The organism is Caldicellulosiruptoraceae bacterium PP1 (assembly GCA_041320695.1).
In the GTDB taxonomy this organism is placed as follows: domain Bacteria; phylum Bacillota; class Thermoanaerobacteria; order Caldicellulosiruptorales; family Caldicellulosiruptoraceae; genus JBGGOQ01.
This window is the reverse complement of the sequence record JBGGOQ010000005.1, coordinates 57,672-150,117: the sequence shown is the minus strand read 5'-3', so window position 1 is coordinate 150,117 and position 92,446 is coordinate 57,672. Positions and strand designations below refer to the sequence as shown.

79 protein-coding genes, 5 pseudogenes and 1 riboswitch (1 of these 85 running past the window's edge) are annotated in these 92,446 nt (G+C 29.7%); of the genes and pseudogenes, 19 read left to right on the top strand and 65 right to left on the bottom strand.

All coding sequences use genetic code 11. From position 1 onward, the window contains the following. The coding region (locus ACAG39_08685) for an IS256 family transposase (GenBank protein ID MEZ0537311.1) at positions 1–761 on the top strand (761 nt) is incomplete at its 5' end. Between the two features lie 1,144 nt (positions 762–1,905). Here ACAG39_08685 and ACAG39_08680 read toward each other — a convergent pair. From ACAG39_08680 to ACAG39_08650, 7 genes are all read right to left on the bottom strand, one after another. Continuing rightward, positions 1,906–3,294, bottom strand: coding sequence for an alpha-amylase family glycosyl hydrolase (locus tag ACAG39_08680; GenBank protein ID MEZ0537310.1), 1,389 nt, complete (start codon positions 3,292–3,294; stop codon positions 1,906–1,908). A gap of 257 nt (positions 3,295–3,551) precedes the next feature. After that, positions 3,552–4,541: an ABC transporter ATP-binding protein gene (locus tag ACAG39_08675; protein MEZ0537309.1), complete on the bottom strand. Its 990-nt coding sequence runs from the start codon at positions 4,539–4,541 to the stop codon at positions 3,552–3,554. Between the two features lie 9 nt (positions 4,542–4,550). Further along, positions 4,551–5,543 (bottom strand): ABC transporter ATP-binding protein, encoded by a 993-nt coding sequence (locus tag ACAG39_08670; protein ID MEZ0537308.1) that lies wholly within the window; start codon positions 5,541–5,543, stop codon positions 4,551–4,553. A gap of 18 nt (positions 5,544–5,561) precedes the next feature. Then, positions 5,562–6,425: an ABC transporter permease gene (locus tag ACAG39_08665; GenBank protein ID MEZ0537307.1), complete on the bottom strand. Its 864-nt coding sequence runs from the start codon at positions 6,423–6,425 to the stop codon at positions 5,562–5,564. A gap of 9 nt (positions 6,426–6,434) precedes the next feature. Continuing rightward, entirely contained in the window at positions 6,435–7,433 is a 999-nt protein-coding gene (locus ACAG39_08660) for an ABC transporter permease (protein MEZ0537306.1), read from the bottom strand. A 168-nt stretch (positions 7,434–7,601) separates the two neighbouring features. Further along, positions 7,602–9,491: an ABC transporter substrate-binding protein gene (locus ACAG39_08655; protein MEZ0537305.1), complete on the bottom strand. Its 1,890-nt coding sequence runs from the start codon at positions 9,489–9,491 to the stop codon at positions 7,602–7,604. Between the two features lie 56 nt (positions 9,492–9,547). Then, on the bottom strand, positions 9,548–11,458 hold the full coding sequence (locus tag ACAG39_08650; GenBank protein MEZ0537304.1) for a hypothetical protein: 1,911 nt from the start codon (positions 11,456–11,458) through the stop codon (positions 9,548–9,550). A gap of 262 nt (positions 11,459–11,720) precedes the next feature. On the opposite strand from ACAG39_08650, the gene ACAG39_08645 reads away from it, so the two are divergent. Together ACAG39_08645 and ACAG39_08640 are read left to right on the top strand one after the other, a co-directional pair. Next, positions 11,721–12,743: a LacI family DNA-binding transcriptional regulator gene (locus ACAG39_08645; protein ID MEZ0537303.1), complete on the top strand. Its 1,023-nt coding sequence runs from the start codon at positions 11,721–11,723 to the stop codon at positions 12,741–12,743. Positions 12,744–12,990: 247 nt separating this feature from the next. Further along, positions 12,991–13,191, top strand: a pseudogene (locus tag ACAG39_08640) (transposase). An 880-nt stretch (positions 13,192–14,071) separates the two neighbouring features. Here ACAG39_08640 and ACAG39_08635 read toward each other — a convergent pair. From ACAG39_08635 to ACAG39_08615, 5 genes and pseudogenes are all read right to left on the bottom strand, one after another. Continuing rightward, positions 14,072–15,088, bottom strand: coding sequence for an Rpn family recombination-promoting nuclease/putative transposase (locus ACAG39_08635; GenBank protein MEZ0537302.1), 1,017 nt, complete (start codon positions 15,086–15,088; stop codon positions 14,072–14,074). Between the two features lie 580 nt (positions 15,089–15,668). Continuing rightward, positions 15,669–16,528, bottom strand: a pseudogene (locus tag ACAG39_08630) (YitT family protein). 445 nt (positions 16,529–16,973) lie between these two features. Then, positions 16,974–17,105: a hypothetical protein gene (locus ACAG39_08625; protein ID MEZ0537301.1), complete on the bottom strand. Its 132-nt coding sequence runs from the start codon at positions 17,103–17,105 to the stop codon at positions 16,974–16,976. Between the two features lie 821 nt (positions 17,106–17,926). Beyond that, a complete protein-coding gene (locus ACAG39_08620) occupies positions 17,927–18,478 on the bottom strand; it encodes a GGDEF domain-containing protein (GenBank protein MEZ0537300.1) in 552 nt (183 codons plus the stop codon). Between the two features lie 64 nt (positions 18,479–18,542). Continuing rightward, on the bottom strand, positions 18,543–18,848 hold the full coding sequence (locus tag ACAG39_08615; GenBank protein MEZ0537299.1) for a JAB domain-containing protein: 306 nt from the start codon (positions 18,846–18,848) through the stop codon (positions 18,543–18,545). A gap of 79 nt (positions 18,849–18,927) precedes the next feature. Between ACAG39_08615 and istA (ACAG39_08610) the strand changes: the two are divergent. The 5 genes and pseudogenes from istA (ACAG39_08610) (at position 18,928) to istB (ACAG39_08590) (ending at position 23,039) form a co-directional block, all read left to right on the top strand. Further along, positions 18,928–19,830, top strand: a pseudogene (gene istA / locus ACAG39_08610) (IS21 family transposase). 79 nt (positions 19,831–19,909) lie between these two features. Continuing rightward, on the top strand, positions 19,910–21,109 hold the full coding sequence (gene istA / locus ACAG39_08605; protein ID MEZ0537298.1) for an IS21 family transposase: 1,200 nt from the start codon (positions 19,910–19,912) through the stop codon (positions 21,107–21,109). 18 nt (positions 21,110–21,127) lie between these two features. Beyond that, positions 21,128–21,891 (top strand): annotated as a pseudogene (gene istB, locus ACAG39_08600) (IS21-like element helper ATPase IstB). Between the two features lie 65 nt (positions 21,892–21,956). Next, positions 21,957–22,253, top strand: a pseudogene (locus ACAG39_08595) (IS21 family transposase). A 3-nt stretch (positions 22,254–22,256) separates the two neighbouring features. Then, the gene (gene istB, locus ACAG39_08590; GenBank protein ID MEZ0537297.1) at positions 22,257–23,039 is read left to right on the top strand and encodes an IS21-like element helper ATPase IstB; all 783 of its coding nucleotides are present in this window, start codon (positions 22,257–22,259) and stop codon (positions 23,037–23,039) included. Here the strand turns inward: istB (ACAG39_08590) and ACAG39_08585 are convergent. The 12 genes from ACAG39_08585 to ACAG39_08530 all read right to left on the bottom strand — a co-directional run bounded on the left by ACAG39_08585 (position 23,036) and on the right by ACAG39_08530 (position 34,396). Beyond that, the gene (locus ACAG39_08585) at positions 23,036–23,404 is read right to left on the bottom strand and encodes a hypothetical protein (protein ID MEZ0537296.1); all 369 of its coding nucleotides are present in this window, start codon (positions 23,402–23,404) and stop codon (positions 23,036–23,038) included. The two genes, istB (ACAG39_08590) and ACAG39_08585, sit on opposite strands and share 4 nt — an antisense overlap. 14 nt (positions 23,405–23,418) lie before the next feature. Further along, positions 23,419–24,084, bottom strand: coding sequence for a hypothetical protein (locus ACAG39_08580; GenBank protein MEZ0537295.1), 666 nt, complete (start codon positions 24,082–24,084; stop codon positions 23,419–23,421). Between the two features lie 87 nt (positions 24,085–24,171). Continuing rightward, the gene (locus ACAG39_08575; protein MEZ0537294.1) at positions 24,172–26,247 is read right to left on the bottom strand and encodes an MXAN_6640 family putative metalloprotease; all 2,076 of its coding nucleotides are present in this window, start codon (positions 26,245–26,247) and stop codon (positions 24,172–24,174) included. A 309-nt stretch (positions 26,248–26,556) separates the two neighbouring features. Further along, positions 26,557–26,988: a hypothetical protein gene (locus ACAG39_08570; GenBank protein MEZ0537293.1), complete on the bottom strand. Its 432-nt coding sequence runs from the start codon at positions 26,986–26,988 to the stop codon at positions 26,557–26,559. Positions 26,989–27,088: 100 nt separating this feature from the next. Then, complete coding sequence (locus tag ACAG39_08565; GenBank protein ID MEZ0537292.1) at positions 27,089–27,784, bottom strand: DUF4367 domain-containing protein; 696 nt, start codon at positions 27,782–27,784, stop codon at positions 27,089–27,091. Further along, a complete protein-coding gene (locus tag ACAG39_08560) occupies positions 27,774–28,316 on the bottom strand; it encodes an RNA polymerase sigma factor (GenBank protein ID MEZ0537291.1) in 543 nt (180 codons plus the stop codon). Before ACAG39_08560 ends, ACAG39_08565 begins: the two co-directional genes overlap by 11 nt. Positions 28,317–28,335: 19 nt before the next feature. Next, positions 28,336–28,536 carry a DNA-binding protein gene (locus ACAG39_08555; GenBank protein MEZ0537290.1) on the bottom strand — a complete coding sequence of 67 codons (201 nt, stop codon included), beginning with the start codon at positions 28,534–28,536 and terminating at the stop codon, positions 28,336–28,338. Between the two features lie 352 nt (positions 28,537–28,888). Beyond that, entirely contained in the window at positions 28,889–30,253 is a 1,365-nt protein-coding gene (gene rlmD / locus ACAG39_08550; protein MEZ0537289.1) for a 23S rRNA (uracil(1939)-C(5))-methyltransferase RlmD, read from the bottom strand. 15 nt (positions 30,254–30,268) lie between these two features. Beyond that, positions 30,269–30,529 carry a TM1266 family iron-only hydrogenase system putative regulator gene (locus tag ACAG39_08545; GenBank protein ID MEZ0537288.1) on the bottom strand — a complete coding sequence of 87 codons (261 nt, stop codon included), beginning with the start codon at positions 30,527–30,529 and terminating at the stop codon, positions 30,269–30,271. A 15-nt stretch (positions 30,530–30,544) separates the two neighbouring features. After that, entirely contained in the window at positions 30,545–31,711 is a 1,167-nt protein-coding gene (truD, locus tag ACAG39_08540) for a tRNA pseudouridine(13) synthase TruD (GenBank protein ID MEZ0537287.1), read from the bottom strand. Between the two features lie 73 nt (positions 31,712–31,784). Continuing rightward, complete coding sequence (gene queA, locus ACAG39_08535; protein MEZ0537286.1) at positions 31,785–32,819, bottom strand: tRNA preQ1(34) S-adenosylmethionine ribosyltransferase-isomerase QueA; 1,035 nt, start codon at positions 32,817–32,819, stop codon at positions 31,785–31,787. Continuing rightward, positions 32,816–34,396 (bottom strand): SpoIID/LytB domain-containing protein, encoded by a 1,581-nt coding sequence (locus ACAG39_08530; protein MEZ0537285.1) that lies wholly within the window; start codon positions 34,394–34,396, stop codon positions 32,816–32,818. The genes queA and ACAG39_08530 overlap by 4 nt, the downstream gene beginning before the upstream one ends. 143 nt (positions 34,397–34,539) lie before the next feature. Here ACAG39_08530 and ACAG39_08525 point away from each other — a divergent pair, with 143 nt between their 5' ends. The 4 genes from ACAG39_08525 to ACAG39_08510 all read left to right on the top strand — a co-directional run bounded on the left by ACAG39_08525 (position 34,540) and on the right by ACAG39_08510 (position 37,955). After that, positions 34,540–35,160 (top strand): TrkA family potassium uptake protein, encoded by a 621-nt coding sequence (locus ACAG39_08525; protein ID MEZ0537284.1) that lies wholly within the window; start codon positions 34,540–34,542, stop codon positions 35,158–35,160. Further along, positions 35,157–35,822: a TrkA family potassium uptake protein gene (locus tag ACAG39_08520; protein MEZ0537283.1), complete on the top strand. Its 666-nt coding sequence runs from the start codon at positions 35,157–35,159 to the stop codon at positions 35,820–35,822. The genes ACAG39_08525 and ACAG39_08520 overlap by 4 nt, the downstream gene beginning before the upstream one ends. A 145-nt stretch (positions 35,823–35,967) precedes the next feature. Further along, a complete protein-coding gene (locus ACAG39_08515) occupies positions 35,968–37,473 on the top strand; it encodes a TrkH family potassium uptake protein (GenBank protein ID MEZ0537282.1) in 1,506 nt (501 codons plus the stop codon). Then, complete coding sequence (locus tag ACAG39_08510) at positions 37,470–37,955, top strand: DNA-binding protein (protein ID MEZ0537281.1); 486 nt, start codon at positions 37,470–37,472, stop codon at positions 37,953–37,955. The genes ACAG39_08515 and ACAG39_08510 overlap by 4 nt, the downstream gene beginning before the upstream one ends. A gap of 36 nt (positions 37,956–37,991) precedes the next feature. On the opposite strand, the gene ACAG39_08505 is transcribed toward ACAG39_08510, so the two are convergent. The 11 genes from ACAG39_08505 to ACAG39_08455 all read right to left on the bottom strand — a co-directional run bounded on the left by ACAG39_08505 (position 37,992) and on the right by ACAG39_08455 (position 48,143). Next, positions 37,992–38,432 (bottom strand): VanZ family protein, encoded by a 441-nt coding sequence (locus ACAG39_08505; protein ID MEZ0537280.1) that lies wholly within the window; start codon positions 38,430–38,432, stop codon positions 37,992–37,994. 240 nt (positions 38,433–38,672) lie between these two features. Continuing rightward, complete coding sequence (purC, locus tag ACAG39_08500) at positions 38,673–39,383, bottom strand: phosphoribosylaminoimidazolesuccinocarboxamide synthase (GenBank protein ID MEZ0537279.1); 711 nt, start codon at positions 39,381–39,383, stop codon at positions 38,673–38,675. Further along, complete coding sequence (gene purE / locus ACAG39_08495) at positions 39,380–39,877, bottom strand: 5-(carboxyamino)imidazole ribonucleotide mutase (protein MEZ0537278.1); 498 nt, start codon at positions 39,875–39,877, stop codon at positions 39,380–39,382. The genes purC and purE overlap by 4 nt, the downstream gene beginning before the upstream one ends. A gap of 22 nt (positions 39,878–39,899) precedes the next feature. Beyond that, positions 39,900–40,997, bottom strand: coding sequence for a cation-translocating P-type ATPase (locus tag ACAG39_08490; GenBank protein MEZ0537277.1), 1,098 nt, complete (start codon positions 40,995–40,997; stop codon positions 39,900–39,902). 58 nt (positions 40,998–41,055) lie between these two features. Then, on the bottom strand, positions 41,056–41,223 hold the full coding sequence (locus ACAG39_08485) for a cation-transporting P-type ATPase (protein ID MEZ0537276.1): 168 nt from the start codon (positions 41,221–41,223) through the stop codon (positions 41,056–41,058). Positions 41,224–41,266: 43 nt separating this feature from the next. Continuing rightward, positions 41,267–42,448, bottom strand: a complete 1,182-nt coding sequence (locus ACAG39_08480) for an MFS transporter (GenBank protein MEZ0537275.1) — start codon at positions 42,446–42,448, stop codon at positions 41,267–41,269. A 19-nt stretch (positions 42,449–42,467) separates the two neighbouring features. Then, positions 42,468–44,348, bottom strand: a complete 1,881-nt coding sequence (locus tag ACAG39_08475) for a DUF4914 family protein (protein MEZ0537274.1) — start codon at positions 44,346–44,348, stop codon at positions 42,468–42,470. Further along, positions 44,348–44,842, bottom strand: coding sequence for a hypothetical protein (locus tag ACAG39_08470; GenBank protein MEZ0537273.1), 495 nt, complete (start codon positions 44,840–44,842; stop codon positions 44,348–44,350). The genes ACAG39_08475 and ACAG39_08470 overlap by 1 nt, the downstream gene beginning before the upstream one ends. 119 nt (positions 44,843–44,961) lie before the next feature. Beyond that, complete coding sequence (locus ACAG39_08465) at positions 44,962–45,321, bottom strand: DUF2294 domain-containing protein (GenBank protein ID MEZ0537272.1); 360 nt, start codon at positions 45,319–45,321, stop codon at positions 44,962–44,964. A 196-nt stretch (positions 45,322–45,517) separates the two neighbouring features. Continuing rightward, the gene (locus tag ACAG39_08460) at positions 45,518–46,894 is read right to left on the bottom strand and encodes a 2-isopropylmalate synthase (protein ID MEZ0537271.1); all 1,377 of its coding nucleotides are present in this window, start codon (positions 46,892–46,894) and stop codon (positions 45,518–45,520) included. Between the two features lie 37 nt (positions 46,895–46,931). Further along, positions 46,932–48,143 (bottom strand): KamA family radical SAM protein, encoded by a 1,212-nt coding sequence (locus ACAG39_08455; GenBank protein ID MEZ0537270.1) that lies wholly within the window; start codon positions 48,141–48,143, stop codon positions 46,932–46,934. Between the two features lie 193 nt (positions 48,144–48,336). Further along, positions 48,337–48,481: riboswitch (cyclic di-AMP (ydaO/yuaA leader) on the bottom strand. Positions 48,482–48,589: 108 nt separating this feature from the next. Between ACAG39_08455 and ACAG39_08450 the strand changes: the two genes are divergently transcribed. Beyond that, positions 48,590–49,861, top strand: a complete 1,272-nt coding sequence (locus ACAG39_08450; protein ID MEZ0537269.1) for an SLC13 family permease — start codon at positions 48,590–48,592, stop codon at positions 49,859–49,861. Positions 49,862–50,075: 214 nt separating this feature from the next. Here the strand turns inward: ACAG39_08450 and ACAG39_08445 are convergent, their stop codons facing one another. From ACAG39_08445 to murA, 5 genes are all read right to left on the bottom strand, one after another. Beyond that, positions 50,076–50,873: a metal ABC transporter permease gene (locus tag ACAG39_08445; protein ID MEZ0537268.1), complete on the bottom strand. Its 798-nt coding sequence runs from the start codon at positions 50,871–50,873 to the stop codon at positions 50,076–50,078. Between the two features lie 2 nt (positions 50,874–50,875). Next, a complete protein-coding gene (locus tag ACAG39_08440; GenBank protein MEZ0537267.1) occupies positions 50,876–51,637 on the bottom strand; it encodes a metal ABC transporter ATP-binding protein in 762 nt (253 codons plus the stop codon). Positions 51,638–51,650: 13 nt separating this feature from the next. After that, positions 51,651–52,508 (bottom strand): metal ABC transporter substrate-binding protein, encoded by an 858-nt coding sequence (locus tag ACAG39_08435; protein ID MEZ0537266.1) that lies wholly within the window; start codon positions 52,506–52,508, stop codon positions 51,651–51,653. After that, positions 52,498–52,938, bottom strand: coding sequence for a Fur family transcriptional regulator (locus ACAG39_08430; protein ID MEZ0537265.1), 441 nt, complete (start codon positions 52,936–52,938; stop codon positions 52,498–52,500). The genes ACAG39_08435 and ACAG39_08430 overlap by 11 nt, the downstream gene beginning before the upstream one ends. A gap of 63 nt (positions 52,939–53,001) precedes the next feature. Then, on the bottom strand, positions 53,002–54,258 hold the full coding sequence (murA, locus tag ACAG39_08425) for a UDP-N-acetylglucosamine 1-carboxyvinyltransferase (protein MEZ0537264.1): 1,257 nt from the start codon (positions 54,256–54,258) through the stop codon (positions 53,002–53,004). A 171-nt stretch (positions 54,259–54,429) separates the two neighbouring features. Here murA and ACAG39_08420 point away from each other — a divergent pair, with 171 nt between their 5' ends. Beyond that, positions 54,430–55,698, top strand: a complete 1,269-nt coding sequence (locus ACAG39_08420; protein ID MEZ0537263.1) for a methyl-accepting chemotaxis protein — start codon at positions 54,430–54,432, stop codon at positions 55,696–55,698. 80 nt (positions 55,699–55,778) lie between these two features. Here the strand turns inward: ACAG39_08420 and ACAG39_08415 are convergent, their stop codons facing one another. From ACAG39_08415 to dusB, 8 genes are all read right to left on the bottom strand, one after another. After that, positions 55,779–56,105 (bottom strand): rod-binding protein, encoded by a 327-nt coding sequence (locus tag ACAG39_08415; protein MEZ0537262.1) that lies wholly within the window; start codon positions 56,103–56,105, stop codon positions 55,779–55,781. A 12-nt stretch (positions 56,106–56,117) separates the two neighbouring features. After that, positions 56,118–56,921, bottom strand: coding sequence for a flagellar basal-body rod protein FlgG (gene flgG, locus ACAG39_08410; GenBank protein MEZ0537261.1), 804 nt, complete (start codon positions 56,919–56,921; stop codon positions 56,118–56,120). A 22-nt stretch (positions 56,922–56,943) separates the two neighbouring features. After that, positions 56,944–57,717 carry a flagellar hook-basal body protein gene (locus ACAG39_08405; protein MEZ0537260.1) on the bottom strand — a complete coding sequence of 258 codons (774 nt, stop codon included), beginning with the start codon at positions 57,715–57,717 and terminating at the stop codon, positions 56,944–56,946. A 13-nt stretch (positions 57,718–57,730) separates the two neighbouring features. Then, positions 57,731–58,750, bottom strand: coding sequence for a rod shape-determining protein (locus ACAG39_08400; protein ID MEZ0537259.1), 1,020 nt, complete (start codon positions 58,748–58,750; stop codon positions 57,731–57,733). Between the two features lie 90 nt (positions 58,751–58,840). Then, positions 58,841–60,241 (bottom strand): S41 family peptidase, encoded by a 1,401-nt coding sequence (locus ACAG39_08395; protein ID MEZ0537258.1) that lies wholly within the window; start codon positions 60,239–60,241, stop codon positions 58,841–58,843. A gap of 15 nt (positions 60,242–60,256) precedes the next feature. Beyond that, positions 60,257–61,699, bottom strand: coding sequence for an S-layer homology domain-containing protein (locus ACAG39_08390; GenBank protein ID MEZ0537257.1), 1,443 nt, complete (start codon positions 61,697–61,699; stop codon positions 60,257–60,259). Positions 61,700–61,719: 20 nt separating this feature from the next. Then, positions 61,720–64,704 carry an S-layer homology domain-containing protein gene (locus ACAG39_08385; protein MEZ0537256.1) on the bottom strand — a complete coding sequence of 995 codons (2,985 nt, stop codon included), beginning with the start codon at positions 64,702–64,704 and terminating at the stop codon, positions 61,720–61,722. A gap of 34 nt (positions 64,705–64,738) precedes the next feature. After that, the gene (gene dusB, locus ACAG39_08380; protein ID MEZ0537255.1) at positions 64,739–65,710 is read right to left on the bottom strand and encodes a tRNA dihydrouridine synthase DusB; all 972 of its coding nucleotides are present in this window, start codon (positions 65,708–65,710) and stop codon (positions 64,739–64,741) included. 319 nt (positions 65,711–66,029) lie between these two features. Here dusB and ACAG39_08375 point away from each other — a divergent pair, with 319 nt between their 5' ends. Beyond that, positions 66,030–67,025: a sodium:calcium antiporter gene (locus ACAG39_08375; GenBank protein ID MEZ0537254.1), complete on the top strand. Its 996-nt coding sequence runs from the start codon at positions 66,030–66,032 to the stop codon at positions 67,023–67,025. 26 nt (positions 67,026–67,051) lie between these two features. On the opposite strand, the gene ACAG39_08370 is transcribed toward ACAG39_08375, so the two are convergent. Next, positions 67,052–68,512: a transporter substrate-binding domain-containing protein gene (locus ACAG39_08370; GenBank protein MEZ0537253.1), complete on the bottom strand. Its 1,461-nt coding sequence runs from the start codon at positions 68,510–68,512 to the stop codon at positions 67,052–67,054. 202 nt (positions 68,513–68,714) lie between these two features. Then, positions 68,715–69,368 (bottom strand): hemolysin III family protein, encoded by a 654-nt coding sequence (locus ACAG39_08365; protein MEZ0537252.1) that lies wholly within the window; start codon positions 69,366–69,368, stop codon positions 68,715–68,717. A 138-nt stretch (positions 69,369–69,506) separates the two neighbouring features. Here ACAG39_08365 and ACAG39_08360 point away from each other — a divergent pair, with 138 nt between their 5' ends. Further along, positions 69,507–69,809 (top strand): Dabb family protein, encoded by a 303-nt coding sequence (locus ACAG39_08360; protein MEZ0537251.1) that lies wholly within the window; start codon positions 69,507–69,509, stop codon positions 69,807–69,809. Between the two features lie 91 nt (positions 69,810–69,900). Here ACAG39_08360 and cysS read toward each other — a convergent pair whose 3' ends face one another. From cysS to gltX, 3 genes are read right to left on the bottom strand one after another with little or no spacing between them, the layout of a single operon-like run. After that, positions 69,901–71,295 carry a cysteine--tRNA ligase gene (gene cysS / locus ACAG39_08355; GenBank protein ID MEZ0537250.1) on the bottom strand — a complete coding sequence of 465 codons (1,395 nt, stop codon included), beginning with the start codon at positions 71,293–71,295 and terminating at the stop codon, positions 69,901–69,903. Next, positions 71,243–71,956, bottom strand: coding sequence for a serine O-acetyltransferase EpsC (gene epsC / locus ACAG39_08350; protein ID MEZ0537249.1), 714 nt, complete (start codon positions 71,954–71,956; stop codon positions 71,243–71,245). The genes cysS and epsC overlap by 53 nt, the downstream gene beginning before the upstream one ends. Before the next feature lie 31 nt (positions 71,957–71,987). Continuing rightward, entirely contained in the window at positions 71,988–73,448 is a 1,461-nt protein-coding gene (gltX, locus tag ACAG39_08345; GenBank protein ID MEZ0537248.1) for a glutamate--tRNA ligase, read from the bottom strand. A gap of 148 nt (positions 73,449–73,596) precedes the next feature. On the opposite strand from gltX, the gene ACAG39_08340 reads away from it, so the two are divergent. Then, positions 73,597–74,343, top strand: coding sequence for a hypothetical protein (locus tag ACAG39_08340; GenBank protein MEZ0537247.1), 747 nt, complete (start codon positions 73,597–73,599; stop codon positions 74,341–74,343). Positions 74,344–74,364: 21 nt separating this feature from the next. After that, positions 74,365–75,021 (top strand): endonuclease III domain-containing protein, encoded by a 657-nt coding sequence (locus ACAG39_08335; GenBank protein ID MEZ0537246.1) that lies wholly within the window; start codon positions 74,365–74,367, stop codon positions 75,019–75,021. A 100-nt stretch (positions 75,022–75,121) separates the two neighbouring features. On the opposite strand, the gene ACAG39_08330 is transcribed toward ACAG39_08335, so the two are convergent. Both ACAG39_08330 and ACAG39_08325 read right to left on the bottom strand, forming a co-directional pair. Next, positions 75,122–76,954, bottom strand: a complete 1,833-nt coding sequence (locus ACAG39_08330; protein ID MEZ0537245.1) for a glycoside hydrolase family 15 protein — start codon at positions 76,952–76,954, stop codon at positions 75,122–75,124. Between the two features lie 94 nt (positions 76,955–77,048). Further along, on the bottom strand, positions 77,049–78,128 hold the full coding sequence (locus ACAG39_08325) for an ATPase (protein MEZ0537244.1): 1,080 nt from the start codon (positions 78,126–78,128) through the stop codon (positions 77,049–77,051). Positions 78,129–78,276: 148 nt separating this feature from the next. On the opposite strand from ACAG39_08325, the gene ACAG39_08320 reads away from it, so the two are divergent. Further along, the gene (locus ACAG39_08320; GenBank protein ID MEZ0537243.1) at positions 78,277–79,893 is read left to right on the top strand and encodes an NAD+ synthase; all 1,617 of its coding nucleotides are present in this window, start codon (positions 78,277–78,279) and stop codon (positions 79,891–79,893) included. Between the two features lie 24 nt (positions 79,894–79,917). Here the strand turns inward: ACAG39_08320 and ACAG39_08315 are convergent, their stop codons facing one another. From ACAG39_08315 to ACAG39_08270, 10 genes are all read right to left on the bottom strand, one after another. Next, positions 79,918–80,838 carry a hypothetical protein gene (locus tag ACAG39_08315; GenBank protein MEZ0537242.1) on the bottom strand — a complete coding sequence of 307 codons (921 nt, stop codon included), beginning with the start codon at positions 80,836–80,838 and terminating at the stop codon, positions 79,918–79,920. Between the two features lie 78 nt (positions 80,839–80,916). Further along, entirely contained in the window at positions 80,917–81,510 is a 594-nt protein-coding gene (locus tag ACAG39_08310) for a hypothetical protein (GenBank protein MEZ0537241.1), read from the bottom strand. Further along, positions 81,488–81,868, bottom strand: coding sequence for a hypothetical protein (locus ACAG39_08305; protein MEZ0537240.1), 381 nt, complete (start codon positions 81,866–81,868; stop codon positions 81,488–81,490). The genes ACAG39_08310 and ACAG39_08305 overlap by 23 nt, the downstream gene beginning before the upstream one ends. Before the next feature lie 23 nt (positions 81,869–81,891). After that, positions 81,892–82,881: a stage II sporulation protein D gene (spoIID, locus tag ACAG39_08300; GenBank protein ID MEZ0537239.1), complete on the bottom strand. Its 990-nt coding sequence runs from the start codon at positions 82,879–82,881 to the stop codon at positions 81,892–81,894. 14 nt (positions 82,882–82,895) lie between these two features. Beyond that, on the bottom strand, positions 82,896–85,160 hold the full coding sequence (locus ACAG39_08295; protein ID MEZ0537238.1) for a SpoIIE family protein phosphatase: 2,265 nt from the start codon (positions 85,158–85,160) through the stop codon (positions 82,896–82,898). A gap of 618 nt (positions 85,161–85,778) precedes the next feature. Continuing rightward, positions 85,779–86,303 carry a YwgA family protein gene (locus ACAG39_08290; GenBank protein ID MEZ0537237.1) on the bottom strand — a complete coding sequence of 175 codons (525 nt, stop codon included), beginning with the start codon at positions 86,301–86,303 and terminating at the stop codon, positions 85,779–85,781. Next, positions 86,304–87,611 (bottom strand): HD domain-containing protein, encoded by a 1,308-nt coding sequence (locus tag ACAG39_08285; GenBank protein ID MEZ0537236.1) that lies wholly within the window; start codon positions 87,609–87,611, stop codon positions 86,304–86,306. 1,618 nt (positions 87,612–89,229) lie between these two features. Beyond that, positions 89,230–89,925, bottom strand: a complete 696-nt coding sequence (locus ACAG39_08280) for a hypothetical protein (protein ID MEZ0537235.1) — start codon at positions 89,923–89,925, stop codon at positions 89,230–89,232. A gap of 10 nt (positions 89,926–89,935) precedes the next feature. Continuing rightward, positions 89,936–91,954 carry a DEAD/DEAH box helicase gene (locus ACAG39_08275; protein ID MEZ0537234.1) on the bottom strand — a complete coding sequence of 673 codons (2,019 nt, stop codon included), beginning with the start codon at positions 91,952–91,954 and terminating at the stop codon, positions 89,936–89,938. A 349-nt stretch (positions 91,955–92,303) separates the two neighbouring features. Beyond that, positions 92,304–92,446 carry the 3' portion of a hypothetical protein gene (locus ACAG39_08270; protein ID MEZ0537233.1) on the bottom strand. It continues 115 nt past the right edge of the window, so the window shows 143 of its 258 coding nt (coding positions 116–258); its start codon lies beyond the right edge, outside the window — the gene reads right to left on this strand; its stop codon occupies positions 92,304–92,306.

Sequence of the window (92,446 nt, the reverse complement as noted above, 5' to 3'; positions counted from 1 at the left end):
GCAAATCAAGGCCACTAGAAAAAATATATCCATTTATATTTATGGATGCAATACACTATAAAGTAAAAGATGAAGGTAAAGTAATAAATAAGGCTTCATATGTAGTAATAGGCGTAAATATAGAAGGGATGAAAGAAATACTTGGTATATGGATAGGAGAAAGCGAATCAAGTAAATTCTGGTTAGGTGTATTAAATGATTTAAGGAATAGAGGTATAGAAGAAGTTCTTCTGTTTTGTGTAGATGGATTAACTGGGATAAAAGAAGCGATACAAGCTGTTTACCCAAGTGCTGATATACAAAGGTGTATAATTCATCAATTAAGGAATTCATTTAAGTATGTATCATATAAGCATTTAAAAGAGTTTTCAAAGGATTTTAAGAATGTATATCAAGCAATAAATGAAGAACAAGCACTAAAGGAATTTGAAGAAATAAAAAAGAAATGGGAGAAACAATATCCGCAAGCAATAAAAAGTTGGGAGACAAATTGGGATATATTAAGTTCATTTTATAAGTTTCCCCAAGAAGTAAGAAAAATAATATATACAACAAATATAATTGAAGGTGTTCACAGGCAATTTAGGAAAGTAACAAAATCGAAATCGGTATTTCCTTCTGATGAAGCATTAGAAAAGATGTTATATTTAGCTGCAAAGAATGTATCCAAGAAATGGACACAAAGATATAGAAATTGGGATATGATATTAAATCAGCTAATGATATTATATCCTGAACAATTAGGCAAGTATATAAAATAATAACAAAAGAATTTTTGCGAATTTTTCTATTGCTCCATGGAGCAATAGAAAAACAAAAGGAGCAGTAATAACACCATACTACTCCATATTAAATATTATTCCAATATAATAAACATTTTATGCATAAGGCAATAATTTTTTGGTAATAATATATTACAGAAAGATGTATTTCAGGTTAATCTTCTTACCAAGAAGAAGGTATAATTTAATTAAATACACAAAAATATTTACACACCCTTTTCTTTAGCAATTTCAGCTATCCTTGTAATTTTTGTTTCCATCAGTTTCTACCCCTGTGTGTAGTTAATGTTTCCATAACAAGGTCGATTATGTGTAGCCTCCTTCCCTCCTCCAGAGTTACCCGGCATCATTAGTACAATATAAGGCTATCCGACTCCCTGATAGTCATTTGACTTCCTTCCTTCTTATCGGTTGTACATTATACTTGTTATAGCAAGAACTATCAGGGTCTCCCGGGTTTCCGTACAGTCATTGTATAACATGCCCGGTTCTTTGACCCCGGGGAAGCTACGCCTTGCTCGTCGATAACGCAAGACGCAGTATTGCCTTCCTAGTTTGTGAGCCAGTCGGTCTTCCCAACTTTGTAAAATTTTTGAAGCTAAATCACTCGCCCTCGCAGGCTTCAGGCCTATTACCTAACTGTCTACGCTTAAACATTACAATTACTTGTAATGCTCCAAGACTCGCTACTAGTACCCTGACTGTGGGTTTTCTAGACGGGATTCCCACCCGTTAAACTGCACGCCTTTTCCCGGCCGCACCACAAAATTATTTACAGTCTCTTATTATATTAAATTAATAGAGTTTTTTATATAGAATCATTTCACTGATAATTCGGACGAACCATTTTTATATTGACATTTACATCTATAAAAATAGCTGCTAAAAATAATTTTATTTTCTGATAATAATCTACTGCAGGTCAATAAAATCTTTGCAATATACCATTTGAATCAATCTGCCCTAAAACCTTTGTATTTCCGATTACAGCTTCTATCACATGTGGCTTTCGAAATACGATTCCTCTTTTCTTGTTTTATTTTCTGCTTAAACGTTTGCAATTATAAAAATTAATGCTATTATATGAACAGATTTTCTAAATTGAAATCTTATATTGTTCCCATTATGTTTTAATTAGAATAATATATTCCCATGGCTTTAATTCAAATACTTTCTTTCCATTAATATTTATTGTTTCATTTCTGCTGAAAGTTCTAAATTTCCCTCTATATAACTTAGAATTTATCTCAACTTTGGTCATCTTATTTTGCAAATTAAATATACCTACTACTATATTGTTACCTTTCTCCCTTATAAAGGCTAAAACATTGCTATCATTAGTAGTTATAAACTTTACTTGTCCGCAATTGCTCTCATTCCAAAGAGCTGAGTTATCTTTCTTTAGGTTAATCAACTCTTTATAGAAAGTATGAAGCTTTAGATTAGTCCAATCTATCTCATCTTTGTCAAAAAACTTTAACCTTTTTTCTAAGGGGATTTCTTGCCCACTATAAATTAATGGTATACCAGGTAATGTGAATGTCAACACCGCAAAAGTTTTATATGCATCTCCTAACCGTTCAATTTCAGTTCCATTCCAAGAATTTTCGTCATGGTTCGTTATAAAAAGGAGCGGAAACGTTCCTTTAGGATATGATGAAAATGTTCTTTTGTAGCAATCTATTATATTTTCAGCGGTGTCATTGCCTTGAGCAATATTATTAAAAAGATTATATAATTTCCATCCATAATTTGCATCAAATGCTTTATCAAGCAATTTAATATTTTGGTCATCTTCAGCAAGCATAAAAATTGGTTTAATTTTTTGCAATTTCTCTCGAGCTTCTTCCCAAAAATCTAATGGAACCCCTCCAGCAAAATCACATCTAAATCCATCTATATCCGTGTTTTTTATCCAAAAAATCATTGCATCTATCATAGCTTTTCTAAGTTCTGGATTATCATAATTTAGTTCAGCAACATCTGTCCAATTTGTCCCTGGGGGTGAAATAATGTTGCCATTCTCATCTTGAGCATACCAGTTTTTATGCTTTATCCAAATATTATCCCATCCAGTATGGTTTGCCACCCAATCTAAAATGACTTTAAATCCTATCGAGTGTGCCTTTTTCACAAATACCTTAAAATCGTTCATTGTTCCTAATTCAGGATTTACTTCAGTATAATTTTTAATTGAATAATATGAACCCAAGGATCCTGCTCGATTTATCTCAGAAATAGGATATATTGGCATAAACCATAGTACTTTTACCCCCATATCTTTAAGGCGGGGTAAATGTTTTTCAAATGCCTTTATTGTTCCTTCATTTGTATATTGTCTCCAATTAACCTCGTAGATAGTTGCATCTTTTATCCAATCAATTTTTTCTAATCTTTTCTCGTTACTTGTAAGATAAACTGCTTTCGTTTTCTCCCCATATATAAAGTAACTGATACACCCAGTTGAAATAACAAAAATCAAAACACAAAGAACTATTATAGTTCTTTTCATAATATTATCACTCCTAATTTTTCTGGTTGTAAATTTTGCACTTATACAGATAGGTACAAGCTAAAATCAATACTATTAAGCTAATAATAAAAGAAATAATCATAATATAAAATTCTGCAGTTTGTTTGGGTATATTAAATAAAGAAAATAAACAAAGAATAATTAAAGTTATTGATAAATTAAGAGCAATTCTACATATCTTATAGTTTATGTTAGACATAATAATCAACTCCCTATAAAATTTTTGTCACTCGTTTCTAAAAATAAAGATGGCATGCAACATATCTATCTCCTTGCCTTCTTAATTCTGGTTCATCAGTTGCACACTTTTCCAGAGCGTATGGGCATCGAGGATGAAATCTACAACCCTTTGGTGGTTTGGCTGGATCAGGTAAATCTATACTCTTTAGTGCAAGCATTTTCCTCTCTCTTGCTAATGTCGGGTTAGGCACAGGTACAGCTGATATTAATACTTTAAGATATGGATGTTTTGGGTCACTGATAGCTTCCTGGACATTGCCTATTTCGACTATTTTACCCAAATACATAACTACAATTCTTCCGTTCTGAGCAATATAACGAGCAGTTGACAAATCATGAGTTATGTATATAAAAGATACTCCCATCTCTTTATTTAATCTCGCCATTAAATTCAATATTGATACTCTTAAAGATACATCTACCATCGATACAGGCTCGTCAGCTACAATGATTTTGGGGTTTAACGAAATTGCTCTTGCTAATAACATTCGTTGGCGTTGCCCACCTGATAACTGATGGGGGTATTTCTCTAAATATTGTTCTGGGGCAGTTAATTCTACTCTTTCCAATAGCTCCATAACCTTATGTTTTGCCTCTGTGTGATTTTTTACCAACCCCTTTTCTATTAAAGGATCTGCCATTGATTGAAAAATTGTTCTTTTAGGATTTAACGCTGCAAAAGAATCTTGCTGAACCATCTGTATGCTCTCTCTATATTCGTTTCTTAGCTTTTTATCAAGCTTATCTAATTCAATCCTTTGGTAATATAATTTGCCAATATTAGGTCGTTGCAGACCTGTTATAACTTTTCCTAATGTCGTCTTGCCGCAGCCACTTTCCCCAACTACTGCTATTATCTCACCTTTATTTACTTCAAGACTTACATCTACTAAAGCACCAACAAATGAAGCTGGTTTAAAAAGTCCTACTCTTTTTTCAAAGTATACACTTACGTTTTCTAATTTTAATAATGGAGCGTTTTTCATTGTTTCACCTCAATTCACCAAATTTTGAGACACATTTTCAGAATATAAGTAACATTCTACAAACTCATTTTTTTCAAAATTGATACTATTTGGTCTCTCTATTCTGCATTTATCAAATACCTTGAAACAACGCGGATGAAAAGCACAACCCTTAGGTAAATTCATCAAGTTTGGAGGAGTTCCCATAATTGATTTAACATCTTTTAAATCCCCTACTAATGACGGAGCAGCTTTTATTAAACTCTGAGTGTAGGGATGCTTGGGTCTCTCAAAAATATCAAAAACATTAGCACTTTCTACAATTCTTCCTGCATACATCACTCCAACATGGTCTGCTACCTTTGCCACTATCCCTATATCATGTGTCAATAATAACATTGTAATTCCTTTTTCTTTGTTTATTTTTTTTAGTATTTCGAAAATATAAGCTTGCGTTATAACATCTAGTGCAGTAGTCGGTTCATCTAAAATAATTATCTCAGGATCAAGTAGTAGCGAAAAAGCTATAATTACCCTCTGTTTCATACCACCAGATAATTCATGAGGAAAAGATTTTAAAACTCTATCAGGATCAAGCCTAACATATTCCAAAAGTTCTTTTATTTTTTTCAAACTCTCCTTTGTATCAATATAACCTTTGTGTACTTTTATAGTTTCTAACATTTGCTCTTGAATTGTCATAACTGGATTTAAAGAATTTTGTGCTGCCTGAAATATCATTGCTACAGATTCCCATCTATATTTTCGCAACTTTTCTTTGTTAAATTGTAATATATCTTCACCTTTAAAGAATATTTTTCCTGTACTAATTACCCCTGGATGATTAACTAATCCCAATAAAGCATAAGCCAAGGTAGATTTCCCGCTTCCACTTTCTCCCACCAAAGCAGCTATTTTCCCTTTTTCAATATTGAAATCTACATCGTTTACTGCTTTGATTACACCATTTCTCATTCTGAATTCAATTGTTAAGCCTTGTATTTCAATTATATTTTCGCCCATTTTTTAATACCTCCGTTTTTATGCCCCTTTTTGTGATTTAATGCGTGGATTAAATGCCTCATCAAGTCCATTAGCAAAGAAAATACATCCAAGCTGAAAAAGTGCTAAACATACAATTGGACTTAATAAATATATATATGCCCTTGGATTGAAAATACCACCTGTATTTTGAACAGCCAAGCTAATCATCATACCCCAATTTGTAGGTGAATATGGGGCAAGTCCTAACATCATTAAACCTACACTTGCATTTACAGCACTCTGTATTATGAAAATAAAATTTATAGCTATATAAGAAATAATATTCGGCATTATTTCTTTAAAAATAATATGCATTGTACTTAAATTCATAATTCGACAAGCGATAATAAACTCACTATGCTTTAGTGAAAGAATCTGCGAACGTATTGCCCGGGCGAGCCCTCCCCATGAAAAAAGACTTAAAATAAGAGAAAATATAAGTGGATTGCTAACTTTTATCAGTGTAGATATCACAATCAAAATTGGGAATTGTGGAATGGTTAAGAAGAGATTTGTAATAAACATTATTACTGAATCTATCCATTTACCTATAAGACCAGATAATGCACCTATAAAAAAGCCTATTAAAATAGTAAAAGCGGCTGTTAAAACTCCCACACTTAAAACTTCTTGGGAACCATATACAAGCTGAAAAAATGTATCTCTTCCTGCAAAATCAGTACCTAATATGTGCTTCCATGAAGGCATCTGATACCTTTCTGAAAATCTTATAGTCAAATCGAGTTTTAAAACTCGAGGTCCAACTATTGCCATTAAAATAAAAAATATCAAAATAACAAAACCCGTCATCGCCTTTCTATTAACTCTTATTTCTTCCCATAATTCTTTTATGTGTCTCATTTTTATTTCTCACTCCTCTATGCTAACTCTCGGATCAAGTTTACTATATATCAAGTCTGCAATTAAATTAGCAATAATTACTGCTGTAGCAGTTACTAATAACAAACCTTGCATCAGGGTGTAATCTCTCTGGGAGCTTGCTTGAGCTATATAATATCCCATTCCTGGATATGAAAATATACTCTCAATAAGAGTGGAGCCGCTAATCATAAAACCAAAATTCATTGCTAAAGAGGTTATTAAAGGTAACAATGCATTTCTTCTTACATAATTTTTCATTATTGTTCTATCTGTTAAACCTCGAGCATATGCAGCATTCACATAGTCTTCACCCAAAACACTTACAGCACTACCTTTCATTGCGAGTGCCCATCCACCTATAGAAGTTACAATATAAGTAAATATTGGCAAAAATGCATGCTTAATGACGCTCCAAAAAAACGGCAAATTAAACCCAGGTGTTACATCAATATCATAAGCACCATTATAAGGAAACCAATTGAGGTTATATGCAAATATTACAAGTAATAATATGGCAATAATAAAACCTGGAACAGCACTTGTAATAGTCGCATATAGAGAAACTATTGGTTCTAAAATGGAGTTTCTTTTCCATGCCATTCTTGTTCCTAATTGAATACCTATTAAAAAGCTAATAAGTAATGAAATGCTTAACACAAAGACTGTCCATGGTAATGCTTTTGCCACAATCTCATTCACAGTTACTGTCTGATAAATCATTGATGTTCCTAAATTTCCATGTAACAACTCATTTACATATCTAGCCAACTGTTTATATAACGGCTCTCGAGGATTATAATTAACCATTTTGGCTACTCTTTCATATGCAGCTTCTAACGTAATTCCATTTGTTTGAGCTAACTGTCTTGCTAATCCATCAATCGCACTACCCGGTGTTAGTCTTAATAAGAAAAACGTCAATAGTACCGCACATAAAACCGTAACAAACGACATAAGAACTTTTTTTAATATAGTTTTGATGTTCATCACCACTTTCCCTCTTTCTTAAAAAATTAAATTTAGCAAATTTGCAAAGAAAGGTCGAGGCTCTCTCCCATCATGTCTAAATAAATTCTGTCTTTAAAGTAATAGAGCCTCGCCCTCTCTTATATATTTTTATTTATACATACCTTTAAAACTTTATAATTTTGCTTTCTAATTTGGTTGATATTCTCCATTAACTAATGACATATACCCTCCGAAACCAAGGTTTAGTATAGCTATTCTTCGTTTGTCTTCCCTATTTGTTGGAAGTGGCATATTCCTATTATATTTTGCAAATTGATCTGCCATTGGTAACTTTCCACCGAAAGTCTTAGTATTTATCCAAACTCCTGTTGTATTTTGATACAATGCGATATTAAATGCATTTTCATTAATTGCATATACCAAGTCGTTTACCATCTGCATTCTTTTCTTTAAATCGTAAGTATATGGATACTCATCAAGTATCTTAGCAACATCAATTTCCTTACCATTAGCTCCTTTTAATTTTAAAGTTAGTTTTCCTGTCTTTGAATCTCTTGGTAATCCATTAATAGTTGCTATCCATCCAAATGTCTGACTAAGATAGAAATAAGGATCTGAAGAATACCATGTAATATCAACCCAGTCAGTACCTATATCATAAGCTCCTTCTTGAACTTTTTGCCAATATGTGCTTCCTTCAACTATTTTCACTTTGGTTGGCAATCCGAACGCTGTTAACTGTTCTGCTACAGCTTGAGAATAATTTATAACAGCTTCCCATCCTGCAGCTACCCCAATGTAAAACTCATATTTCTTCCCATTTGGATCTACCCATATACCATCTGCACCTTTTTTCCATCCTATTTCTTTTAACAATTGTTCGGCCTTTTTAAGATTGTAAGAATAATTTGTCATTTTTTTCTGGGTATCCACTGAAACCCATTTATTGAGCTCTGATTGAGCTATTCCTAAAGAAGAATATTTTTTATATTCGGTTGCATAATAATTTGCAAATTCTCTTATCTTTGTTCTGTCAAGTGCGTAAACCAATGCTTGTCTGAATTTTACATTATTGAATGGATATTTTCTTACATTCAAAATCAAACCTGCACAAGCCGGATCAAACATTTTGTAATGAACCAAATTTTTGTTAGCATTTAAGATTGATTCTAAAACATCCTTGGGTTGAGTATAATTAAAGTTTTCTAATTTCCCAGCTCTTAACATAGCATATTGGGATGACAAATCATTTACTTGGTAAAATGCAACCTTCTCAAATGTCACATTCTTAGCATCCCAATAGTCTTTATTTTTTACAAGAACCAATTGAGTATCAGAAACTGCATAAAACTTAAATGGTCCAGTACCAATAGGTTTTTTAGGATTATACTTTAAAAATAGTTGCCAATTATTGTCTAACTGTTTCCTTATATTGTCAGTGATTTCATATCCAAATGGTCCTCGTTTTGCAGGATCATTTGTCTTTTTAGCACTGTTGAGAATCTTAGCAGCATTATCAACATATTTCTTATAAATGTGATAAGGAATTGTTCCTTGTCTATCTTGAGCAAGGAATATTATTCTAAGTTCAGGGAAAGGAGCTGGTTCATGCCAGTTAAATACTACAGTATAATCGTCAGGTGTTTCAATACTATCTAATCTTCTTGCAGCATCAACTCCATTATTTAAGATATAATAAGCCCATACATCTTTACTTGTAAACTTTTGTCCGTCATGCCATTTTACATTTTTTCTCAAGTGCACTATTGTTTTATTGCCCTTGTGTTCATATGATTGAGCTAATCTATTAAATATTTGGTCAGTAGATCTTACAATAAGGAATAATCCTTCAAACATAAACCTTTCACCATAGTAGCCTACGCCACCAGAAGCAAAAACGTTGCCCTGATATAAAGGTGGCTTTGGCCAACTATCAAGAGCTCTGAAAACCTTTTCGGCGTTGTTGAGTTTTGTTGCTGCATTCCCAAAATCAAACACTAACAAACTGCTAGCAATAAAACTAACAATAAGGAGCACAAGAAAAGCTTTTTTGAAATACGACTTGACACCACGCATAGAAAAACCTCCTCTTAGTTAATATAGATTTATTTTTGATAAAATTTGACAACCATTCAGCTATCAAATTTTATCTCCCGAAAATTGTTAGCATAAACTTCCTTGTAATAAGGATATGCCAATGCAGAGACCATTTCGGCACATGCCCACATAAGTGGATTTATATAACATATATATTCATTTTTAGCATCTACAGCCTCAGGCATAAGTCCAAAATTATTTGTATGTTTTAAGAGCCATTCTATTTTTTTGATATATTCAGTAATATCACCTGCAAAATAATTAAACTGTGCACATGCGGCAGTATTAAAAATCCATACACCATGATGATAGCTCTGCTGGGAATATCCTATTCCATCCTCATGAAATGAGGCATTTTTTAGTAAGTAAATGTTATTATCTAACATCTTCTCATTATAATAACCATATAAAGGTGAAAAATACTGAGGAGTATCATACCTTTTTACAACACATTTAGTGGTATGCGAAAAACCATAATAATAATACTTATAATCCTTGTCCCACATAGTTTCGATACCTTCAGAAATATCTTCAATTAGAGAATCTATCTTGTTTTTGAGGCTAACATCAGTTGGATATATAACCTTTAGTAGTTTTTTTGCATTTATTAATCCACCCAAAATAAACATATTTGTTGAAGTAATATATGCTTGCCCATATACTCCTTCATTGACTCCGCCCTCAGGACCAATTAGGTTGTTATAACCTTTGTAATATTCACAACAATGAATAATTTCTTCTAATTTGTCTTTGTTAATAAGTAATTCTCCTGTTAAATCAAAATAATATTTAATCAAACTTAAATAATAGCCAATTGAGTCCAATTGATGCTCTACATAGTTGTTTGCTCCTTCTGAGGTGTTACAATAACAGTCATAACGTTGATAAAACTCACCTTTTCTCTTAAATTCTAAATTGCTTAAAAAGTTAAATATTTTTTTTGCTTCTTTAAAAAGCCCAGAATAAAGAAAAGCTTTAGCAACCATCAATGCATCTCTCGGATAAAAGCATGGACCCAAATATGTAAAGTAATGTCCTGTAATATCTGCTGGAATAAAACCATTTAAATTAACACTTTTTATAGCCAATAAGTTACGGTAATAAATTTCCTTCCATTTCTCATTAGCATATTTGTTGGAGTCTATTACTTTGGAAGTTTGATTTATAAAACTGCTATAAATCACCTTTTCATATTCTTGGAGATTAATATTTTTAATTCTTTGAAGAAATTTTAATCCTTCTTCAATTTTTTTGGATGGTATAATAAACCATCTAAATAATATCTCCTCATTCGGTGCTATGTTGTATTGCCTCCCAATTGCAGCCGAAATACCAAATTCACTTTTTAGATGATCTTTTTGGTTATATTCTTTTTGTAATATTCTCTGAAAACTTGCAAAATCAAAATTTATATGTTCAACTGACAATACATGAAAATCACTTTTTATATCCAGTCCGATAATTACACATTTATCGTCAAATCCGCTATCCCAAATCAAACAATCATAATCTCTGTTGTATTCCAACAAACCTTTTTTTGTATTGTTAAAAACAATATAAGCAAAAATATCTATAGAGATATTTGTAGAACTATTGTTTCTTATCGTTTCTTCAATTACTATACCATTATCAAGAGCATAACAAAAACTTTTCCTTTCAAGGCCTTTATATTCTTTATATTTTGAATAGACTTTATATAAATTTTCCCAGCTTTCCTCCACTATTTCAATTTCTTCTGGTGCATGATGTAAATCATATGTAATATTTGAATACAACAACTCTTCTCCGTTTCTTATCAATGTTATACCTTTTCTGATCAAATCATACGTATAATCATTGTAAAAAAGATGCTGAATACCTCTGCTAAAACCTTCTGAAAAACTTTCTGAATTGGAATATAACGCCGTAAAATTTTCAAAACCTACTGTTGCCACACCTTTATACAACTGTTTACCTCCTCATTTGTGAAATTAGCACTAATTTGAGTGCCATAATTAATTTGATTAATCGCTTAACCTAACTAGTTATTATTATATATTAACAATATTAAAAGTCAAGTGGTTTTATAAATTTTTGAAAAGTTACCTTATGCACTTATATCTGTTGATAGATAAATGACTAAATTATATAATAAATAATTGATAAACTACCTTAGTTGGTTAAATGGTTAAACTATTAAATATTTAAACATACTTTGAGAGGTGTAAAATGAAAAAAAAGATAACTATTAAAGATATCGCTGAATTAGCAGGTGTATCTACAGCAACCATTTCTTATGTAATAAATAATGTAGGACGAATAAATGAAGAAACAAGAAAAAGAATTTTAAAAATTATTGATGAAGTAGGATATACACCTAATGTTACTGCTCGTAACTTAGCCAAACAAAAAAGTAATGTTATTGGAATTTTAATTTCAATATTTAAAGATGAGAAAGCTTCTGTTTTGACAGATAATCCTTTTTTCATTGAATTTTTAGCAAGTGCTCATTATAAAGCTGTTGAACACGGCTACAGCATTTTAATAACAGACTACAGCGATAAAAATAACATCAAAAAACTAATAAACTCAAAAGCGGTCTCTGGATTAATTTGCTTGGGTAAATTTGACAACAAACTTTTTCAAACTCTAAAAGAAAGCCTTGTTCCTATCGTATTAATTGATTATGATTATGTTTACGATAATTTCTATTATATTTACAGCGATGATAAAAAAGGAGCTTACTTAGCGACAGAGTATTTAATAAAAAGAAACCATCAGAAAATTGGACTAATTTGTGGTGAAATCAAATCGAGTGTTATTCATCAATGGCGATATGAGGGCTTTTGCAAGGCGTTAAATGACTATGAATTGGGAATTAACAAAAATTTCATTTTCGAAACTAATCTAAATTACCGAAGCGGAATAAGCTTAGCAGAAAAAATATTGCCGTTGATAGGTAAAGTAACAGCATTTTTTGTTATTTCAGATATTGTTACAATGGGGCTGATCAAAGGACTATCCAAGTATAATGTTAGAGTACCAGATGATCTTTCTATTGTTAGCTATGATAATCTTCAATCGTCAAAATATTTTATACCAGAACTTACAACAGTAAATCAAAACATTAAATTAAAGGCTGAAATGTCCATCGATTTAATTGTAAATCATTACCACAATGCAAATCCCTCATCAAACATCTACGTTCTGCCTGTAGATATTATTGAAGGTAACTCTGTTAAAATAATTTAGCTTGGCAATAATTGAGTAGTAGATGAATCACTATTTTATTCAACTCCTACTCACATTACCGTGCGTACTGTTCGGTACAAGTCGGTTCAATAGAGAAATTAATGTACAGATGAATAACTTTCAGATATAGAAACCAAACTTGTTTCTTGAGACTGTTAAGAAATTTGTGTAAATAAGAATAAAAACTTTCTTCTTAGCAAGAATTAACAATAAGAAAATAAAAATGCTGAGAAGGAGGTTTTTTATTATGAGTTTAATGACAAAAGAACAATTAAGAGAATTTATAAAAGAGAATAATATTCAAAGTATAAATGACATTTATGAAAGTCTTAAAAAACGATTTAAAAATGCTATTCAAGATATACTTGAAGCAGAACTCGAAACTAATCTAGGATATTCAAAGTATGATGTAAAGTATAAAGAAACTGATAATTCAAGAAATGGACACAAAGATATAGAAATTGGGATATGACATTGAATCAGCTAATGATATTATATCCTAAACAATTAGGCAATTATATAAAATAATAACAAAAGAATTTTTGCGAATTTTTCTATTGTTCCATTTAAGCATAGAAAAATCAAAAGAGTAGTATTTTTAAACAATACTGCCCTATATTAAACATTATTGCATAAATCAAATCATTTTATGCATAAAGTAATAATTTTTGGTAATAATAAATTACAGAAAAATAATTTTAATGTTAATTTTCTTGTTCAAGAAGAAGGTAAAATATATCAAATAGTCAAGTAAATAAATGGTTTGCAGCATTTGCCCCTCACAGAACCGTACGTGCCCAATTAAGGCATACGGCTCTTCGCATAATCATTTGCCTTTGCTATTTAACTCATAATATTCACATATATTTTCGGATAAGGAAGTGGATTTAGTTTAAGATATTTTCTAAATTTGTCAATAGTAAAACTTTTTCTTTGACTTCTTCGGTTCAGCCATTTAAATAGAATTTTCACAATTTCGTATTTGAATTTCTGTAACAGCAGTATTGCCTTCCTAGTTTGTGAGCCTGTCGGTCTTCCCAACTTTGTAAAATTTTCGAGGCTCAATCACTCGCCTTCGCAGGATTTAGGCCTACTACCTAACTGTCTACGCTTAAACATTACAAACATTACAATTACTTGTAATGCTCCAAAACTCGCTACTAGTACCCTGACTGTAGGTTTTCTAGACGGGATTTCCACCCGCTAAACTGTACGTCCTTTCCCGGCCGCACCACAAAATTATTTTCACACCCTTATCAAAACCATATATTATTTAATTTTTTAAAAAAACACCTAGTAAACATATTAAAGTTCACTAGGCTTAGTAATTATTTAAAATACTTATTTAACTCATCTAACCTTTCAATATCTAATATATTTTCAACTATTATTTCTAATGTTGTTGCATCTAGTTCTTGTAGCTTTTCTTTTAATTCATTTGGTATAATACCAAACTTCTTAGTTAGTAATTTAATGGCTGTTTTTACAAGTGCCATTGTCTCGCCTTTTTCTATTCCTTTTTCTATTCCTTTTTTGATTCCTTCTTGCATACCCTCTTCTCTGAATATATCCGCTAATGTCATAATATTTTCACTCCCCTCTATAAATGTTTTCTCTATTTCCTTTGCTATATTCTCAAAATCACTTCTTGTCATGTCTGTATATGCACTAAATATGTATCTCATATATGTTTCAAAGTACTGTACTCCTGTTTGTTTATCCTCTAGCTCTGCTAAATATTTTGCAGCCTTTATTATAGTCTCTTGTATTCCCCTTGCATCCTTTATAAATATATCTCTAAAAATTGAAAGCATTATTCTAAGCTGTACTTGTCCTTTTATATCTTCATCTTTGTATCTTGATATGTCATATAATAGATACTCATAATTCGGTATAAACCTCTTTATATCATTTTCCAAATCATCATAGCATTCTATCATATCTCCAAGGTTAGTTTTTAACCTCCACTTTTCCCTACCGTGATATATCACAATGGGTATTATTATTGGAATTTTACCTGTACCTTCTTTTTTGATATTTGCTTCCCATATTTCTATCATGTATTTTAAAAGTTGAAGTGCTGTTTGTCTACTTACATAGCTTTTATGTTCAAAAAGAAAGTAAATATATCCATCATTGTTATTTATATTCACTCTAAATAGCATGTCTGAAAATACTTCTTGTAGTTCTTCATTTATAAAGCTATCCTTTTGTAATTCTAGTGTATCTAAGTCTATTATTTTAACTATTCCTTCTGGAAGATAATTTATTAAAAAGTCCTTTGTTACTTCTATGTTTGAAAATGTTTCTTTAAAGAATTTATCATGTGGATTTTGTACCTTCATTTACTTCTCCTATTTTAAGTATATCTATATTTTTATAGTATTACACTTTTTGTTTAATTTCAACTTTTATCAATTTGAAATTGAGATATTCATTGCAATTTATTATCAAGCCGCTTAGATTAATAAACAACAAAAAAGGGCATAATACTCCAAACCTTAATTTATCTATTATTTTCTCTCTATCCTCACCACGCACTTGACGTGGCTTCGGACTATGAAAAGCAAGCAAAAGAAAACACGTAAGGGAACCATGCCCGAATAAGCAGGTTCCTTCATCATGTTCGGTGAGCCAACGGAGACGGTTCTCACCAGCTTTCCATATTTTCCTATATGAGCCAGTGGCTATGGCTAAAAGGGAAGGTTATGAATGGTTCGTTTTGCATACAAGTGAGCCAGTCAGAACCGTCCCCGTTGGTTTAAATTATTATTTACATCAACACAACATTTTTAGTGTTGAAAGGAAACTTCAAAGTCTTAATAGATGTAGGGCATGGAGTCATCCGCCACGGATAGAGAGTACATGCAGCTATTATAATATAAGCCGGTATATCGGTGAATTATGTTATCCTCTCATAACGTATTAATGAATTGCACGTTTCCTGTGCTTTCCACCCATTACATCAGAAACATCATTTATTGTAACAAACGCATTTTCATCTTTGTCATATATGATTGATTTAAGTTTCGCTACTTCCAAACGTGTTACAACAGAATAAAGAATTGTTTTTTGATTTTTTGAAAATCCACCTTTACCCTCCAAAAATGTTACCCCTCTACCAAGACGGTCTGTTATTGATTCAGCGATTTCTTCACCCTTGTCAGATATAATAATTGCAGCTTTTGCTTCATCCAGACCTTCAATTGTTACGTCAATAACTTTAAAAGCGATAAAATAAGCAATAAGGGAATACATTGCCCTATCCCAGCCAAAAACAAGACCTGCACTACTTAAAATGAAAATGTTGAAAAACATAACAATTTCACCAACAGAAAAGGCAGTACGTTTATTAATGATAATTGCCACCATTTCTGTTCCGTCAAGCGAACCGCCATTACGAATAATCTCATACCAACACCGATACCCAAAATTATTCCACCGAATACCGCAGCAAGTAAAACATCATTTGTTAAACCCGGTATAGGGTGGAAAACATATACCCAGACCGATAAGGATACAATGGAAAACAAAGACGAAAAGACAAATGTCTTTCCAATTTGTTTATACCCCAAAAATAAGAAGGGTAAATTAAAAACGCATATAAACACACTTAAAGGTATTTTTGCTAAATAACTTGTTATAATTGATATACCGACAATGCCACCGTCTATAATGTTATTTGGCACAAGAAATATTTCCAGTCCTACAGCTGCCAATATTGACCCGATAAAAAGAAAAAAATATCTGTTTGCTTCTCTAATAATTCGGTTTTTTCGTGTCATTTAATCACCCCTCAAAACTCATTTCCCTTTTTTATTCTTACTTTTTGTTTCCAGTAACATTCCTTAAGACCATAAAGAACATTGTGAGAAAAACAACGGTAATATTGTTAAAACGCACAAATTCACCTTCTTACTTTATTTTTCTAATTCAAGAACAGATTCTGTTATTTTTATTAATCTGTCTTTTAACATGGGTGTCTTTTCTTTTTCGTCCATTACCTTTAAAATATCAAGGAAAGTGTGTGATTTATAATAAATCTCTGTTGTATTAGTTAATGTTCCTTTTTTTTAAACAGTACCTTGTCACATCTTTCCACAAATCCGTCAATTAAGCGAAATATTCTTTCTTCAATATCCATAAAATACCTCCTTTGGATTACAGGAATAAGACGATAGGCATAATGCCCTTTACAACAGAATGCCTACGCTTAATTGGTAAAATACGTTATTTGCTTTTGGGCTTGTTCATTTCTTCCTTTTCTGCTTTTTCACTGGCTTTTGACGCATAATGACCTATAATCGGTCCACCAACGCAAAAAATCACGCCAAACACGATAATAATAGCTGTAGTATCCAATAATTTCACCTCCGTTATCTAAATTTTAGATATCGAAGTGACTGTCCTTGTACTTGCTTCCGTTGAAATAATGTGGAATAGATTGCCTTATGACTTTTCGGAAGTCAAACGGCTCTTCCAGAAAACAGAAATTGATTAAAGAAATATCATCAATACACAGCTGTTGTATGCTGATTGTGATATTTTTATATGGGACTTTCTGTATTGATGTCTTTTGATTTTCTCTGCTTATATAAGCACTGTAGGCATGAATTAAACTTGCTGACAAGAACACTTCAGAATTTTGTGCATGACTTTTAAGACCATCAGCACAAACTAAAGTACTTGGTATCAGTTGAAAAACTATAAATGCAATTATCACGAACGAAACAATTTTTACAGTTTTCTTCATGTTCATTCAATACCTTTTTACAGAATTCCTCACACTGATTATACCATAGCACAGCAAAGCTGCAAAATATTCAGGAGTCAGAAATCAGAATTTTTCGAAACGATAGATCGTCCTCTCATTCTGACTCCTGAATACTGAATTATGACTCCTAAGTGTTGGTATTACTGAGTTTCAGCATAAAAGTTTGCTAAAAAAATTTTTAAGGATAATTATATTACTTCGGAGATATAATCAATAAACTCAGACGTTGACAGACTTGTTGAAAGTTATTTTTATTACAAGTCAATGAAAGACGAGCCGCAGCTCGTGTTTTCCTGTTATTACATCAAAAATACAACCATGTTTTTATTTTCTTTTGCTTTATATAATGCCCCGTCTGCTATAGTTAAAATTTTTTCTGCGTCATGCTCTTGGTAGACTGTCGTAATTCCTATGCAGATGGATATTTTATACCTGCATTTGAGCATTCTACCAACTTTCTCACACGTTCAGCAAAAGCCAAAACCCCGTTTTTATCAGTTTCGGGTAAAATTATAGTAAACTCTTCACCACCCCAACGAACGATGGTATCGCCTGACTTGGCTTGTGTTTTAAATATCCCGGCAAGCTCTATTAAAACTTTGTCACCCTCCAAATGCCCGTATGTTTCGTTAATTGTTTTGAAATTGTCTATGTCTATTAATGCAAGCGATAAAGGTAATTTTGTACGCTTCATTTTTTCCATTTCATATTCTATTCTATCGGAGAAGCACCGCCTATTGTACAAGCCTGTTAATGAGTCTTTACTGGCTCCCTGGTAAAGTTTTTTAATAAATGCGCCTATTACTACACATGAATAGACATTGACAAGCGATAGTATTAGCCAAAACACCCATTGCCACCGATAATATAAAAAGTCATACACAGAATAAAGGCATATAATTATGGCAAACCCCGTTACCGATAAGATAACGGGGGCTAACCTGTAAAACCAGTCCTTCATTTTTTATCACCACTTTCTCTTGTTAACTATTTGAAATTGTTTATCAAGGTATATGATGGAATATTTAACGCAAGTGTGTATGCTTGAACTTGTTCCGCTTTTCCTCTACAGGTATCGGACCTAATGCGATTTCTTCATAATTTGACGCACCTTTGCTCTGATAGGGAAGAATCCCTTTTTCTGCCATAGAAGTATAGCTTTCGCCGCCAACAATTATGTGGTCCAGAATTTTGATCTCAAGGGGATGAAAAATATCAACCATTCTCTGTGTCAATACCCTATCCTCCGGGGAAAAATTTTTGGACCCTCCAGGTGTTAATGATAAAATAAAATCATCAGAAATGATATCAAAAATTCCCCACCTGGTCATTTTAATAATACCTTCTGTAGTGTAGAATAGTAGAAAAAAGGCTGCAGAAGGAGAAAATGAAGGGATGATAGGGGTAGCAATGCATATAACAATTAACACACTGTACAAAAAAGGTTACAATAAAAGTCAGATAGCAAGGATGCTAAAAATTGATAGAAAGACAGTCAGAAAAGTAATAAAAGATACTGAAGAGAAGGGAGAAGTTGAGAGAAAAACAAAAAGCTCAGCACTTGATGAATATAGAGAATTTATTGAAACGAGAGTAAGCAAAGGATTTTCAGCGAAGAGGATACACCAAGATTTACAAGCAAAATATGGTTTTGAGGGAAGTTATTCGAATGTTCGAAGGTATGCTCAGAAACTAAAAGAGAATATTAAGAAATCAAAGGTGTATATGGTATTAACGACATTACCAGGTGAGGAAACTCAAGTTGATTTTGGATATATAGGACTTTTAAATGTCAATGGCAAACCCAAAAAAGCATGGGTATTTACAATGGTTTTAAGCTATTCAAGATACATGTATGCGGAAGTAGTATTTGATCAATCATTAAAAACATTTTTACAGTGTCATAAGAATGCATTCAGATATTTTGGTGGAGTTGTTCAGACTGTGAAGCTAGACAATTTAAAAGCAGGAGTATTGGATGCTGATTTTTACGAATCACAGATACAGAAAGACTATGCCAACTTTGCCTTGCATTATGGATTTTTGCCTCAGCCTTGTAGAGTATATACTCCTACAGATAAAGGTAAGATAGAATCGGTGGTCAAGTATGTAAAGAACAATTGTTTTTATGGTATGGAATTTAAAGATTTTGAAGAGGCGAGGGAATATTTAAGAAACTGGCTTGACAATGTTGCAAATGTAAGAATACATGGTACAACTAAGAAAGTTCCCAAAGAAGTTTTCAATTCAATAGAAAGAGATAAGTTATTGGCCATTCCAGTAGAGGAATATCATATTGTAAATGATAAAATATAAATGTAGAAAAAGTGGAAAATAAAAATGTACAAAATTGAGCATAAATTTGATATCCTTTTTAATCGGAGGGATATCAATGACAAAAAATATAATAGGGCAAATAAACATAATAAAAGCTATGGGAATCAAACCAAATTATTCAGAACTAGCAAGAGAATATGGGATGGATAGAAGAACAGTCAAAAAATACTATGAAGGATATGAAGGAAAGCCAAAAACAAGGAACAAACAAAGTAAATTGGATAAATACTATGATGAAATTAAAACGAAATTAAGTATTAAAGGAGTAACAGTAAGAGGGGTCTATGAGTATTTAAAAGATAAAAATTACGATATAGGTACATACTCAAATTTTAATAAATATGTAAAAAAGAAGGGCTTAAAATCATCAAAAAAAATAAAAGGACATCCTAGATATGAAACTTCTCCTGCAGAACAAGCACAAGTGGATTGGAAAGAAGATATGACACTAATATCTAAACATGGTGAAGAATTTATAGTTAACGTTTTCAATTACAAATTAGGACATTCGAGATATTGCTATTTTGAATATAGAAAAAATAAGACACAACAAGATGTCATTGAATGTTTAATAAATGCTTTTAAAGTAACAGGAGGAGTACCGAAAAAAATATTATTTGACAATATGAAAACAGTAGTAGATATTACATCTAATAGAAGAACGATAAATAATAAATTCAAAGCTTTTGCAGATGATTTTGGATTTAAAATATGTTTATGTAAACCTAAGCATTCGTTTACCAAAGGTAAAGTAGAGTCGTCAAATAAATTTATAGATTGGTTAATACCATATAATAATGAATTTGAGTCTGAAGAAGACTTAATAAAAATAATAAAAGAGATAAATGCAAAGGTTAATCAAACTCCTAATCAAACAACAAATATACCACCAATGCTATTATTTCAGAAAGAAAAAGAGTATTTATCTCCTTTACCTAACAAAAACATAATAGAAAGTTATATGAACTATGACAAAAAAACAAAAGTCTATAAAGATGCATTAATTCATTACAAAGGAAATAAATACTCTGTCCCCTCAAAATATATAGATAAAATTGTAACTCTTAAGGAAAAAGAAAACGTCTTGTATATATATTTTAACACTGAATTAATTTCAGTGCACGTTTTAAGTGAGAAAAAAATAAATTATCATCCTGATGAATATAAAGAATTATTAAGTAAGACAATTAAAAATAAAGAAGATATAGAAGAGATATGCCTAAATAATTTAAATGAATTGAATAAGTTATTATAATTGTAAAGGAGAAAAAAGATGAATAATTATGTTAAACTACTAAACAACTTAGAGGAATTAGAATTATTAAATATGAAAAACAATTTAGATAAGTATTTGAATATAATCACAGCAGGAGAAAAAACAGTAGTTGATGCTTTATATGAACTTAGTAGTTTAGAATTAAAATCAAAACAAGAAAAAGGGATATTAGCATGTGTAAAAACAGCAAATTTCCCATTTTTAAAAGGATTTGAAGACTTTGAATTTGAATTTCAACCTAGTATAAATAAACAGCAAATAATGGATTTAAAAAGCTTACGATTTATTGAGAATAATGAAAATATATTGTTTGTAGGAACACCTGGAGTTGGCAAGACACACCTTGCCACTTCAATAGGGATAGAATGTGCTAAACACAGATATTCAACTTATTTCATTCATTTTCAAGAACTAATAGCACAATTAAAAAGGCATTAGCTGAAAATAGATTAGAAGTTAGGTTGAAACATTTCTCAAAATACAAAGTGCTAATAATAGATGAAATAGGATATTTGCCTATTGATAATGATGCAGCAAATTTGTTTTTTCAATTAATATCAAAAAGGTATGAAAGACATTGTACAATTATAACTACAAATACACCATTTTCAAATTGGGGAGAAATTTTTGGTTCAGCAACAATAGCACATGCGATTTTAGATAGGTTATTACACCATTCACACATTATTTCCATAAAGGGTCATTCATACAGGCTTCAAACAAAAATGAACTATTTTGACTCTTCTTCTAATGACTGTTGATGATATTTTTTGTACATTCTTATATTCCACTTTTTATTCAATTTTATATTGACATTTACAGTAATGCATTGAAATTTTATGAAGAATTTATTAGTCAAGATGGATTAAAAAAATATGACTATAGGAGCATAAGTGGGATAATAGCATTAAAAGAAAGCTATGATTTAAAGACAATAGATGAAGCATGTAAAAGAGCACACAACTTTGGTGCATTGAGTTATAGGGTAGTGAAGAATATATGCGAGAAAGGATTAAGTGATATACCGATATATGAAGATAGAAGTTATATTAATGAACAGAGAACAGATTTGACCAGAGATCTGAAAGAATATGATAAATTGCTTGAGATGGGAGAACTGTAAAAGATGGATGATGTATTACTGGTGAAACTAAGGGATTTAAAATTGTCAGGGATAATAAAGAGTTATGATTTAAGGGTAGAAGAGGCGATTAAAAATAATTATTCTTATCAGGAATTTTTTGAGATTTTGATAAGCGATGAGGTAAGTAACAGACAAACAAACAGCAATCAAAAGAGGATAAGTAAAGCGAAGTTTTCACAGCACAAGACTTTGGAAGAATATAACTTTAATTACCAGCCTTCTATAAATAAAAGATTTATATATAATTTGGCGACCTGTGAATTTGTCCGCAAGAAAGAAAATGTGGCCTTTATAGGACCGCCAGGAACAGGTAAAACTCATCTTGCAATAGCGATAGGATTAAAAGCTGTATCATTAGGATATAAAGTATTATTTACAACAGTAAATGAAATGCTTGAGGAGTTGTATATTTCAAGAGCAGATAACTCATATCAACAAAAGATAAAGAATTATATTAATGTGGATTTATTGATATTAGATGAGCTTGGATTGAGGAAATTAAATCAAAATAGTGTTGATGATTTTTATGAAATAATATCAAAAAGGTATGAAAGAGGATCAATAATAATAACAACAAACAAAGTATTTGAGGAGTGGCCGAGGATATTTTATGATCCAGTTTTGGCTACAGCTATTTTAGATAGGTTTGTTCATCACTGTTATTTTGTAGTTATCAAAGGTGAAAGTTATAGGATGAAACAAAGAGAAGGTGTAATAAAGTCTATTGCTCATGATTCTAAAAATCAATTGAATAATGGTAATTAATTTTTTTGACTTACAGGTGGGGAAAAAATGTTATCAAGAGTGGAGAAAAAATATTGACAATAACACGTATAATAATATTTACTATTATCTAAATCGGAGTGATTACCTTCCGAACTTTTAATTTCTACTATTTCCCCTTCAATTTCTATTATGCCAATAAAAATATCATTTTGCATGATTCTTTTATATAATTTCCCTTTTAGCGTTATTGGCACTTTCTTTATTTGCATATTCTTATTTGAAAATATATAGGCGTTAAATTCTTCATTAATAATTTTTCTTGGGATAAAAGTATACGATACTCCTATAATAATCAAAATACATATAATGGCACTCCCTGCAATTATTTTTTTCAATTTTTTCAAAATAGATCATCCCTTTATTCTAAAATAGCTGGAGACGAATGTCGAGTTTTAATATGAGTTTTATCTATTAAACCAAAATTCTTTATTGTAATTTTTATCTTATATTCTTTATCATCGATTATCAGTAGCAATTCATCATTTAATGAATCATTTTTGTTTATTATTTTTTCTTGGTTGGAATATTTAACCTTTAATGATTCATTTTCCAAAAGCTCCAAAGAAATCTTATCTAAATCTGGAATGCGGGCATAGTACAATTCGTTATTTATTTGACCGCCAAATTCTTGCTCAATAGCTAAAATGGAATCCTCACTTTTATAAATAGGTTTTGCTTCATTACACCTAAAAGCACAAAGCATTTTATCATCTTTTTTTAAATAATCCTTTTCATGCAATAAATAAAGAACATTATTATTTGAGTCAAAAAAATATGCAGAATATGGTTTTGGTCTACTTATTAAATCTTCCGCAGGAATATTCCAAGTATCAATTTCAAACAAACAAAAGGCAATTTTCTCCTGTGGTATGGATTGTAAAGATGCTGGTACCTCTGGAGATAATTTTTCAGTAGTTTTTTGTACTGGATTTTCGTCTCTTATATTAGAAGTACTTCGAAAAGAGCAGGCACTTATTATTAATATTAATACTGTAATAATTAGAAAAGGATATAATTTTTTCACAATAACACCTTCCAATCTGTTGTTATAAAACAAAAAATTATAAAGTCGCAAGGGTTATGAGATTTTCTTCTCATAACCCTTATAAAACTACTGGATACTTGCAGAATAAGTATAGCTTGCACTTCCTGATTTTTCAAGATAAGAAGGAATCAAACATATTTCTTTATATGTGGCCCCAAACAAGTAGTTCAATATTTCTGCTCTGTTTGTTGTTCCGTCCATTGTAAGTTCTGTAGTGTCACACCAATCCGTACTTCTTTTTTTACTTTGAACCTTGAATCCCCATTTTTTATTGTCTGCACCATCTACAGTGATTTTTAAACATTTATCAACTGTAGTTGATGTAGGTGTAAAAGCTTTATAATCGCTTGCAAGATAATTCAATGTTCCTGTTTGTGTTGAAACTGGATAACTTGACCAAGTTGTGCTAATTGTAGCTTGAGTCGGCCATGCACTACTATAATCCTCATAATATTGAACAGGCCTATAATTGCATGCAGCAAATCTCTTGAAAATAGTGCCTAAATTTTCTCCGGAATTATTATCAGATATGACCTTATCAATAGCATTAATGCTAATTGCATATCCACTTACGGTTTGTTGAGTCCAAATATTTTTTATAATAGTATATCCGCCCCATTTTTCAGATAAATATTTGGCAAAAACTGCTTCTCCGTATTCATGATTGCCACTTAAGCTATCAAGTGAATAAGTCGGATGATTAAATACTTCTATTAAATCATCCACATAAATGTTGATAGAATCATATATTTCATCTTCATTCCATTCAGCGCTTGCTTCCTTCCACCAACTATCAGCATCCACATTATAGGCATACTGAATAGCATGGAAAAATTCGTGTGCAGCAGTAACTTTTGCACAGTTCTCCTTTGATCTTGAACTCCATGAATAATCGTTATCAATTTCAATATATGAGGAAGCTGTTCTGTAAGGAGAAGTTCCAGACATAGTAACTGAAATAGTTCTTCCATAAAGACTAGAACCAAGGTCGTAAACATAGACTTGGTATGTTGATTTTCCACTTTCTAATACAGGTGTCCTAAATCCTCTTGTTGTGCATGTAGTTGATTTAACATTGTTAAATGCAGTTGCAACTGTTTCAATATAATCAGGTATTCCATTACTATTACTATCTGTAGTTGAAACTGCATTAGTACCGGTTGTCGTATAGTGAATTGTAAACCAACCATTTGTATAGCTTTTATCAAGTGTTGGGAGTGCGGCTAAAACCGCATAAGCTGTAGAAACTTGCTTATCGGCATCCTTTCTGTCAAGATAATCCCTTACTTCTTTTAATATTGATGTAGCTGATTTAGATGGTATAGAAGATTTATACTCTTCCGGTAATTTGCTTTGATCATAAATTGAGTACAGATAATAAAGGTATTTGGTTTTTTCATCAATAATCCCTGCTTTGAAAGCTGTTGATACCTTATCCAAAGAAGATGTATTGGGTACTTTAATATCAACTGAAATTTCTTTGTTGATTTTACCTGATGATACCTTGATTTTTGACTTCCTATTTTTAAATTCTTTAGGGTTATTTTTAAGCACATTCCCAAATAGCTTTATTTCACTATCATCCGATGTGTATGACATTTTCCCTGATAAAGAATTGCCATATTCATCCTTCAAAATGGGATTAAATTGTATTTCATCACCAATATTGATCCCGTTGGAAAATTCTTTGCCTATGTCAATATCGGCAACGTCCCTTACCACAAAGTTATTCACGGTATCAGGGTTAAACACAAAAATATTAGGCTCAACTACCCCATATCCGTCTGGAAGAGAATTAATATCCAGATTTAATGAATATTGTCCATCTTGCACTTTGAAATGGTAAGTACCATCTTTATCTGTTTTTGATTGTTCTATTAAAGTTTCTTTGTACACAGATATACCTTCCCCGATCTCACTATTCTCAACTTTAATTGCATTAAAAAGGTTTATCTGAATACCTGTTAGTGCCTGCTCTCCGGAATCAAGAATTCCGTTACCGTTTTTATCAATGAATACAACGCCTTTTATTATCTTATCATTGTTTCCTTGTGCATTTACCATCGTAACATTAAATGATAAAAGCATCACAATAGATAAAACGATAGTAAAAATTTTAATGTGTCTACTTTTTGTCCTCATATGCAAACCTCCAGTAAATATTTTATTAATTCTCGCCAAAATAAATATCCGCTTAAATCACGCGATTTGTATATCCCAAATAGGGGATATGCTTATTGAGTTTGATACATCCTGTTGTATAATATTGATATAGGCTCTTAAATATCCACTTATTCAAAGACTTTGGGCAGTCAATATATGGGGATATGCGAGAGCCTCTTGTGTTTGCTCTGCATCAATACGAGTCTATCCGGCGACCTTATATGTACCATAGTTATACCTCCTCATCACATATTGATTTACTTTTTTCAGCAAAATGATATCATTGTTCTAATAAGTTACAGTCTTACTGTAAATCGTGCCAGACTCATATCCGCCGTCGCCGGATACATAGTAATATGTCTCAACCCTGTAAGTCCCACTGCTCACTTGATATGTTTCCAGTATGGATGCCGACGAAGATGTTGATGATTTAGACCAGCTTTTCACGTTTGCCCATGATCCGTTAGAATAACGCTGCAAAGTAGATGTAAGATAAATGTTTTTTCCGGCCGGTGTTTTTTGCACATACCCATACACAGTGGCCGTTCCGCTTGCTGAAATGGTCAGCGAAGTGCTTGCCTGGTTGATGTAAACATACTGAATGGACACTTCAGAATCCTGCTTTGCGATAGTTTCTTCTGCAGCCAATGCTGTCGATGTTAATACAGACAAAATAAGCAGGATACTTAATGCAAAAGATAAAAACCTCTTTTTGATCATTGAAAAACCTCCTTTGTTTTTTGTCTTCATAAAATAAGACAAATCAAAAGAGGCTTTTGTGACAGGAAATAAAAAATTTTTTAGAAAATTTTTCTGAACTTTATGGACTTAAGTCCGTGCCTGTAATTTCAACGCTTTCCGCAATCTTAAACACGATGTCTCTATCCAGTGTTGATGACATCATATACATATATTTATCATCGTACCAGAGCAGGTTTTGAACGCCCTGATTGGAATAATACTTGGCCGGTAAACCTTTGAATTCAAGTTCTTCCAGTTTTACACCTTCTGTATTTATGTTGATTGAAACGTTTTCAAGGCATTGTTGGCTGTAGGATATAAAATCATTTTCTTTTTCATATTCCAGCAGAACAAGGCCGTCGGTGTTTTTATTGACCAGTTTAAAGCCTTCCGGTATATAGGCTGGTTCATATATGGCAAATCCATCGGCCGCATCCTGAGATGACCGGCTTTCATTAAAGAATATATGAGTGAATTTTTCGTACACCTCGGTTATGAATTCAAATACCGCGGCACGCACAGCCGATACGCTCATTGCGGACGCAAACAGGATAATGATTGCAGCAACAAAAGCGACCGCACGCCTACGCAAAAAAGCCATTGCTCCAACTGGGCTTCTTGTTTTGCTTTGGCGTATAAGCTTTTTCATCTTTCGTTCAAACTCTTTTGAGAATTCATACTCTATTTCATCGTCTGTAGGCAGGGTTTCTATCTCATATATGTCCGCTTGAATAACGGCTTCTTTAAGCATGTCTTCCGTAAAACTAATTGACATCGGCACTTTCCTCCCTTCCAAGAATTTCCTCAAGCCTGCGTTTTGCACGCTCAAGCCGCTTCCTAACCGTCGCCTCAGATATATCCAGCATCTTTGCTATTTCTTCATTTGAAAACTCTTGAACATATTTCAGTGTCAGCACATCTTTATATATAACAGGCAACTTCAATACCGCCCTTGCAAGTTGATCCAAATCCTCCGCAACGCTTATTGGTTCGGTCGTTATACAGTATTCCACATCCTCAAGGGGAATTGTTGTATGCCTTTTTCTTTGGTTATATAAATTGATGGCGTTGTTTCTAACCATAGTAACAATGTAGCTCTTAGTTTTGTGACAGGAAATTTCCCCCACTTTATCGAAATTCTCAAGAATTTTCAAAAACGTCTGATGTACAGAGTCCTCGGCGAGCCGTTCATCATTTAGGATGCGGTTAGCGACACAGAACATAAGCTTCCTGTATGTAACATAAAGCAATTCAAATTTATTTTTATCCTCTTCGCCGTCAATCATCGCCAGATATATTGGAAGCATTTTGTCACCTCCCGCATTTTCATGCTCTGTTTTGTTTCCTCTCTCTTTGTGACTTAAGTCTGCCATCAATGGGTTTTTGGGCGTCTCTCGGTATTGCCCATACACGGCTGAAACGCACAGCGCCGTCTATTCTGTTTTCCGCACACAGCTTTTGTATGCGCCTGACGGAAATGCCCCACTTTTTTGAAGCTTCATTTACAGACATGTAATCAGTTACCATACATTCACCCAAACATACAATTATTAGCAATTCATATTATATACGTCTAAACGAATAATATCAAGTTAAGGATGGTTAAATTGCTTTGTATTTTCCTTTTCTCTTGTTTGCTGGATTCATAAAAAGCTGTAGATATGTTCCCTCGAACGTATCAAACACTTTCAACCGCCGTCTTTTCCGTCTACACAACCCCGCCCGCCGAGAGCCGCTCCCAAAGGCTGTAGATGTGTTTCCGCGAACAATCACACACATAAAAATACAGGGTTTCCCGGCATCTCCGCCGCCAAAAATCACATTTTCGGCGGGCGGCAAAACACCGGGAAACCCTGTATTCAAGCCGTTTTTCAGGCTCTTATTTGTTTTTTACATTTGACATCAAGACGACACACTCAACATGATAACTTTGTGGGAACATATCAACCGGCTGAACAGATTTCACTTTATAACCTCCATCAACAAGAATTCTTAAATCCCTTGCAAGTGTTGATGGATTACAGGATACATAAACAACTTTATTAATCTCAGCATTAATAATTGCATCTATTAGCTTTTTATCGCAACCTTTACGTGGTGGGTCAACTACTATTGCATCTGGTTTAATACCTTTTTTTATAAGGTTTGGTATTTCATCCTCAGCATTGCCTAAAATAAATTCAGCATTATTAACCCCGTTTTGTTTTGCATTCTTTTTTGCATCATCAATTGCTTCTTTTACATTTTCAATACCTATTACTTTATCTGCTAAATGTGATACATATAATGATATAGTTCCTATACCACAGTATGCATCAAATATTGTATTGAGTTTTGAGTTGCCTAAATATTCAACAACCTTTGAATATAATGTATTTACTTGTTCTGAATTTACTTGAAAAAATGATTTTGGAGATATTTCAAATGTGTATTTACCAATCTTATCTTTAATTGTTTTTTCTCCATAAATCAAATATTCATTTTCTCCTAATATTACATTAGTCTTCTTATCATTTATATTTATATATAATGACTTTAGATTATTAATTCTTGTTACTAAATACTCTTTAATTTTATCAACTTCTTTTGGCATCTTAGTTGTTACAAAAACAATCATCATGGTATCAAAAGCAAATGATTTTCTAATAAGTACATGTCTTAATAAGCCTGAGTGTTTATGCTCATTGTATGGCTCTATTTTAAATTCTTCAATCATTTCTTTTATTATAGGTATTACTTTATTGCAGTCATCATGTTGAATAAAACATTTTTCAATATCAACAACATCATGGCTCATAGGTTTATAAAAGCCAATACAAACCTTATTATCTTTTTTAGTTATAGGTAATTGAACTTTATTCCTATAATAATAAGGATTTTTCATGCCTATAGTTTTATTAACTTTAACATCAAGTTTTGCAATTCTTTTCATTGCGTCTTCAACAATCTGTCTTTTTAATTCAAGTTGAAATTCATAGTTTGCATGCATAAAATGACATCCACCACATTCGCTGTAAACAGAGCAAATTGGTTCTTCTCTATTACTATTTTCTTGTATAACCTCTATTATCTCAGCCACTGCATACTCTTTTTTTACTTGTTTTACCTTTGCCTTGACTAATTCATTTGGCAATGCTTGATTTACAAACACAACAAGACCTTCATACCTTGCTATCCCTTGTCCTTGATGATTAATACCTTCAATATTTATTATTATCTCTTGATTTACTTTAAGCAAAACCATCACCTAAATCCTTAATCAATCTTCTATTTTCTTTGATGTTAATGTTGCCTTTACAGTTACACCATTTATTCTACCAAGTTTCCCAGATAAAGCTCCTATCTCATCATTTGTTCCTTCAACAATTAAAGATATAACACCTAATCCCTTATCTTTAAAAGGTATGCCCATTCTGCCATAGATAATATTCGAATATTGAGAAAGAATATTTTGAACTTTATTTGCATTCTCTTCTGGGTTTTCAATAACTATGCCCACAACACCAATTCTTTTTTCCATAATTAATACCTCACATTACAAAATTGTTATTGCTTTAAAAAACATTGTTGCAAAGGATCCTGGTGGTAAGTCAAAAGAAAGCTTAAATTTATAAAATCCATTATAAAAATCATCCTCTTCAAAATCTCCGTACAAAAGATTTTTTGGAGTAACTATTGCATCTCTTAAAAAGGATTTATAGAAGGACTTTCTGATATTTTTAATATTAAAATCCCCCACTTTTACCTCTCGAGATACTAATATGTCCTCAACAGCACTATTAACCGCTTCATTTACAAACGGTATTTTATGTGAAACAGTTGGTATTTTAATATCTTTTAAAATCTTAAATTGTTTTTGTTTTATTTCTTTATAGATATAATAATCCATAATCTTCCCTTTTACAATTGATAAATCAATTCCCATAGACTCTAATATATATGAAAGGGTTTTATTCCAAAGATAGCTTTGATATGCTGAAAAAAACATAGAAAGCTCATCTTTAGGAATTTTATTTATAGCTTCAATTAAAAAATGTCGAGATTTTCCTTTCATCAAAGTTTTAATAATCTCTTTTTCAGTTTTTGTTTTGCATAGTTTATAGACCTCTTCAAAGTTCCCCCAGACTTCAAAAATCTTTCTTTTTCTTTCCTTTTCCTCTTTTTTGTCCTCTGGGTGAATAACAGTAAAGTATAGCTTTAAAGCACCATTATAATGTTTTTTTACAATCTTTTCACCAATAAACTCCTCATCATTTTCAACACTTCCAAATCTCTGGTCATCAAAATAATTTGGATAACCAAAATTTTTAATATGTTCAATCCTTTTAAGTATTTTTTCTTTTTCATCTTTTATCTTTCTTATTGTAATTTCAAAATGATTTCCAGCTACAATTGCTGGAGAAACAAAATCATCATAAAACCCTAAAAATTCAAGTTTTACATTATCAGAGCTACTAAACTTTAAGTCATATTCTTTAGGGCATGAAATATATTGCTCAGTTAATGCATGTCTATCTTTTCGCCCTCCATTTCCTATCTTATCAATTGGAATATTACTTTCTTTTGCAATCCATTTTATTGCATCCATTGTATTCCAGTGTTTCTTTGTTAATTTATATATCTTGTATTTTCCATTCTTTTTTAGATTCAAATTTATTATTTCTTTAACAATAAAATCTTCAGGTAAAACCTTTAATTTCATAAATATCACTCCAAATTCAATTAAATTAATAAACCTCCGAAATTAATTGACTTTACTCGGAGGTTCAAAAGTATTAGATAATTAGCATAGCATCACCAAAACTGAAAAATCTATACCTTTCTTGCACTGCAATATTATAGGCCTTCATAGTATTCTCATAACCTGCAAAAGCACATACAAGCATCATAAGTGTTGTATCTGGAAGATGGAAATTAGTAATTAGTCCATCTATAACCTTAAATTTATATCCAGGATAGATAAAAATATCTGTCCAAGCTGATTTTGGTTTTAATAAACCATTTTCATCAGCAGCACTTTCTAAAACCCTACAAGATGTCGTTCCAACTGCAATTATTCTTTTACCATCAGCTTTTGCTTTATTTAGTGTAGCTGCTGCAAATTCATCTATTTCGTAATATTCCTCATGCATCTTATGTTTTGTAATATCCTCAATCTTTACAGGTTTAAAGGTACCAAGTCCAACATGTAATGTTACAAAAACCACATTTACACCTTTTTCTTTTATTCTTTCAAGTAATTCATTAGTAAAATGAAGTCCAGCAGTAGGTGCTGCAGCAGAACCTGGAACCTTGCTATAAACTGTTTGATACCTTTCTGGATTTTCAAGTTTTTCAATAATATATGGAGGTAAAGGAATTTGACCTAATTTGTCTAGAACCTGCTCAAAAATACCATCAAAATAAAACTTAACTATTCTTGTTCCCTGTTCTTGATTTACACCTATAACTTCTGCTTTAAGTAACCCATCACCAAAAGTGAACCTCTTCCCTAGCCTTGCTTTTTTACCTGGTCGTGTCATCACTTCCCAAGTATCTATTGAAAGCCTTTTAATTAAAACAATTTCAATAAAACTTTTTGTGTCTTCTCTTTCACCATATAGCCTTGCAGGGATAACCCTTGAATTATTTAAAACTAAGCAATCACCTTCGTTAAGGTATTCAATAAGATCTCGGAAAATCCGATGTTCAATCTCTCCAGTTTTTCGTAATACTAATAGTCTGGAAGAATCCCTTGGTTCTATTGGTTTTTGTGCTATTAGCTCTTGTGGTAGTTCGTAGTGAAAATCACTTAGCTGCCATTTTTTCATCTCTTTTCAATTTCAACTCCTGTATAATAATGTTTTATAATCTGTTTATATGTGTATCCCTTGTCTGCCAATCCTTTTGCTCCCCATTGGCTCATTCCAACACCATGTCCCCAACCAAAGCCATTAAAAGTATAGGTGTTCGGTATTGTTGATATCTCAAAAGTCTGTCCATTTTCATCAACTGCATTTATATTTGTATTATAAACCTGTTCCATAACTCCATCTTCATTTAAAATATACTTTCCTGATACCCTTTCTCTTTTTACAGAATTGTCTTCATTTACAGTATTTATATCACTATCAGTAGCAATTGAATATGCTTGGCTATAAAGTCCGAAAATTGTACGTGTCGTTTCTTTTTGGACCTCATATTCTCCATTTGTACCAATAATTTTAAGTCTTAAGACTCTTCCAACCTTTGTTTTTTCTAAAATTTGAATATCTAATATATCACCTACATCAATTTTTCTTACCTTTAGCTTTTCTTTTAACTCATTTTTTGAAAACTGGAATGTCCACTGAGATTTCGAATTTGGAGTTTCTTTTGAATTATCAACAGAGCGAAGATATTCAACAGGATACTTCCATACATTTTCTGAGTCCTCAGTAGGAATTCCTCCAGTTGATGAAAAATATACTGCACTAATTAATTTCCCATTATATGTTATCACTTCACCTTTTGTTGCGTCAACAGCACTAATTGCTTGTTTTTCACCGTATGTTCCATCAACAGCACCACCATAAACCTGACAATCATCAGTAGGACAAAGGTCAAATCCCATTGATGAGTGCTTATTTAAGTTCTGTAATGCATATGTTCTTGCAACAATAGCAAAGGCTTTCACAACCTCTGGGTTCCACAAAGGGTCAATCTCCATTCTGATTATACCATAAAGATACTCCTCAAGTTTAGTTACATTAATAACAGTCATATCACTTGACTTTAATCTTTTAAATTCAATACGCCCTCTGTAAAGTTTTGAATTAACTTTTATCTTTTCAATACCATTAATTGCAGTTGGTACAATCATAAGGAATTTTTCAGTACCACCATCAAATGCAAAAATCGTTTTATTATTATCCATCACTCTTACTAAAGTATTACTTTGAAAAACTTCTGAGCCATATATTTTTGCTTTAGCTTGTTGTGCTTTTGCTATACTATCAAAGTTACCAATAATAATTTTATATGTCCCCAATATATATGCCGGATAAACCTCATAGCCTAAATTATAATAATTATTTATAGCTTTTAATGCATCTAAATAACTTATATAATTTCCAACTACTAAATGATAATATGCTCCATTTTGAGAATTATTATATACATCTTTAGAAACAACTAAACTTTTAAAGTTTGTAGCTGTAATTAATGAATAGTTTTTATCATCGCTTATGTAAAAATTTAAATTATTATCTGCAGAAATAGTAGTTGAATCTGATGGTTTTACTTTATCATATTGGTCGTTATAATAAAGTCCTATTCTTATCCATAAAGGTACTGTATTTTGCGCATAAATGGGAAAGAAACCTATTGAGATTGATGCAATAAGTAATAATAGCAATGTTTTTTTCATGTGTCATTCCCCTCTTAAGTATAATTTTACGAAAATAATATAATTTCATTTTATCAAACAATATCTTGTTAGTCCAATCCAAAAGGATTATAATTTAGTGTATGATATTTTAATAAATGTTAATATTTTCGGAGGTCTTTAAGGTGTATATTATTGTAGTTGGTTGTGGTAAAGTAGGTTCTACTTTGGCAAATAGTTTATCTAATGATGGTCATGATGTAGTTGTAATTGATAATGATGCAAGTAATTTTAGTAGACTTGGTGCTGATTATAATGGTGCAAAAATACAAGGGATAGTTATTGATGAAGATGTCTTAAAACAAGCTGGAATAGAAAGAGCTGATGCCTTAGCTGCTGTTACACCAGATGACAGTACAAATATAATGACGGCACAGATAGCTGAGGAAATATACAAGGTCCCTCATGTTATAGCTAGGATATATGATCCATTGCGTGAAGATATATTTCACTCTTTGGGGCTTGAAACAATATGCCCAACAACTTTAGCTGTTGAGTACATTAAGGCTATGCTTTTTTCACGTGAAGTTAGATACAAACAACAATTTGGCAAAGATAGTGTTATTTTTAAATATGTTACTCCTAAAAAAAGCGATATTGGAAAAGGACTTGATAAAATAACCTTACCTGAAAATTCATACCTTTTTGGAATTATTAGAAATGATAACTTTTTATTTAAAAATAAGAATATAAAACTTCAAGCTGATGACACAATGGTTATTGCTGAAAAGAAGGTGAAAAAATGAATATTGTAATAGTAGGTGGAGGTAAACTAGGATATTTTTTAACAAGACTTCTTGCAGATAATAAGAAATACAATATAACAGTTATAGAAGAACAACCAGAGCTGTGTAGAAAAGTTGCAGAAGAATTCCCAAGAGTGGTTGTAATTAATGGAGATGGAACATCACTTGAAACATTATCTGATGCAAAGTTAGATAAATGTAACTTTTTTATTGCTGTAACAGGAAGAGATGAAGATAATCTTATTAGTTGTCAGTTGGCAAAAAAAGTATATAATGTCAAAAGAACAATTGCTCGTGCTAATAACCCTAAAAATATAAATGTTATGAAAAAATTAGGTGTAGATAATGTAATATCTTCTACTGATATTATTGCTAAACTTATTGAAAATGAAGTTGAGATAGAACCTTTAAATACATTAGTAACCTTAAAAAATGGGCATATTATTGTCTTTGAAAAGGTTGTCCAACCAGGATCTTATGCTGCTAATAAAAGGTTAAATGATATCCCTTTCCCAAAACAAAGTATAATTGGAGCAATTACCAGAGATGATGAAAGCTTTGTACCATCAGGTGATACCGAAATATTACCAGGAGATAAATTGCTTGTTATTATTTCTGAAGTTGATAGATCTCAATTTATTAAACTTATATCAAAAAGTTGATAGGTGATAAAAATGAAAAAAGGATTAAAGATTAAAGTACTATCGTTAGGTGTGTTAGTTGAAGTTTTGATTTGTTTATTTTTTATATTTGTTGGAATATTAATTTCTTATATATTTGTTAGATAAATCCTTTAGGAGGAACACTATGTCTATTATTAAAAACAATAATGAGATAAAGCACATATTTTATATGAGTGGTAAAATTTTGACTGCCATTGGTTTTGTAGAATCAATCTCTTTATTTGTTTCATTATTTTATAAAGAATGGGATATGCTTTTTAACCTTATGATAGGTGTAGGAACATTTTTTATAATCGGCTTTTTGTTTATTGCTTTTGGTAGAGAAACAAAAGAAGATAGATTTACTTGGGGTTCAGGTATGGCAATGGTTGCTTTAACTTGGGGATTAAGTGTATTAATTTCTGCAATACCATATTATTTATCAGGGCATTTTGTATCCTATCTAGATGCATGTTTTGATGTTATGAGTGGGTTTACAACAACTGGTTTAGTACTCATTCTAGATCTTGATCATGTTCCAATGGGGCTTAATATGTGGAGACACTTAATCACTTTTTTAGGTGGACAAGGTATGGTTGTTTTGGGTCTTACATTCTTAGCCAGTGGGATGAAGGGTTTATTTAAAATGTATGTTGGTGAAGCAAGAGATGAACAGATATTTCCTAACGTTGTTCATACAGCAAGAATAATTTGGTATGTAAGTCTTATGTATTTAGCTTTGGGAACAATTGCTTTAACAATTAATGGTGTATTAATTGGCCTACCACTTGAAATGGCATTTTTCAGAGGTATGTGGATGTTTATGGGTGCATGGTCTACAGGAGGATTTACTCCTCAATCACAAAATGCCTTATATTTTCATAGTTTATCTTATGAAATTGTTAGTATGGTTATAATGCTTCTTGGAACAATAAACTTTGCTCTTCATTACACTATATTAAGTGGTAGGTATAAAGAAAGTATTAAAAATATAGAAATAAAAAGCTTATTTGTCACAATTAATTCATTTTTTTTGTTGTCATTGTTTAGCCTAACTAAAGTATATAATCAGCCTATCCATATGTTTAGAAAAGTTTTTTATCATATTGTATCTGCACATACTGGGACAGGTTTTTCTACACTTTATGCTAACCAGTTTTATTTTGAATGGTCTGATGCAAGTATTATCGCAATTGTAATGGCAATGATAGCTGGTGGTTCAATGTGTTCAACTGCTGGCGGTTTTAAAGCCTTAAGAATTGGAATTATATTCAATTCATTAATTGATGATGTGAAAAGACTTATAAGACCTGACTCAGCTGTTGTAGTTGAAAAATTTCATCATCTAAAAGAGGTAGTACTTAATGATAAAGTTGTCAGAAATGCCTCCATAATAGTTTTTGCATATATTCTCACATTCACCATAGGGACACTTGCAGGAACAATGTATGGCTATCCAATAAAACAGGCTATGTTTGAATCAGCCTCAGTTACAGGTAATGTTGGATTGTCAGCAGGTATAACACTGCCTTCAATGCCTGATGGTTTAAAAGTTATATATATTATAATGATGTGGGTTGCACGTTTAGAGTTTATGTCTGTTATTGCTTTAGTTGCATTTCTTTTAAAAGAAACGAGGGAAAAGATATGATAATAAAAAAGATACTACTGGTAGCTATAATAATTATTTCAATTTCTCAATTTGCTTATGCTACTCAAAAATCAATTGATAGCAACACATTAATTAATAATGCAAAATACTATGATGGAAAAACTGTAACATTTATCGGTGAAGCAATTGGCGAAATAATGAAAAGAGGAAAGTATGCTTGGGTAAATATAAATGATGGATATAATGCTATTGGAATTTATCTACCCGCTTCAGAAGTTGAAAAAATACGTTTATTAGGCAAACATAATCAAATAGGCGATATTGTGATGGTTAAAGGAGTTTTTCATAGAGCTTGCAAAGAACATGGAGCAGATTTGGATATTCATGCAAATAAAATTGAGATAATAAAAAGAGGCTATATTAAAAAAGAAGTTATTACACCAATTAAAGCAATTTTCGCAACTATATTTTTTATTTCGGGTGTAACTTTAATTGGCTATGCTATAAAAAAGAATTGGTAAATAAAAAGGCTGTCTTGAAATTTATTTATCCTTGCATTAGACAGCCTTTTTAATTTTCTTAATACCAATATATATCAAACTCCCTATACTATCTATTCCAACATCAACTGGACTTGGTCCTCTGCCTTGAACAAATATCTGATGAGTTTCGTCAGTAACTGCATACAAAAAAGCTATAATAAAAGAATACAAAAATACTCTCTTATTGTTTTTAAGTGCGTTATATAAGAGTAATGTTAATATAAAATATTCTGTCATATGAGCTATTTTCCTTATAATAAATTCGAATGTATCTCTATTTGAGTTATTTATTAAATCTTTATCTAGTATATATTCAATTGTTTTTTCAACTAAAACTGAAATATTAAGACTTTTTTGATGTGAAATACTCCCTTCTTGAGAAGAAAACCAAAAAATAACCCCCATCCAAATAAAAACAAGCATCCATTGAAATATAGTTTTTATATTTTCTCTCAATTATTCTTACCTCTCATAATCAATAATAAAATTAAAATGTATAAAATATATTAACAATGGAAATAATATCATAAAAAAAGAGGTTAAACAATATTATGGGAAGAAGATTTTATATTGGCCTATTTAATGGTGTATTAATAAGTATATTGTTATGGTGCATTATATTATTACTAATAAAAAAATTATAAATAAAAAAGGTGACTCTTTTTTGTTCTATTTAGAATCACCTTTTAAATTTCTCTATAATCCTAATCTTTTTAGAACCTCTTTATAAACTCCTTCAATATTTCCTAAATCTCTTCTAAATCTATCTTTGTCTAATTTTTCACGAGTACTAATATCCCAAAATCTACAAGTATCAGGCGATATTTCATCTGCTAATATTATTTCATTATTAATTCTTCCAAATTCTAATTTAAAATCTATCAAATCAATATTTACATCTCTTAAGTAATCTCTTAATATATTATTAATTTTAAAGGATGACTCAGACATTATTTCGATCTCATTTTCAGTTGCTAGATCCAATGCTAAAATATGATATTGATTAATCTGTGGATCATGTAGTTCATCATTTTTAAAACAAAATTCCAAAATAGGCCTTTTCAGCATTGTGCCTTCAACAAGCCCAAGCCGTTGACAAATAGAACCAGCAGCTATATTTCTAACAATAACTTCTACTTGAATAATTGATACACCTTTTACTGCTGTTTTTCTTTCATCAATTTCTTCAATATAATGTGTCTTTACTCCATTTTTTTCTAATAATTTAAATAAATGATTTGATACCTTGTTGTTTATGATACCTTTTTCTGCTATTGTCCCTCTTTTAGTTCCATCAAATGCTGTCGCATCATCCTTAAATTCAACAATAAAGACATTATCAACATTACTTTTATAAATCCTTTTTGCTTTACCTTCATATAAAAACTCAGTAATTTCATATTTCATATATTTTTAGCCTCCTCATATATCTTTTTGTCTTGCTCCAAAACCTCATCTTTCATATTTTTAATAAACTTTTCTAATTTGTAATATATATTTGGGTTATTTAAACTTAATATTCTAACAGCTAATAGTGCTGCATTTTCAGCACCATCGATAGCAACTGTTGCAACAGGTATACCTTTAGGCATTTGAACTATTGAAAAAAGAGCATCTAAGCCATCTAAAGTTGACGACTTTATAGGTATTCCTATTACTGGTAATGTTGTATTTGATGCAACAACCCCTGGTAAATGAGCTGCTTTGCCTGCAGCAGCAATAATAACATCAAATCCATTGGATTTTGCACTTTGTGCAAATTGAATAGTTTCATCAGGTACCCTATGTGCCGAAAGAATTCTTAGTTCATAATCAATCTCAAAATCTTTTAGCACTTTTAAAGTTTTTATTATTAATGGAAAATCTGATTGTGAACCAATTAAAACAGCAACTTTTGACATAGCAATTCTTCTTTCAATATAATTAGATTTTTGTTTTATTGTTTCTTGTAAAAAATTTTACAAGTTCAACAATCGGTATAATTGATAATGAAGCGAATATTACAATTAACCATTGCTCAAAATTAATATATGTTATTTTGAATATTTCTCTTAATGATGGAATTAATATTACTATCAATTGTAATAAAATAGTTATAATTACTGAGATATTTAAATACTTGTTGCTAAATATTCCAATTGAAAATAAAGATTCTGTATTTGATCTTGCATTATATGAATGTGTAAGCTGAATCAAACTTAGTGTTAAAAATGTCATAGTAACAGCTATTGATTGCCCATATAATTTATGTCCAATAAAATATACAATTAAAGTAATGATTCCCTTTATTGTCCCCTGATATAAAATACTAAATCCCATATTACCATCAAATATACTTTCTTTTACTTTTTTTGGTGTTCTTGTCATAATATCTTTATCTTCTTTCTCCATCCCTAGTGACAAAGCAGGTAGTGAATCGGTTACTAAGTTTACCCATAATATATGAATAGGATATAATACATTCCAATTTAATATGGTCCCAAAAAATAAAGTAACAACTTCGCCAATATTTGAAGACAAAAGAAATTGAATTGTTTTTTTGATATTGTCATATATTTTTCTACCTTCTTTAATCGCAGAAACAATAGTTGCAAAATTGTCATCAGCCAATACTATATCTGATACATTTTTTGTTACATCAGTACCTGTAATACCCATTCCTATACCTATATCAGCAAATTTAATTGCAGGAGCATCGTTTACACCATCACCAGTCATTGCTACTATTTTATTTTTCTTTTTCCATGCATTTACTATTCTCATTTTGTGTTCAGGTGATACTCTTGCATACACTCTAATATTCTCTATTATTGATTCAAGTTCATTGTCTGACAGATAATTTAACTCATTTCCAGTTAATATTTGTTTGCTTTTATCTATTTTGCTGTCAAAAATTTCTAGTTTATCTGCTATAGCAACAGCAGTATCTATATGATCACCTGTAATCATAACAGGTACTATTCCTGCATTAAAACAGGTCTTAATAGCTTGCTTTGCTTCTTCTCTAGGTGGATCAATCATCGCGACTAAACCAATAAAAATTAAATCTTTCTCTAAATCTTTATTTTCATTAACTTCATCAATTTTTATTTCCTTGTATGCTAAAGCTAAAACTTAACATATTTTTGCCATATAGACCTAATCTTTCAGCAGCTGTTTGTGACGATAATCCATCAAGATTGGTTTCTAAAATTTTGAGTGTATCAGATATACTCAAAGAATTAAACGGCTTCTTATAATCTTTCAATATCAGATAACTCTCCTTTCTAAGAAATAAATAATTCAATATATTATTTATAACCATTATCTTTATATAATATTAAACCAACTATTCCTACTAAGATTATAATAAGAATGATAATAAAAAAGTATTTGTATGAATTAAATACAGTTCTTAAATATCCTGATAATAACGTTCCTGTAATAGCACTTGTTCCATATGCAGTAAAAATATATCCATAATTTTTGCTAAAATTTTTATTTCCAAGTATTTTCTCTGTTAATGTAGGAGCAATAGAAAGCCAACCACCTAAATTTAACCATAATATTGAAAAGGTTAAAATATACACTAATTTTGATTCCACATTAAAAAATTCAAATAAAGCTGCAAAAGTAATTGAAATTAATGAGATTAGCATTACTTTTTTGTAATATAGTTTATCAAGCAAAAAGCCATACAATATTCTTCCAAAGGCATTAAATAATGCAAAGATACTTAAATATAAGGATAATATATTTAAAGGTATTTTGTGTATTTCATTTCCGACAGGAGCTGCTATAGAAATGGATGTTAGCCCGATAAATGTTCCTAAGAAGAAAAATAGCCAAATGAATATAAATTGTTTGCTTAATTTAATTGATATATCATGCTTTTTGTCTTCTTCTTTTATTTGAATAAAATACCTTTTGATACAATTACTATTAATGCATATATAAATTGAAAAAAGAATTATATAAAAAGCTAAACCAAATATTTTAAAAGCATTTAATACACCATACTTGCTTATCAATATATTAGCTATTGGTGCAGTAGTAAATGGAGATAAACCAAACCCAGCTAAAACAATTCCTATATATCTTCCTTTATTTTTATTAAACAATGTGTTTATCCAGAATAAAGGTATACCATATATAATTCCTACCCCAATCCCACCTAAAAATCCATAAAATATAGTAATTAAATATATATTTTTTGAAAACCCGGCAAGAAACCAACCGAGAAAAAGAAAATGAAGTCCTATAAAAAATATTTTGTGATAATTTTTATAAGATATGATATTACCTGTAATAGGCATAAATAAAGAATAAAATAAAAGAAAAAACATATAGGGGAGCCCGCTTTGTAGCGGGCTTATCCCCAATAAGTCTTCTAGTGGCTTTCTAAAAATACTCCATGAATATATCGTTCCTAAGCAAAGCATTGTAATAATGCTTATTAATAAAATAAGCTTTTTGTCATTTGATTTAATCATATCATACCTCCAACAAAAATTATAATTTTGTTGGTATCAATGAATTGTAATCCTCAATAGTTCCATTATCCATGCAACATTCAATTATCTTTTTACCTAATGGATCTAATTCATCGGTTATAAAATTCTTCAATTCTTTTTTGAAAAATTTATTAAGTATTTCCATTCCTTTATTAAATCCATCTTCCCCAACTTCAGGCTGTAGATCTACTTGTAACAGTTGTTTAGGAATATATGTTCCTTCAAACTTAATAGATTCCAATGAATATCCTAATAACGAACATTTAGAAGGTGTAATTTGTTCTTGTTTAAATCTAGTTGAACCTCTTTTTGCTAAATATTCTCTTATAATCCATTCTGGCATAAACCCTACCTTATATGCACCTATATATTGATTTGGAATTAATATATATCTAGTATTGCTAAATGATAATATTTGCTCTAGTAATAAGTTAGCTTGTTTAACCTTTTTACCTGTTGCAAAAGGCCAATATGATCCAACTCCTTCACTTGATAAAGCTTCACTATCTGTAATACTTGGATTTGCATATCCTCTTGGACTTACTAACCTCCAGAGCCATGCTAATGCAGGTGTTAATATATGCATAAGACCAACAATTCCATAAGTTGGCTTTTCTTTGGTGCAAGGTGGTGTTCTTACGCCAAAGCTTCTAATGTCAACGTCAACAGGGGTGTCGACAATATTAGGAATAAATTTTCTTGGCAAAATTACCCTTGGGTTTGGGCATGGTTTACCTGGTTCATCCATTGTATGTTCCCAAATTAAACAAGTCGAACCAGGAACACCTACAACATTAAAAAAAACCAATGGCTCTGGGGGTTGTATGCAAATTTTTTCTAGTTGAGGGTCAGTTCCATAATGTGTAATATTATCAAGTCTTACAAACCAACCTTGTTCTGCATCTTTTACAACCATTTTTTTATTACCATTCTGTAACTTTGGATGAACTAAAGCTATATCATCGGTTACAGGATAGATATCACATGATTCTTTTATCTCTAAATAGAATTTTTCGTTTGTCACTATATTTTGAGCAAGCAAAACTTTGTTATCCTTTTCTTTATGCATTTGTTGTATCATTTCACTTTTACCACCGCCGCTTGCTCCTTCATGAACAATAACAATTTCATTATCATAAGGGGTAACTATTTTAACAGTTGATGCATGAACACTAACCCATTTCTCTGACTCACCAATATTCAATAAAACTCCATAAATGCCTTTTTTAGCACTTGGGCCTGGATATAAATTATAAGAAAATATTTCATGTAAATCTTTTTTTCTATTGTGTATTACAACTTGTTTTCCTGAAAAAAAAGTATGCCTAAATGGTGGTGCAACATATGCAATTGCTTTTGGATTAAAATTGTCAGATAATTCTGAATATGGTATAAAGCCTTGTATATCAGCTAAAGCTAATGCAAAAAATGCAGTATTTTTAGGAGCAATTAATAATGCTTCATACCCAAGTTCATATCCTCCTGCCATAAAGGGCATAACAATAAGTTCTTGTGTTTTTAACCATTCAAATGTTTTTATTCTAAGATTATCAAAATCATCTCCATACAAATCTTTAAACCTTGGTTTATCTGTCTCTTCATTATCACCAATTACCATACTATCCGGATCCCTTCTTCTCATATATATATCTGGATAATTAACAACAATACCATTATTACATTTTGTTACTATTGCTTCAATTTCTTCGCATTGATCATCTATTTTAAATTTAACTTCAAAATAGTTGTTATTTTCCCCACCTAACGCCATTTCTAAAAATTGTGTTCTTTTTTCTGGGAAAATTATACTCTTACTGTTAATAAGTATCTCCATAATTTCATCGTCTAATTTTAGTTTTTTAATATTTTCAATAACCATTAATAATTCCCCCTTGCTTCATGAATTGTTTGATATTGTCTAATATTTTTTAATATAGTAATAATTAATTGGTGCAACTGATTTATAAAGGATTGCTTAAATTTAATATCAACTAACTGGTCATTTATATCACAAATTTTTTGATTGCTATTGTTCATGGTTGATATTTGATTCAAACAATAATAATAGAACTTTCTTAGATATTTGATTAATCCTTCTGTAAAAATATCATCCGAATAGTATTTTTTAATAATCGAAGTATTTTTATTGAATAAATCAAGTAACAGCAACGGTACTAAGCAACTTTCAATATATCCATCTATTGTAAAATATTTGGTTAGAAAAAATGCAAGTTCATTATCATATTGGCAAATACTTTCACAGAAAGATATGGTATGACTAAAAAATTCTTTACTTAAAACAAGGCTTTTTACATTCTCAAAGTTCTTAGTGATTGTTTTCTTGTAGTTAAACGAAATACAATCAATATACATTTTCACCATTCCTTTAATGGATAATAAAAAAGCCGCTATCATATAAAGAATGCATTTGCACTCTTATAGATAGCGGCTTATTTACCAACTGGCAATGTGCCTTTTGGTCAATCTGCCATTTATTTAATTTCTTTGTCATAATTCCTATCAAGTGTTACAATAATCACTTTTTCACCACTTGTAGTGTTTAAATCAGAATAAATGTTTGTTATTCTTGCACCTATAATTTCTTCTAACATCTCTTTTAACCTATCTTTTGCCAATTCGAATAGTGAATACCTAAATCTCTTTAATAACTCTGCTCCATCATTGAGTGTTGATAATGATTTTTCAGCAGGGCTTAGGAACCTAACCAGCCTAATGATTATTGTATCCTCACATATCATAGTCTTAATCTGTTTAGGACCTCTTCCCATATATTCAATCTCAAATTTGCTAACTACTTCACTAATCTTAGCTTCTATCTGCCCTTTGGTCATTTCCAAAACCTCATTTATATATTAGCAATTATAATAATATCAAATTGCATAATCATTGTCAATATCCTGCAAAAATATTTTTTAAGCAAAAATATATATAGCTTGTATACTATCATATTCCTATTAAAAATATATTTTTTTGCAATAATTATTGTTTAGAATTGCATTTGTACTTTTATTCTCATGCATATTGTATTTATAAATAATAATTATCTTTTTTTTCAACAATACTATTTAATTGACTGTCAAGTTCTTCATCACTTATGGCAGTGGTTCTCCCATTTTTATACTGTTCATCAACCCACTCTTTTAGCTTTAATACAATAGGGTCTTTTTTATCAACAATAGCATCTATTCCTTTTGTCTTATAATACTGTGTAAGCCATGCTGCTATACCTGCAAGTCCAGAGTAAGCATCTACAATAACTTTGGGTGGTTTCCCAAGTAGAGTTGTTGTATCAAAAATATTATATATCTCCTCGTCTTTAAGAATTCCATCTGCATGTATACCAGCTCTTGTAGCATTAAAGTTTTCACCTACAAATGGAGTCATAGGTGGTATTTGATATCCTAATTCTTTCTGAAAGTATTCAGCAATTTCTGTTATTACCTTAACATTCATACCGTCAGAACTTCCTCTTAATTGAATATATTCCATAACCATTGCTTCAAGTGGTGTGTTACCTGTTCTTTCACCAATGCCAAATATAGATGTGTTAACCATAGAAGCTCCATATAACCACGCCATTGTTGAATTTATAACAGCTTTATGAAAATCATTATGTCCATGCCATTCTAAATGTTCGGATGGAACCTCACCATAATTTACTAGGCCATATATTATTTGAGGAACACTTCTTGGCATAGATACTCCAGGTATAGGAGAACCCAATCCTAAGGTATCACAAGCTCTAATCTTTACTGGAACTCCTGATTGTTTTGAAAGATTCATAAGTTCATTAATAAAGGGTAGCACAAACCCATAAAAATCTGCTCTAGTTATATCCTCAAAGTGACATCTAGGGGTTATTCCAGCCTCCATTGCTTGAGATACAACAGAAAGATAAGTCTTTATTGCTTCACTTCTGGTCATTTTAAGTTTCTTGAAAATGTGATAATCTGAACATGAAACTAATATTCCTGTTTCTTTTATTCCAATATCTTTTGCTAACTCAAAATCCTCCTTTTTTGCTCTAATCCATGCAGTAACCTTTGGAAAATCATAGCCTTTTTCTAGACATTTAATGACAGCTTCTCTATCCTGTTTTGAATAAACAAAAAACTCTGTATGCAAAATGATACCACTACCATTATCAAGTTCATGTAGATAATCATAAATTCTACAGATCTGTTCTACAGTATATGGTGATCTTGCTTGTTGACCATCTCTAAATGTTGTATCAGTAATATATAGTCTATCTGGTATATTCATTGGAACATTTCTATGATTAAAAACAAGTCTTGGAACCTCATTATAAGGATATATATTTCTAAACAAATTAGGTTCAGTTACTTCTCTAAACTGATATTCAATCTCAAGCATCTTAGTTTTTTTATTAAATTTGACATTCATATCTTAACATCCTTTCTTAATTAATAATCTCAATTTTTCAGTTCTCAATTTCAAACATCTTTCCCTGCCAATTTCTTAAAACTGCTCTACCTTTGCCTATATATAGTAGATAATTTGGTAGAAGTGGTGTTTTTCCCATACCTTTTGGTGCATTTAATATATAGGTAGGAACAGCCATACCAGATGTCCTGCCTCTTAAACTTTCCATAATTTCTAGTCCTTCTTGAATAGAAAGCCAAAAATGTGATGTTCCTTTAACCCTTTTTGGATGAAATATATAATATGGCTTAACTCTAATTTTCAAAAGCTCCTGATTGAGTTTTCTAACAATGAAATTATCATTGTTTATTCCTTTTAACAAAACCATCTGATTACCTAGTGGAATTCCAGCATCAGCAAGCATTTCAATTGCTCTTTGTGAATCCTGTGTTATTTCTTTTGGATGATTGAAGTGAGTATTTACATATATCGGATGATATTTATTGAGAATACTAACAAGCTCATTTGTTATTCTTTGTGGCAAAGTTACAGGTGTTCTTGTCCCAAATCTAATTATTTCAACATGTTTTATACTTCTAAGCTCTTTTAAAATCCATTCTATCTCTGAGTCTGATAATAAAAACGAATCACCACCAGTAATTAATACATCTCTTATGTTTTTGTTTTGTCTAATGTATTCAATAGCTTCAATAATACTTTCTTTTGACGCATGTTTATCTATCTCACCAATTAGTCTTCTACGTTGACAAAATCTACAAAACATTCCACAAACATTTGTAACTTTTACAATTAACCTATCAGGATACCTTTGAGTAATAATCTCGGTTGGAGATGTTTCAGCCTCATTCATTGGATCTAGCTCGCCCTCATCATTAAGTTCTTTAATACTTGGAATAGATTGCATTCTAATTGGGCAGTTCTCATTATTAGGTTCAATTAATGATAAATAATATGGTGATACTGCAAATCTATATCTTTTTGATACATTTTCTATATCAATCACTTCCTGCGTATTTAAACCAATTATGTCCTTAAAGCTATGAGGGTTTGAAAATCTATTAGCTATTTGCCATTTGTAATTTGACCAATCATTCTGTGTTGCACCAAGTAATTTTAGTATCTTTCTTTTTTGATATTCAATTTTATCTTTTTCATCTAGACCTGTTTTAATTTTATTTACTATACTTAGATAGTCATCTATCTCTGCTTTGAGTCTATAAAATCTACTTTCAACTTCATTCTTAATCATTCATAATTCACCTCCTAAGATAATAAAAAAGTCTTCCATTTTCATAAAAGATTAAAATTAAGGTTGACTTTTTTGAAATGCATATACCGAAATTGTATTAAATTTTTAAAACTATACTGTATATAATTTCCTATGCGTTAAAAAAAAAGCGACCGAACCCGGTCGCTTTAAAGGCAAAAATAGGTATACTACACCCTCCTTTCCTTCCAAAGCTTCCGAGGTTAGCTGACGGATTCGGGCCGAAAGGAATTTAGCCCTACGGTATAAAAACCGATTCACCCCTAAATTTGGTTCCCCCGTATCCTGTCCGTTTTGCAGGAATTCAGCTTGTTGACAGTTTATTCAATTTTATGATATAAGTATATCAAATAAATAATAAATATTCAACATACATTCAAGAATTTTTCTTATTTTATTTGTTTACTAATTTATTTGGAGGTGCTGATGTGCAAAGTTATGTTTTAGCAAGTGTCATTTTTGTTATTATCTATATTTTTATTGCCACTGAAAAAGTAAATAAAGCTGCTATTGCAATATTTGGAGCTGTATTAATGATTGCATTAGGAATTGTAAGTCAAGAGAAAGCTATTGAAGAGTATATAGATTTTAATACCATTTTTTTCTTAATAGGTATGATGATAGTAGTAGGAATATTAAAAGAATCAGGTCTTTTTGAATATTTAGCAGTTAAATCAGCAAAAATTTCAAAAGGTAACCCTATTGTTATTATGGTTCTCTTATCAATTATAACTGCCTTTTTTTCAGCTTTTTTAGATAATGTAACAACAGTTTTATTAATTACCCCTGTTATGATTTATATTGCACGTAAACTAAATATTAACCCAATTCCATTAGCAATTACAGTTATTTTTGCATCAAATATTGGTGGAACTGCAACAATGATTGGTGACCCACCAAATATATTAATTGGAAGTCAAGTAAAACTTGATTTTATTGAATTTGCAAATAACCTTAGCCTAATATCAATATTTATATTGATTGTCACCATTTTTATTTTCTCATTAATTTATAAAAATGACCTTAAGAAATCAAAATCTAATAGTCAGTTGTTAGAAGGCTTATCAGAAGATAATCTAATAAAAGATAATAAATTGTTAATAAAATCATTATTTGTTCTTTTTATAGCAATATTAGGTTTTATTTTTCACAGCCAAATACATTTAGAAAGTGCCACAATAGCATTATTTGCTGCAGCATTACTAATGATTTTAAGTGGTTTTGAACCAGTTAAAATATTTAAAGAGGTTGAATGGGAAACAATTTTCTTTTTTATAGGTTTATTTGTAATGGTAGGTGCATTAGAAGAGACTGGAGTTATTAAGATGTTAGCAGAAAAATTGCTAAGTATTACTAATGGAAATGAAATTGTTACTGCAATATCTATATTATGGTTAGCAGCAATTGCCTCTGCTTTTTTGGACAATATACCCTTTACTGCAACTATGATTCCTCTTATCAAGATAACTGGTGAGATATCTGGAATGGACATTTATCCATTTTGGTGGGCTCTTGCCTTAGGTGCTTGCCTTGGCGGCAATGGAACTTCAATTGGTGCTTCTGCTAATGTAGTTACAATTGGCATGCTTAAAGAAGAAGGTATTAATATTTCATTTGGTAAATATTTAAAGATTGGATTTCCAGTAATGCTAATATCAATAATTATATCAACAATATATATTGTATTAAGATATTATTAATAGTATTTGTTTACAAAAACCTCTATCTATTTAGAAGAGGTTTTTTTATGGTTTTAATGCTGCAAAAATTGAAATAAATAAAATTATAAATGCAAACACATAAATTAAAATTGAGGACTTTATATAAAAACTTAAAAAATAAAATAAAATACTGATAATAAAAACAATTATAAAACCTGTTATAAATCCTTTTGAATCAAATTTTTTCATATTATTATTCCTTTCTAATAAGCTTTTTATATATTTCGATAATTATTGAAATTGCAATAAAAACTAGTATAATACTTCCACCTGGTGGTATATCAAAATAATAAGAGAGAATAATCCCTGATAAAACGCTTACTATTGATGTAATTGTAGAAAAAATCAAAAGCCTTTTGAAATTTGATGCAATCTGCATTGATATTGCAACTGGAAATACAAGTAAAGCTGAGATTAAAAGCCCTCCAATAATTCTAACTGATACTGCAATAATTAGTGCTGTTAAAATGTTTAGAACAATTTCAAAAAATTCTGTATTTATTCCAGAAACCTTAGCTCCTATCTCATCAAAAGTTGTGTACAAAAGCTTATTCTTGAGTCCAAATAAAATAACAAAAGATATTATTGATATGGTTACAATAACTGCCACATCAATCCAATTCACTAAGACAATACTTCCAAAAAGAAAACTCATTACATTTGCTGAACTTTTCATAATACCAAATAATACTGAAGCTAAAGCAAGTGCAATTACAGAAACTAATGATAATGAAATCTCAGCATATCTTATGAATTTGCCTTTTATATAATAAAGAAGTAAAGAAAATATTATTGTTGCTATTATTGACCCTATAATTGGATTTATGCTTAGCAATAATGAAGCTGCGACACCTACTATTGCAGTATGTGATAATGAATCACCAATCTGAGAGAACCTTTTTAGTGTTGTAAACGAACCAATAAATGGAGCTATAATTGAAATAAAAAATCCAGCTAATAATGCCCTTTGCATAAATGCATAACTTAACATATTTAATCATCCTTTTTTACATGGTAATGTGAATGTTTATGTGATAGCTTTTTAACATCATATTTATAGAGTTTTTCATACTTTGAAGGAGAAAAATCATTTATACTGCACGCTGTATATATCTGCCCTTCCCCCATACAAATTACTTCATCAGCATTTTTCGTAACTGCGAAGATATCATGTGTTACCATAACTATTGTTGTCCCTTTTTCTTTAATCTTTGCAAGAATACTATATAGAATCTCCTCTGATTTTGAATCTATTCCTACAGTTGGTTCATCTAATAAAAGTAGTTGAGGTTCTGAAATTAATGCTCTTGCAATAAACACTCTTTGTTGTTGACCTCCTGATAATTTACCTAAGGATTTATCTTTATATTGGTATAGTTCTAACATTTCAAGTATTTCTTTTGCTTTTTCAATATCATTTTTACTATATCTTTGGAATAATTTTTTCTTAGGTACCAAACCAAGTAATGTTGCTTCTAACACGCTTATAGGAAATGACATGTTAAAACTGGTAGCTTTTTGCTGAACATATGAGATTTTCACTCTATCCTTTTTTGATAATTCTCTCTTGTCAAAAATTATTACTTGGCCTTTTGTAGGTTTATAAATGCCAGCTATTATATTTAACAGAGTACTTTTACCAGAACCATTGGGGCCAACAATAGCTGTGAATCTCCCATCCTTTATATCCACAGAAATTTCATTAAGTATCCTCTTTTCACCAATATCATAGGAAACATTTTTAATCATTATCATATAATATACTCCCTTACTCAAGCAATGCTTTCTTAATTGCCAAAAGATTTTTTTTCATTAAACCAATATATGTTTGATTTTTTGACATATCAGAAGAGCTAACACCCATTCCATAAACTTCTACTGTCTTTATCTTTGTTTCATTAATAATAGGCTTTATGATATTAATATTTTCGTTTGGATCATATAAAAGATACCTAATATTCTTTTGTTTTATTAATTTAATAATCTCTCTAATTTTAGCAGGAGAAGGTTCTTCTTCTTCGTTTAATCCTGTAATTGAATATTGAACTAAATTATACTCATTTGCCAAATATCCAAAAGAAGGATGAGATATTAAAAAAACTTTATTTTTTGCTTTTAAAGATATTTTTTTTAACTCTTTATCAATAGATAACATTTCTTTTTGAAATTTGTAAAAATTCTTTTGATAGAATAAGGCATTATCTTTATCAATTTGTGATAAGGCATCTTTAATGTTTTTTGCTAAAATAATCGCATTTTTTGGTGAATTCCATATATGTGGATCATAGTTTTGAATATCAATACCTTTTGATACTTTATAGACCTTTGTTTGGGTTCCATCTAAAGATTTTTTTGCCCAATCATCAATTAGTCCTATATAAAAAACACCAAGAGAATCTGACATTTTTGCAATGTCTTTTGTTGTTGGCTCAAATGAATGAACCTCAGCACCATCTTTTATAACCTTGTATACTTCTATTTTATCTTGAGCAATAATCTTTGTTATAGAATAAATAGGGTATATTGTTGTCCATATACTTTTTTGTGTTGTCTGTTGTTTACAAGACGTAAATATTAAACTAAAAATTAATAAGAAAGAAATGATAAAAAATTTTCTAATCTTCATTATTGCTACCTCCACACAAATCACATATGCCATATATTTCCATATTATGAGATAAAACAGTGTAATTTTTTTGTTTAAGGCTCATTTCAATCTCCTCAATAAAACATTGATTTATTTCACTTTTTTTATTACATTTAATACAAACAAAAAAATGATAATGTTCTTTATCTTTGATATGGTATAAGCATTTTCTATCAACAATACAACTTTTAACCAATAGTCCTTTTTGAACAAATATTTCAATTATTCTATAAACAGTTGCCAAATTAATCTTTATACCTTTAGAGTTTAAATTAATATAAACTTCTTCAGCACTAATACTTTTATTGTTATTCAAAAATTCAAATAAAACATAAATCCTTTTTGTTGTAACCTTTAAATCATATTGTTTTAGAATTTTATCAATATCATTTTTTTGTATATTATTCATTATAATTAACCCCATTTGCAAATTATTTGCATTTGCATATTAATTATAAAAAAAATTAATCGACTAGTCAATTCTTTCTATCTTACCTCCAATACTATTTATTATCTTGTCCATATTATAATAGCCTCTATCAATATGATTAATTTCATCCACCTCAGTTATTCCATCAGCAATAAGGCCTGCTATTACAAGTGCTGCTCCACCTCGTAAATCTTGTGCCTTTACATTTGTGCCTGATAACTTTTTTACTCCTTCTACAATAGCTACTCTACCATCAATTTTTATATTAGCACCCATTTTCACAAGTTCACAAGCGTGTTGATATCTGTTCTCAAATATTGTTTCTATTATCATACTTGTTCCTTTAGCACATGTTAACATTGCCATTATTTGTGCTTGCATGTCAGTGGGAAATCCCGGATAAGGTAATGTTTTTATGTCTGTTGCCTTTAGTTTTTCCTGTGCATTCACAACAACATAGTTTTCACCTTCAGTTACTTTGACACCACATTCACTCAATTTTGCAATAATTGATCTTATATGATCTATTATTACATTTTCTATTCTAATATTTCCTCCAGTTGCTGAAACCAATGCCATATATGTTCCTGCTTCAATTCTATCAGGTATTGGTGCAAATGTTCCACCGTTTAAACTGTCAACACCAATTATTCTTATTGTGTCTGTGCCTGCACCCCAAATTTTTGCACCTAATGTATTCAGAAAATTAGCAAGACAAACAATCTCAGGCTCTGTTGCTGCATTTTCTATTATGGTTTCACCCTCAGCATACGTTGCAGCTATCATTATATTTTCTGTTGCCCCAACTGAAGGAAAATCAAGATAAATTTTATTTCCTCTTAACTTTTTGGCTTTTGCTTCTATAATCCCTTGATTAATCTTTATTTCTGCACCTAAAAGACTTAATCCTTTAATGTGCAAATCAATTGGCCTTGCTCCAATATTGCACCCACCAGGAAGTACAATCGAAACCTTTTTTTCTCTTGCAAGTATACTACCAAGCAATAAAATAGAGGCTCTTAATTTATTTACTAATTGAGTACTAACATTTGTGTTTTTAATACCTAAATTTTGTATTTGAATTGTACTACTGGTCTCATCTAATTTTGTATTTACGCCTATTATTTCCATAATGTTATTTAATACCTTTATATCTTCAAGCGGTAAAACATCTTCAATAAGTATTGGCTTATCTGATAATATTGCTGCAGCCATTATTGGAAGAATTGCATTTTTTGCTCCATGCAGTCTTATTGAACCACTTAATTTTCTCCCACCTTCAATCAAATATTTTGGCATCTCTACTCTCCTTAACTCAATATAAAATTTTCATTATTAATTATTGTTTTTTTTCTTAGTGTTTAAACATATTGTTTTTATTAAGACATTTTATAAAGGATTTTTGACAAAATAGTCGAATTTTATATTATAATAATATTAATAAACTCATTTAAACTGGAGGATTGAAGTATGGCTAATAATAATCAGAACAGTCAAAAAACTGGTGGTATTAATCTTACATATGTTGTCATTGGTTGTATTATTGTTATTGACACTCTACTTGGCTTTTTAATGCCAAAAAACTTCAAATTTATATCAATTGTTGTTGCTACTTTATCATTTCTTTTTGCAATTGTTATTTCAGTAATTGTTGCTGGTATTCAGTTAAATAAATTAATTGAAAAATTAGAAAAAGATGTTGAATTGATAAAAAATGGTGATTATAGCAAACTATTATCTTCAAAAGAATTTGGAAATATTCAAAGAGTTGCTTCAGGTGTAAATATTGTTTTGTCAGATATAAAGAGTTTAATTGAAGAGTTTTTTAATTTATCAAATGCTATAATTGGTGCATCAAATAAAGTTACTAAAACTGCCCAAGATGCATCATCGGCTGTTGAGGAAATCTCAAAAACTATTGATGAAATTGCAAAAGGAGCATCTCAACAAGCAGAAGAAGCTCAGCAAGGCGTTATACTTGTAAATAATCTTTCTGAACAAATAAATGCTGTTTCAGAAAGTTATAATACAGTTATTAATGAAACAAATAAGATTGAAGTTTTAAATAATCAAGGTGTTGATACAATAAGCATCCTTAGAGAAAAATCTGAAATTAGTTCAAATACTGCTCAAAAGGTTACAGAAGTTGTTCAGTCATTTACAGATAAGATAAAAGAAATTACAAAATTTGTTGAAACAATAAATACAATAGCTGAGCAAACAAATCTTCTTGCATTAAATGCAGCAATTGAAGCTGCAAGAGCAGGTGAAGCAGGAAAAGGTTTTGCAGTTGTTGCTGATGAGGTAAGAAAACTTGCAGATCAAAGTAAGAAAGCGGCTGATGAAATAAATACAATTGTTGAGGTAATTGTTGAGGAAACTGATAATACTATAAAGATTATTGACGATATAAAAGCAGCTGCTGATGAACAAAAAAGTGCTGTTAACCAAACCGAAAAGGCATTTATGAGCATCTCAGAAGAAATAAATAATATTGTAAATAAAATTGAGGTTGTAGATTCAACCCTAAAGCGAATGGAAGAAGCAAGAAATGCTGTTATAAAATCTATTGAATCAATATCTTCTGTTTCTCAAGAAACTGCAGCAGCGTCTCAAGAAGTGGCAGCAACAACAGAAAGCCAATTGAATGCAATCTCCGAAATGAAGTATTCTGCTTCATCTTTACAAGAATTAGTTAACCAGCTCGAAAAGAAACTTAAAAAATACAAAATCAAATAAGAAAGCAGGGTACTAGTACCCTGCTTCTATTTTTTAAATTTTATGGTAAGTTATAACATCCAAAAAAATAAACATATATTTTACTTAATCTTATATTGATTATCTAGTCGTCTTACCATTGCATCATATAGCATTTTACTTAGACCAATTCCACCTTGTTCGGAAGATTTTTGAGAAACCTCATCAATAAACATTTCATTAAAAATATCATCAGCAATACCAGTTTTGATTAAATCAGATTTGGGTATTGATTGCCTCATTTCTTTAAAAACCTGTGATAACAACAAACTTTCAAATTGATTACAAAGATCTTTTAATTTTTCTTTGTCTTTTTCATTGTATGCTTTTTCAAGTATAGATGTATCAAAGTTCGAGAGATTGCTCCCAACAGCATTAATGTTATTCATTCATTATCCCTCTTATCTTTTTAGATTATTTGCCATAGAAAGCATATCATCAGCAGTTTGTATTGCTTTTGAATTTATTTCATAAGCTCTTTGAGCAACAATAAGTTTTACCATTTCCTCAACTACCTGTACATTAGACATCTCTAAAAATCCTTGTAATATCCGACTCTTTACGCCTTCTGATTCTTCTTCAGAAACAGCTTCACCAGATGCTGCAGAAGGTGAATAAAGATTTTTCCCTTCAGCCAATAATCCTTGTGGGTTTATAAACTTTACAACTTTAATTTTCAAGCCGGAATCCTGAATGTTTCCATCTGCATCCTTATATGTTATTCTACCTGTTTCGTCAATATTGATGCTTGATATAGCAGTTTCTGGCAAAACAATTTCTGTATCTCCTTCTGCTAAAACAGAATAACCTTCCGAGGTTACAAGTTTTATTTGTCCATCTGCATTTGAAACCTTAAAAGAACCATCTCGTGTGTATTTAGGTCCATTTGGAGTTGAAACTACAAAAAATCCTTCTCCTTGTATAGCTAAATCTAAAGGATTTTCTGTTCTTTCCAAGTTACCTTCAGTAAAGTTTTTTGAAATTGCAGAAATAGTTGTTCCATGGCCTATTTGAAGATTCACTGGCTTACCATCACCTGCAACAACATCAGCACGTGATAAAGTTTCATAAAGTAAATCTTTAAACTCAGCCTTGTCTTTTTTAAATGAAATTGTATTAACATTAGCAAGATTATTTGAAACAATATCTACATTTGTCTGCTGAGCTTTCATTCCTAATGCTGCTGAGTACAATGCTCTCATCATTTTTTATACTTCCTCCTTAAGTTTATTTTCTTGCAATTTCATTTACTGCTTTTTGAAGTGTTTCATCTTGTATTGTAAAAGCTTTTTGATTACTTTCATAATTTCTTAATAAGCTAATCATATTTACCATCTCTTGAATAGCATTAACATTTGAGCCTTCAAGATACCCTTGTAAAACTTCTCCAGAAAATTGCACTGGATTTGCATTCCCATTTATCATAAAAAGATTATTACCCACTTTAGCAAGACTTTCTTTACTATCAATATTTATAATAAGCAATTTATCAACCAATTGATTATTTTGATAAATATTACCTTGTTTATCAATTCTAATGTTAGAAGTACTATTTAACTTTATACTACCGTTTTGGCCCAAAACCCTGTATCCATCCAATGTAACAAGTTCGCCATTTTGGTTTAATGTAAATGCACCATTTCGTGTCAAAAATCTTTCTGCAGTATTTGTTTGTGGGTTTATCTTTTCTACTGTAAAAAATCCTTCTCCTTTAATTGCAAGTTCTAATGGTTGATCAGTTTTTTTGAGTAACCCTTCAGAAGTATCTGTATAAATACGTGATACATCAGCACCTAATGACATATAACCAATAGATCCATCTGGAGAATCAATAGTTCTATCATTTATTCTTTTTGCAAGTATCTTTGAAAAACTTTCAATCTGTGCTATGTCTTTTTTGTAACCTGTTGTATCAACATTTGCCATATTGTTTGCTGTAATATCCATAACCTTTTGGTTTAATATCATTCCACTTGCTGATGTATAAATCCCTCTAATCATATTATCCCCTCATTTATCTAACTCTTGGATCTTTTATTAACGAAGAGGCCAAAAAATCTAAACTTTCAAGTGCCTTACCAGTACCTAAGGCAACGCATGAAACAGGATCATCTGCTACTCTCACATTTATTCCTGTTCTTTCTGATATTAGTTTGTCAAGCCCCCATAGCAAGCTTCCTCCGCCAGTCATAACAATACCAGTTGAAGTAATGTCTGCAGCAAGCTCTGGTGGAGTATTTTCTAATACTCTATGAACTGCTTCAGCTATACTTGATACTGGCTCATCTAAAGCTAAAAGCATTTCATCTGATGTTACTGAAATTATTTTTGGCAACCCTGTTAAAAGGCTTCTGCCTCTAACATCCATCGTTTCCATTTTTGGTTTTTTATAGGCACAACCAATATTTATTTTTAATTCTTCTGCTGTTCTTTCACCAATAGCAACATTATGTTTCTTTCTTATATATCGGATAATTGCATCATCAAATTTATCCCCTGCAACTTTTATTGATTCTGAAACTACAGAACCACCTAAAGATATTACTGCAATATCTGTTGTTCCTCCACCTATGTCGATAACCATACTTCCAACTGGTTTTGATATATCGAGGCCTGCTCCTATTGCAGCAGCAATTGGTTCTTCTATCAAAAATGTATTTTTAGCACCTGCTTCATAAGTTGCATCTAAAACAGCTCTTTTTTCAACCTCAGTAACTCCTGATGGAACACAAACAACAACTCTTGGTTTAAACCATACCCTTTTCCCTAATACTTTGCCAAGGAAATATTTAAGCATTGCTTCTGTTACTTCATAATCTGATATTACGCCATCTCTTAAAGGTCTTATTGCAATTATATTACCAGGTGTTCTACCTATCATTCTTCTTGCTTCTTCACCAACAGCTAGCACTTGTCTTGTTGATTGTTCAATAGCAACAACCGATGGTTCTTTAAGAACAATGCCTTTACCCTTAACATAAACAAGAACTGTTGCTGTACCTAAATCTATACCAATATCTGTGCTAAATCTCATAAAAAACCTTTCCTTTCGTATAAATGATACTTCAATAATTATATTTTATGATTATGCAGAGTTATTTTCAATAAAAATAAATTTTTTATTTTAATTTTTGTTAAGATAATTAATTGCTTCATTTAATTGTTTATCTACATACTTAGCTTTTAAAAATTCATTGAATTTTTCAATAAGCTTCTTTTGTGTTGAGATATCAAGTCCACCATATACAGTAAGTTTATTATCTTTCTGGAATTTCTTTATAGCTTCAAAAGTTACAGTATCTAATGTTGTTGATAATGTTTTAGTATATCCTAAATAATACAATCGTTGCTGAGCAGCTAATATTTCTAACGATGTATCTCCTTTTTTGTATCTATTCTTTGCTGATAATGGAAGTATCTTATCTGGTCCATAATCTTTTAAAGAATCATCATTTACAACAATGTTAGGTTGCACACCTTTGCCATCTACATAATATCCTTTTGGTGATTTATATTTAGCTACTGTAAGTTTTACCATATATCCTGGCTTGTTTACAGGAATAGTAACCTGAACAGTTCCTTTTCCATATGTTTTGTTACCAATTACTACTCCAACGCCAGTATCTTTTATTGCTTGAGCAAATATCTCTGATGCAGAAGCACTTGATTCATTTGCTAAAACAGCAACTCTATATTTTGGAAATTTATTCTTTGACTTGTATTCATCTTTGCTACCTCTATACTCAATTGTAACAATTGGTCCTTCGGGCACAAAGTATTCAGCCATTTTTACAACTTCATCCAAATAACCTCCTGGATTATTTCTAACATCAAATATTACCTTTCGTATATTCTTCTTATCAAATTCATTTAAAGCATTTTTTACATCAACTGATGAATTTTGTGTAAACTGAGATAGTTTTATATACCCAATCTTGTTGTCAATAATTTTATATTCTACAACAGGTATCTTAATTTTTCTTCTTATCATTGTAAAGCTATAAGTTGAACCATCCCTTAGTACATCAACAGTGACAGTTGTATCAACTAATCCTCTTATCTTACTTGCAGCATAATTTACATCTTTCCCTATTAAACTTTCTCCATTAACAGCTATTATCTTATCTCCAACTTTTATACCAGCTTCTTTTGCAGGTGTATTATCAAAAACAGCTATTACAACAATGTTATCATCTTGTTGTTCTATCTGAACACCTATTCCATAAATCTCTCCATTTACACTTTGAGTAAACTCATTTGCTTCTTGTGGTTTCATATATGCTGAATATTTGTCAAGGTTTTTAAAAAGCCCATCAAACATGCTATCAATTAATTCATCATAGGTTAAATCCTTTATGTAATAGCCTTTAACCATCGATAATATTGTTTTAATGTAATCTACCTTTTCTTGTGTTAGTTGTTCAAGTGATATAACGTAACCAATTTGTGAGTAAACAGGTGTTGCAATAAGTATTGCAATTAAAAATGCTATAATTATTGTTCTCTTTATCTTTATTTTGTTCATATTTTCTTACCTCCATTATTCATTATGAAATATAGTTAAGTTGATATAGCTATCTGCTATCCCTTGCCTTAGATAATTAATTAGATTTAATAATAACTGTGCTGCTTGCCCTTTAGTAAGTTTATCATTGGGTAAAAACTGGTTTGATTCATTACTTAGTAATATATCTGACTGCTTTAATAAATAAATTGAATCCTTTGCCCATGAAGGTATTTTTTGATCATCTATAAAAGGAGTAATGTTTGCTGCAGTATTAATTTTTTTGTTAAATCCAAGAGCTTTGGAGATTACATATGCTGCTTCGACATTTGTTATGTAATCATCAGGTTTAAAAGTATTACTTCCCTTTCCTTGCATAAGATTTGCTTTATTGACTGCATAAATATATCCATAGTAAGGATGGTTAGTAGGAACATCTTTAAAAATAGCCACTTTTCTTGTTGTTTTTGGGTTGTAATATGTTGAGTAGGTATTTAATAATTGCATTAATAGCTTTGAAAATTCCCCCCTTGTTATATATTCATTTGGAACAAAGCTTTCTGGTTTATCAAAGCCACCAAAAGCAAAAGCTGTATTTATGGCATTTTCATATATATAGCCCTTTAGCTTTGGCAAGTAAGGAATAACCGACATATTTATTATTGGTGATTTATCAATCTTTTTTGTTATTTTATCTCTAACCCTTAAACTTGTTGGTGTATTTGTTTTTGTTGATATCAATGGTAAATCGTAATTTATATCAATAGAACCTTCTATTTTAGATTTTAATGTATAAGTTCCATTAATACTTGATGGTGTATTATTATCTTTAAATTCCAAAAGTATTTTTTGAACAAGTGTTATATTTTGATCAATATAGCCTTCCCAAGTAGATGTTTGTATTGTTGTTCTTATCTTTTGAAATTCACCATTACCCCAATATCCATAATAACCATAGTTTTCACCTGAAGAGGTAATAATAAGGCCTTTATCATATTTTTTTTCTAAATTCCATTCACCCTGAAAAAAGTTTACTGAAACATTTAAATCAACAGCACTTGATTTTGAAAAAGACCAACTATTTAATTTATATACACTTCCATTAACAGTTAAGTTCTCAGTATAACCAGTAACTTTATAATCTTTAGATAAGCTACCATTTGGTTGTGTTGTTGTTTTGCCTGATAATTTTACACTTCTTTTTATAGTTATTTTCCCCGTATCATCTGATAAATCATAAGAATAAGAAAGACTATCCTGAGTTTTTGTTGATTTAATCTTTACATCAACTGTTCCAGTCAATAATACAGGCTTTCCAGTTACAAAAGAATACTCATAATAATCAATTTTTGTTTTTTTAGGGTCTACATCCTTATATGTAGAAAGCCCTCCTTCATATCCCAAATAACCTTCCTCTGCAAAAACTGTATTAGTAAATAATATGGCTAATAAAACAATAAATAAAAATAGCCTTTTCATTTCTAAAGTCACCCTTTATATTAGTTATTTATTATTACTATTACAGGTGTAATTTTTGAGTTTGAAATATCCCAATTCTGTTTAGGAATTAATAATATTAGATTATCTCCATATTCAGGTTTTTGGTATGTTAAATTACCATTTTTTATATATATAGCATTTGTATCATCAAGGGTTTTTTGAGCATCAAATTTATACCATGCTTGAATAAATGGTTCATAATATTGCGGATTTTCTAATATATTTTCCCTACCAAAAGTCGCAGATACTATGTATCCACCAAAATCTGCATTTATAATTGTATTTGCTTTTTTCCCATCTGTAAGGACATAGATATTTTTACCTTTATAGTCTTTAAAATCCTTTATATCATTTATACCAGCAAAATCAGTAAAAAGAGTTTGTGTATCATATTGCAAAACAATAGGAATATTAGAAAATACCCAGCCATTATCTTTATCAAAGGTTGAATAGGTTTTTAGTCTAAACCATTCTAATTCCTTTATATCTTCAATAGTTCCTCTTAACAATAACCCTTGTTCTTCAAATGAATAATATTTTATTAATGCAATATCTTTTCCTAATGAAACAACCATAACTTTATCATCTGTGTTAACATTTGTCTTTATTAAATAATCTTCAAGGATTGAATAAGTAGTATTTTTTAGGTTCAACTCTTTACCTTTAATTATTATCTTATCTTTATTGAAAGAGCTTATTTCACCTATTGTTAAATCAAAAGGTTGTGATGAAACATTTATTAACGCAACTAATTCTTGGTCAAATATTTTTTGCGTAACAACAATTGCTTTCTTATTATTTATATTTTTAACATCAGTTATTGCACCATCAACTATATATATAACGCTTGGAGAAATACTAATGTTTTTTGTAGTATATACTTTTTCTAATGTATTAGTTCTCACAAGCCCATAATTGCTTAAAAAGAGTCTATCTCCATTTTTGCTAATATTCCCATAATATATATTAAATATTTTGTTTTGTTCAGTTATTTCAATTGAAGAAGGATAAATAAAATTCCCAAAAAATGTCCCATTTATTTTTACAATCTGTCCTTCTTTAAGTTTGTCATAATTTACCTCAATTGAAGAACTTATATATCTAACATTTGATATATCAATTTGTGGTGTAACTTTGTTATTTATTTTAAAAAGTGCCTTTATGGGCTTTTTATTGTTTTTATCTCTTACAATGCTTACAACTTGTGCAATTTCTGAAGCTTGGTTATCTTTAGAAGTAATTAAATTAACAAAACCTTGATTAAAATAAAGAAATACAGGGTCCCCTTGATTTAATGCGTTTATATCACTTCTTATATCATTTTTAATTACAGTGAGCCCTATTTTCTTTGATGTTCTAAATACCTTCTTTTGCCCATTTTCATCCCAAATTTCAATATAATTTAAATTATTATCTATTTCAGATAGAATTCCAGCAACATACTCTCCTTCGGTTGATTGAAATGATGAACTAAGCATATGAACATAGCCGCCAAATAAACCTACAATAACATCTTGCCCTTCATAAAAATCATTTATTGTAAGTGGTTTTGTGTAATCTAATTTATCAATAAAGTCAGCATCTTGTGAAATCTTATATGTTTTTATACCATTCTCTGTTGAAATATCGATAGAATTATTTTTTATTTTTGTAATTTTTCCTTTTTCTCTTTGTAATCCTGAAAATTGGCTACTGTTAATTATATTAAGTTGCTTTAATAAGTTTTTATTAGCAGTATAATCAACTATATCTCCTTTTTTTAGTTCATTTATTGATATTGTTTTATTTGTCAGGTTATCAATTATCTTTGTATTATCGTTAAATGCAAAACTTAATGTTCTATCTTCCTTATCTATTATTGTTATGGTATTTTTTTTGGTATCAAAGCTGTCAAAGACGCCATAACCTTTTGAAAGGTTTACGTTGCCATCAATTGTTGTAAATAATATTTGATTATTTGTATTGTAATAAATAGTAATTTCATTATTAACCTTTATTTCCTTGGATGTTGAAAGTACTCCATTATTATATACTACAATATCTGTTTTTGGCTGCACAAGTATTGAAGCTTGATTCCCTGTGGTATCTTCTAAAAAATAAGTTGTTTTATTTTTATCATATTGTATTTTTTCAACAGTAGCAGATAGACTTTTTATTTTTTTACCTTGAAGTATAATATCATCAATATCCTCAAAAATCAAAAGTAATTCAGAAAAAGTTATACTATCTTGAGGATGAAGCTTACCATCAGCTTTTCCCACCAAAGCTCCTAACTTTAACAAAGTGTTTATATATGGAAGAAATTTAATATCAATATCAGAATAATCTGGATATGTATAAGCTATATCGCTTGATAAATCAGGTTTTATATTAAATATTGATACAATATAATAACATGCTTCTTGTCTTGTTGCAGGAGCTGAACGCACATAAATTAAGTCATCATATGAATATGGTCTTCCATCATAAACAGCTTTTAATATGGTATCTTCATTTTTTTTAATAAGATCATTTGTCATTTTCTCATGTTCTTGTTTACTTGGTTTTACTTGTTGTAAAGCCTCTTGATACTCTTTTTTTGAAAGAACCTTCATATCAAAAGCTACTTGAATATAGCCAAGATATAAAGCATTATAAGGTGTCACAAGTTTATTACCGCTTGTTCTAATACTTTCTAATTTTTGTGCTTTTAGTGTTGCATCTTTTTCCTTTCCTGCAATATTTAGTAAAATTGATAATAATTTTTCTTTAGATAATATCTCATTGCTATTGTAGACATTATTTAATACTGAAAGTGCTTTTAATTTGTAGGCTTCAGCTTTTAAAGAGATATCATCAACATTTAATGTTTTTAATGCATTAATAGTCTGATTATATGTCTTAATTCCATAAAACTCATTTTTCTGATTTGCAGCATAAATGCTATTAAATATAAATAAAACTAGTATCACTGTTATTATGCAAAATAATTTACTGTTTCTCATAGCAAAGCCCTTCCCCTTAAAAACTATATATTACTTAAATATTATCGGTATTTTCAAATTCACTAATAAGGTTATTAAAAAATTGTATCAATTTTTCAGCATTGACAATCTTATTTAATTCATTTCTAATTTTCGGTGCTCCCTTAATCCCTTTTATAAAAAATGATAGATGTTTTCTGGCTTCCAAAATGGCTGACTTTTCACCTTTTTCATCACAAAGGCTTATAAAAAATTCTTTTGCAATTGTTAACCTTTCATATACTGTTGGATTTGTTTTTATTTTCCCTTCACTTAAATACTCTTTTATCTGAGCAAATATCCAGGGATTACCCAAACTACCTCTTGCTATCATTATTGCATCAGCATGTGTCTTATCATATATTTCCTTTGAAGCTTTAGCATCAAATATATCTCCATTTGCTACAACAGGGATTTTAACATTGCTTTTAACCTTTTGTATAATATCCCAATCAGCATGGCCAGAATACATCTGATTCCTTGTTCTCCCATGAATTGTTATAAAACTTGCACCACTTTCCTGCATAGCTTTTGCAAATTCTACTGCATTTACACTTTGTTCATCCCATCCCTTTCTAAACTTCACTGAGACAGGTTTATTTATTGTCTTTGCAATATTTTCAACTATCTTGGAAGCTAAACTTACATTTTTCATCAAAGCACTACCTTCACCTGATTTTACTACCTTTTGAACTGGGCAACCCATATTTATATCAAGAAAATCAAATTTAAACTTATCTTCAAGTAAAATTGCTGCTTTTGTCATAACCTCTATTTCACTTCCAAATATCTGAATACCTCTTATTTTTTCATTTTCAGAAAATGTTATTAGCTCTTTTGTCTTTTCCTGTCCATATAAAAATCCTTTTGCACTTATCATTTCGGTTATGGTAATATCAGCACCAAATTTTGCACAAAGACTTCGAAATGTTTTATCAGTAAAACCTGCCATTGGTGCTAAAATTAGCTTCCCTTTTATGTCAAACAAACTCATCACCTTTTATAAGATATTATTTTGTAATAAATATAGTATACCATGAGGAGCAGAGAAAAAATATTAATAATAGATATTAATTTTATATACTTGAATTATTTATTTTGATATTATAGAATTATTTTATTAAATATTGCATTTGCTATGAGGGAGTAGCACATAAAACTTAATTACCAACAGTCCCGAAAAAGTTTTCTTTTTCTGGTAATTAAGGTCCTAATTTTTGGACGTGCAAGACTTTTAGCATGTTTTTTATTAAACATGTTGAAGGTCTTTTTTATTTTTACAAATGTAAAGGGAGATGATATTTTAAATGTTTGCTGATATCTTTATGCTTCTTTTTTCATTAGCTTTTATTTTATTTGCATGTACAATCTTTACAAACGCTGTTGAATGGTTTGGGCATAAATTAAACCTAAATCAAGGTGTTGTAGGCAGTATCTTAGCAGCAGTTGGAACTGCACTTCCTGAAACAATAATACCTATAATTGCTATTTTATTCTCAAAAGGTGAAAGTTCCCACGATGTAGGTATTGGAGCTATTGCAGGAGCACCTTTTATGTTAGGAACTCTGGCATTTTTTATCACAGGTTTAGCAGTTTTGGTATATTCTTTACTTGGTAAAAGAACAACAAAGATGAATGCAGATTTGAGTGTTTTCGAAAGGGATTTAACATTTTTTATAATAATCTATGGCATCGCTGTTTCAACAACTTTTATCCATAACCACCCATTAATTAGAACAACTATTGCTATTCTTCTTTTATTATCTTATGGGCTATATATCAAAAGAACATTTTCAGATGAATGTGAATCAAATGGTGAATTAGAAGAGTTTTATTTAACAAAATTCTTTAAAGTCCCAACCAATTTATTTTGGGTATTAGTTCAATTAGTATTAGCACTTTTAGGAATAGTTTATGGTGCTCATTTGTTTGTTGAATATGTCCAAGAGGTTTCAAGCTTAATAGGTATTTCAGCATTAGTACTTTCAATAATAATAACCCCAATAGCAACAGAATTACCAGAAAAACTAAATTCAATAATCTGGATTGGTAAACAAAAAGATACTCTTGCACTTGGAAATATAACAGGAGCTATGGTATTCCAAAGCTGTGTTCCTGTTGTTTTTGGTATCATTTTTACACCTTGGAACTTAAAAGGAATTACTATGGTTTCGGCAATACTTGCCTTTATTTCAGCAGTATTAAATCTTATATGGGTTAAAACAAGAAAAAGTATAAATCCATATGCATTGATGTTTGGGGGAGTTTTGTATTTTATCTTTATACTATATGTTTTTATATAAAAGATTTTGCAAAAAAGGAGAGGTTTTTAAGCCTCTCCCTCTAAAATTTTTACAAAAATGTCTACTATTATTGGATCAAATTGAGTTCCACTATTTTTAATAAGCTCTGTTATTGCTTCTTCTTTTAACATTGCTTTCCTATATGGTCTATTTTGTGTCATTGCATCATATGCGTCAGCTACTGCACAAATTCGAGCGATAAAAGGTATTTCATCTCCTTTTAATCCCTCTGGGTATCCATTTCCATCATATCTTTCATGATGATATTTTATAATAACCGTTGCATCTTTTAGATATTCAATATCTTTTATAATATCAAAACCAGCTAAAGTATGCTCTTTTATTATTTTATATTCCTCATCTGTCAACTTATCTGGTTTTAGAAGTATATACTCGGGTATTGCAAGCTTTCCAATATCGTGTAAAAGGCTTCCCCAATTTAGTGCTACTAACTCTTGTTCACTTAAATCCAATCTTTCTGCTATTTGCATAGCGTATTTATTAACATTAATTGAATGATTAGCAGTATGTTCTTCTTTTTTCTCAAGTGCCTTAAATAAGCCTCTTATTGTATCTTCATAGGCTTTTAATATCTGCTTATTCTTATTCGTTAATTCTAATGTAGCTTTTTTTATACGAATTCTTAGAATATATATAAATACTAGTAAGAATAAAAATATCAAACCAATTGTTGCTGCAACAATTTTAACATAATAAAATATCTTTTCTCTTATTAATACTGATTCAAAATAATCTACACCAAAATAACTATCTGTAATCTGTTTAATTGTCCCATCTTTTTGCATGCTTTCTATTGCTTTATCTATTTTTTCTTTTAACTTTGCATTTTTCATTTTAAAAGCATAACAATATTCTGTCTCTAAAATAGGCTTGCCAATTGCTTTAATATTGTTTTCATATCCATATTTGTTTATATAATAAAGTCCAACATAATAATTTCCTAAAATAGCATCAATATTTCGTTTTTTTAATTCCTGAAAAGCAGTTGGAAAATCATCATAGGCATAAATACTTTCCTTTGAATAATTCTTTATTAGGTATTCATATGCTAAAGAACCTCTTTGAACACCAATACGTCTTCCTCTTAAATCATCTACATTATTTATATGAAAAACATCTTTTAATGTGAATATGACCGTTTTGCTAATAAGATATGGTTTTGAAAATAGATACCTTTTTTCTCTTTGGTTATTTTTACTCATTCCTATAAGTATAGCATTTTCATTGTTTTCCATTGTTTTTACAGCGTTGTCCCAATTCATAAGAAGTATATCAAACTTTATATTTGTTCTTTTTTCAATTTCATTTAAAACTTCAATGTCAAATCCTCTTGGATTTAATTTTTCATCAAGATATATAAGAGGAGGATAAGCTCTATCTCCAACAGCCAATATTCTATCATTGGCAAAGGCTAAATTATTTAATAAAGTTAAAAAAATAAATATAGTAATAAATACCTTTTTCAAACAATTCAATCCCCTCAAAAAAAATAAACAAAAAATAAAGTTATAAATTTGCTGAATTTTTAAGTTTATTCTTTAATTAATTACTATATAATTTTTATTCAAATATGAAATATACATAAATAATTATATTAAAACAAACAGATACCGTAAAAGATTATTTTTCATAATTTTTTATTATTTATTTATTGATTTTTAATAATTTTCAGAATTTTATTGAAACATTCATTACATAGAAAAACATTAGAATAAAATGAGAAATGCTTCCTAAAACAACAAAAACATGAAAAAATTCATGAAACCCAAAGAATTTAAGTCCAAAATCAGGCTTTTTTAAACCATATATAATCCCACCAATTGTATAAAAAATACCTCCAATAATTAGCCATGTCACTCCTCCAAGAGGTAAATTTTGAAGTAGAGGATAAAATGCAATTACAACAAGCCATCCCATTAAAATATATAATGCTGTAGAAAGCCAGCGTGGTGCATTAAAGAAAAACATTTTAAGGAAAACACCACCAAGTGCTATTGCCCATATAGCTATTAATAAAGATAAACCCCATATACCATGTAACGGAACTAAGCATATAGGGGTATAAGTCCCTGCTATTAAAACAAAAATCATCATATGGTCTACTTTTCTCATTCTATCTCTTATCTTGGTTCCTTCTGGAAGTAAATGATATATTGTACTTGCCATATATAATAAAATTAAACTTGCTCCAAATATTGAAAAACCAACAACATGATATACGCTTGCTTTTATAGAGGCATAATAAACCATAAATACAAGTGCAAATATTGATAAAATAATACCAGCTAAATGTATAAATCCACTAACCTTACTTTTTGTCATCAAAATATGCTCCTTTCAAATCTAAAAACTGTTTAATTTTGAACTACCCAAAATATATTACACCTATTATAATATAAATAAGCAGTAATTACCATTATAAATGATCATTGTGTTATAAATATTGAAGGAGGGTTCATAATGATTAAACACATTGTTATGTGGAAATTAAAAGATGAATTTAATGGCAAAGATAAATCAGAATTACTCAAAGAGACAAAAGAAAGATTAGAAAGTCTTTATAAAAACGTGCCAGGAATTGTTAGTTTACAAGTTGGAATTAACAAAGATGGTTTATATGGAAATTATGATTTAGTACTTATTACTGATTTTGAAAATTCTGATGCTTTAAAGGATTATCAAGAGCATCCATATCACTTAGAAGTTGCTAAATATATTTCAGATGTTCGAATTGAAAGAGCATGTGTTGATTTTGAATATTAAAAAGTGAGAGGGTGTCTCAAAAAAAATATTTGAGCACCCTCAATGTTTTGTATGTTATCATTATAAAGAATAACATGATTTAGTAAACCTTTTATTCTCTTATTATCTTAACCCCTTGTGGTGTATCAAGTAGAGTATATCCCATTGATTTTAATTCATCTCTTATCCTATCTGCTTCTTTAAAATCCTTGTTTTTCCTTGCAATTTGCCTTTTTTCTACAAGTTCTCTTATTTCATTTGGAATATCCTCTGATTTTTTATGCTGCTCGAGTATACCAAGTATTGAGCATAATTCTTTTAGAATTTGTAATGCTTGGTTTAGGAGGTTTTTGCTAACACTATTTGAATAGGTATTAATTTCTCTAATTAAATCAAATAAATACCCAATTGCTTCAGCAGTGTTCAAATCCTCTTCCATTGCTTGCAAAAATTTAGCCTTATTTCTATCTAATGCTTTTAATAAAATTAAATCATTCTCATCCACATCAGAGGTGTTATTATCAAGTAAAAACAATATATTATCATAGCAATTATATATTCTTTCTAATGCAGTCTCAGCTTGTTCTATCAAATCAATGCTAAAGTTTATAGGCTTTCTATAATGAGCTGAAAGCATAAAAAGTCTTAATGCTTCAGGCTTATATTTTTCAATAATATCGCGAACAGTAAAGAAGTTACCTAATGATTTTGACATTTTCTCATTATTTATATTTAAATAGCCGTTATGAAGCCAAAACCTTGCAAAAGGCTTTCCAGTTGCTGCTTCACTCTGTGCTATTTCATTTTCATGGTGAGGAAATATAAGGTCTTGCCCACCAGCATGAATATCAATTGTTTCACCTAAATATTTCATTGCCATAACAGAACACTCAATATGCCAACCTGGTCTACCTTCTCCCCATGGAGAATCCCAAGCTATTTCACCTTCTTTTTTACCTTTCCATAAAGCAAAATCCAAAGGGTCTTCCTTTATTTCATTTACTTCAATCCTTGCACCTGCATAAAGCTCTTCTATATTTTTGTGTGATAACTTTCCATACTCAGCAAATTTTTTAGTTCTAAAATATACATCGTTATTTGATACATATGCATAACCTTTATCAATAAGTGTTTGAATAAGTTTAATCATACCATCAATTTCTTGTGTAGCTCTTGGGTTTATTGTCGCTCTTTTTATATTTAATCTTTCAGCATCTTTATAAAACTCATTTATAAATCTATTTGCAATATCAAGCACAGTGGTATTTTCATTATTTGCTCTTTTAATTAGTTTATCATCAACATCAGTAAAATTTGAAACAAAAATTACCTCATAGCCTTTATATTCAAGGTATCTTCTTAAAACGTCAAAAACAATCATAGGCCTTGCATTACCAATATGGATAAAATCATAAACAGTTGGACCGCAAACATATATTTTAACTTTATTTCCTTCAAGAGGCTGAAATTCCTCCTCTTTCATTGTGAGAGTGTTGTAAAGCCTCATACTCTTTTAATCTCCTTTCGTAATCTAAAAGCTTTTTCTCAAGGTGTTCAATCTTAGACTCAAGCTTGCAAATCTGCATTGATATAGGGTCAGGAAGTCTTACTTGGTCTAATTGCTCGCTTGTTGTGGCAATACGTTTATTATCTTTTACAACAACCCTTCCAGGAACTCCTACAACAGTAGAATTATTTTCAACCTCACGTAAAACTACTGCGTTTGCCCCTATTTTTGAATTATCTCCTACTCTAAATGGACCTAAAATCTTTGCACCTGCACCTATTGAAACATTATTCCCAATTGTAGGATGCCTTTTACCTTTATCTTTCCCTGTTCCACCAAGTGTCACACCTTGATAAATCAAAACATCATCACCAATTTCTGCAGTTTCGCCAATTACTACACCCATTCCATGATCTATAAAAACCCTTTTGCCTATTTTTGCACCGGGGTGTATTTCAATGCCTGTTTTTTTCCTGCTTCTTTGGGAAATCCATCTTGCAATAAAGAATTTCTTTCTTACATAAAACCAATGAGCTATTCTATAATGAATCATTGCCCAAAGGCTTGGATATAATAAGGTCTCCCACTTGCTTTTGCAAGCTGGGTCCTTTTCAACAATAACATTCATTTCTTCTTTTATTAATTGAAATATCTTAATCATTGTCCATCCCTTTTTAAGTATTATTTATAATCTAATTATACCACGTTTTTGATAATTCCAATCTGTTTAGTATGTTTTCTTTGCCTATTATTTCGCATATCTCAACCAATTCTGGTCCATGTGTTTTACCAGTAATTGCAACTCTTATTGGCATAAATAAGTTTTTGCCTTTATATCCTGTTTCTTTTTGTATCTCTTTAAATACTTGTTTTATGCTATCAACAGTAATTATTTCACTTTTTTCAATCTTATCTCTAAATACTTCTAATAGTGTTTTAACATGTTCCCATTTCATAACCTCTTTTGCTTCTTCATTCTCAAGTTCAATATTGTTGTTAAAAAATACCTCAGCTCTTTCCTTGATTTGAGAAAGATAATCAAGTCCATCATAAAGTATTTTTACTATTCTTTCTATAATAGCATATTTAAATTGGACTTCATCTTTTTTAATGAAGCCTGCTTCAATTAAATATGGTATGCAAAGCTCAACTAACTTAGAAATTTCAGTTTTCTTTATATGTTGTGAATTAATATAGTTTAGTTTATCTAAATCAAAAATTGCTGGGTTTTTTGAAACTCTATCAAAAGTAAAGTTTTTAATAAGGTAATCCATGTCAAATATCTCAATGTCTTCACTTGGTGACCAACCAAGTAATGCCAAGAAGTTAATAATGCCTTCTTTTAAGTAGCCTTGATCTCTATATTGTTCAACCCAAGTTGAGCCATGTCGTTTGCTCATCTTTGTCCTGTCTTTACCAAGTATTAAAGAAACATGTGCAAATTTGGGTTCATCCCAATTAAATGCCTTATATATAAGAAGCTGCCTTGGAGTATTTGAAAGATGTTCCTCTCCTCTTATTACATGAGTTATTTCCATAAGATGATCATCAATTACAACAGCAAAGTTATATGTTGGAATACCATCAGATTTTACTATTACAAAGTCACCAATATCATTGCTATTAAATTCAACCCTTCCACGAACCAAATCCTCAACTACTAAAAGCATATTTTCTGGCACTCTAAATCTAATTGTTGGTTTTCTACCTTCTTTTTCTAACCTTTCTCTATCCTCTTTTGATAAGTTTCTACACTTTCCCATATATCTTGGCATTTGTCCTTTTGATAGAAGCTCTTGCCTCTCTGCTTCAAGCTCTTCTTCTGAACAATAACAAAAATATGCAAATCCTTTTTCAAGTAAGTCATCGATATATTTTTTATAAATACCAACCCTTTCGGTTGAACGATAAGGGCCGTGCTCACCATCAACATCTATGCCTTCGTCCCATTCAATTCCAAGCCATCTTAAATCGTTTATAATAACTCTTTCTGACTCAACAGATGACCTTTCTAAATCTGTATCCTCTATTCTAACTAAAAACTTTCCATTATATTTTTTTGCAAACAAATAATTAAATAAAGCTGTTCTTGCACCACCAATATGAAGATGTCCTGTTGGACTTGGTGCAAATCTACATCTTACTTCTGCCATAAAAATTACATCCTTTCAATTCTTTATAATATATCTTTAATACTTCTATTATAATTTTGTCATTACAATTTTATCAAATTTTTTTCATTATGATATTGCCGATATATATTATATAATATTATATACTAAAAAAAGAAGGGTGATTTTATTGAATAAAACAATTAATAGATTTATAACAATTGTAGCTTTTGTATTAGTATCATTTTATATATTTCATGTACTAACTAATCAACCAAAAAAAGTTGAACAAAAATCTCAAGCATTATATATTACAAAACCCGATTATGCTAATACTCAAAATTCAAGCAGTGATGATATATATAAAAACACTAATAATATTGTTGCTGCTAATAACTATAGTGTAAATAACTCTAACAGCACTATTAATGGTAATGCCAATGGAAATATTAATAATTCTACAAACTCAAATAATAATAAAGGATATAGCAATGTGCAAAATAACACTGTAAATAAAAATACATATATTAATACCACAAATAGTGTTTCATATAGTAAGATATCTGAATATAAAAACAAGGTATCAGAATCTGAAATGGTTTATTATACTCCTGTTATTAAATATATAAAAAATGAGATTTTATCGTCTAACATATTTGATAAAGGATTATACGATATCTTTATTGAAAAAATTGACCTTAAGTCAAAGTATATCAATGCTGCTGTTGTTTTTTATCCTCAAAATAGTAATACTAACTCAAAAACTGGATTTATTGATGGTTATCTAATTGTTCTTACTTTGTATGTTGAAAGAAAAGACAATAATACTTCATTAAGCCTTTTATCTGTTATAAAAGATGACCATACAGTTGATTTTTTCAATGTTTTTAACAGAAGTGTTTATAAATTTAGTGTAGTAAAGAATGACAACGACTGATAAATGTGGTGGTGAAGGTTTTTGAAAAAGCTTCTTTTAGATATATACCATAAATTGTTTGATTTTTATGGCCCTCAACATTGGTGGCCTGCACAAAGCAAGTTTGAAATGATTGTTGGAGCAATTTTAACGCAAAATACCTCCTGGTCTAATGTTGAAAAAGCAATTGATAATCTTAAAAAATATAATATTCTTTCTTTGGAGAAAATTATTGATACTTCCGAAGATATTATAAAGGAATGCATAAAACCTGCTGGTTATTATAACCAAAAAGCAGAAAGACTTAAATTTTTCTGTTCATATATAAATGAAAGATATAACAATGACCTTGATGAATTTTTAAATCAAGATTTAAAAACATTAAGAGAAAAGTTATTATCCATAAAAGGCATAGGCCCCGAAACAGCAGATAGCATAATTCTTTATGCTTCAGAAAAGCCAATTTTTGTTATTGATGCTTATACAAAACGCCTTTTTTATAGATTAGGAATTATTGATTCACCAGATATTGAATATCATACTCTTCAAAAGATTTTTATGGATAACTTAGATAAAGACTCTAATTTATTTAATGAATACCATGCATTAATTGTTATACATTGTAAGAATGCATGTACCAAAAAGCAGCCTAAATGCTTTGAATGTGTTTTATTTGATAGGTGTAAATACAAAGCTTAGCGTAAAACTAAAAATATAGTTTTTTTATGTTATATATGGTAGATAAATATTAACAGTGTCTAAAAAAAATAGGGTGTCGAATTTGCAACACCCTACTTTTTTACTCATAAAGATATAAAACAAACATTGCATGTGACCATGCAAGCGGAACAACCCAAGCACTCTGACCTGTCAATTTGTCAATTTGTTCAGGTAAAAGTCCATTTTTTTGTGCATGCTTAAATGCCCAATTAAATAATTCATTTGCTCTTTCAATATTTCCTACTTTTTTATAGTATATAGCAAGCCAAAGTGTTGTAATAATCCATGGATTTCCTCCTGCATAAGTGTCATTTGCGTATCTCTTTATTCCGCCAGAAAATGAACTTGTGCAACTTGTTTCAATATTTTTAATTGTATTTTCCAAAACCTCATTATTTTCTATCATCATAAATGGATAAAAAGCACCAATTATACTTGCGTCCATAACATTGTCAACTTTTTGATAATATTTTATTATATTGTATTTATCATCAGGCTCTAAATACCTATTGTCATTATCCAATAAATTATATAGTTCTTTTGAAACTCTCATATCAACTGTTCGAGCATATATATTTTGTTCATTTAAAATAAACCTAGTAAATGTTTGTGAAACCAATGCCTTTATCTTTATCTCAATTTCTAATGTAAGTTCAAAGAAATATCTTTTAGCAACTTCAAGTGCTGCATAAATTGCTGCATTTGAGTAAAGATGGATTCCCTGTCTTTCTTCCCACAGGTCAAAGCTTTTTAATATTAGCCCTTTTTGTTCATCAATATTTTTAAGTAAAAATTCAATTGCTTTTTGTAGGTTTTTTTTGTATTTTTCAATAAGATGATATTTTTCATTTTCTTCACAGTGTTTAATAAATCCCCATATTATTGAAGCAGTTTCATCAATCTGTATTCCCCAAGATGGTGCTAATGTGCCATCTGTCCAATATCTTTGATTCCAACTTCCATCTGCTTCTTGACATGAAAACTTAAAGTTATAAAACTTCTCAACCTCATCATGCATACCAAGCTTATCCATTGAAACAGTAATAAAAGCAGCATCTCTTCCCCACGAAAATCCATATCCACCGCACTTTGAAAATTCTTCATCAAATTCTGGTGCAGCAATAATTCCACCTGTTTCTCTATTCTGTAGAAGATAAAAAACATAGGCACTTCTCTTTACAATACTATTAATACTTTCATCTGTTGCTACATTTAAATTTAATCTATTGAATCTATACTCCCAATAAGTTACATTGTCTTGATAAATGCTTTCATATCCCATTTTTCTTAATTTATTTATCTTTCTTATAACTTCATCTTTTGAATTACCAAATGTAATATATAAAACATATCTTTCACTTTTTTTAGCTTTGAGTGCTATCTGTGGCCTTGTTATTTCTTCAATCCCTTCAAGGATGCAATCCTTTGCATCCTTGATACCTTCTGCTAAGGTAAAGCTCTTTATTCCATTTTCAAAGGTAATAGCAGCAATTGTATTATGAAGATATACAAAACATAGGTCATTTTGCTTGTCAAAATAAGCTGCATTAAAATTTTTATGCTCGTTTATCATAGGCTCAAAGAATACAAAAAAATCATCAAAATCAGCTTCCCAGCATCTGACTATACTATCTGATGTAAAGTCTATAAAATCAGTTTGTTTTATTTCTTTATTACCAAGTGAGTATTTTACTTGATATGCAAAATCATCAACATATTGTGCTTCTTTTTTTAATTTTATGTCCTCAAAAAATATAAGTCCATCGTTATATACAGCAGGTAATAGAAGTTTTATCTGCTGAAAATAATCAATTGAAGGCCAATAATATCTTTGCATTATTCCATTTTGATCAATCTGAGCGAGTGATTTTGAGTTGCCAATTATTGCTTCTATTAAATATGGTTTTTTCATACTGTTTCTCATACTCCTTAACAAAATAGTATTGCAAACATTTGCATAATGTATATTTATATTATAAATAATTTTATATAATTTAACAATGGTTTTATATTATAAAGCTTTCTAATTCATCACAGACCTCTTTAAATTTGTTTTCAACACTATCAAAATCCATAGCCTGTATATAAAATTTTTCAAGTTCATCATGCAAGCCTTTTGCTTTTTTCAAAAAGTTAATTACTTTTACAAACTCATTGCTGATATGCAAATTTACTTCATTAAATAGCTCTCTATCTGCTCCATTAAATGCTTTATCAAAGTCAACTTTTATATTATTAAATGTGCTATCTGTTATTGTATGATATCTGTTTGAAGTAATAATAAATGTGGAAAGTTCGGGAATAGCTAAATGTTCAAGCTTTTTGGGGTTAAATCCGCAATAAAACATTTCAACATCAAATCCACGTTCTATTGCATAATCCATAATCTTATTTAAAATTTGCAGCGAACTTTCAAACTCTGAGTTTATAACAAATACATTATAAAATCTTTTTGCGTTTTCTTTTATAAATGATTGAAAGCCTTGTGGTGTTATAGCTGATAAGAAAAGTTTTCTTCTCTGTCCTTTCCTATATGATACTCTTGCATATCCAAAAATCTGCTGGCAAATATTCTCATAAAGCTTGTTTAGGTAACCTTCTGAGATATACTTTTCTTCAATTCTTAATAATATCTCTTTATATGAATTTATTGCCCTCAAAACAGAGTATGCATTTTTAAATTGTTCAGAAATTTCATTATTGATATTAATAATACTTTCCCTATCCTTTTCTAATTTGCATACATCAAAATAGTCACCCAAATTTATTATTTCATCAACAGCTCCTGGATATACAGGATCAATTACATGGGGTGCTGTCCCATCAATAAATGCAATTCCAAGCTCTGGTATACAAATACCATCTAATGAATCAACATCAGATGAACAGTGAAAATACTCTACAAAATATCCTTTCTCGTTTAAGTAGTTACCTATCTTTCTCATAAATGTTGATTTACCAGTTCCTGGCCCTCCTTTTATTACATATATCTTTTTGGCAGCCTTTGGGCTTATTATATTATCAAAATATGAAAAAAACCCTTTATATGAATTTGCCCCTGGGAAAAAATAAGCACTATTTACCAATTCCAATCACTCCAAAAATTAATATATCCTTAAGAATATATATGAGATAAGATTTTAATTTATTCATAATCCAAAAATCACTTTATATTAAGCTTTTACAGTGATAAAATATTAACTGTTTAAATATTTACAATGTAGGTGAATAAATATGGAAATTGTAATTGCACAAATTAATCCAACAATTGGTGATATAAAAGGAAATTCAAAAAAAATAATAGAGGTTATTGATAGGTTTAAAAATAAAGAATGCCTTATAATATTCCCTGAACTTACTATAACAGGCTATCCACCTAAGGACCTTTTGTTTCAAAAGGATTTTATAAATGCAGTTGAAAATGGTTTAAAAGAGATTACTGAACATGTTAATATGCAATATGTTATTTTAGGTACACCATCAAGAATTGAAGGTAATAGAAAATTATACAATAGTGCTGTTGTTATTCATGATAAAAAAATTATGGATGTTGTTCATAAAACATTACTCCCTTCTTATGATGTATTTGACGAAAATAGGTACTTTTTACCTTCAAAAGAAAGAAAGGTTGTAAAAATTGGAGAATATAAGGTAGCTTTAAATATCTGTGAGGATATCTGGAATATTGATAATAGACAGCTTTATGGCATTGACGTTTTAGAAGAGCTTTCATTACAAAACCCTGATTTTATAGTAAATATCTCTGCATCACCTTATCACTACAAAAAAATGGATGAACGTTTTGATATATTAAAAACTGCTGCAAAGAAATATAAGCTTCCTGTCATATATGTAAATCAAGTAGGTGGAAATGATGAACTTATATTTGATGGGAATAGTGTTGTGATTAATACAAATGGACAAATTGTAAAAATGGCAAAAGGCTTTGAAGAAGATATTATAACACTTGACACTGAACAAATTAATAATTTAAATATTTTTGATTTTAAAGAAGATATCTCTTGGATTTATAAAGGTCTTGTTCTTGGGATTAGAGATTATTTTTATAAAACAGGATTTACCAAACGAGCTGTTGTAGGCTTGTCTGGCGGTATTGATTCGGCTGTTGTTGCTTGTCTTGCTGTAGAGGCTCTTGGTAAAGAGAATGTCTTAGGAGTATCTATGCCTTCAAGATATTCTTCAGAGCACAGTAAATCTGACGCATACAATTTAGCTCAAAACCTTTCAATTGAATATAGGGTTTATCCTATTGAAGAGCCTTTTAAAACATACATTAAGATGTTTAATAATTCTGAGGAAACACAAAAAGACCTTGCTGAAGAGAATATTCAAGCAAGAATAAGAGGAAATATCTTGATGTTTATATCAAATAGAGAAAATAGAATGGTTTTAACAACAGGTAATAAATCTGAGATTGCTGTTGGATATTGCACTTTGTATGGTGATATGGTAGGAGGGCTTGCAGTTATTTCTGATTTGCCAAAACTTCTTGTTTATGAACTTGCAAGATATATAAATAGAGAAAAAGAGATTATCCCTGAAAATATTCTTATAAAGCCACCTTCAGCAGAATTAAGGCCTGATCAGTATGATACTGATTCTTTACCCCCTTATGATATTTTAGATCCAATTTTAGTTGCTTATATTGAAGATATGAAAAGTATTGATGAGATTACCGAGTTAGGATATGAAAGAAGCCTTGTTGAAAGGGTTATAAAGATGGTTGAAAGGGCTGAATACAAAAGAAAGCAAGCAGCACCTGGACTCAAAATTACATCAAAAGCCTTTGGCTCAGGCCGTAGAATGCCAATAGTACAAAGGTGGACATAAATAAGACTGCCCTTTCGGGCAGTCTTATTCTCTTTCTATTTCAATATCCCCATTTCCTAAAACAATATCAATTTGATGATTATCGCCGTATATACTTGTAGTATATGTATCATTTAGTTTCTTTAACTCAAAATCTGATTTAATAGATTTTGATGAGGTTTTAATTAATACCTTTGATGATACCTCTTTTGTAAATGATAATTTAATATTCCCATTTCCTCCCTGAATAATCGATCTTTTATAAGATTTTAGCTTATCAATACGTGAAGTAATATTACCATTGTTATTAATAATTGAAATTGTTTGAGCTTGAGAAATATCTGATTCAATATTTCCATTCCCATTGTTTATTGAAACATTTCCTTTAACAAAATCTATATTTACGTTGCCACTACCATTTCTTATATCTAGGCTACCATTAATTTCGTTAATCTGAATATTACCATTGCCGTTTACGATATACAAACTTCCATAAAGGGTTTTTACAAAAATATTACCATTTCCATTCTGAATACTCAAATTGCTTTTTTGTGGTATTGAAATGGTTAAATCAATGCTTCTTTTTATATCTGATGCATTATTATTTGTAATTGCTTCTGAAAGGTATGCTCGTGATTTTATAACAACCTCGTTTTTATTATCATTATTTTGATTACCCAAATCAACAATCATCTCGTTAAAATACTCATTTAATAATTGACTTTTAATCTCATTTTTGCTAAGTATTTTTTTAGTATATTCAAGAGATAATTCATCATTATTATTTTGTTTAATAATAATATTAGAATTATCGGCATCAATACGGACTAACTGTTTAGGTAATAATTTAATTTTCTTCTGGTCATCTTTCTTATAAACCTTCTGAGACTTATAAAAAATATCTACGGTCGAACAACCAGATAACAGAAAAACTAAAATGAATGGGATTATTAATAATTTTTTCATACCATCCCCCCAAGTATACTTAAATTTTTATGTAATCTCTCACCTACCTTTAAATTCTATTTATTTTATTATATATTACTAATCTTCAATTGTCCAAGCCCACTTATTTTGTTGAATAAATATATAAAGCTTATTATCACCTTTGTTTATTATCTTTTTTGAAAAATCTTGTGTTGTTTCACAAAGCCTATTAAAATAATCTATAACAACAGAGTTTGCTATCTTTTCATCTTTTGTAATCTTTTCAATCAAAAAATTTATATAAATCTCATCATTTTTACTTTCAATAAATTTGCTACTGTTATTAAACATAGGCTCAAATAAATCTTGTGACGGAATGCTTTCGGTTATCAAAACTTCTGGAATTCTAAAGGTTCCAAACATATACTTTTTTAGATTTACAATAGATCTAATATACATCTTATTAAATTCCTGGTTTGATGTAAGAGTGTATGCAACCCAAAGGTCGTAGTTTGCTGCATAAGACTTATTTATATCTATTTTTGCAGCAATAAAATCACCAGAAATTATATCATTTGTCAAAAATCCTGAAATACATTTAATTTCAATTCCTGCAAGTCCTATTACTTTATTATAACATTTATTTATATCTATACCTTCAGTAAGATATTTTTGTTTTTCATTTTTATCAACCGGAATGAAAATTATCATTTTTAAACTCCTCCAATAACTTTTGTATTTCTAAAGCTAACTTATTTAAACCAAAAGGTTGAATTTTCAATTTTTCAATTGCATCTTGTATTTGCTTAATACTTCCAAAAATCAAACAATCTGACTTTTCAACCGAGCAATTAATACATCCTCTATTTACAGCAGCATCTGAGCCTACTGATAGCATTGTTTGTTTTAGTATATTTGCAGCTGCAGGCTTTAAGTTCTCAATATAGATATATAGATAAGTCATTTTTGAAATCAGATAATTAGCAGCGTATTTATCAACACCTATTTTATTTAATAAGTCCCTTTTTTGATTAATATTAATACTACTATCTATAATTCTTACAGTCATTTTTATGCCCTTTCTTTATTTTTTTACTTTATTTTACCAAAACTAATATTTGAATAATAGTGCTTTAGGATATCTTTATAGTTTAGTCCTTGTGTTGCATAGTATCTTGCACCCCATTGGCTCATTCCAACACCATGCCCAAAGCCTTTTGTTGATATAATTACATTATTTTTTTCAAAGCTTATCCAAAATTCAGTAGAGTTTAGTGTAAATATCTCTCTAAATTGATTACCTGAAATAATCTCATTTCCAATTTTTATATTCTTAACTCTGCCTGTTGATGTTCTTTCTATTACTTTAACTTGGTCTTGTAGTGTGTTATACCTTATGTTTATATTTGGAAAATTGCTTTTGAGCTTGTTTATAAACTGTGTTTTGCTAATTTTTATGTTAGATGAATATTTAGGGCAACTTTCTTCACCTAAGCTTTGTGTGCTTTTTAGATAAGGAATATCTTCTCCAAAAACCTCTTTAGCGTCTTCTGTTTCTCCTCCTGATGCTGCATGAAAGAGTGAGTTAATAACTTCGCCATTATAAACCATAACCAACCCTTTTGTATCTAACACAGCCTTTTTTATTTTTTCATAATATTTTTCAAAACCATTACCCCATCTTTTTTTCATTTCATCAATTGTTATATATGCCTGACAGTGTTCAAAACTATCACATAAATATACACCTTTTATAGCATGTTCTTGCTTTTTTATTATCTTTCTTACTGCATAAGTTCTTGCTGCGACAGCTTGAGCTTTAAGTGCCTCAATAGGAAACTCGGCTGGCATCTCTGCTGCTACAACTCCTATTATGTAATCCTCAATGTCCATTTTTTTAACCTCTTTATTATTAATTAAAACCTTAACATATATTTTTTTGTCGTTTATTGGTTTTGTAGTAGACCCTTGTTGATTTTTGTTATTTGAAATATTATTTTTAAAAATTATTAATATAAAAAGAAATATTATTGAGAAAGTAATTATCAGAAAGTCTTTCTTGAGCCTTCTTTTTTTTCTCAACTTTGCCCTCCATATCAACCTATTTTCAAAGATACAACTGTCATATCATCAATAATTTTTTGTGTAGTTTCTAATGCAAAGTTTAGTATCTCACGAGTTGCAAATTGTGTTGATGAAAAACTATTTTCTCTTAGATAGTCAAGTAGCTTATGTTCACCACTTTCACCTAAAGATTCAATTACACCATCTGAAACCATAAAAATCATATCACCTTTTTCAATATCTTCAATAAAATAATCATATGTATTATTAAAATCAACACCAGCAGGAAGCGAAGATGAGTTATATATAAATACATTTGGCCCTCTTTTTATGAATGTCGGCATAGCCCCCATTTTATATATCTCAAGTCTTTTTTTGTACCTATCTATAGAAACAATATCTACAGAGGCAAAGCCTTCTTTTGAACGAATATTTAGTACTGAATTAATAAATTTAAGAGCAATTTCTTTATTAAATCCTAAATTTGTTAGCTTTTTTAAAGCATCTATAACAATAAAGCTATTTTCAGAAGCCTCTTTCCCTGTTCCCATTCCATCTGAAATACAACTTATAAATTTACCATCTTTAAGCTGCAAAAAGCAAACTCTATCTCCATTTACCATTTTTTTACTTTTTGAGCTTATAGCATAATCCACCCATATATTAGGTTTTTTAATAAGTGTTATTTCATATGTTCCATCAAAATTAGGTATCTCAGATATTATTTCAACCTCATAGCCACATATTGTTTTTGCTATTGCTTCAATCTCGCTTTTTTTGGGTGTTTTAAAACTTTCTTCTAATATTATGTTGCAGTAAAAGTCTGAATCTATAAAGGTAACCTGTGCTGATTTTACATTGTATCCAAATCTATTTAATTCTATTTCTAACTCACTTGATAGCCCTTTATCAACAGTAACATTTTCTTCTTCTAATTTTGCTGCATCAATTAAGATTTCTTTAATCACATCAATTTGTTTAAACATGCCTTTCTCTTTTTGTGCTAAATTGTTTTGAATAAGCATAGAATACTTAAAACTGTCAGCAAAACCATTCAATATTGTAATAAACTCCTTACTTCTGACACAGTTATGATAGATTTGAAGATTGCTGCTGAAATTTACTTTCCCTTTTTTCATTAATATTTCTCTAATCTCTTTTAGCATTTGATTGGTAGTTTTATAATCATTCTCCCAGCAGTTCTGAGAATAAATGCAGTCATAACAAAGCCTGGAGCATACATCTTCTATCATCTTTTTAGCCTCATCTTTGTTTATTAAAAGATTCATTGATTCAATTTCATTTTTCTTTATATTATCTATAATTGAACTAATGCTTTGCATTTTTTGTTTTAAAGCTACCTGTATATCCATATTATCCACCTCGTCCATATTAAATTTTATTTTTTCGATGGGAAACACTAAAAATATAATACAAGAAGCAATTATTTCTCTTAGTTTTATGTTTGGAAATGTTGATATATATATAGTTGATAAAAGATATCCAAATAAAGCACCAATACAAGTTCCAACCTTGCCAAAGCCTTTAAAAAGCCCTGCCATAAGTGCTGTAAATGAATAGATAACTGCATTTTCAACAAATGAGGACGTCTTTATTACATCAATAAAGCCTGTTATAAATCCAAGTGTTGTAGAAAAAAGAATTCCATAATTGTATGCAATTATACAGATAATCAGCATAAGCAACAATTTTTTTATCTCAAAAAATCTATCAAAGATATTCTCTAAACCAAACAAAGAAATTGATAATATAATGATAAATAAAAACACCTTTTCACTTTTTATGCTTTTCCTTTTATACAAAGTATCTTGAAATATCTCAAATGCAAAAACCATTCCAGCTGCAATAACTGCTTCAAAGAAGCAATATAAAAGATATGCACTTTGTTTTTGTAGTATAAAACAAGAAATGCAAGAGCTAAAAAATAGACTTCCAAATGTAATAATAGAATTATAATATGTATTAAAATTGAAAAAATAAAATATAACTGTAATAATACAGATTGATAAAACATACTTTATTATTATATTCTTATCAAGAGTTGACATTACACCAAATATTGAAAATAAGGCTGATAGGTAAAATAGGTAGTTTTTCTTTTTAAATGATGCTAACAAGGATAAACAAAGTGGCGAAAACTCTAATATATTACACCTCCCAAAAAGAAAGCTAAGAAATAAAATTAAGTAATCCTCCTTTTTTAAAATCTCATAAGTAATCACCTTTTCTTGTTTAGCTTGATGTCTTTTAAAGGTCAATACCTCAACCTTTTCCATTTTTTGCATCTTCCCCTCATCTGTTAAGATTTTTTCTGTGTAATGGATTATATTACTAAATATATTTATTTTTATGTCAAAATAATGATGGAAAAGAACATTTTTTTACGACAAAATGAGACTGAATTTGTGATAGATTTATTAAGTTTAATCTACATGAAAAGTTTGGAGTAAAAGAATATTGGATTGTAGAAGTGGATGCTAAATTTGTGAGTGTCTTTAAATTACAAGATAATAATATGTTCGGTAGACCTGAAATTTATTGCGAAAGTGATGTTGTTGAAGTATCGGTTATTTCAGGATTAAGATTGATTTGTGGGATGTGTTTGAGGGGGTGTAGGTAAAGAAATTGTCAATTTATTTGATACCTTTATGCCAATGATGTACTGGAATATCTAATAATAAAATTAAAGTTGTCAAAAAAAGGTTTTAGGTTATAAAAACTTTGAATAGAAAAGAAATAGAGTCCCTCATTGTTGTAGATAATTAATTTTGTTATCAATATTGAAAAATCCAACCTTTAGTTGGTCGATCTTGTCATGCTCATTTTTAGGTAAACATAAATTATTTCATCTATTAGTTCAAAAATATCTTGAAAACAAGAAAGGGTAGGCATTTTTAACTTTGCCTACCCCAACTGTTGATAAAGAGCTTTTCTTTTATAAAATTAAAAGCATTTTTAATCTCATTTTCAGAGTAATTTTTATCAGATTTTAATTCATATATCTTATGAATAATTTCTTCTTTTGATAAATTCTTAAAATATAATATAGTAGCAATTAGTTCTAACTCTCTTGCAGTTTTGTTATTTAAAGTTCTAACAATATCTTCAATGCCATTCAATTCATTATCTTGACATTTTTCCGCCCATTTCTTCCCATTATCTGTAATTTGATAAGAATACTGATTCCATCCTTGATTTTCTTCCTTTGTTTCTTTTAGTATGCCCATATAACTTAAAGTTTCAATCTCTAAAGCAAGTTCTTGAGAATAAGGACCATAAAAATGAAAATCAAATTTTTCATTGAACGGATAGCCCATTTCTTTTAAAATGTATATAATTTTTTGGACCTTCTTTCTACTATCAAAAGAATTGCAACAAGAAAAAACTTTAGCAAGTTTAAAATAATCCATAAGAATCATCTATTTCACCCCACTTATTTTATTCAAAATCTCTTTTAATTTGCTATCATCTTTACCAATCATATCACTAACATAATATATCCTATGTTGAATAAGCTCTTCTCCAGCTAATGCACTTACAGGTTTTGACTTTCTTGATAATTCAACTATTTTAGTACCAGAATATATATTTATAGCCACTTTTTCTTCTTTTTCACCTGGTCTATAATAGTCATATGAAACATCTCTGGGTCTATCTATATCAAAATAATATTCAAGTTTAATACCTTTTTTATCATATAATTCCTTTAAGCATTCTTGAATTTCAAAAAATAACATTGGTTCTTTTAAAACAGATTCTTTGCAATCAATATATTCAAATAATCTTCTATTAATAAATCTATTGCATAAATCAGATAATATTTCATCTTTTGAATTAGTCCATTCTTTAAAACAATATAGTACCATTATTTCGTCTAATTTTAAAAATTCTTCTAAAGATAAATCATTTTTTAATAAACTTTTTATTGGCTTTGGTAAAAAATAATCCTTTATCTCATCATTTTTATAAAGAAAGATCGCTCTTTCAAAAATTTTTTTTAGAATAATTTCAGCACTTCTAGTGGTAGGATGAAAATAAACTTGCCAATACATATAATATCGGGCTAAAAGATATTGTTCAACACAATGTAGTCCACTCTCTTTTACAACTACTATATCATTATAAGGTATTAAAACTCGTAATAATCTTTCTAAATCAAAATGTCCATAACTAACTCCAGCAACTATACTATCTCGTAACAAATAATCCATACGATCAACATCAAGCTGACTAGAAATTAGATTAATTATTAATTTTTTTGAAGACACTTTTGAAATAATATCAGAAATATATTTTGGAAAATTAGCATCAACTCCTCTAAGAACTTTATTAATCTCAGTGTCCCCTTCAATTATTTCTTTTGTCCATTCTTCATGATTCCTATCTATGACTTTTTCAATAGCATGAGAAAATGGACCATGTCCTATATCATGAAGAAGAGCTGAACACAAATATAATAATCGCTCATCCTCGTCAATATTTAAAAGACCATTTCTTTGAAATATTGATAAAACTTTTCTCATAATCTCATAAGTACCCAAAGAGTGCGTAAACCTTGTATGTTCAGCACTATGATATGTAAGATATGATGTACCAAGTTGTTTTATTCTTCTTAATCTTTGCATTTCTTTTGTATTGATTAAGTCTAATATTGGCTTATCAGTTACATATATAAAATTATGAACAATATCCCTAAATACCTTTTCATCACTTCGATGATTTGACATAATTTTTTCACCTATATGTAATATATAGTAAATATAATTATAACAAACTTATATTCGTATGTAAATATAAAATATCAATTTTATTTTTGATTTTAAATTGCAATATTAAATGCAACACTTTTTTAAAAGTAACTGGAAATTACAAATTAATTAGAAAAACTGTGTATGATATTAGTTGACAATATGTACCAGATTCCCATATGGGAATCTGGTACTTGCCATTTTATGTATATAACCTTATAGTTAGTATAGCATTTTTATCTATACTGCCACTAAAAGCTTCTCTAATACATTTATTCTACATATGTTACTAAGCTCATTTGAAAATTTTTCCATAATGTTTTTATAGTTGAATATCCTCCTCTGTAGTCTATTGTACCAATCTTTTACTCTCTTTTTTTTAAATATTTTTACCAACTGTGTGTTGGCTTATTTTATTATGTTTTTTTATTTTATACTTATTAAATCTTTAAAAATTAAAATATTCTTTTATAATAAGTTTGGGTAGGCATTTGATTTCACCCACCCCCAGCTATTGACATAAAACCTTTTAAATAAGGTTTAGGTATTGGATATAAAATAAAACCCAATATATTCTTTAACATCAAACTAAGTTTGTTTCATTACTCTATGGTAAGCTTCATTTTAAAATTTAATATTTTTATTTTTTAATCATAACGACTATATAAATACACTTTTTTAACACCAAAACTAAATTTGTAAAATTCGTAAAATGGTATATTCCAAAAGATCTATACTTGGTTTTGATAAATGTAACATATTTTTTGTTTCAAAAAATCTATGTTTAGAACATGGTACATTTTAAAGAAAAGATATTTTTTGTTTTTATTAAATTTAAATTCGTTTTATCCATTTAGTTTATGAGAAGCTTTTATATTTTAATAATTGTCTCATATTTTTAGGGTATTTTCATCTCTTTAAAATACAAATAAAACTTTTCATGTATAATTATCAATTCTTCGGTCAGGAAAATTTATAAGAACTAAATAATCAGCTTTATCTTTCCTATAATTTCTTATTTTGCCTCATTTAAAAGATGAATTTATTACTAAATTATCTTTAAATAATTTATTATGAATTTTCATTTTCCAAAATAATTTATAATACTATTAAATATTAAGAATAACTAAAAATATTTCCACTAAAATTGACGTTATTTATTATCCCAACTTTTTAACCCAGATAAAATCACACATTTTAAGCGATATCAACTACTGTAGAGTTTCTTAAAAAAGTAAGAAAATAATTTTAATAAAAATGATAGAATTATTTAAAACTACTCTATGAGAAGCGTTTTTATTTATCTGTAGAAAAGCTTGAACAATTGTCATTTTTAGATTTTTTATTCCTATATAAAGCTAATTCTTCTATATAATCAATAAATATTATTGAACATTTTCAAAGATATTGTTGTTCCTTCTTACTTTATCCTTGATAATTTCTATAGCACCTGTTACAAGTAATATAGCAATGTATCATAGTTTTATTAATCATCAAATTTCAAAGTAGCTAATATTATATAAAGAATTTGATTTTAATTTTAAAGAATATTTTAAATAAGACAATGAGTTTTAAATACACAAATTATTTATATTTTTTACCATTGATATTTCATATCTAAGAAATAAGCATCTGTATCTATGTTTAGTATATCAATTAACATATTAACGCATGAAGCATTTATATTATCAAGACCAAGTTTAAAAGTATTATCATCTAAATAAAATATATCTAAATGATGTAAAGGATGCCTATTTATATTTCCTTTTTCTTTTGCTTTTCTGTAATTTTCCACATCGCAGTCATATCTAAGATATCCGTCTTCAATAACCAACAAATATTTTAGGATTTTTATTGAATTTCCAATAATTTTAGCTGTAATTACATCGTCTTTAAATGAACATTCATATTTTTTGTCTTCTATATTATCCATAACAATCTCAAAAAATTCTTTATTTTTTATATTTCCTTCATCATCAATTTCTATCAGTGATAAAATAGTAGCAATTATAACATGATCTACTAGTATGTCATTCCAAAACAACTCAAAGTTCTTTTCCACTTTTTTAATAGAGAAAGGAAAATTTATAGAGAAAATTTTATTCTCATAGTTGTAAAAAACTCTCTGCATTTTCCTACCTGTTACCACTGTTATATTACTTTTTTCACTATCGCAACCATTTGAATTCAAGATTATTTCTAACGTATAAACCAAAACCTTAAGAATATCAATTTTGTCTCTTATTGGTTTTTTAAAAAAATCTTTATAGGAATAAAAGTGATATTTTTCCATGGCAATCACCTTAATCCCATATATCTTCAAGTTTAGCAATTATTTCTCTAAGTTCAGATTTATTTGATGGAAGACTGCCTTTACGCTTAATTATAAGCTTTTTTATTGCCTTCCTTTCTTCATTTTCAATGTGAAATTCATCACAAACTTCTTCAAATATTTCATCAGGCGATTTTTTAGCATGGATTTGCAATCTCTTAATCTCTTCTTTTTCCTCTGTGGTTGGCTCTTTGGTCACTATACAATATTCTTCCATTACTTTTTTTAAACCGCCCAAAATGGTTTTTAATTTTTCTTCGCTATCCTTTGTTATTAAAAAAGACTTTAAAAAAGATCGAGACAACATAGTATATAAACTGTTCCTATACCTTAAATCATCTTTTATTTCTTTTGTTACACATATAGAAAAACTAAATTCAAGTCCTTTTGCATTATTTATATTACTTAAAAAAACAGCATCTTTTTTATTCTTTTTAGAAATATACGCTCTATTGCTTTCCCATCCAAACTCACTATAAATTTTACCTTCTAATTTTGACATCATATCATATATGTCTTTATCATTATCTAAAAATATAACACAAATGTCCCCTGGTTCTATATCAGAATATTGTTTTCTGCAATCTTTTATTATGCTAATAATATCCTCAATCAAATCTTTGCTATCACAGCAAATTTTAACACTGTCTTTAATATTATCAAGCTCCTCATCATCAAATCTTTTTATTGGCTCTCTTCTCAAAATTACTTCCTCATTTTTTCTCTCAACTGTATAGCCACAAAACTCCCATTCTTTATCTTCTAACCAGTTTAGTTTCTTTTCTTCAAACAGTCCCATACCCAAAGCATGAGCAAACATCAAGGTTTTCGGATCAGTTCTATAACACCTTTTTAAAACAAAATCTGCTTCAACTATTGTATTGATGTCTTCTTTTTTGAAAATATCCTGAAAAATATCACCTACAACAAATACTTTCTCTTTAGTTACTAATTTACATAACTCAATAAAACTATCAGAAAAGTCCTGTCCTTCATCTATGAAAATATAATCAAAAGCGTACTCTTCAACCCCAAAATTCTTTAAATCTTCAATTGCCCTTTTGCATGTTAAATCAAAACTTTCAAACTGGTAAAAAGGATAAAATGGAATCCCATAAAAATGCGTTATATAACTATATAAACCAGAAAAAGGATTTGTCTCTGTACCCCATGCACGGGCAACAAACAAATCTTCTTGTTTGATTTGCTTCGTAACTTTTGCCAAATTAAAAAAATTTATTAATCTTTCTTTTAAAGTATTTGCCAAAACTTTGTTATGACAAGTTAATGCGATTTTAATATTATCACTCGACAAATATAAATTTTTTATTTTGTGAAACAACAACTCTGTTTTACCGGTTCCTGATAAACCTTGAACTTTTATAACTTTTTTATTTGGTTCGTAATAGATAAATCTTGTCTGGTCTAAATCAAATAAGACTATCCTTTGTTTAACTTTCTCTAATACAGATAGTGGAACTAATTTGGTTATGATATTTGGATTATTAGCTACTCCTATAAGAAGCGAAACTATAATTTGAGATTTTCTTTTAGCTTCTATATTATCTCTAAAATCAATTTCAATTAAAAATTCGTCATAATTTTTCCCTTGTGCATATTCTAACAATTTTTTTAATTGAAATGTCGCTATTAATCCATTCTGTTCCCAATTTTTGGGTCTTCCAATAAGATTCTTAAATCCAAGCACACCCGCCATTTCACTAATATCATCTAAAATTTCATCTTTATAATCTTCAATATCATTGTCATTATCTAAACAATCAACGAAAATAATCTTTTTTCCAGGAATCAATATCATATATGAGTTTTCATTACTATATTCCCTTTGTGAATATGGAGAGGGAAGTGGTTTTTCAATAAGGTAGATTTCTGTTACAAGCCTATTTTTTATTTCCGAAATAAAAGAAAATAATTTATCATTCTTTTTGTTTTCAGAAACTTCAATGAAAAAATTATTGTTATTATTCATCATAATTCCCCCAGAAGAATAAAGTAAAAAATTAATATTATTATGATTATAATATTTGCTGAAATTATATTCAACTTTAATTCAAAAAATGTTCTTTATGTATTTTCCAGGTAACATATTAAATTAAACTAGAATCAAAAAAGTTTCTATCTGAATATTTTTCTCTATACTTTCTTATTTTTAAAGAAATAAAATAATCAATTTCAGTTAGCGTTATATTTTTAAATAGTTTTACACTTTTGTGACTTCCCAACGATATGAGAAATTTAACTATTGTATATTTTTCATTACAATAGACACTATTACTTAGCAACTATTTATAATCATTATCAAAATCTTTATTTTTGACCTAATAAAACCCAAATCGTTGTAAACATTGTTTTTGCTTTATTCCTTTAAATAAATCACTTACTGAATATCCATTTTTACCACTCTTAACTTCATAAATTACACCTATAATATTTTTTTTAAAATTAGGAATCATATCTTTTA

What these genes read in the sequence shown, in the direction of transcription:
- ACAG39_08680 (MEZ0537310.1), bottom strand. Translation starts at nt 3,294, where the DNA reads ATGAAAAGAACTATAATAGTTCTTTGTGTTTTGATTTTTGTTATTTCA.
- ACAG39_08675 (MEZ0537309.1), bottom strand. Translation starts at nt 4,541, where the DNA reads ATGAAAAACGCTCCATTATTAAAATTAGAAAACGTAAGTGTATACTTT.
- ACAG39_08670 (MEZ0537308.1), bottom strand. Translation starts at nt 5,543, where the DNA reads ATGGGCGAAAATATAATTGAAATACAAGGCTTAACAATTGAATTCAGA.
- ACAG39_08665 (MEZ0537307.1), bottom strand. Translation starts at nt 6,425, where the DNA reads ATGAGACACATAAAAGAATTATGGGAAGAAATAAGAGTTAATAGAAAG.
- ACAG39_08660 (MEZ0537306.1), bottom strand. Translation starts at nt 7,433, where the DNA reads ATGAACATCAAAACTATATTAAAAAAAGTTCTTATGTCGTTTGTTACG.
- ACAG39_08655 (MEZ0537305.1), bottom strand. Translation starts at nt 9,491, where the DNA reads ATGCGTGGTGTCAAGTCGTATTTCAAAAAAGCTTTTCTTGTGCTCCTT.
- ACAG39_08645 (MEZ0537303.1), top strand. Translation starts at nt 11,721, where the DNA reads ATGAAAAAAAAGATAACTATTAAAGATATCGCTGAATTAGCAGGTGTA.
- ACAG39_08635 (MEZ0537302.1), bottom strand. Translation starts at nt 15,088, where the DNA reads ATGAAGGTACAAAATCCACATGATAAATTCTTTAAAGAAACATTTTCA.
- ACAG39_08620 (MEZ0537300.1), bottom strand. Translation starts at nt 18,478, where the DNA reads ATGAAGGACTGGTTTTACAGGTTAGCCCCCGTTATCTTATCGGTAACG.
- ACAG39_08615 (MEZ0537299.1), bottom strand. Translation starts at nt 18,848, where the DNA reads ATGACCAGGTGGGGAATTTTTGATATCATTTCTGATGATTTTATTTTA.
- istA (MEZ0537298.1), top strand. Translation starts at nt 19,910, where the DNA reads ATGACAAAAAATATAATAGGGCAAATAAACATAATAAAAGCTATGGGA.
- istB (MEZ0537297.1), top strand. Translation starts at nt 22,257, where the DNA reads ATGGATGATGTATTACTGGTGAAACTAAGGGATTTAAAATTGTCAGGG.
- ACAG39_08575 (MEZ0537294.1), bottom strand. Translation starts at nt 26,247, where the DNA reads ATGAGGACAAAAAGTAGACACATTAAAATTTTTACTATCGTTTTATCT.
- ACAG39_08570 (MEZ0537293.1), bottom strand. Translation starts at nt 26,988, where the DNA reads ATGATCAAAAAGAGGTTTTTATCTTTTGCATTAAGTATCCTGCTTATT.
- ACAG39_08565 (MEZ0537292.1), bottom strand. Translation starts at nt 27,784, where the DNA reads ATGTCAATTAGTTTTACGGAAGACATGCTTAAAGAAGCCGTTATTCAA.
- ACAG39_08560 (MEZ0537291.1), bottom strand. Translation starts at nt 28,316, where the DNA reads ATGCTTCCAATATATCTGGCGATGATTGACGGCGAAGAGGATAAAAAT.
- ACAG39_08555 (MEZ0537290.1), bottom strand. Translation starts at nt 28,536, where the DNA reads ATGGTAACTGATTACATGTCTGTAAATGAAGCTTCAAAAAAGTGGGGC.
- rlmD (MEZ0537289.1), bottom strand. Translation starts at nt 30,253, where the DNA reads ATGGTTTTGCTTAAAGTAAATCAAGAGATAATAATAAATATTGAAGGT.
- ACAG39_08545 (MEZ0537288.1), bottom strand. Translation starts at nt 30,529, where the DNA reads ATGGAAAAAAGAATTGGTGTTGTGGGCATAGTTATTGAAAACCCAGAA.
- truD (MEZ0537287.1), bottom strand. Translation starts at nt 31,711, where the DNA reads ATGAAATTAAAGGTTTTACCTGAAGATTTTATTGTTAAAGAAATAATA.
- queA (MEZ0537286.1), bottom strand. Translation starts at nt 32,819, where the DNA reads ATGAAAAAATGGCAGCTAAGTGATTTTCACTACGAACTACCACAAGAG.
- ACAG39_08530 (MEZ0537285.1), bottom strand. Translation starts at nt 34,396, where the DNA reads ATGAAAAAAACATTGCTATTATTACTTATTGCATCAATCTCAATAGGT.
- ACAG39_08520 (MEZ0537283.1), top strand. Translation starts at nt 35,157, where the DNA reads ATGAATATTGTAATAGTAGGTGGAGGTAAACTAGGATATTTTTTAACA.
- ACAG39_08515 (MEZ0537282.1), top strand. Translation starts at nt 35,968, where the DNA reads ATGTCTATTATTAAAAACAATAATGAGATAAAGCACATATTTTATATG.
- ACAG39_08510 (MEZ0537281.1), top strand. Translation starts at nt 37,470, where the DNA reads ATGATAATAAAAAAGATACTACTGGTAGCTATAATAATTATTTCAATT.
- purC (MEZ0537279.1), bottom strand. Translation starts at nt 39,383, where the DNA reads ATGAAATATGAAATTACTGAGTTTTTATATGAAGGTAAAGCAAAAAGG.
- purE (MEZ0537278.1), bottom strand. Translation starts at nt 39,877, where the DNA reads ATGTCAAAAGTTGCTGTTTTAATTGGTTCACAATCAGATTTTCCATTA.
- ACAG39_08490 (MEZ0537277.1), bottom strand. Translation starts at nt 40,997, where the DNA reads ATGATTGATCCACCTAGAGAAGAAGCAAAGCAAGCTATTAAGACCTGT.
- ACAG39_08480 (MEZ0537275.1), bottom strand. Translation starts at nt 42,448, where the DNA reads ATGATTAAATCAAATGACAAAAAGCTTATTTTATTAATAAGCATTATT.
- ACAG39_08475 (MEZ0537274.1), bottom strand. Translation starts at nt 44,348, where the DNA reads ATGGTTATTGAAAATATTAAAAAACTAAAATTAGACGATGAAATTATG.
- ACAG39_08470 (MEZ0537273.1), bottom strand. Translation starts at nt 44,842, where the DNA reads ATGTATATTGATTGTATTTCGTTTAACTACAAGAAAACAATCACTAAG.
- ACAG39_08465 (MEZ0537272.1), bottom strand. Translation starts at nt 45,321, where the DNA reads ATGACCAAAGGGCAGATAGAAGCTAAGATTAGTGAAGTAGTTAGCAAA.
- ACAG39_08460 (MEZ0537271.1), bottom strand. Translation starts at nt 46,894, where the DNA reads ATGAATGTCAAATTTAATAAAAAAACTAAGATGCTTGAGATTGAATAT.
- ACAG39_08455 (MEZ0537270.1), bottom strand. Translation starts at nt 48,143, where the DNA reads ATGATTAAGAATGAAGTTGAAAGTAGATTTTATAGACTCAAAGCAGAG.
- ACAG39_08445 (MEZ0537268.1), bottom strand. Translation starts at nt 50,873, where the DNA reads ATGTTAAGTTATGCATTTATGCAAAGGGCATTATTAGCTGGATTTTTT.
- ACAG39_08440 (MEZ0537267.1), bottom strand. Translation starts at nt 51,637, where the DNA reads ATGATAATGATTAAAAATGTTTCCTATGATATTGGTGAAAAGAGGATA.
- ACAG39_08435 (MEZ0537266.1), bottom strand. Translation starts at nt 52,508, where the DNA reads ATGAAGATTAGAAAATTTTTTATCATTTCTTTCTTATTAATTTTTAGT.
- ACAG39_08430 (MEZ0537265.1), bottom strand. Translation starts at nt 52,938, where the DNA reads ATGAATAATATACAAAAAAATGATATTGATAAAATTCTAAAACAATAT.
- murA (MEZ0537264.1), bottom strand. Translation starts at nt 54,258, where the DNA reads ATGCCAAAATATTTGATTGAAGGTGGGAGAAAATTAAGTGGTTCAATA.
- ACAG39_08420 (MEZ0537263.1), top strand. Translation starts at nt 54,430, where the DNA reads ATGGCTAATAATAATCAGAACAGTCAAAAAACTGGTGGTATTAATCTT.
- ACAG39_08415 (MEZ0537262.1), bottom strand. Translation starts at nt 56,105, where the DNA reads ATGAATAACATTAATGCTGTTGGGAGCAATCTCTCGAACTTTGATACA.
- flgG (MEZ0537261.1), bottom strand. Translation starts at nt 56,921, where the DNA reads ATGATGAGAGCATTGTACTCAGCAGCATTAGGAATGAAAGCTCAGCAG.
- ACAG39_08405 (MEZ0537260.1), bottom strand. Translation starts at nt 57,717, where the DNA reads ATGATTAGAGGGATTTATACATCAGCAAGTGGAATGATATTAAACCAA.
- ACAG39_08400 (MEZ0537259.1), bottom strand. Translation starts at nt 58,750, where the DNA reads ATGAGATTTAGCACAGATATTGGTATAGATTTAGGTACAGCAACAGTT.
- ACAG39_08395 (MEZ0537258.1), bottom strand. Translation starts at nt 60,241, where the DNA reads ATGAACAAAATAAAGATAAAGAGAACAATAATTATAGCATTTTTAATT.
- ACAG39_08390 (MEZ0537257.1), bottom strand. Translation starts at nt 61,699, where the DNA reads ATGAAAAGGCTATTTTTATTTATTGTTTTATTAGCCATATTATTTACT.
- ACAG39_08385 (MEZ0537256.1), bottom strand. Translation starts at nt 64,704, where the DNA reads ATGAGAAACAGTAAATTATTTTGCATAATAACAGTGATACTAGTTTTA.
- ACAG39_08375 (MEZ0537254.1), top strand. Translation starts at nt 66,030, where the DNA reads ATGTTTGCTGATATCTTTATGCTTCTTTTTTCATTAGCTTTTATTTTA.
- ACAG39_08365 (MEZ0537252.1), bottom strand. Translation starts at nt 69,368, where the DNA reads ATGACAAAAAGTAAGGTTAGTGGATTTATACATTTAGCTGGTATTATT.
- ACAG39_08360 (MEZ0537251.1), top strand. Translation starts at nt 69,507, where the DNA reads ATGATTAAACACATTGTTATGTGGAAATTAAAAGATGAATTTAATGGC.
- cysS (MEZ0537250.1), bottom strand. Translation starts at nt 71,295, where the DNA reads ATGAGGCTTTACAACACTCTCACAATGAAAGAGGAGGAATTTCAGCCT.
- epsC (MEZ0537249.1), bottom strand. Translation starts at nt 71,956, where the DNA reads ATGATTAAGATATTTCAATTAATAAAAGAAGAAATGAATGTTATTGTT.
- gltX (MEZ0537248.1), bottom strand. Translation starts at nt 73,448, where the DNA reads ATGGCAGAAGTAAGATGTAGATTTGCACCAAGTCCAACAGGACATCTT.
- ACAG39_08330 (MEZ0537245.1), bottom strand. Translation starts at nt 76,954, where the DNA reads ATGAAAAAACCATATTTAATAGAAGCAATAATTGGCAACTCAAAATCA.
- ACAG39_08320 (MEZ0537243.1), top strand. Translation starts at nt 78,277, where the DNA reads ATGGAAATTGTAATTGCACAAATTAATCCAACAATTGGTGATATAAAA.
- ACAG39_08315 (MEZ0537242.1), bottom strand. Translation starts at nt 80,838, where the DNA reads ATGAAAAAATTATTAATAATCCCATTCATTTTAGTTTTTCTGTTATCT.
- ACAG39_08310 (MEZ0537241.1), bottom strand. Translation starts at nt 81,510, where the DNA reads ATGATAATTTTCATTCCGGTTGATAAAAATGAAAAACAAAAATATCTT.
- ACAG39_08305 (MEZ0537240.1), bottom strand. Translation starts at nt 81,868, where the DNA reads ATGACTGTAAGAATTATAGATAGTAGTATTAATATTAATCAAAAAAGG.
- ACAG39_08295 (MEZ0537238.1), bottom strand. Translation starts at nt 85,160, where the DNA reads ATGGAAAAGGTTGAGGTATTGACCTTTAAAAGACATCAAGCTAAACAA.
- ACAG39_08290 (MEZ0537237.1), bottom strand. Translation starts at nt 86,303, where the DNA reads ATGATTCTTATGGATTATTTTAAACTTGCTAAAGTTTTTTCTTGTTGC.
- ACAG39_08285 (MEZ0537236.1), bottom strand. Translation starts at nt 87,611, where the DNA reads ATGTCAAATCATCGAAGTGATGAAAAGGTATTTAGGGATATTGTTCAT.
- ACAG39_08280 (MEZ0537235.1), bottom strand. Translation starts at nt 89,925, where the DNA reads ATGGAAAAATATCACTTTTATTCCTATAAAGATTTTTTTAAAAAACCA.
- ACAG39_08275 (MEZ0537234.1), bottom strand. Translation starts at nt 91,954, where the DNA reads ATGAATAATAACAATAATTTTTTCATTGAAGTTTCTGAAAACAAAAAG.